102 protein-coding genes, 6 tRNA genes and 1 other RNA gene (1 of these 109 running past the window's edge) are annotated in these 115,343 nt (G+C 28.6%); 74 read left to right on the forward strand and 35 right to left on the reverse strand.

The annotated features are described in order from the left end of the window. Window positions 1-129 precede the first annotated feature (129 nt). The gene (locus BSV1_RS00295) at window positions 130-1,473 is read right to left on the reverse strand and encodes a cation diffusion facilitator family transporter (protein ID WP_008882188.1); all 1,344 of its coding nucleotides are present in this window, start codon (window positions 1,471-1,473) and stop codon (window positions 130-132) included. Window positions 1,474-1,594: 121 nt separating this feature from the next. On the opposite strand from BSV1_RS00295, the gene BSV1_RS00300 reads away from it, so the two are divergent. Continuing rightward, complete coding sequence (locus BSV1_RS00300) at window positions 1,595-1,963, forward strand: hypothetical protein (RefSeq protein WP_008882195.1); 369 nt, start codon at window positions 1,595-1,597, stop codon at window positions 1,961-1,963. Window positions 1,964-1,985: 22 nt separating this feature from the next. Here the strand turns inward: BSV1_RS00300 and cdd are convergent, their stop codons facing one another. After that, window positions 1,986-2,423, reverse strand: a complete 438-nt coding sequence (gene cdd, locus BSV1_RS00305; protein WP_008882308.1) for a cytidine deaminase — start codon at window positions 2,421-2,423, stop codon at window positions 1,986-1,988. Between the two features lie 117 nt (window positions 2,424-2,540). Here cdd and BSV1_RS00310 point away from each other — a divergent pair, with 117 nt between their 5' ends. Next, a complete protein-coding gene (locus BSV1_RS00310; RefSeq protein ID WP_008882163.1) occupies window positions 2,541-3,503 on the forward strand; it encodes a DHH family phosphoesterase in 963 nt (320 codons plus the stop codon). Here BSV1_RS00310 and BSV1_RS00315 read toward each other — a convergent pair. Further along, window positions 3,481-5,076 (reverse strand): glycoside hydrolase family 3 N-terminal domain-containing protein, encoded by a 1,596-nt coding sequence (locus BSV1_RS00315; RefSeq protein WP_008882243.1) that lies wholly within the window; start codon window positions 5,074-5,076, stop codon window positions 3,481-3,483. The genes BSV1_RS00310 and BSV1_RS00315 overlap by 23 nt on opposite strands. 211 nt (window positions 5,077-5,287) lie before the next feature. On the opposite strand from BSV1_RS00315, the gene BSV1_RS00320 reads away from it, so the two are divergent. Further along, window positions 5,288-5,361, forward strand: a tRNA-Met gene (locus BSV1_RS00320). A 13-nt stretch (window positions 5,362-5,374) separates the two neighbouring features. Next, window positions 5,375-5,929 carry a DJ-1 family glyoxalase III gene (locus BSV1_RS00325; protein ID WP_008882309.1) on the forward strand — a complete coding sequence of 185 codons (555 nt, stop codon included), beginning with the start codon at window positions 5,375-5,377 and terminating at the stop codon, window positions 5,927-5,929. Between the two features lie 62 nt (window positions 5,930-5,991). Here BSV1_RS00325 and BSV1_RS00330 read toward each other — a convergent pair whose 3' ends face one another. Then, entirely contained in the window at window positions 5,992-7,209 is a 1,218-nt protein-coding gene (locus BSV1_RS00330) for an acetate kinase (protein ID WP_008882251.1), read from the reverse strand. A 25-nt stretch (window positions 7,210-7,234) separates the two neighbouring features. Next, on the reverse strand, window positions 7,235-10,612 hold the full coding sequence (gene mfd / locus BSV1_RS00335) for a transcription-repair coupling factor (protein ID WP_008882184.1): 3,378 nt from the start codon (window positions 10,610-10,612) through the stop codon (window positions 7,235-7,237). Window positions 10,613-10,708: 96 nt separating this feature from the next. Here mfd and BSV1_RS00340 point away from each other — a divergent pair, with 96 nt between their 5' ends. From BSV1_RS00340 to BSV1_RS00350, 3 genes are all read left to right on the forward strand, one after another. Next, the gene (locus BSV1_RS00340) at window positions 10,709-11,671 is read left to right on the forward strand and encodes a hypothetical protein (RefSeq protein WP_008882240.1); all 963 of its coding nucleotides are present in this window, start codon (window positions 10,709-10,711) and stop codon (window positions 11,669-11,671) included. Then, window positions 11,631-13,727, forward strand: coding sequence for a LysM peptidoglycan-binding domain-containing protein (locus BSV1_RS00345; RefSeq protein ID WP_008882198.1), 2,097 nt, complete (start codon window positions 11,631-11,633; stop codon window positions 13,725-13,727). Before BSV1_RS00340 ends, BSV1_RS00345 begins: the two co-directional genes overlap by 41 nt. 42 nt (window positions 13,728-13,769) lie before the next feature. Further along, a tRNA-Asn gene (locus BSV1_RS00350) sits at window positions 13,770-13,841 on the forward strand. On the opposite strand, the gene rnmV is transcribed toward BSV1_RS00350, so the two are convergent. Both rnmV and BSV1_RS00360 read right to left on the reverse strand, forming a co-directional pair. After that, complete coding sequence (rnmV, locus tag BSV1_RS06495; protein ID WP_008882295.1) at window positions 13,823-14,368, reverse strand: ribonuclease M5; 546 nt, start codon at window positions 14,366-14,368, stop codon at window positions 13,823-13,825. The genes BSV1_RS00350 and rnmV overlap by 19 nt on opposite strands. A gap of 2 nt (window positions 14,369-14,370) precedes the next feature. Further along, on the reverse strand, window positions 14,371-15,642 hold the full coding sequence (locus BSV1_RS00360; RefSeq protein ID WP_008882174.1) for a M18 family aminopeptidase: 1,272 nt from the start codon (window positions 15,640-15,642) through the stop codon (window positions 14,371-14,373). Between the two features lie 80 nt (window positions 15,643-15,722). Between BSV1_RS00360 and BSV1_RS00365 the strand changes: the two genes are divergently transcribed. Then, window positions 15,723-16,448 carry a hypothetical protein gene (locus BSV1_RS00365; RefSeq protein WP_008882310.1) on the forward strand — a complete coding sequence of 242 codons (726 nt, stop codon included), beginning with the start codon at window positions 15,723-15,725 and terminating at the stop codon, window positions 16,446-16,448. 20 nt (window positions 16,449-16,468) lie between these two features. On the opposite strand, the gene BSV1_RS00370 is transcribed toward BSV1_RS00365, so the two are convergent. Then, window positions 16,469-18,340 carry a fructose-specific PTS transporter subunit EIIC gene (locus BSV1_RS00370; RefSeq protein ID WP_008882180.1) on the reverse strand — a complete coding sequence of 624 codons (1,872 nt, stop codon included), beginning with the start codon at window positions 18,338-18,340 and terminating at the stop codon, window positions 16,469-16,471. A 90-nt stretch (window positions 18,341-18,430) separates the two neighbouring features. Between BSV1_RS00370 and pfkB the strand changes: the two genes are divergently transcribed. Next, window positions 18,431-19,354 (forward strand): 1-phosphofructokinase, encoded by a 924-nt coding sequence (gene pfkB / locus BSV1_RS00375; RefSeq protein WP_008882265.1) that lies wholly within the window; start codon window positions 18,431-18,433, stop codon window positions 19,352-19,354. Window positions 19,355-19,427: 73 nt separating this feature from the next. On the opposite strand, the gene BSV1_RS00380 is transcribed toward pfkB, so the two are convergent. From BSV1_RS00380 to BSV1_RS00405, 6 genes are all read right to left on the reverse strand, one after another. Further along, window positions 19,428-19,742, reverse strand: coding sequence for a hypothetical protein (locus BSV1_RS00380; protein ID WP_008882218.1), 315 nt, complete (start codon window positions 19,740-19,742; stop codon window positions 19,428-19,430). Window positions 19,743-19,892: 150 nt separating this feature from the next. Next, window positions 19,893-19,966 (reverse strand) — tRNA-Asp (locus BSV1_RS00385). 37 nt (window positions 19,967-20,003) lie between these two features. Next, entirely contained in the window at window positions 20,004-21,836 is a 1,833-nt protein-coding gene (gene recD / locus BSV1_RS00390) for an exodeoxyribonuclease V subunit alpha (RefSeq protein WP_008882297.1), read from the reverse strand. Then, window positions 21,833-25,342: an exodeoxyribonuclease V subunit beta gene (recB, locus tag BSV1_RS00395; RefSeq protein ID WP_008882254.1), complete on the reverse strand. Its 3,510-nt coding sequence runs from the start codon at window positions 25,340-25,342 to the stop codon at window positions 21,833-21,835. Before recB ends, recD begins: the two co-directional genes overlap by 4 nt. 5 nt (window positions 25,343-25,347) lie before the next feature. Further along, window positions 25,348-28,587: a PD-(D/E)XK nuclease family protein gene (locus BSV1_RS00400; protein WP_008882189.1), complete on the reverse strand. Its 3,240-nt coding sequence runs from the start codon at window positions 28,585-28,587 to the stop codon at window positions 25,348-25,350. A gap of 3 nt (window positions 28,588-28,590) precedes the next feature. Further along, on the reverse strand, window positions 28,591-30,036 hold the full coding sequence (locus BSV1_RS00405) for a nicotinate phosphoribosyltransferase (RefSeq protein WP_008882292.1): 1,446 nt from the start codon (window positions 30,034-30,036) through the stop codon (window positions 28,591-28,593). 129 nt (window positions 30,037-30,165) lie between these two features. Here BSV1_RS00405 and zwf point away from each other — a divergent pair, with 129 nt between their 5' ends. From zwf to BSV1_RS00420, 3 genes are all read left to right on the forward strand, one after another. Next, the gene (zwf, locus tag BSV1_RS00410) at window positions 30,166-31,602 is read left to right on the forward strand and encodes a glucose-6-phosphate dehydrogenase (protein WP_008882226.1); all 1,437 of its coding nucleotides are present in this window, start codon (window positions 30,166-30,168) and stop codon (window positions 31,600-31,602) included. Window positions 31,603-31,860: 258 nt separating this feature from the next. Then, window positions 31,861-33,204, forward strand: a complete 1,344-nt coding sequence (locus BSV1_RS00415) for a Na+/H+ antiporter NhaC family protein (protein WP_008882161.1) — start codon at window positions 31,861-31,863, stop codon at window positions 33,202-33,204. Window positions 33,205-33,302: 98 nt separating this feature from the next. Beyond that, the gene (locus tag BSV1_RS00420; RefSeq protein ID WP_008882224.1) at window positions 33,303-34,691 is read left to right on the forward strand and encodes a Na+/H+ antiporter NhaC family protein; all 1,389 of its coding nucleotides are present in this window, start codon (window positions 33,303-33,305) and stop codon (window positions 34,689-34,691) included. Between the two features lie 31 nt (window positions 34,692-34,722). Here BSV1_RS00420 and BSV1_RS00425 read toward each other — a convergent pair whose 3' ends face one another. The 5 genes from BSV1_RS00425 to ylqF form a co-directional block, all read right to left on the reverse strand. Beyond that, the gene (locus BSV1_RS00425; protein WP_008882256.1) at window positions 34,723-35,769 is read right to left on the reverse strand and encodes an ABC transporter substrate-binding protein; all 1,047 of its coding nucleotides are present in this window, start codon (window positions 35,767-35,769) and stop codon (window positions 34,723-34,725) included. 19 nt (window positions 35,770-35,788) lie between these two features. Next, the gene (locus BSV1_RS00430) at window positions 35,789-36,580 is read right to left on the reverse strand and encodes an ABC transporter permease (protein ID WP_008882167.1); all 792 of its coding nucleotides are present in this window, start codon (window positions 36,578-36,580) and stop codon (window positions 35,789-35,791) included. Window positions 36,581-36,583: 3 nt separating this feature from the next. Further along, the gene (locus BSV1_RS00435) at window positions 36,584-37,387 is read right to left on the reverse strand and encodes an ABC transporter permease (protein ID WP_008882225.1); all 804 of its coding nucleotides are present in this window, start codon (window positions 37,385-37,387) and stop codon (window positions 36,584-36,586) included. A 5-nt stretch (window positions 37,388-37,392) separates the two neighbouring features. Next, complete coding sequence (locus BSV1_RS00440; RefSeq protein WP_008882173.1) at window positions 37,393-38,436, reverse strand: ABC transporter ATP-binding protein; 1,044 nt, start codon at window positions 38,434-38,436, stop codon at window positions 37,393-37,395. A 78-nt stretch (window positions 38,437-38,514) separates the two neighbouring features. Beyond that, window positions 38,515-39,354, reverse strand: a complete 840-nt coding sequence (gene ylqF / locus BSV1_RS00445) for a ribosome biogenesis GTPase YlqF (protein WP_008882182.1) — start codon at window positions 39,352-39,354, stop codon at window positions 38,515-38,517. A gap of 153 nt (window positions 39,355-39,507) precedes the next feature. Here ylqF and BSV1_RS00450 point away from each other — a divergent pair, with 153 nt between their 5' ends. Further along, a complete protein-coding gene (locus BSV1_RS00450) occupies window positions 39,508-40,206 on the forward strand; it encodes an N-acetylmannosamine-6-phosphate 2-epimerase (RefSeq protein ID WP_008882175.1) in 699 nt (232 codons plus the stop codon). 45 nt (window positions 40,207-40,251) lie between these two features. Next, complete coding sequence (locus tag BSV1_RS00455; RefSeq protein ID WP_008882179.1) at window positions 40,252-41,796, forward strand: maltose/glucose-specific PTS transporter subunit IIC; 1,545 nt, start codon at window positions 40,252-40,254, stop codon at window positions 41,794-41,796. Window positions 41,797-41,826: 30 nt separating this feature from the next. Here the strand turns inward: BSV1_RS00455 and BSV1_RS00460 are convergent, their stop codons facing one another. From BSV1_RS00460 to BSV1_RS00470, 3 genes are all read right to left on the reverse strand, one after another. Further along, a complete protein-coding gene (locus tag BSV1_RS00460; protein WP_008882236.1) occupies window positions 41,827-42,810 on the reverse strand; it encodes a lipase in 984 nt (327 codons plus the stop codon). Further along, window positions 42,807-43,337 (reverse strand): oxidative stress transcriptional regulator BosR, encoded by a 531-nt coding sequence (gene bosR / locus BSV1_RS00465; RefSeq protein ID WP_008882279.1) that lies wholly within the window; start codon window positions 43,335-43,337, stop codon window positions 42,807-42,809. The genes BSV1_RS00460 and bosR overlap by 4 nt, the downstream gene beginning before the upstream one ends. 99 nt (window positions 43,338-43,436) lie before the next feature. Further along, on the reverse strand, window positions 43,437-45,125 hold the full coding sequence (locus tag BSV1_RS00470; protein WP_008882220.1) for a hypothetical protein: 1,689 nt from the start codon (window positions 45,123-45,125) through the stop codon (window positions 43,437-43,439). Window positions 45,126-45,319: 194 nt separating this feature from the next. Between BSV1_RS00470 and groL the strand changes: the two genes are divergently transcribed. The 6 genes from groL to BSV1_RS00500 all read left to right on the forward strand — a co-directional run bounded on the left by groL (window position 45,320) and on the right by BSV1_RS00500 (window position 51,527). Beyond that, window positions 45,320-46,957: a chaperonin GroEL gene (groL, locus tag BSV1_RS00475; protein WP_002657108.1), complete on the forward strand. Its 1,638-nt coding sequence runs from the start codon at window positions 45,320-45,322 to the stop codon at window positions 46,955-46,957. Between the two features lie 65 nt (window positions 46,958-47,022). Further along, on the forward strand, window positions 47,023-47,319 hold the full coding sequence (locus BSV1_RS00480) for a hypothetical protein (RefSeq protein ID WP_008882181.1): 297 nt from the start codon (window positions 47,023-47,025) through the stop codon (window positions 47,317-47,319). Continuing rightward, window positions 47,312-47,629 carry a preprotein translocase subunit YajC gene (gene yajC, locus BSV1_RS00485; protein WP_083858428.1) on the forward strand — a complete coding sequence of 106 codons (318 nt, stop codon included), beginning with the start codon at window positions 47,312-47,314 and terminating at the stop codon, window positions 47,627-47,629. The genes BSV1_RS00480 and yajC overlap by 8 nt, the downstream gene beginning before the upstream one ends. 86 nt (window positions 47,630-47,715) lie before the next feature. Then, entirely contained in the window at window positions 47,716-49,476 is a 1,761-nt protein-coding gene (gene secD, locus BSV1_RS00490; protein ID WP_008882178.1) for a protein translocase subunit SecD, read from the forward strand. Further along, entirely contained in the window at window positions 49,460-50,359 is a 900-nt protein-coding gene (gene secF / locus BSV1_RS00495; RefSeq protein ID WP_008882273.1) for a protein translocase subunit SecF, read from the forward strand. The genes secD and secF overlap by 17 nt, the downstream gene beginning before the upstream one ends. Window positions 50,360-50,384: 25 nt before the next feature. After that, a complete protein-coding gene (locus tag BSV1_RS00500) occupies window positions 50,385-51,527 on the forward strand; it encodes a hypothetical protein (RefSeq protein WP_008882215.1) in 1,143 nt (380 codons plus the stop codon). Here the strand turns inward: BSV1_RS00500 and BSV1_RS00505 are convergent. Further along, window positions 51,524-52,354: a DnaJ domain-containing protein gene (locus BSV1_RS00505; RefSeq protein WP_008882211.1), complete on the reverse strand. Its 831-nt coding sequence runs from the start codon at window positions 52,352-52,354 to the stop codon at window positions 51,524-51,526. The two genes, BSV1_RS00500 and BSV1_RS00505, sit on opposite strands and share 4 nt — an antisense overlap. Before the next feature lie 108 nt (window positions 52,355-52,462). Between BSV1_RS00505 and psgB the strand changes: the two genes are divergently transcribed. Further along, window positions 52,463-53,596 (forward strand): HemN-related non-iron pseudo-SAM protein PsgB, encoded by a 1,134-nt coding sequence (psgB, locus tag BSV1_RS00510; protein ID WP_008882165.1) that lies wholly within the window; start codon window positions 52,463-52,465, stop codon window positions 53,594-53,596. Here the strand turns inward: psgB and rpiA are convergent. Further along, entirely contained in the window at window positions 53,583-54,269 is a 687-nt protein-coding gene (gene rpiA / locus BSV1_RS00515) for a ribose 5-phosphate isomerase A (protein WP_008882269.1), read from the reverse strand. The two genes, psgB and rpiA, sit on opposite strands and share 14 nt — an antisense overlap. 148 nt (window positions 54,270-54,417) lie before the next feature. On the opposite strand from rpiA, the gene gpmA reads away from it, so the two are divergent. Next, complete coding sequence (gene gpmA / locus BSV1_RS00520) at window positions 54,418-55,164, forward strand: 2,3-diphosphoglycerate-dependent phosphoglycerate mutase (RefSeq protein ID WP_008882272.1); 747 nt, start codon at window positions 54,418-54,420, stop codon at window positions 55,162-55,164. A 68-nt stretch (window positions 55,165-55,232) separates the two neighbouring features. On the opposite strand, the gene lysS is transcribed toward gpmA, so the two are convergent. Beyond that, entirely contained in the window at window positions 55,233-56,798 is a 1,566-nt protein-coding gene (gene lysS / locus BSV1_RS00525; protein WP_008882302.1) for a lysine--tRNA ligase, read from the reverse strand. An 86-nt stretch (window positions 56,799-56,884) separates the two neighbouring features. After that, window positions 56,885-57,757, reverse strand: a complete 873-nt coding sequence (gene era / locus BSV1_RS00530) for a GTPase Era (protein ID WP_008882232.1) — start codon at window positions 57,755-57,757, stop codon at window positions 56,885-56,887. 104 nt (window positions 57,758-57,861) lie between these two features. Between era and BSV1_RS00535 the strand changes: the two genes are divergently transcribed. From BSV1_RS00535 to BSV1_RS00545, 3 genes are read left to right on the forward strand one after another with little or no spacing between them, the layout of a single operon-like run. Continuing rightward, window positions 57,862-58,218, forward strand: a complete 357-nt coding sequence (locus tag BSV1_RS00535) for a hypothetical protein (protein WP_008882201.1) — start codon at window positions 57,862-57,864, stop codon at window positions 58,216-58,218. A 9-nt stretch (window positions 58,219-58,227) separates the two neighbouring features. Further along, window positions 58,228-58,638, forward strand: a complete 411-nt coding sequence (locus BSV1_RS00540; protein ID WP_008882277.1) for a hypothetical protein — start codon at window positions 58,228-58,230, stop codon at window positions 58,636-58,638. A 19-nt stretch (window positions 58,639-58,657) separates the two neighbouring features. Then, entirely contained in the window at window positions 58,658-59,107 is a 450-nt protein-coding gene (locus tag BSV1_RS00545; RefSeq protein ID WP_008882233.1) for a DUF192 domain-containing protein, read from the forward strand. 8 nt (window positions 59,108-59,115) lie between these two features. Here BSV1_RS00545 and BSV1_RS00550 read toward each other — a convergent pair whose 3' ends face one another. Next, on the reverse strand, window positions 59,116-59,784 hold the full coding sequence (locus BSV1_RS00550) for a hypothetical protein (RefSeq protein ID WP_008882250.1): 669 nt from the start codon (window positions 59,782-59,784) through the stop codon (window positions 59,116-59,118). Window positions 59,785-59,841: 57 nt separating this feature from the next. On the opposite strand from BSV1_RS00550, the gene BSV1_RS00555 reads away from it, so the two are divergent. The 8 genes from BSV1_RS00555 to BSV1_RS00590 all read left to right on the forward strand — a co-directional run bounded on the left by BSV1_RS00555 (window position 59,842) and on the right by BSV1_RS00590 (window position 68,480). Beyond that, window positions 59,842-60,801, forward strand: coding sequence for a glycosyltransferase family protein (locus BSV1_RS00555; RefSeq protein WP_008882190.1), 960 nt, complete (start codon window positions 59,842-59,844; stop codon window positions 60,799-60,801). Continuing rightward, on the forward strand, window positions 60,794-61,792 hold the full coding sequence (locus BSV1_RS00560; protein ID WP_008882247.1) for an N-acetylmuramoyl-L-alanine amidase: 999 nt from the start codon (window positions 60,794-60,796) through the stop codon (window positions 61,790-61,792). Before BSV1_RS00555 ends, BSV1_RS00560 begins: the two co-directional genes overlap by 8 nt. After that, window positions 61,782-62,333 carry a hypothetical protein gene (locus BSV1_RS00565; protein WP_008882191.1) on the forward strand — a complete coding sequence of 184 codons (552 nt, stop codon included), beginning with the start codon at window positions 61,782-61,784 and terminating at the stop codon, window positions 62,331-62,333. Before BSV1_RS00560 ends, BSV1_RS00565 begins: the two co-directional genes overlap by 11 nt. A 77-nt stretch (window positions 62,334-62,410) precedes the next feature. Further along, entirely contained in the window at window positions 62,411-63,436 is a 1,026-nt protein-coding gene (flaA, locus tag BSV1_RS00570) for a flagellar filament outer layer protein FlaA (RefSeq protein ID WP_008882275.1), read from the forward strand. 65 nt (window positions 63,437-63,501) lie between these two features. Next, on the forward strand, window positions 63,502-66,096 hold the full coding sequence (locus tag BSV1_RS00575; protein ID WP_008882231.1) for a chemotaxis protein CheA: 2,595 nt from the start codon (window positions 63,502-63,504) through the stop codon (window positions 66,094-66,096). 6 nt (window positions 66,097-66,102) lie between these two features. After that, window positions 66,103-67,503, forward strand: a complete 1,401-nt coding sequence (locus BSV1_RS00580) for a CheR family methyltransferase (RefSeq protein WP_008882290.1) — start codon at window positions 66,103-66,105, stop codon at window positions 67,501-67,503. An 11-nt stretch (window positions 67,504-67,514) separates the two neighbouring features. Beyond that, complete coding sequence (locus tag BSV1_RS00585) at window positions 67,515-68,000, forward strand: chemotaxis protein CheX (protein WP_008882171.1); 486 nt, start codon at window positions 67,515-67,517, stop codon at window positions 67,998-68,000. A gap of 39 nt (window positions 68,001-68,039) precedes the next feature. Continuing rightward, window positions 68,040-68,480, forward strand: coding sequence for a response regulator (locus BSV1_RS00590; protein ID WP_008882238.1), 441 nt, complete (start codon window positions 68,040-68,042; stop codon window positions 68,478-68,480). 41 nt (window positions 68,481-68,521) lie between these two features. On the opposite strand, the gene BSV1_RS00595 is transcribed toward BSV1_RS00590, so the two are convergent. The 4 genes from BSV1_RS00595 to BSV1_RS00610 are packed head-to-tail and all read right to left on the reverse strand — an operon-like array spanning window position 68,522 to window position 71,596. Next, on the reverse strand, window positions 68,522-69,037 hold the full coding sequence (locus BSV1_RS00595; protein WP_008882284.1) for a hypothetical protein: 516 nt from the start codon (window positions 69,035-69,037) through the stop codon (window positions 68,522-68,524). After that, a complete protein-coding gene (locus BSV1_RS00600; protein WP_008882257.1) occupies window positions 69,034-70,080 on the reverse strand; it encodes a hypothetical protein in 1,047 nt (348 codons plus the stop codon). Before BSV1_RS00600 ends, BSV1_RS00595 begins: the two co-directional genes overlap by 4 nt. Beyond that, window positions 70,074-70,937 (reverse strand): hypothetical protein, encoded by an 864-nt coding sequence (locus tag BSV1_RS00605; protein ID WP_008882222.1) that lies wholly within the window; start codon window positions 70,935-70,937, stop codon window positions 70,074-70,076. Before BSV1_RS00605 ends, BSV1_RS00600 begins: the two co-directional genes overlap by 7 nt. Next, window positions 70,934-71,596: an HAD family hydrolase gene (locus tag BSV1_RS00610; protein ID WP_008882300.1), complete on the reverse strand. Its 663-nt coding sequence runs from the start codon at window positions 71,594-71,596 to the stop codon at window positions 70,934-70,936. Before BSV1_RS00610 ends, BSV1_RS00605 begins: the two co-directional genes overlap by 4 nt. Window positions 71,597-71,835: 239 nt before the next feature. Between BSV1_RS00610 and BSV1_RS00615 the strand changes: the two genes are divergently transcribed. The 5 genes from BSV1_RS00615 to BSV1_RS00635 all read left to right on the forward strand — a co-directional run bounded on the left by BSV1_RS00615 (window position 71,836) and on the right by BSV1_RS00635 (window position 79,844). Further along, a complete protein-coding gene (locus BSV1_RS00615; protein WP_008882289.1) occupies window positions 71,836-73,446 on the forward strand; it encodes an ABC transporter ATP-binding protein in 1,611 nt (536 codons plus the stop codon). Beyond that, complete coding sequence (locus BSV1_RS00620) at window positions 73,447-74,598, forward strand: ABC transporter permease (RefSeq protein WP_008882229.1); 1,152 nt, start codon at window positions 73,447-73,449, stop codon at window positions 74,596-74,598. Next, the gene (locus tag BSV1_RS00625) at window positions 74,570-75,496 is read left to right on the forward strand and encodes an ABC transporter permease (protein ID WP_008882259.1); all 927 of its coding nucleotides are present in this window, start codon (window positions 74,570-74,572) and stop codon (window positions 75,494-75,496) included. The genes BSV1_RS00620 and BSV1_RS00625 overlap by 29 nt, the downstream gene beginning before the upstream one ends. Window positions 75,497-75,650: 154 nt before the next feature. Next, window positions 75,651-77,912, forward strand: a complete 2,262-nt coding sequence (locus BSV1_RS00630; RefSeq protein WP_008882177.1) for a methyl-accepting chemotaxis protein — start codon at window positions 75,651-75,653, stop codon at window positions 77,910-77,912. Window positions 77,913-77,942: 30 nt separating this feature from the next. Next, entirely contained in the window at window positions 77,943-79,844 is a 1,902-nt protein-coding gene (locus BSV1_RS00635) for a methyl-accepting chemotaxis protein (RefSeq protein WP_008882237.1), read from the forward strand. 42 nt (window positions 79,845-79,886) lie between these two features. Here the strand turns inward: BSV1_RS00635 and mnmA are convergent, their stop codons facing one another. After that, on the reverse strand, window positions 79,887-80,954 hold the full coding sequence (gene mnmA, locus BSV1_RS00640) for a tRNA 2-thiouridine(34) synthase MnmA (RefSeq protein ID WP_008882160.1): 1,068 nt from the start codon (window positions 80,952-80,954) through the stop codon (window positions 79,887-79,889). 93 nt (window positions 80,955-81,047) lie between these two features. On the opposite strand from mnmA, the gene BSV1_RS00645 reads away from it, so the two are divergent. The 6 genes from BSV1_RS00645 to mvk are packed head-to-tail and all read left to right on the forward strand — an operon-like array spanning window position 81,048 to window position 87,330. Beyond that, window positions 81,048-82,271, forward strand: coding sequence for a hydroxymethylglutaryl-CoA synthase (locus BSV1_RS00645; RefSeq protein WP_008882267.1), 1,224 nt, complete (start codon window positions 81,048-81,050; stop codon window positions 82,269-82,271). Continuing rightward, window positions 82,255-83,319: a type 2 isopentenyl-diphosphate Delta-isomerase gene (fni, locus tag BSV1_RS00650; RefSeq protein ID WP_008882176.1), complete on the forward strand. Its 1,065-nt coding sequence runs from the start codon at window positions 82,255-82,257 to the stop codon at window positions 83,317-83,319. The genes BSV1_RS00645 and fni overlap by 17 nt, the downstream gene beginning before the upstream one ends. Continuing rightward, window positions 83,309-84,577, forward strand: a complete 1,269-nt coding sequence (locus BSV1_RS00655; protein WP_008882303.1) for a hydroxymethylglutaryl-CoA reductase, degradative — start codon at window positions 83,309-83,311, stop codon at window positions 84,575-84,577. Before fni ends, BSV1_RS00655 begins: the two co-directional genes overlap by 11 nt. Next, complete coding sequence (mvaD, locus tag BSV1_RS00660; RefSeq protein WP_008882293.1) at window positions 84,561-85,499, forward strand: diphosphomevalonate decarboxylase; 939 nt, start codon at window positions 84,561-84,563, stop codon at window positions 85,497-85,499. Before BSV1_RS00655 ends, mvaD begins: the two co-directional genes overlap by 17 nt. After that, window positions 85,490-86,443 carry a GHMP family kinase ATP-binding protein gene (locus BSV1_RS00665; RefSeq protein WP_008882223.1) on the forward strand — a complete coding sequence of 318 codons (954 nt, stop codon included), beginning with the start codon at window positions 85,490-85,492 and terminating at the stop codon, window positions 86,441-86,443. Before mvaD ends, BSV1_RS00665 begins: the two co-directional genes overlap by 10 nt. Beyond that, window positions 86,437-87,330 (forward strand): mevalonate kinase, encoded by an 894-nt coding sequence (gene mvk / locus BSV1_RS00670; protein ID WP_008882283.1) that lies wholly within the window; start codon window positions 86,437-86,439, stop codon window positions 87,328-87,330. The genes BSV1_RS00665 and mvk overlap by 7 nt, the downstream gene beginning before the upstream one ends. Window positions 87,331-87,338: 8 nt before the next feature. Here the strand turns inward: mvk and BSV1_RS00675 are convergent. Both BSV1_RS00675 and BSV1_RS00680 read right to left on the reverse strand, forming a co-directional pair. Next, window positions 87,339-87,412 (reverse strand) — tRNA-Val (locus BSV1_RS00675). Window positions 87,413-87,455: 43 nt separating this feature from the next. Next, entirely contained in the window at window positions 87,456-87,923 is a 468-nt protein-coding gene (locus BSV1_RS00680; RefSeq protein ID WP_008882217.1) for a BB0689 family surface lipoprotein, read from the reverse strand. A gap of 84 nt (window positions 87,924-88,007) precedes the next feature. Here BSV1_RS00680 and napA point away from each other — a divergent pair, with 84 nt between their 5' ends. The 14 genes from napA to rnc all read left to right on the forward strand — a co-directional run bounded on the left by napA (window position 88,008) and on the right by rnc (window position 98,245). Further along, on the forward strand, window positions 88,008-88,544 hold the full coding sequence (napA, locus tag BSV1_RS00685; protein ID WP_008882307.1) for a neutrophil-activating protein NapA: 537 nt from the start codon (window positions 88,008-88,010) through the stop codon (window positions 88,542-88,544). A gap of 70 nt (window positions 88,545-88,614) precedes the next feature. After that, window positions 88,615-90,624 (forward strand): elongation factor G, encoded by a 2,010-nt coding sequence (gene fusA, locus BSV1_RS00690; RefSeq protein WP_008882230.1) that lies wholly within the window; start codon window positions 88,615-88,617, stop codon window positions 90,622-90,624. Between the two features lie 276 nt (window positions 90,625-90,900). Next, window positions 90,901-92,109, forward strand: a complete 1,209-nt coding sequence (badR, locus tag BSV1_RS00695; protein WP_002557280.1) for a host adaptation transcriptional regulator BadR — start codon at window positions 90,901-90,903, stop codon at window positions 92,107-92,109. 62 nt (window positions 92,110-92,171) lie between these two features. After that, window positions 92,172-93,506, forward strand: coding sequence for a signal recognition particle protein (gene ffh, locus BSV1_RS00700; protein ID WP_008882270.1), 1,335 nt, complete (start codon window positions 92,172-92,174; stop codon window positions 93,504-93,506). Window positions 93,507-93,518: 12 nt separating this feature from the next. Then, window positions 93,519-93,779, forward strand: a complete 261-nt coding sequence (rpsP, locus tag BSV1_RS00705; RefSeq protein ID WP_008882209.1) for a 30S ribosomal protein S16 — start codon at window positions 93,519-93,521, stop codon at window positions 93,777-93,779. After that, window positions 93,780-94,028 (forward strand): KH domain-containing protein, encoded by a 249-nt coding sequence (locus tag BSV1_RS00710; protein ID WP_002557283.1) that lies wholly within the window; start codon window positions 93,780-93,782, stop codon window positions 94,026-94,028. A 3-nt stretch (window positions 94,029-94,031) separates the two neighbouring features. Continuing rightward, entirely contained in the window at window positions 94,032-94,532 is a 501-nt protein-coding gene (gene rimM, locus BSV1_RS00715) for a ribosome maturation factor RimM (RefSeq protein WP_008882246.1), read from the forward strand. Continuing rightward, window positions 94,529-95,248, forward strand: a complete 720-nt coding sequence (trmD, locus tag BSV1_RS00720) for a tRNA (guanosine(37)-N1)-methyltransferase TrmD (RefSeq protein ID WP_008882157.1) — start codon at window positions 94,529-94,531, stop codon at window positions 95,246-95,248. Before rimM ends, trmD begins: the two co-directional genes overlap by 4 nt. After that, window positions 95,226-95,591: a 50S ribosomal protein L19 gene (gene rplS / locus BSV1_RS00725; protein WP_008882196.1), complete on the forward strand. Its 366-nt coding sequence runs from the start codon at window positions 95,226-95,228 to the stop codon at window positions 95,589-95,591. The genes trmD and rplS overlap by 23 nt, the downstream gene beginning before the upstream one ends. 372 nt (window positions 95,592-95,963) lie before the next feature. Continuing rightward, window positions 95,964-96,503, forward strand: coding sequence for a hypothetical protein (locus BSV1_RS00730; RefSeq protein WP_008882194.1), 540 nt, complete (start codon window positions 95,964-95,966; stop codon window positions 96,501-96,503). A 1-nt stretch (window position 96,504) separates the two neighbouring features. After that, window positions 96,505-96,996 (forward strand): pantetheine-phosphate adenylyltransferase, encoded by a 492-nt coding sequence (gene coaD / locus BSV1_RS00735; protein WP_008882239.1) that lies wholly within the window; start codon window positions 96,505-96,507, stop codon window positions 96,994-96,996. Window positions 96,997-97,059: 63 nt separating this feature from the next. Further along, window positions 97,060-97,242 (forward strand): 50S ribosomal protein L32, encoded by a 183-nt coding sequence (gene rpmF / locus BSV1_RS00740; RefSeq protein ID WP_002557290.1) that lies wholly within the window; start codon window positions 97,060-97,062, stop codon window positions 97,240-97,242. A gap of 23 nt (window positions 97,243-97,265) precedes the next feature. Continuing rightward, window positions 97,266-97,508, forward strand: a complete 243-nt coding sequence (gene acpP / locus BSV1_RS00745) for an acyl carrier protein (RefSeq protein WP_002656801.1) — start codon at window positions 97,266-97,268, stop codon at window positions 97,506-97,508. Then, on the forward strand, window positions 97,508-98,245 hold the full coding sequence (gene rnc, locus BSV1_RS00750; protein WP_008882234.1) for a ribonuclease III: 738 nt from the start codon (window positions 97,508-97,510) through the stop codon (window positions 98,243-98,245). The genes acpP and rnc overlap by 1 nt, the downstream gene beginning before the upstream one ends. On the opposite strand, the gene BSV1_RS00755 is transcribed toward rnc, so the two are convergent. Beyond that, complete coding sequence (locus tag BSV1_RS00755) at window positions 98,216-99,448, reverse strand: CCA tRNA nucleotidyltransferase (RefSeq protein WP_008882280.1); 1,233 nt, start codon at window positions 99,446-99,448, stop codon at window positions 98,216-98,218. The two genes, rnc and BSV1_RS00755, sit on opposite strands and share 30 nt — an antisense overlap. Before the next feature lie 114 nt (window positions 99,449-99,562). Here BSV1_RS00755 and BSV1_RS00760 point away from each other — a divergent pair, with 114 nt between their 5' ends. The 16 genes from BSV1_RS00760 to thrS all read left to right on the forward strand — a co-directional run. Continuing rightward, window positions 99,563-101,335 carry a hypothetical protein gene (locus BSV1_RS00760; RefSeq protein WP_008882281.1) on the forward strand — a complete coding sequence of 591 codons (1,773 nt, stop codon included), beginning with the start codon at window positions 99,563-99,565 and terminating at the stop codon, window positions 101,333-101,335. Between the two features lie 5 nt (window positions 101,336-101,340). Beyond that, window positions 101,341-101,664, forward strand: coding sequence for a hypothetical protein (locus BSV1_RS00765; protein WP_002557295.1), 324 nt, complete (start codon window positions 101,341-101,343; stop codon window positions 101,662-101,664). An 85-nt stretch (window positions 101,665-101,749) separates the two neighbouring features. Then, window positions 101,750-101,823: transfer RNA gene (locus BSV1_RS00770), tRNA-Thr, on the forward strand. A 5-nt stretch (window positions 101,824-101,828) separates the two neighbouring features. Further along, window positions 101,829-101,910 (forward strand) — tRNA-Tyr (locus BSV1_RS00775). 209 nt (window positions 101,911-102,119) lie between these two features. Then, window positions 102,120-103,151, forward strand: coding sequence for an endolytic transglycosylase MltG (mltG, locus tag BSV1_RS00780; protein ID WP_008882221.1), 1,032 nt, complete (start codon window positions 102,120-102,122; stop codon window positions 103,149-103,151). 5 nt (window positions 103,152-103,156) lie between these two features. After that, a complete protein-coding gene (gene dnaG, locus BSV1_RS00785; RefSeq protein WP_008882282.1) occupies window positions 103,157-104,938 on the forward strand; it encodes a DNA primase in 1,782 nt (593 codons plus the stop codon). Window positions 104,939-104,941: 3 nt separating this feature from the next. Further along, a complete protein-coding gene (rpoD, locus tag BSV1_RS00790) occupies window positions 104,942-106,837 on the forward strand; it encodes an RNA polymerase sigma factor RpoD (protein ID WP_008882306.1) in 1,896 nt (631 codons plus the stop codon). Window positions 106,838-106,849: 12 nt separating this feature from the next. Then, window positions 106,850-107,608 carry a zinc ribbon domain-containing protein gene (locus tag BSV1_RS00795; protein ID WP_008882252.1) on the forward strand — a complete coding sequence of 253 codons (759 nt, stop codon included), beginning with the start codon at window positions 106,850-106,852 and terminating at the stop codon, window positions 107,606-107,608. A 26-nt stretch (window positions 107,609-107,634) separates the two neighbouring features. Continuing rightward, window positions 107,635-107,985: RNase P RNA component class A (gene rnpB / locus BSV1_RS06440), an RNA gene on the forward strand. Window positions 107,986-108,009: 24 nt separating this feature from the next. Beyond that, complete coding sequence (locus BSV1_RS00800; protein ID WP_002656871.1) at window positions 108,010-108,978, forward strand: tetratricopeptide repeat protein; 969 nt, start codon at window positions 108,010-108,012, stop codon at window positions 108,976-108,978. A 10-nt stretch (window positions 108,979-108,988) separates the two neighbouring features. Next, a complete protein-coding gene (locus BSV1_RS00805) occupies window positions 108,989-110,038 on the forward strand; it encodes a rod shape-determining protein (RefSeq protein ID WP_002557301.1) in 1,050 nt (349 codons plus the stop codon). A gap of 3 nt (window positions 110,039-110,041) precedes the next feature. Next, entirely contained in the window at window positions 110,042-110,887 is an 846-nt protein-coding gene (gene mreC / locus BSV1_RS00810) for a rod shape-determining protein MreC (RefSeq protein WP_002657455.1), read from the forward strand. After that, window positions 110,887-111,369 (forward strand): rod shape-determining protein MreD, encoded by a 483-nt coding sequence (mreD, locus tag BSV1_RS00815; protein WP_008882249.1) that lies wholly within the window; start codon window positions 110,887-110,889, stop codon window positions 111,367-111,369. Before mreC ends, mreD begins: the two co-directional genes overlap by 1 nt. Beyond that, window positions 111,369-113,168, forward strand: coding sequence for a penicillin-binding protein 2 (gene mrdA / locus BSV1_RS00820; RefSeq protein ID WP_008882242.1), 1,800 nt, complete (start codon window positions 111,369-111,371; stop codon window positions 113,166-113,168). The genes mreD and mrdA overlap by 1 nt, the downstream gene beginning before the upstream one ends. A gap of 4 nt (window positions 113,169-113,172) precedes the next feature. Then, on the forward strand, window positions 113,173-114,489 hold the full coding sequence (gene rodA / locus BSV1_RS00825) for a rod shape-determining protein RodA (RefSeq protein WP_008882187.1): 1,317 nt from the start codon (window positions 113,173-113,175) through the stop codon (window positions 114,487-114,489). A gap of 165 nt (window positions 114,490-114,654) precedes the next feature. Continuing rightward, a protein-coding gene (gene thrS, locus BSV1_RS00830) for a threonine--tRNA ligase (protein ID WP_008882264.1) crosses the window boundary here: on the forward strand, window positions 114,655-115,343 show its 5' portion. Its footprint extends 1,057 nt past the window's final position; only the first 689 of its 1,746 coding nucleotides appear in the window; it begins with the start codon at window positions 114,655-114,657; the stop codon falls past the right edge of the window.

The raw sequence follows: 115,343 nt of genomic DNA on the forward strand, positions 1-115,343 counted from the left end.
GGACTCGAACCTATGACCTTCGGGTTATGAGCCCGACGAGCTACCAACTGCTCTACCCTGCGTCTTACAATTTAAAATGTTAGCACAACTTTATTATGAGTGTCAATTATTTGTTTATTATTAATTTAATTAGACTAAAAAATATATATCATTTATTTCTTTATATTCTTGTTTTATGATTTTTTTAATATCTTGTGTTTTATTTATAAAATTTTTAAAGTCATTTTCTGAATTTAAATTTATTTTGATATAAAGCACAAGTTTGTTGCCTTGATTATGAAAATTGAGTGTTTTAAAGTTTATATTTGAATTTTTTAACGTGTCTTTTACGCTTCTTTTAAGATCTATATTTTGTTTTGAGAGCAAATTGTTTGCGTTATTTATTATTACGTTAAGCCCTTCTTTTATTATGATAAAGCCAATAAATATAGACATAATTTTGTCAAAGCCACTCCACATGTAGGTTGCAAGCAGTAAACTTAGTGTAATCCCACCATGTGAGAATATACAGTTTTTATCAGCAGAAGCTAGTGCTAAGAGAAGTTGATTGTTGTATCTTTTTCCTATTTGAAATTTTGTCAAATATTCTATTATTTTCACTATAAAAAAAATGAAGGGGGTTAATGGTATCCACAAGCTTTTTTTAAGAGATTTATTTGAAAATATTTCTAGTATGTTTTTTTTGTCTTCTTCGTTGTGGTCGTGGTTATGATCGTGTGAGTGGTAATGGTCATGTTCATCTATAGTATCATTTTTATTTTTGTTCTGGTGTATGTGTAGATTAAATCCAGACTCTCCCCCAAGAGTGATAAATTTATTTAATCCGGTTGTATTTAGAAATAGTGTAAATCCTGTCATAAGTATAATTATTCCCATGATAAAAGCTATTAAGCTTTCCATTAGTTTGTGTCCATAAGGATAATGGATGGTTTCAGGCTTGCTTGTAATTTTCAAACTAAAATAAGTTATTGTAGATAAAACAAGGTCGGCCATCACGTGGAAAGCATCAGCAATAAGTGCAAATGAATTAAACAATATTCCAACAGTAAGCTTAGAAGATATTGATGCTACTTCAGTAAATATAGAGATTATTCCTATTCCCATTACAAATTTATCTTCTTCTATTTCAGGTGCTAATTCTTTTTTATATTTAGAATCGTTATGTTCAAATCCCAAGCTTAAAAGCTCTTCTTGTATTTCAGCAATTTGGCATGAAATTGTTTTAAACTTATTTTTTTTGCCGTAGTGAATTAAATTGCTAATCATTATTCTTTCTATGCCTTCCGATTTAAAATCATCATCAATATAAAAATTAATTATTTCAATTTGATCAGCTTTTGCTTTTGCTTTAAGATTTGCAATTAATTTTGAATTAGTTTCAATATAAACAATGTAGATATCTTCTTTTTTTAAAGTATCCAGTTTTAAATAAGCAAATTTATGAATGTTTTTTAAGCTTATTACCTTGACCATAATTGTAACATTCTCCTAGTTGTTGCATAATTTTACCATATTAGCAGTAATGTTAAATTTTATCATTTATTAAATTTAAGCTCAATCTTGGTTTGTTGGGGGCAAAAGTGAGGGATATTTTATGCGGCAAGCAGATTTTTTTGTGAAAAAATGTAAAAAAATTATTTTAAATAATAATGATTTGCACAGTTTAATTGGTAATATTAAAAATATTTTTTACGAGATTTTAAAAGAGTTTGACAAAAGGTCATTAGAAGATATATTTGATTATTATTATGAAACCTATGATGTTAATAATAGTTTATACAGCTTTATAGAAAAATTTGTTCCAATTATTAATTTTTTATTATTTGAAGATTTGGAATATAATTTTAATTCTGATGAGAAAAAACTTATTTTAAATGTATTTGATTTATCTGCCAATACTCTTGAAAGCAACAAATTAAATAAGTTTGCAAGTGCTTTAGTTTCTCTAAAGATATTAAATTGATTTAATTTTTTGCAAGTTGAGATTATGTTACTCTTCGTAGCTCTTTTTTATCAAAAGGAGCTTTAAGTAAATCTTTTAATGTATAAATTTTTATTGGCGTTTTGTTTTCACTAAATGATTTAGATTCTGTTATTATTATTTTTGTATCTTGATTAAAAAATTCTGCCATTACTTGCAAGCATATAGCGCACGGAATAGATTCAGGACTTGTATTAAGCAATAAAAAATCTATTGCTTGTACACCAATTTTTGCAATCATATTCAAAATTGCACTTCTTTCTGCGCAACAAGTTGCTCCAAAACTTGCATTCTCAACATTTGTTCCAATGAAAAAATCGTTTGTTTTGGTCTTAATGCAGGCACCTACTTTGAATTTTGAGTATGGAGAATATGAATTATTTCGTGCTTTTTCTGCCATATAAAATGCTTTATCTATATCTTCTTGTTTTAGTTTTTCCAAAATTTTCCACCTGTTATATTTTATTAGCCATTGTGGTTTATTTTATTGAAATATTGTAATATAGTCAATGTAAAATAAGCCAAAAACTTGTTTTGCGGAAGGTTTGCGAACTTTATTATGAGAGATGTTATTAATTTTATTAGAAAATATAATAATTTTATTATTATTGGGCACAAAGATCCTGATTTTGATTGCATAGGTTCTTCGTTAGCTTTATCGTCTTTTCTCTCAAGAATTAGTAAAAATTCTATTTTGTTAAATGAAGGTCCTTTTATTAGAAAAGAAATAGTTCCTTTTAAGGATAAGTTTTTATCTGAATGGCCCAATATTGAGATTTCAGAGTATTCAGTTATTATTTTAGATTGCTCGATTTTAGATAGGATAGGTGATGAATTTATCTTTTATGTAAAGAATATGCCTACTTTGGTAATCGATCATCATATGTCTGGAGAAAAATTAGAATGTGAGGGCTATATTGATCCTTTTGCGCCTTCTACTACTTTTTTAATTGAAAAATTGATAAGAGAGTTTGGACATGATCTTACAAAAGAAGAGGCCTGGTATATTTTAGTAGGATTTTGTACTGATACTGGTTTTTTTAAATTTATTTCAAGAAGTGATCCAGAGCCTTTTGAAATGGTTGCAAGACTGGTTTCAAAAGGAATAAGCCTTAAAGAAGTTTATAGCTATATAGAAGCCACCAAAAGCCTAAAATCAATAGAAACTCTTAAGTTAATGCTTAACAATCTTGAATCTTATTGGAATGGAAAGGTTTTGTTTACATTTTTATCTTCTTCTAGCTCTGGCAAAGATGGTGGAGTTAGTGGGGTTAATGAGCTTTTTTATATGATTTTAAGCAATGTTGAGAATAATGAAATTTTAGGCATTTTAAAGGAAATGGAGGACGGTTCGATTATAGTTGGGCTAAGATCTAAAGATTCTTTTGATGTTGGAAAATTGGCAGAAGATTTTGGAGGCGGTGGGCATAAAAATGCCAGCGGGTTTAGAATCAAACAAGGTTCTCTAGAGATTGTAAAAAATCGAATGCTAGCATACATTAAGGATAATATTTATTTATAATATTTTTTAAAGGGATGGTTCCTTTTGGATCAAAATCTTTAGTGAGTGTTAAAAATCCAGATTTAAATGCCAAGGGTGTTGTTCCATAAATAATTACTATGTTTTTTATCCAATTTAATTTTTTAATATGGTGAGGCGTAAGAGATACAATTACGCTTATTTTATCTTTGTATTCTTTCAAATTTTCTAAATATTTCAAGCTTCCAGGTGTGGATAAATTAAATATTACTTGTTCAAATTTATTAATTAATTTTTTAATTTCGTCGAGTTTTTGGGGATTAATTCCGTTTAAGGGATAATAGTTGTAATAATAAGCGTATGTATTTTGAAATATTTTTCTACCTTCTGTAATCATTTTGTAGTAAGGAGATATTATAAGTGTTTTTTTGGTTTTAGATATTTCTTTTTCTATTCTTACTTTTGTAATACTCCTTAATGTGTTTTGTTCAAAAAATTTTTCACCTTCTTTTGAATATATTTTCTCATTTTTGTTGAAATTAGGATAAAGATCAGATTTATTTTTATTTTCTTTTAAGTACATTAATTTTATTCTTAATATTCTTTTATTAGATTCAATAATATTGTTTTTTATTTCTGAATCTTTTTTCATTAAGTTTAATAGCATGTTGTAAGCATTTTGTTGTATATTTTCATTTAAAGATATTAAAAAAATGTCACTTTTGGTTCTAACTATTCTTTCAATCGTATTATAAATGCTCTCATTATTGTAGTTTACTGCGTTCATTAAAAGGTCATCAGTAATTATTATGTTATTATATTTTAATTTTTTTCTCAGTATGTCTTTAATTATTTTTATTGAGGATGATGCAGGGATATTTTCTCCATTTGTAAGCTTTGGATATGCTAAATGACCTGTCATTATTACGGGAATGTTTTCTTGGATTAATATTTTATATGGTAAAAGTTCATTTAAGCTTATTTCTAGTAAATTAGAATTTATTATTGGAATATTGATATGAGAGTCAAGGGTAGTATTGCCGTGTCCTGGGAAATGTTTTGCAGTAGAAATTACTCCCCCTTGCTTTTGTCCTTTGTAAAAAGCCAGAGAAAGAAGTGATACTATTTTGGGGTTATCCGAATATGTTCTTGGTCCTATTGCAAAATTATTTTCATGACTGTATATATCTACTATGGGTGCAAAGTTTAGATTTATTCCAAGTTGCCTTAGCTCTTGTGCTATGTAATATCCTGTATTATAAGAATCTTTTGGAGAAAGCGATGCTGCAATTCCAAGATTGCCAATTGTTTCTGATGTATTTAATTTTATGTGTTGCGCCAATCCCCCTTCTTGATCTGTTGCTACAAATAAAGGAATTTTAAATTTATTATTTTGAGATGTTTTTTGAGCTTTATGAATACTTTCTGTTAAATTTTTTAAATTTTTTGCGTTCCATCCAAAAATTTTAATTCCCCCAAGATTTTTTTTACTTATAAAATCAAGAACAAAATTTGTGATTGATTGATTTGGGTAGCTTATCATGAACATTTGCCCCAGTAGTTCATGATCTTGCATTTTGCTTACCATTTCATTTATTAATTTTTCTCTTTCCATCGTATCCCAAAAATCAATGGAAAAGCAGTTATTAGCTATAAAAAGGACAATGAGATAAAAATTTCTTTTCATTTAACCATATAAATAATAAATGCTAATTTAGTAATTTATATTTATTAGCAAGCTATTTTGTATTATACTTTATAATAATGCTTTTAAATAATAACATTGACAAAGCATTATTGAATTTATACACTTAATAAAAGTTTAAGCTGATGTAGCTCAGTTGGTTAGAGCACTCGGCTCATATCCGAGTTGTCGTGGGTTCAAGTCCCTCCATCAGCATTAGAGGTTGTAAATGGTAGTAGGAATTATTCTTGCAAATGGCTTTGAAGATATTGAGGCCATAATCCCGATTGATATTTTAAGACGGGGTAATGTTAATATTCAAATTATCAGTGCAAATGATAGCAATGTTGTGATAAGTTCAAAAGGCGTTTCTTTTTTAGCAGATGATATAATATCAAACTGTAAGGAAAATTGTTTTGATCTAATAATTCTCCCAGGAGGTATGCCTGGAGCTACTAATCTTTTTAATTCAAAAGAATTGGATTTGATTTTAAAAGATATGAATTCCAAAGGTAAATATATTGCAGCTATTTGTGCTTCTCCGGTAGTAGTGCTTGCTGCTAAAGGTCTTCTAGGATTCAATAAGTTTACATGTTATCCAAGTTTGGAAAAAAATGTTCTTGATGGTGAGTTTGTAGATGAAAATGTTGTTAGAAGCAATAATTTTATTACTTCTAAAGGAGTTGGAACTTCATTTGAATTTGCTTTTACTCTTCTTGAAATGGTAAAAGGAAAGCAAATAATGGAAGATGTTAAAAAAGCAACTTTACTTTGCAAGAGTTAAATATAAATCTATTTTAAATAATTATAATAAATAAACCAGATTTTAGTTTTTAAAATTGTAAATTATAAATTTTTTGGAATTAAATTATAAATGTCTTCAAGAATGGTTGATTCTTCGTTTGTTGGTATTGCCAGTATTTTTACTTTGCTTTTAATGGTTGATATTTCAGATTCTAAGGTTTTACTTTGGGACATTTTGTTTTTTTCAAGGTCCAGCTCTATTCCAATTTTTTCAAATCCTTTTAACGCAAGATCTCTTACTTTATAATCAACAACCCCAATTCCACCTGTAAAGACTATTGCATCGACATTAAAATCGAGAGCGGCAATGTAAGATCCAATATATTTTTTCATTCTATATGTCATTATTTCTACTGCAATTTTTGATTGATATTCTCCTTCTTTAATTTTGTTCCAAATATCTCTCATATCATTTGATTTTTCAGAAATTCCTAGCATGCCGCTTTTTTTATTTAATATTTCTTCAATTTGTTTAGTGTTTTTATTTAATATTGTGCTCATCAAATTAATAATTGATGGATCTATATTTCCACTTCTTGTTCCCATTACAAGGCCTTCAAGCGGAGTAATTCCCATGCTTGTGTCGTAAGATTTTCCATCTTTTACAGCATTAATACTTGCTCCGTTTCCAAGATGCAATATTATTAAATTTAGATTATCTATTTTTTTATTTAAAATTTCTGAGGTTCTTTTTGTTATGTACGAATAAGAGAGTCCGTGAAAGCCATATTTTCTGATACTGTGATTTTTATACCAAGAATATGGTACTGCGTAAAGAAAAGCGTGTTCTTTTATAGTTTGATGCCAGGATGTATCGAAGCATAAAACTTGTTTGGTGTGTGGCAAAATTTTAAGCACTGCTTCTATTGCGATGATTGCACTTGGGTTGTGAAGTGGAGCAAGTTCAGAAATTTGTTTTAATGTATTTAAAATACTGGTTTTAAGAATTACTGAATTTTTAAGACTTGAGCCTCCATGTACAACTCTGTGTCCTATTATTTTAATCTCACTAAGAGTTTTAAGGATTTTTAAATTGCTGTTTGTGAGTATTTTAAACATTTTTTCTATTGCTTTTTGGTGATTTTCAATTCCTTTTTCAGATCTTTCTGTTGTTGATCCGTCAGTATTTACAATTTTTATGATTGATTTTTTCTCTTTTATTTTTTCAATAATTCCAGATATTATTTTTTTTGAATTTTCATATTGATAAATAGCGAATTTTAATGAAGAACTTCCTGTGTTTATGATTAATATTTTCATTTTTTTTCCTTTTGTATTTAACAAGTTATGTGTTTGTCTTTAGTAAGTTAATATTTTTGTATATGTAATTTATTTTCTCAGATTTTTCAATATTTTTAAAGCTTAAAAATATTGATTTTTGATATGAGGGATTTAATATTAATAAATTAGGATGTTTTTGAAGTATTTCTATTATTTTTTCCATAGGAATGCTTTCTATATTTTGGTATTCTATTTCCAAAACTCTGTTTGTTTCTTTTAATTTTGTTATGTTTAAATTTTTTGCCAAAATTTTAAGCTCAGCCAACATTAATAGACTGTTTATTTCTTCGGGTATTGGGCCAAAGTTGTCGTGGAGCTCTGATCTTATTTTTTTACTTTCTTCTTCAGTTTGAATTTTAAAGATTTTTTTGTAGATTAGTAGTTTATCCTGCTCATTTTTTGCATAATTTTCAGGAATAAATCCACTATAGTTAATTTCAATATCAACCTCTTCTTCGTCTGATGAGATTTTTCCCATTTTCTTTTCAATTGCTTTATTTAGCATTGTTAGATAGTAATCTAGTCCAATCGATTCAATTTCCCCATGTTGTTCTCTACCAAGTAAATTGCCAACACCCCTTATTTCCATATCTTTCATTGCTATTTTAAATCCTGCTCCTAGCTCTGAAAATTCTGTTATTGCTCTTAGTCTTTCAATAGAGCGTTCATTTAGCTTTTCGCTGTCTTGGTACAAAAAATAAGCATAAGCTTTTTGAGATCCTCTTCCAACCCTTCCTTTTAGTTGATATAGCTGTGCAAGTCCAAACTTGTTTGCATTATTGATTATTATTGTATTTGCATTTGGAATGTCTATTCCATTTTCAATTATTGTTGTTGCCAATAAAATTTGATACGCTTTTTTAATAAAATTGTGCATTATATTTTCAATCTCTTCTCCTGTTAGTTTTCCATGAATTATTGCAATTCTTGCATAAGGTGTTAATTTTTCAATTAGTGTTTTTAAATAATACAGTTCTTCAATATTATGATTTACTAAAAAAACTTGACCATCTCGAGACAGTTCACTCTCAATTGCATGTTTTATTAAAAGTTCACTAAACGATTCTAAATAAGCTTCTATTTTTACTCTGTTTTGAGGCGGAATTTTTAAAACGGAAATATCTCTAAGCTTAATTAGTGACATGTGAAGAGATCTGGGAATTGGTGTTGCAGAAAGAGCAAGGCAATCAACCGAAATTCTTATTTCTTTAAGTTTTTCTTTTTCTTTTACGCCAAATCTTTGTTCTTCATCAATTATTATTAACCCTAAATTTTTGCAGGTGAATTTTTTTGAAAGAATTTTGTGTGTTCCTATGATTATATCAATTTTTCCACTTTTAAGTTCTTTTAAAATCCGGCTTTCTGCGTTATTTTTTATAAATCTGCTTAATACTTCGATTTTGATTGGAAAATTTTTAAATCTTTTTTTGAATGTATTGAAATGCTGTTCTGCTAAGATAGTTGTTGGCGAGAGTACAATAACCTGTTTGTTTCCCATTACGGCTTTAAAAGCAGCTCTCATAGCAACTTCAGTTTTTCCAAATCCAACATCTCCACAAAGAAGGCGATCCATCACTTTGAAGCTCATCATATCTTCTTTTATTTCTTTTATTGCTTTTATTTGATCTGGAGTTTCATTGTATGGAAATTCAGATTCAAATAACAATTGTAATTCGTTATCTTCTGGGTATTTAATACCTTTGATGCTTTCTCTTTTTGAATAAAGTTCTATTAATTTGTCTGCAATCTCTTCGATTCTTTTTTTTGCGTTTGCTTTGTTTTTTATCCATGTTTTAGAACTAATTTTATCTAATTTAATATTTTTAGGATCACTTCCAATGTATTTTTGGATTAAATTTGTTTGTTCAATTGGAATAAATAGTTTTTCTCCTTCAGCGTATTCAATTTCAATATAATCCTTTTCAAGAGAGCTTGTTTTTATTCTCTTTATTTGCTTAAATATGCCAATTCCATGGTTTATGTGAACTACATGACTATTTTTCTCAATCCCAACAAAAGAGTCAATAGCTTTTGTTTTTGAAGATTCAAAGGCTTTGTTTATTTTTTGCCCCGTATTGAAAATGTTTGATTCAAGAATAATGGCAATTTTTTCTTTTTCTATTATTAAAGAGCTAGATATTTTTAAAACCCCAATTGATACTTTTGGCAATTCTTTGAAAATATATTTAAGTTTTTCTTTTTGTGATTCAGATTCTGCTGCAATAATGATTTTAAATCCATTTTTCAGCCAATTTTCAAATTCTTCTTTTGTAAGTGCTATATTTGAAAAAAAGTTTCTCTCATTTTCGATTTTAAACTCGATAATTTCTTTGGATTCAGGGCTTTTAATTTTTGAAAATAAAACATCGCTTTTTAGATTGAAGTTTTTATAATTTAAGAGAATTCTTTTTGGATCAATTATATTTTTACCGGCTTCTTCTGCTTCTTTGTAAAGCTTTTCGTATTCTTGATGTATTTTTTCAATTTCTTTTTCGAAATTGTTAATTTCAAAGTTTACAATAGGTGTGTGTTTTTCAATCTCATCACCCAAGTAAGTATTTGCTACTAGTGGATAAAACATTTCTTCTGTTTTTGTTTCTTTTTTAAAATCCAACTCTTCAAGAATCTTTTTATATTCAACAGATTTAATTTTTGTTTTTAAGGTGTTAATAGTTTCATCGTCCCAAATAATTTCTTTTTTTGGAAGAATTTGGAATTCTAAAATTTCATTATCGTGTTTTAATTGGGTTAAGGGATTAAATTTTCTTATTTCTTCTATTTTGTCAAAGTTTAGTGCAATTCTTATTGGATTTTGTTCTCCAAAAGGGTATATATCTATAATTTCTCCTTTTACTGTAAATTCTCCTGGAATTGTTACTCTTAATGTTTTTTCATATCCCAATGTTATAAGAGTTTTTTCAATGTCTGCTGTATTAATATTGGTATTTTTTTCAATTTTATATATATTCTTTAGTAATGTATTTTTATCGGGTATTTTGCTAAGCAATGATTTCAAGACTGTAATATATATTCCAGGGGTTTTTTTATAAAAATTGATTAAAAATTTGATTCTTTCGTTAAAGATCGTACTTTTTGAGCCAATGCCCTTGTATACAAGGGGGCTAAAATAGTTAAGCTCAAAGATTTGATTTGTAATTACCTGTAAATCGTTTTTGATTTTATCTAATGTGTGTTCGTCTTTAACTATTAATATTATTTTCCCGGTTTTACTATATTCTTTGATTTTTTTAATTAAAAAGGCTTTGAAAAATCCTTCATATCCTGTTAATGAAAAAAATGTATTTTGTTCTAAAAATTCTTTCATTTTTTTTAAATTGGAATTATTCCTTAATATTGTTGTTAGTTCTTCATCTATATTCATTTTTTACCTTTTTGTTTAATTAATTTAGTATAATAATATACTATAGGTATTATTACTTTCTTTATATATAATGTGTTTAGGTTTTGAGGGGAGCTTATGAATATTAGAAAATTGCTTTTTTGTATCTTTTTTATGAATATTTCTTTTCTTTTGTTTGCGGGGGATTACAAGGGTCTTGATTTTAAAATCAAGTTTTTTAATCAATCTATTTATCGTGTCAATAGTAATGTTTTTATTGAAGTTTCTCTTAGCAATGTGTCTGAGAGTGTTTTAACTTTAGAAATAGGCGATATTAATTCTTTTGGCTTTGATTTTGATGTTACTGATACCACCAATATTAAAGTTAAAAGACCTATTGAATATGTTAAAAAGAGATCTAAAAATGTTGCAATTCCTGTTAGAAATATGAGCTTGAGACCTAATGAAAAATTTTCTGTAGTTATTAACTTAAATCAATTTGTTAAGTTTAGTAAAGATGGAGTTTATTTTGTTAAGGGTATTTTTTTCCCAGACATTTCAGATCCATCTAAGAAAAAAGAATCCAATATTATTACGCTTTTTTTAAATGATGGTTTTGATGAAAATCCAGGTAGCATAGACCTTGTTAATTTGTCTGAAAATAATGATATTCAAGATATCTTGAAAAAGAAAAAATTATCTCCCGATGAGATTGTTAAATATTTATTAAAGGCATTGCAGCTTGGGAAAAAAGAAAAGTTCTTTTTATATCTTGATATTGAAGGTTTGTTATTAAATGACAAAGGCAAGGCATACCTTTATAAGCAAAAGTTATCACCTATTCCCAATAAAAATGTAATTGAAGAGTATAAAGAATATTTGTGGAATTCTAATAATTCAGATATTTCAAAAGCACCAAATAAATTTTCTATTATTGAAACAACCTATTCTGATACTTCGGGCAAGGTGATTGCTGATTTATATTTTGACGATGGACAATTTTATATTTCCAAAAGATATACTTTCTTCTTCAAAAAATATGATTATTATTGGATAATTTATGATTACATTGTTCAAAATACTGGCATTAAGGAAAAGTAAAACTTTTTGTGTTTTGCAAATTATAGATCTTATTATATTATTTTATTTTTTAATAATAAGTCCTGTAAATCTTAATGCCGATTTTGAGTATAGAGTTGTCAAAGGAGATACTCTTTTTTCAATTGCAATTAAATATAAAGCCAAAGTAAGCGATCTTAAAAGGATTAATAAACTTAATGTTGACAATATTAGGGCGGGTCAAATATTAATTATTCCAAGTGATTCTAATTTAGGTCAAAACATTACCCACAAAGTCAATCATTCTTTTAGTGCGCTAGAATCTGTTAGTAAAGGGGTAATTTTTTACACCGCAAAAGAAGACGACACCATTAAGAGCATCTCAAAGCTTGTTGGACTAAGTCAAGAAGAGATAATAGCTTGGAATGATTTGCGCTCCAAAGATCTTAAGGTTGGAATGAAGCTTGTATTAACTGAGCCTGATTTTTTAAAGCCTTATGTGGTTAAGAAGGGTGATTCACTTTCAAAACTTTCTCAGGATTTTGATATTAGTTCTAAGGATATTTTAAAATTTAATTTTCTTAATGATGATAAATTAAAGATTGGCCAGCAACTTTTCTTAAAGAAAGCCACTAAGAATGTTAATTTTCATTATGTTAAAAGAGGGGAAACTCTTGGCAGAATAGCTTATATTTATGGCGTTACTGCTAAGGATCTTGTAGCTCTTAATGGCAATCGGGCTGTTAATCTTAAAGCAGGTTCATTGTTAAATGTTTTAAAGATTGTAAATAATGATTTAGAAAAACCTGTTGAGAGAGATTTTAAAATTGAGAAAAAAATAGATAATAAGTTTATCTATCATTCAGTTGCTGTAGGGGAGACTTTGTATAGCATTGCCAGACATTACGGTGTTTTAATCGATGACCTTAAAAATTGGAATAATTTAAGCAGCAATAATATTATGCACGATCAAAAATTGAAAATTTTTGATAAAAAACTTTCAATTGATTCTTCTATAATTAAAACTAAAAACGATTTATATATTAAAAAAAAGGTTGATTCTGTCCCTAATTCTTCTAATAAAGTGCAAACAATAGTTAATCTTCCCTCAAGTAAAAACAAAAAACTAAATTTAAATACTTTTGGAATTACTGCCAATCAAGATCTTTTTGATATTAGCTCTTTGGTTATTTTAGACTCCAAAATACCAATATTTGAGGTTGTTGGTGATTTCTATTATTGGTATAGACCAAGAAAGATAAGTCAGCCAAGTGAGTTTTATTCAGAAGATTGGCATTCTCCTTTGAATTCTTATAAAAAGGCAACCCAACTTTTCAAAAGTTTTGAAAAGTTGGTAAATTCTAGGTTTAATAAAGGATCAAGGCTTAAGGATAAATTAATAATTCTTGATCCAGGTCACGGTGGTCTTGATCCTGGAGCTATTGTTAAATCTAGAGATGGTCTTGGAAATGAAGTTTTTGTTGTTGAAGATGAATATGTATATGATATTGCCTTAAGGCTTTATGTATACCTTAAAGAAGAGGGGGCCAATGTTGAATTTACTATTTTAGCCCCCGACCATTTAATTAGAAATAGTGTTTTTGCTAACAATACTTTTGTTAATGTTAAAAACGAGGTTTACAATGATTATGATCTAAATAAAAATGATACTGTTGATTCTTGGATAAGCGGCACTCCGTCAGGCCTTAAAAAAAGATTAGTCGTTGTTAAAAACATTGTTAATAAATATAAACATATTAAAGATAAGGATATAGCCTTTTTTAGTTTGCATGCGGATAATAGTGTTGGAGCGCCTAAGAGTATGGGGTTTTATTATCAAAAAGATGACGATAAAAAATATGATATTCATTCAAAGTCTGCAGCAGAAAAAATTACAGAAGGAATGAAAAGAAGTTTTTATATTAAGGGTCAAAATCTTCATGTTTTAAGAAATAATATAGTAATGACTAAGCTTTTAGTAGAAGTTAGAAATTTGGCATTTCCAGAGGAAGCTTGGTCTATTAGATCTTCTAAGCTTAGAGATCAAGATTCCAAAATTCTTGCTAATGGGATTTTAAAAATATTGGAAAATAATTGACAAAAATTTTTAAATTTAAGATAATGTTTTTAGTGTTCAATTTCCCCTATAGCTCAGTGGTAGAGCGGGTGGCTGTTAACCACTAGGTCGGAGGTTCAAGTCCTTCTGGGGGAGTTAGTTAAAGCCAATTGATTTTTTAGGTCTGTTTTTGTTATTTTAAAGTAATTCAGTCTTTCTAAGAGTTTTTTACTGTTTCCATCCCCCAAACAAAAGTGTTTTTGTATTTTTTGTCTATTTTCTTTTGAGTTTTCTCCTATTATGCCAAGTTCTAACAAATCGCTTAATGTTAATAAATCTTTTTGATTATCTTTAGATAAAGTTCCAACCCCCTTAAGTATTTTTATTATTTCTGTTTTATTTACTGATTCAACTTCAGTGTCTTTAGTATTAAGATATGCATGTTTGATTTTATTATTTTCTCCCAGATGTTTGACTATTTTTTGTCTAATAATATTTCCAGATTTATCGCTGTCTGTTAAAATTATTATTCCTTTGTATTTTAATGCTTTTTTTAACAATTCAATAGTTTCAATTTTTAAAGCAAATCCTTTTGTTTCTATTACTGTGCAGTCAAAAGATTCTTTGATTCTTTTAAGATCATCTTTTCCCTCAACTACAATTATTTCTTTTATTTTTTCCAATTTTAAATTCCTTTTTCAAAGAAAGCTCTTAGCAATTTAATTGCTTCTATGTGGTCAGCTATTGATACTGTTTCGCGCAGGGAATGCATTGCCCACATTGGTGTTCCAATGTCAATAGTTTCTATTCCTGTTCTTGCATTTGAGATTGGACCAATTGTTGTGCCTGAAGGAACATTTGCTTTCATTATTATTTCTTGAATCTTAATATTGTTTTTAATGGCCAAATTTTTTAATTTTGCAAATCCTGTTGAAGTTGTTGCATATCTGAAATTAGCGCTATTTTTTACAACTACGCCCTTACCCAGATTTGCTTGATATTTTGGATCATGTTTAGATGTATAGCCAGGATGAATGCCGTGAACGCTGTCAATTGAGATATTAAATGATTTGTTTGTTTTTATTAAATGCTCTTCTCTGGTTAAATCAAGAGCAAGATCGATTCTTTCTAAAACTTCTGATAAAAATTTTGAATCAGCGCCTCTTGATGTTAAAGATCCTACTTCTTCGTTATCAAAAAATACAGCTATTTTATTTTTATCATTGCTTGTGTGAACATAAGAATTCATGATTGCATGGCATCCCGATTTGTTATCAAGATTTTTAGAAGCCAAAAATTCTCCTTCAGTTCCTATTATTTTAGAAGGTTGTGATTCTGTGAATATTAAATCACAAGATAGAAAATTTTCACATTCTATTCCAAGTTGTTCTAAGATATTATCTTTTATTGCTTTTTTAGTGCTACTGATTACTGTTAAATTGTCATGAGTATTGTATTTAAATCCTTCGTTAATTTGTCGGTTTAAATGGATTGCAAGGTTTGGAATAATTCCTATGTTTTCAATATTGATTAATTTTGATTCAATATTCTCATTTTTTTTGAAAAATACAATTCCTGCTAAGCTTAAGTCTCTGTCAATCCAAGTAGAAATTATTGGACTACCATAAACTTCAATATGGTTATAAAACACACCACTTGCTTTTTCTGTTGCGTCTATTTTTAATTTTAATCCCGGACTGTCTGTATGTGCTGCTGCTATTAGAAACGGTTCATATTTTTTTTTGACATCAATATTAAAGGCAATAAGGCTAGTTCCTTCTTTTTTTATGTAATATGATCCTGTTTCAATTTTCCATTTTTCATTAAGTTTTAATTGTTGTGCATTAAAATAATTTATTAATTTCTCTTCAATATAGTTTACTAAGTGATAAGGGGTAGGGCTATTGTCTAGCAGGCTTTGAAAAAATTTTGGTTCTAGTGTTTTATCATCCACCATGGGTGTTCTCCTTTAGTTTTATTGCTTTGTAGCTATATATTCTATTATAATAGTTTTTAACTGTTAGTTAGGAGTTTGTTATGAGAAAGTGTTTTGTTAGCTTGAGTTTATTGTTGATTTTTTTTGCCTGTAGCTCTAATGTTGAAATTGAGTTAAATGATGATATTAGTGGTGTTGTTTCAATATTTGTTAATGTTAATAGAGAATTTGAAAAAATTAGAAAGGAACTCTTAACAACTTTGGTGGGAGAAGAAATTGCAAATATGCCTCTTTTTCCTGTAGATGAAATAAAAAAATACTTTAAAAATGGAGAGGAAAAGCTTGGGTTTAAGCTTTTGAGTATTAAAACTCAAGGAGATTCTATTAATTTAGTTGTTAAGTTTGATAATTTAATTAAAATTTTAGGCGATTATATGAAAAAACCCGATATATCTGTGTTTAAGATAGAAAAAAAAGATGGTAAAAATATTATTGAACTTAATATTAATTTGGAAAACGCTACTAAGAATATTAATGAAAATAAAGAATATATTAGTGATGCACTTGCTGCTCTTTTGCCATCGGATGAGATTCCAATGTCTGCCAAAGAATATAAAGATGTTTTGGTTTATTTTTTATCGGATTTTACTTCCAAAGCAAGTGAACTTATTGACAATTCCAAACTTAATCTTATAGTTAAGACCTCTAGAAATGTTCAAGAACAATCTGGATTCAAACAAATTAACTCAAACACACTGAGGTTTGAGATGGATATGGTTAAAGGATTAAGTCTTGAAACACCAATAAAACTTAGATTAGTTTATTGACTGGGTTCAAGAATATAAACTTAATCGTTTATATTCTTGTATTCTTTTTTAAAAATTCCTATTAAAACAGCTGTTATAATAGATCCTATCAGGATAGATGTTATCCATATTAATGGGTTTACTACTATTGGTAGAATAAATATTCCGCCGTGTGGCGCTATAACCTCTACCTTGAAAAGTGCAGAAATAAATCCTCCTACAGATGAGCCTAGTATGCATGCGGGTATTACCCTTAAAGGATCTGCTGCTGCAAATGGAATTACTCCTTCTGTAATAAAGCATGCTCCCAAAAAATAACAAACTTTTCCAGATTCTCTTTCTTCTTTTGAGAATCTATTTTTAAATAAACTTGTAGCAAGAGCAATTCCTATGGGAGGTATCATTCCTCCTGCCATTATGCTTGCGTGAGGAATATAATTTTTTGCAGTTATCATTGCAATTCCAAATGCATATGCAGCTTTATTTACAGGTCCTCCCATATCTATTGCCATCATTCCTCCAAGCAAAGCTCCAAGTATTGCCATATTAGTACCGCTAAGTTGATTTAGCATATTTGTTATTGATTCATTAATAACAGATATTGGACTAAGCATTACATATATCAAAATTCCTGAAATTATAACTGATAAAAAAGGATAAGTTAATACCGGATTTATTCCTCTTAAATTGCTAGGAATTATTTTGTCAGATATTTTTTTTACAGTTAGTGTAACGTAGCCTGAAATAAATCCCGCTAAGATGCCTCCCAGAAATCCTGCATTTCCATTGCTCATCATTAATCCTGTAATCATTCCAGGCGCAAGTCCTGGTCTTTCTGCTATGCTAAATGAAATGTAGCCAGCAAGTATTGGAATCATTAGAGCAAATGCGCTTCCACCGCCGATTTGCATTAGAATATCTGCTATTTTATTGTAGCTTGGATCGTTTATGTCAAATGCTTTGATTCCAAACATGAATGATATTGCTATTATTATTCCTCCTGAGACTACAAATGGAAGCATAAATGAGACTCCATTCATTAGATGTTTATAAATCCCCGTTTTTTTGTTTTGTTTTTGGAGAGTTTCGGCGGTTTTGTTTGTGTTACTTTTTTTGTAAATTGGTGCTTCGTTTTTAAGAATTGTTTGGATAAGCTCTTTTGCTTTGTGTATGCCGTCTTTTACTCCCACTTCGATTAAAGGTTTTCCGCTAAATCTTTCTTTATCGATAGTTTTACCAGATGCAATAATGACCCCTTTTGCTTTTTTTATTTCTTCTTCTGTTATTGGGTTTTCGGTTCCACTAGATCCATTTGTTTCTACTTTTATATTTATGTTTAATTCTAAAGCTGCTTTTTTAAGGCTTTCTGCTGCCATATAGGTGTGAGCTATTCCCACAGGACATGCTGTTACGGCAAGAATGAAATCTTTTTTTGTATTTAAATTGTTAGATTCATTTATATTGTCATTATTCAATATTATTTCTAAAAATCTATCTTCATTATTTGTGCTCATAAGTTCATGTCTTAATAGGTTGTTGCTAAAAGTATTACTTAGGTATGATATAGCTTTTATGTGTGCATTGCTTGGAGTTTCTTCGGGTAGAGCCATCATGAAAAACAGTTTTGAAAGCTTTTGATCAGAAGAGTTGAAGTCAAAACCATTGCCAACAACTCTTAAAATAGCAATTCCGTGTTTTTTAATGAAATTGCCTTTTGCATGAGGCATAGCTATATGTTCTTCAATGCCTGTTCCGTTAATTTCTTCTCTTTTTTTAATTTCTTTTATAAATGCTTCCATGTCATTTAAGTATCCATTTTCATTGAACATGCTAGCCATTTTTTTAATTACATCTTCTTTGCTAGTTGCATTGTAATTTAAAACAATCAAGTTTTTTGAAAATAAATTTTGCATAATAATCACCTTTATATATTATATAGTGTATATACATTTATTAAATTTTACTATTTATTTAATTGATTTTATAAATCAAAGGAGATTATCTTGATATATACTCTAACACTCAATCCTTCTGTGGATTATAAAATAGTTTTAAAAGAATTTCAGGAAGAAAGTCTTAATTATGCTTTAAATAACAATTTTTTTGCTGGCGGTAAGGGAATAAATGTAAGCACCGTTCTTAAAAATTTAGGAAAACCTAGTACGGCTTTGGGATTTTTGGGAGGTTTTACAGGTGATTATATAAGATTTTTTCTTGATTCTAGGGGCATAAAAAACGATTTTATTAAAATAAAATATGATACAAGATTAAATATTAAAATGATAGCAAATGGTAGAGAAACAGAGATTAATGCCAATTCTCCAGATATTTCTGAGAATGAATTTGAACTTTTGAAAAATAAACTTAAAGGTTTAGCAAATAATAGTACATTGGTGATGTCAGGAAGTGTTCCCGCAGCTCTTGGTGAGGATGCATACAATGAAATAGCTAATGGCATTTCTAATGATGTTAAGCTTATCATTGATACCAGTGGCAAACCTTTGCGAAAAATTCTTAGATTAAATCCCTTTTTAATAAAGCCCAATATTTATGAACTTGAGGATCTTTTTAATACTAAATTTGATTCTGCAAAAGAATTGATTAAAATCGGAAAAAATCTTGTAGAAAGTGGGGTTCAAAACATTATAATTTCCATGGGAAGTGACGGAGCTATTTTTATTGGCGGTAAAAATGTTGCTTTTAGGGCCTTTGTTCCAAAGATTAATTCTGTTAGCACTATTGGAGCAGGAGACTCTGTGATTGCCGGGTTTGTATATGCTTTTGATAATGGAAGTACTTTAGAGGATTCATTTAAATTTGGTGTTGCAGCTGGGACAGCTACGGCATTTAAAGGCAATCTTTGTGAATTTCAAGATGTTAAAAAGATGCTTTGTGAGATTAGGGTTGAGGATATTTGCACTTCTTAATATTTTAAATAGAGCTGAAGGATTGATTTTGAAACTTTACTGTAGCTTTTAAAAGCTACAGTATTTAGTTTGCTTAAATTTTTAATTTTGATTTATATAATTTCTTTTTTGCTAGAGCTAATCCTGTAATTACTAGCAATGCAAGTATAGCCATGCTTGTAAAAAAGCCCGTTGTATTTGATTGAGAGACTTTTGCAGCGATTTCTGTAGTTTGTTCATCGCAAATACAGTTAACATATCCACATATTGGGCAGATCTCTTCTACTCCAAATTGGCTTAAGTTTCCATTTGGAATTACATTTTCTTTTGTTATTGTATTGGTTTGTGCGAAAACAGATGTTGAAATTAATAATAAAGCAGTTAAAAATAGATATTTTTGTAGATTCATTTTACATTCTCCTTATAGATTTTCTTTTTTTTAATTATTTAAATTATAACTTTTAAATTAAAGATTTGTAATTTTTTTTAAAAATTTGCTAGAGCATCAGTAGATTCTCTAAGAAAAGCTGTTGACACAATAAAATGTAAAATTCATCATCGGGAGCGACGGGTCTCGAACCCGCGACCTCCTGCGTGACAGGCAGGCGTTCTAACCATCTGAACTACGCCCCCAAAGCCATTCTTTTAAAAGATTATAGTAGGTTTTAATTTATTTGTCAATTTCTTTAAATGAGTTTACGTGTTCTAGTATTTTTGAATCTCTTTTGCTAGATTTTTTGCTTAGCTTAATAATAGTCTCTTTGTTAGAAATTATTTCTAAGCTATCCTTGGCTCTTGTTATTGCAGTATACATAAGTTCTTTTGTCAAAAAAGGGTTATTTTCTAATATTACTTTTATATGTTTGTATTCAGATCCTTGGCTTTTATGTATTGTTGTGGCGAAGCTGAATTCATAATTTGTTAGTAAATTTAAATTTATTTTTTTATATTTTTCATCTTTTCTTTGGAATAAAGCATAAAATTTAGAATTTTCATTAAAAATAACACCCCGTTCTCCATTAAATAATTTATTTTTATAGTCAGTTTTAGTTATCATTATTATTTGGCCAATAAAGCTTCCATAGGTCTTTTTCAGGTAAGTTTTTATTATTTCATTTAGTGTTTTAGTTCCAAATTTACCAAAATTTTTTGAACTTAAAATTATATTTTCAAGTAAGGTTTCAAGTATTTTTTCAATTTTTGATTCTTTCAGTAATTTAAGATTAAAAGTGGGTATTTTTCTGTATAAATTGTTTGTATATTCTATTAGATCTTTTTTTAAGTTTATTTTTTCTATTTCTTTCAGTTGAATATTTTTATTGTTATTAATGTATTTGCAAATCAAAGTACTATCTTCTTTGTATATTGCTTTTGAGAGTAAATTTATTTCTTTGTTGCTTCTGAAGTTTTCTTTAAGATCTTCTACATTATCGCTATTTATTTTTTGTATTCCCAAAAGACTTGAATATACATTTCCTTCGTTTACTGACGGGAGTTGATTTTTATCTCCTACCATTATTAATTTAGTGGTTATTGGAGTTGCTTTCAGTAGTTTTAAAAAAGTATGTGCATCTACCATTGAAGCTTCGTCAATTATTATTACGTCAAAATTTAATTGATTTTCTTCATCATATAGATTTTTTTTGTTTATGAATTTGATTCCCAATAGTTTTTGGATTGTATTACATTCTATTTCTAAATTTTTGAATGAATAGTCGATACTTGTTTGCAGCCTTAGGCTAGCTTTTCCTGTAGGCGCTGTAATGGCTACTAATCCTTTTTTTTTATTGTTTAATGTTTTATTAATTGCTTTTAAGATATAGTTAATAGTTGTTGTTTTGCCTGTTCCCGGGCCTCCGCTTAATAGAAAGAAGTTGCTTTTTAATGCCTTTCTCACTGATGTAATTTGCTCTTTATTTAAATTATTGGTATTTAAATTTGATATTATATTTTGTATTTTATTGTCATTTAATTCGCTTTTATGGTTTTCTAATCTTTTTATAATTTGTTTTATTAATTCTTCTTCTTCTCTGTAGTTTTTTTGAGTATAAATGTAGATATTGTTTTCCAAGATTAGGGGAGTTGTAATTTTAAGCTTATTAAATTCCATTATTATGTTGTTTTTTTTCAAAAGTAAAACTATATTCTTAATAGTTTCTAGATTTCCAAATGTTTCTAGCCCTTTTAGTATTTTTATTAATTTGTTGTAACTTTTATTGGTTTTTTCTAGGTTGTCTTTTGTGAATATTATTGTATTTTGAATATCTTTTGCTAATAGATTTATGTCAGCTCTTAAATGGCCTTTATCAAAGTAGTTAAATAAAAATATTAAAAATATTACAATATTTTCACTGTTTGTGGACCTTGCAAGTGTTTGTGCTTTATAACAATTTTTTTTATTGATATTTAAAAGTTCAATTATTTCATAAAGTTTAAGCTCGGGGGTTAAGAATTTTTTGTTTTTATCTTTTAGAAATTCTCTTAATACTAAAAAATCTCTCATAAGTGCCTTTTAATGCCTAACTCTAAGATGATTTTATCTAAATCCACGTCGTTAAATTTTGGAAGATTAAAATAAATACCATTTTCAAATTTTGATTTTAAGCATTCAATATTTTCTTTAAATGCTCTTGTAAAAAGATATATTATTCCACCAAATTTTTGATTATATTCTTTTTTGTTTTTAAATAATATTTTTTTTATTCCAAGGGCATATATTTTATATTGCAAATCATAATATTCCTTTTTTATCGTATTTTCTAAATTTGTTATATTATAATCCTCCTTATTTTTTCCAAGATAGTTTGTTTTGTAATCTAGGATATATATTTTATTATTAGCTTTAAATATGAGATCTACTATTCCTTTTAAATATCCATCACTTAGTTTTATGTGAAGATCTTCAAAGTGTTTGTCAAAAAGATATTTTTGTTTTTGAAATTCAGGATTTATTTTTATTAAAAATTCCATTTCTTTTTGTAATTCTTCAATATCACACAGACGAGTATTAATTGCTCTTATATTATAAGTTAGTATATTATAAATCATTTTAGCTAATGAATTTTGTATTTCTATTGTATTGAGATTTGAGTTAATTTTTTGTATTTGTTTTTCAATAATTTCAATGTTATTTTTTTTAAAATTATCAAATGTATCTTTTGCTGTGCTAAAGATTATTTTCTCCATCGCTGCATGTAAAATGTTTCCGATGTCTTTTCCTTTAGGCAGAGTCTCTTCTAATCCAGGCTCATAATCAAGTTCTGTTTCTTTTTCGTAGTTAATATTTTTAAAATCATAGTTTTCGTAAAATTCTTTATGATGAGCTTGTGCTGTTAAACTTGAAAAACTAGATGTATATTCTTTTTTAAACATGTTTTTAATTATTGGTTTTGGCGGAATTAATTTTGTATTTACATTTGTATTGTATTTTTTTTTATTGAATCTCTTTTGGCCAATAAATTCATGTATGTTAAAGTCATGTTTAATATCATCGATAGTAAAAATTTTTGCTATTTCTAATAATTTGCTAGTTATGCTATTTATTTTTATAATAAAAAGAGCAAATTTAGCTCTTGTTGCTCCCACATAAAATATATTTTTTTCTTCGCTTAGTATTTTTAGTCTTGCGTATTTTTTATTTTCTTCCAATTTAAAAAAATCATATTCAATTTTTCCGTCTTGATAAAATTTGTAAAATTGATTTTTTTTTGAAAAAAAATTGCTATTTTCTATTGGAGTTGTATTTAGTAAGAATACAATATTCATGCTAAGCCCTTTTGATTTGTGTATTGTCATGAGCTCTATAGATTCATTATCATTATTTATATTATTTATTTTTTCTTCTATTTCTTCAGGCTCTTCGTTTATTATTAGGTTTTCTAAAGTAGAGATTAGAGATTGTATGTTTTGTTCTTTATGATATATTTTAGAGATGATCTCAAGTGTTGTTTCATAGGTTTTTAAATTTTCAAGCTTACCTTCTTTAATAAGAAGGCCTTTGTAATTTATTTTATTTTTTGCCCATTCGATAATTTTTTGATCTTTGGTGATATTTGCAATTTTGATCCACAGGTTTTTTTCGAATGTAATTTTGTTAATTGCATTTATTAATGTTATTTCATTTTTTTCAAGCAAAACTATTATATTTTCAATAAATTCTTCTATAAGGTGAATTTTGTCTTGTTTGATTAAAATTCTTTGTAAATTCCACGGCACATTTAATATTTTGCTGCTTAGAATATAATTTAGAGTTTTAAAACTTTGCTTTCGGTCTAAGCACTTAATAATATAAAAAATTTCGCTAAATTCTTTGGTTTTTAAAAATTTTTCTTGAGTTTTGTTTGTTTGGATTTGCTCTTTTTTTAATGCTTTATCAATTAAATTGATTTCATTTTTCCTCCTGCAAAGTACTTTAATGTCTTGCATTTTAATATTTCTAATTTTATTGTTCTCAGCGATTTTTCCATATGCAAGCAAATATTTTATTGTTAATGCTGTTTTTTGGTAAATGTCTTCTTCGTTTTCTGTATTTGTGGTTATTATATTGATTCCTTCTATTTCTTGTCCATTGATGACAATTTTATTATTGTCGTTTTTTTGATTTGGAAGTGAATTGGTAAAATCAATTTTTTCAATTTCATCGGCTATTGCATTATTGTATATATTATTAAAAATTTTATTTAAAGGCCCTATGAGCTTTTTACTTGATCTGTGATTTATTTTTAGTACAATTCTAGCGTCTGTATTGATTTTATTTTTTATTTCTTTGTTATAAAATGAAATGTCTGCTTTTCTAAAGGAATATATTATCTGTTTTGGATCGGCTATGAATATCAATTTTATTCCTGCTGTTTTTAATATTTTAAATATCTCAATTTGTATTAGGCTTAGATCTTGCGCCTCATCAATTAAAATGATTTTGTACCGATTTTTGATTGCATTTAGAAGCTTTTTGTCTTCTGATTTTAGGTAATTTTTTAAATTTGAAATTATGTAATTTTGATCTATTGTGTTTGTTGATTTAATAGTTTTCTCTAGTTCTTTTTCTATATACTTTAGTATTTTGTATTCAACTTTTAAAATGACATATTGTTTTAAATTGTTTCTATTTTTATTTCTATTGTCTTCTGATTTATATTTTTCATGTTTAATATTAATTCCCAAACAGATTAAATCATTTTTAATCTTAAGTTCTTTAGATGATAATTTAGAATTTTTTTTAGTTTCTTTTTCTATTAGAGTTGAAAAAAATTTATTTTTTAATAATGTTTCTGCTATTTTGAATATGTCGTTTTCTTTAGAGTATTCTATTTCAAGTTTACCAGTTTGAATATGTTTATTATAAAAACTTAATATTTCATCTTTTGTCATTTTATCTAAGTCTTCTATTATTTTGTTGTAATCTTTGATCAGCTCTTCCTTTTTAAGAAGAATGTTTTCAAAAGCCGTTTGGGTTTTAAGCCAATCTCCAAGTTCTTGAGTCGTATCTCTTTCGTAAGCTTTTTTTATTTTTAAAACAATCTCTTCTGTTTTTTTAGCATCAGATTTAAACACTTTAAGTTCGTAGTCTTTAATATCAAGAGTTTGAATCAAGCTATCTGATTTTCTTAAAAAGTCATAAACTATTTCATCTATTTCTTTTGAAAATTTTTCTTTAGGTTTATATTTGGAGTAATTTTCTGTTTCAATTTGAAAATTATTTAAGGCATGTAATGCAAATTTATTGATTGTTGATATAAAGAGTTTTTTTGATTGCTCATAAGCTTCTTTTAAGATTTCATTTGTTTTTGAGTTAGAATAAGCATTTTCTATTACTTTTAGTATTCTTGTGTGCATTTCTTCTGTGGCTTTTTTTGTAAAAGTTAATACCAAGATTTCATTTATGGAGTATAGCTTGGTTTTTATTAAATTTATAACCACATTTTCCAGTATGTGAGTTTTGCCGGTGCCCGCCGATGCTTCTATTAATATTGTTGTGTTATTTTGGATTTTTTCTAGGATTTTGTTCATGAATTTTAATTTTTTGGCCTTACGAATTTAATGTAAAATTTTTCTATCAATATTAATAAATTTTTGTCTAACTTGAAATCATGAGTGTCTTTAAATCTGTTATAGTAATCGCAGAGTGTTATTTCGCTAGTTTTTAAAAATCTCTCGTGTGCTTTGCTTGTGAAATAAGCTTTGGAAGGATTTTTTATCTGCATTTTTATTAAATTCTTAAAACAATTTGAAAAATTATTTTGAGTTATTTTTGTTAAAATTTTAATTATCAAGCTTTGGTAAATTGGAGTTGGATAGCTTGATATGTATGCAAATTGCATAAGCATATTTTCAATGTCATCAATTATTATCTCCTTGTGATGATAGCAAATAGTTGTTTTTGCCGTTAAGCTTTCAAGATCAATTTTTACTTCTGTTAATGAATTGAAGTTCTGTATTTCTTTTTTTATTAGCAGTCCTGTTATATATAAATCTATTTCATTTTTTATTTTATCTGGGATATTGCAATAGTCTTTTTTTACAAAATTTAAATAAAAATAATCGTTTTCGACTTTATATACATTCTCAATATCTTTTTTTAATTCAAATTCTATATTTTTATTTTGAAAATTTAGTTTTATTTTTTCGCAAAATTTAATTTTGCTTTTTGTCATTGCTGAAAGCTTTTTTAAGCTTTCAGCAGCGTTATATTTTAATTTATTTATTTTTTTTAAGATTTTATTTACAGTCGTTTTTTGATCTATGTTGAAGGGAATGCTTCCTTGTTGTATTTCATGTCTAATGTGGTTTTTAATAATTTCTATTGCTTTTCTTCCATCATCTTTTTTCCCCATTATGTATTCATGCAGTAGTGTTGAATTTTTTATAAGTCTGTAAATAATTTCAATAACACTGAAAATTTGTTCTTCTTGTTTTTCTTTGATTTCATTTTCCAATCTTATGTCTTGTATTTTAACGTTTAAAGTTTTTTCGTAAAAGTGCTTGTAAGGATTAGAAAGGGCATTTTTTAATTCGTATAAATTTAGCTTAATTGGGCTTTCTAGTTTAATTTTATTTTGCTTGAATCTAATTGGTTTAGAATTTTGTAGTATTTTTGCGATATTATAGGCTTCTAGATCATAGTTTATTAAATAATTTTCTTTTACATCTTTAAAATATACTGGGTCGTGGTTTTCATTTGGATGCTTTTCTATTTGAAAATTTTTTTCATACTTTTGTATGTGTTCAAGTATTTTGTTGATTGTTTTTGATGTATTAATTTCTGGACTTAAGTTGTCTTGAAATGAGCAGTAAAGGTAAAATTTTTCTGATGTTGCAAAAATCAAATTAAAAAGAGCTGTTATTTCCTCTTTTTCAGTATTCTCATGTTCATAGTATTCATTTAATAAATTCATATTATCATAATTTATCTTAGAGTTGAATTTTTGAAATCCCAAAAAATGAATTTCTTTTTTTTGAAGATATTCTATTTCTTTGTAATTGGCAATCAATATCCCATTTTTTTTATACATTACTCCGTATTTTTCTTTTCCAAGACTTTCTTCAAACATAATTTTAAAAAGATAAAATTCAATTTTTATTTCATTAATTTCTTTTAAATAGTTTTTGTAAAGATTGTCATTTAAATCTTTGGGGAAATTTTTAAAGGATTTTATCTTATTTTGTAAATATTCATCGGTTGTATTAAAATCTTCAAGATCAATATATTTTTGAATAAAAATTTCTATGATTTCTGCCCATTCATATACTTTGTATGCTTTATTTTTAAAATAGTTTATATCTTCATACAAACTTTTTACTATTGTTATAAGTTTCATTATTGACTCTTGATCTTGGAATCTTGTGCTTTCTTTTTGGGTTTCTTCTTCGTATTTTTCGTCAAATATTTCAGACATTAAAAATCGATTAAATCCATCTTCCCACGAGTTTAAAAAGTTTTGATCATAGTTTAGATTTTCTTTGTGAGTTTTGTTTGCGCCAAAACTAATGTTCATCGCATCGCTAAATTCTATTAAATAGTTTAATTCAGATGTTGATATATTAAATTTTTTCATTACCTTGTTGTTACTTAGCAGGTCAAATACTTCTTTTCTGCTAAAATTACTAATTGTTCCGTTTTTTGATACGAAAAGATCCATTAGCCTTTTTAAAGCTATTATACTTTCTCCTCTTGACAAATTGTTATAACATAGAATACTATATTCGATTTCATATTTATTTAGGCATTCTTCTATATATGGCAAATATTCATTAAATTTTTCTTGCAAACAAGTTATTGCTATGTCGCTTAATTTTAGGTTATTTTTTTGCATTGAGTGTACTATTTGATTTGTCAAAATTTCTACTTCACGTTTTTGATTTTTAGCTTCTATTATTTTAAAGCTATCGTCTAATGTTGAAATTGGAGTTTTTGCTATGATATTATTTTTAATGCTTGTTAAAAAATTTTCACCTTTAAATAATTCAATATCTACTTTTTCTAAAGCTTGATATTTTATTGGGTTGATTTTTGTTTTTTTTAACAACAATTCTTTAACAAGAGTAGATTCATAGTTTAGTAAATCTTCAAAAATTAACACATGCACTTCAAAATCAAAAATTTTTTCTAAAGAGTTGAGAATTTTTTTCTCAATCTCTCTGTTGTTGCCAATAAATATTATTTTTTTAATTTCAATTTCTATTTTTTTTGTTGGTTTTTCCTGAATTATTTTTTTATGTAAGTTTAAAATATTTTTTTGTTTTTCAAAGAGCTTTTTAAATAGTTCTTTTTGCATATTCTCGTAGGGTTTTAAATTTTCTTCTTGGAATAAAAATCCATTATCTTCCCAAGTTTCAATTAATTTTGAAAATTTTGAGTAATAATGGTGGAATAAATCTATTATTTTTGATGCAAAAAAGTACCTATTCTTTGTGGATTTGAAATCTTTTATGTATTTTAGTTTTTCAGTTTTCAATATGTTGTATAAAATAAATTTTTCTGTTTCCAAGTAAAATGAAAAAGTATTTTCTTCTATGTATTTTTTTATATTGGGATTTTTAAAAGAAATTTCATATATGCTTTTTGCGGCATTTTTTTTAATATTTAGATTATAAGAAATCCCATTTAGTTTTGCTATGGTTTTTTTAATTTCTTCTCTTAAGAGATCATTTTTTACTATGATGAGTGTTTCTTTTTTAAAAATATTGTCGTTTTGAGTTAGTTCTTTAATTTTATTATAAATTTTATTTACTTTGTTAGTTTTATATATATACATATATTAATTGTTTTTGATATCTTTTGTGAGCTTGTTTTTTAACTTTCTTAAGTTTTTACTGATACTTACTTTATATATGTGGGGATTAATTATTCTTTTGTACGTATGTTCAAGTTTGCTTAAGTCAAGTTTGGTTTTATTTCTAATATTGTTTAAGCTAGGCTCGTAGCCTTTGCGAAGTTTTCCATTTTCTAAGACAGTGTGAGTTAGAAATTCAAAATCGTCATATTGTTTGATGATTTTGAAAATGTTGTCTTGTATTGGATGAAAAACGGTAAATTCTTTTCCTGAATCCAGATGATCTTTGATTTTATCTTTTTCTTCTTTTAAAAAGATAAAATCAAAGATCATCTGGCCATTTAAATACATTCTTGCAACTTCTTTTTGGTCAGGTAATGTGGATTTTTCTGCGTTATTTGATATTTTTATTTTTGGTATAAATTTTCCATTTTTTTCTATAGAGATCATTTTATATACTCCTGAAAGGCTTGGATCTTCTTTTGCTGTAACTAAATTTGTTCCAACGCCCCAAATATCAATTGGAGCATTTATTGAATTTAAGTACATGATAATATTTTCGTCAAGCTCATTAGACGCAATAATTTTTACATGATGTAATCCATTTCGGTTTAATTCTTTTCTTGCTGCTTTACTTAAATATTCAAGATCTCCGCTGTCAATTCTTATTGAAAAATTATTTTTTTCTTCCTGTTTTAATTCTTTGAATATTTTAATGGCATTTTTTAATCCACTGTTAAGCGTGTCGTAAGTATCGATTAGCAAGCTTACTTTGTTTGGATATGTTTTTGCATATTCTCTGAATGCTTGCTCTTCGGTTTCAAAGCTCATTACCCAACTATGAGCCATTGTTCCTGTAACTGGTATATTGTATTTATATCCAGCAAGCATATTGCTTGTAAAATCTGCTCCCCCTATGTAGGCGGCTTTGCTGGCAGAAAGTGCTCCATTTATTCCTTGAGCTCTTCTTAGCCCAAGTTCTGCTAAAATTTTTGCACCAGATTCTTTTATTCTAGCGGTTTTTGTTGCTATCAAACTTTCAAAGTTTATTATATTTAACACTAACCCTTCTATTAATAATAATTCTATTAAGTGTCCTTCAATCACAACTATTGGTGCGTGGGGGAAAACTAGTCGACCCTCTTCTATTGAGCTTATTTTTACGTTTAGTTTGAATTCTCTTAGAAAGTTTAAAAATTGTTTATCTAATATATTAAAGCTTTTTAAATATTTAAGTTCATTTTCTCCAAAACGAATATTTTTTAATTCATTAATCAATGTGTGCATTCCAGCTAAAACAATATAGCCATTTTTAAAGGGTGTTTTTCTAAAAAATACTTCAAATTTTGCTTTAGGATTAATTCCTTTTGTAAAATAAGCGTTCATCATTGAAATTTCATAAAAATCTGTAAATAGTGATAGATTTTTCATTCTCCTTATTATATACTAGTTTTGTTTATAAAAAAATGATATTTAATTTGAGCTTAATTTTTGTCTGCTAATCTTTATGAATATGTTTTTTGTGATATATAATAAATTGATCAGATTGGACTAAATTCTATGAAAGAAAGAAGTGTTTCTAATTTTGATATTGTAATTTTTGGGGTTACCGGGAATTTGTCTAGAAAAAAGCTTATTCCTTCACTTTTTAATTTATTTAAAAATAAATGTATTAGCAATTTTAGGGTTATTGGTTTTTCTCGTAAGATTTTTACAGATAAAGAATTTAGATTGTATATTAAAGATTCTTTATGGCAGGAAGAGACCGATTCGTTGATTGAGATTTTTTTAAATTTTTTTGTTTATGTATTTGGTGATTTTAATGAAAAGGAGCCTTATAAAAATTTATTTAAATTTTTAGATAGAAGTCGAGAAACGATATATTATCTTTCGACGTCTCCGGCATTTTATGGACCTATAATTAATCATTTGAAAAAGTATTTTTTAAGCGAAAAATTGACTTTGTCAAAAATAGTTCTTGAGAAGCCTTTTGGCTCTAGTCTTGAGACAGCAAAAAAATTAAATAGCTTGCTTTATTCTGCTTTTAAAGAAGATCAAATTTATAGAATAGATCACTATTTAGGTAAGGAAACGGTTCAAAATATTTTTACATTTAGATTCGGCAATTCTATTTTTGAAAATATTTGGAATAATCGTTATGTAGATTTTGTTCAGATTACGGTAGCAGAAGAATTAGGTCTTGATGGAAGAGTGGAGTATTACGATTCTGTTGGCGCTTTGAAGGATATGGTTCAAAATCATATTTTACAATTGTTAAGCCTTGTTGCAATGGAGTCTCCTATTAAATTTGATTCTGAGTTTATTCATGATGAAAAAGTAAAAGTTTTAAAAAGTTTGAGGAAAATTAGCAAAGAAGATATTAAGAATTACATTGTTAAGGGTCAATATATAGGTTCACAAGTTCAAGGGGTTTTTAAAAAGGGCTATAAAGATGAAACAGAATTTTTGGGAAATTCAAATACCGAAACTTATTTGGCTATGAAAGTGTTTATTAATAATTGGCGTTGGTCTGGGGTTCCTTTTTATCTTAGAACTGGAAAAGGTCTTGCTAGGAAATTTTCAGAAATATATATTCAATTTAAAAAACCAAGTTTTACTCTTTTTAACAATAGCTCTGTTGATTTTTCTAATGCTTTGATATTTAGGATTCAACCAAGGAATGGAATTGAAATTAAATTCAATACCAAGAAGCCCGGATATAATTATGAAATTCAAACCGCTAATATGGAGTTTTCATATCACGGAGCATTTAAAAGATTGTTTGATGAGGCTTATGAGCGTTTATTGTTAGACGCTTTTTTAGGAGATGGTACTTTGTATGCGACAAGTGATGAGATTGAAAGTTCTTGGGAATTTGTTTCAGATATTGCAAATAAATGGACAGATATTGAAATTTGTAATTATTTTTATGGCTCTGAAGGACCAAAAGAGATAGACTCTATTTTAGAAAAAGATCATTTTTGGCGTAAAATTTAATTTTCTAGTTTTTTAAAAGATATTTTTTAAATAGATAAATGAGATAGAATTTTTATATAATTTATTCCTATTCCTTTTTAAGACTTGAGCCCCCCATGCACAACTCTGTGTTCTATTATTTTAATCTAGCTAAGAATTTTAAGAATTATTATTCTTGATTTGATTGCAAATTTATGCATCGATTAATAATTTGCGTTATCATTAAAAGATATAAGTAATCTGTTTTATAAAAACAATGCTTGTATTTAAAGGATGTATATGGAAAATATTGAAGTAAGAGGGCAGCCAAGTTTTTTTGGGCTTATTCCTTTTTTTGTTTTTATTATTATCTATTTAGGCACGGGGATTTATTTGGGGGTTATTGGTGTAGAAATGGCCTTTTATCAACTGCCGGCTAGTGTTGCAATGTTTTTTGCTTCCATTGTTTGTTTTTTAGTGTTTAAAGGAAAATTTTCCGACAAAATTCACATATTTATTAAAGGAGCTGCTCAGTACGATATTATACTAATGTGTCTTATTTTTATGCTTTCGGGAGCTTTCTCTTCTCTTTGCAAAGAAATAGGCTGCGTTGAAGCTGTAGCAAATTTGGGAATTAAATATATTAATCCTAATTGGATTGTTTCTGGTATATTTTTTGTAACTTGCTTTCTCTCTTTTTCTGCCGGCACTTCTGTTGGATCTATCGTTGCAATTGCTCCTATTGCTTTTAATATTGCTGTTAAAAGCGGTATTAATCCTAATTTAATAGCAGCATCTGTAATGTGTGGAGCTATGTTTGGAGATAATCTTTCTTTAATATCAGATACAACTATTGTTTCTAGTCGAACTCAAGGTAGTAGCATCTTAGATGTTTTTATTAGTAGCAGTTTTTATGCTTTTCCATCCGCCATACTAACTTTTTTTTCTTTTTTCTTTCTTTCTGAAAATTTGCCCAATACCACAAACTTTTTACACGAAAGTTCAATAGATTTAGTGAAAACTGTGCCTTATTTAATGATTATATTTTTTTCTTTAGCTGGAATGAATGTTTTTATAGTTCTTTTTTTAGGCGTTCTTTCTATATGTCTTATTAGCGTTTTGTATGGTAATTTATACTTTCTAGATGTAATGAAAAACATTAATAAAGGGTTTTTAAATATGGCAGATTTGATTTTTCTTTCAATTTTAACAGGGGGAGTTTCTTTTGCCGTGATTCATAATGGAGGCTTTAAATGGCTACTTATTAAATTAAAATCCTTAATTAGAGGAAAAAGTTCAGCGGAATTTTCTATTGGGGCTTTTGTTTCAATAGTTGATGTTTTTCTTGCTAATAACACAATTGCCATACTTATTTGCGGCAAAGTAGCAAAAAAGATAGCTTTTGAAAATAACATCAGTGTTCAAAGAAGTGCTTCTATTTTAGATATGTTCTCTTGTATTTTTCAAGGTATTATTCCTTATGGTGCGCAAATGATTATTTTAGTGAACTTTTCAAATGGACTTGTGTCGCCAATTAGTGTTTTGCCATTTTTAGTTTATTTTGGATTTTTATTGTTTTTTGTTATTTTATCTATTTTGGGCCTTGATATAAAAAAACTTTTTTTATTTTTTTTAAAAAAATAAAAATTTTAAAAATTTTAAGATTTGCATTGTTTAATTTTTTTGATTTTATTTAGAATAAATTATTCTTAATTATTTTATATGATTTAGGAGGGTTAAAATTGGAAAGAGATTTGAAATTAGAAAGAGAAACCAATGTGGTTCCAAATTTTTGGGGGCTTATGCCTTTTTTTCTTTTTATAGGGATTTATATTGGCACAGGACTCGTTCTTTATTTTAATGGTGTAAAAAGGGCATTTTATCAAATGCCTCCCGTAGTTGCTATGTTTATTGCTATTGTTTTGACATTTATTATTTTTAGGGGATCTTTTTTAGCAAAAATGAATAAATTCATTGAGGGATGCGCTCAGCAAGATGTTATTTTTATATCTTTAATATTTATGTTATCCGGTGCTTTTTCTGCTGTTTGTAAAGAAATAGGAAGTGTTGATGCTGTAGTAAATATTGGTCTTAAATATGTTCCATTGAATTTAATAGTATGTGGCATTTTTTTAATTACTCTTTTTTTGTCTTTTTCCACCGGAAGTTTTATGGGGACTGTTGTTGCTGTTGCTCCTATTGCTTTGGAGCTCGCAGATAAGGTAAGCATCCCCCTTCCATTGATTGCTGGTACTATTCTTAGCGCTGGTGCATTTGGAGACAACATGTCTTTAATATCAGATACCCCTATTATTTCAAGTCATACTCAAAAGGTTAATATTGTTGATGTTTTCAAAAATGGAGCTTTTTATACGTTTCCAGCAGCAATTTTAGCAAGCCTTGCTTTTGCATTTTTAGGTTCTTATTATTGCAAGACCGATAGTTTTATTATTGAGTCTGGTGAAATAAATTTTTTCAAAATTATTCCGTATATTTTTGTTATGGTTTTTGCAATCTCAGGCTTTGATGTATTTTTAGCCCTGTTTTTAGGCATTGTTGTTGCTGGTATTATTGGAATTTATTATTCAGATATTACTTTTTTATTGCTGGCTAAAAAAATCAATGAAGGATTTTTAGGTCTAGGGGAAATGTTTATTCTTGTTATTTCTACAGGTGGAATTTCTTATATGACAATTAAGTATGGGGGGTTTGATTGGTTGCTCTTAAAATTACAAAAAATGTCAAAGTCTAAAAGAACTTCGGAATTTGTCATTGTTGTTTTAGTTGGCATTTTGACCATGTTTCTTGCAAATAATGGGCTTGCTATTTTAATGAGTGGTTCTGTTGTAAGATCAATAACTAAGGAGAATAATTTAAACTCAAAGCGTATTGCGGCTTTACTTTGTATGTCTTCGTGCTTTTTTTTAAGTATTTTGCCCCATAGTATGCATGTTATAGCTCTTGTAGATTTTACAAAAGGTAAGCTTTCTCCTTTTGACATTTTTCCATTTTTAATTTATCAAGGATTTTTGATCTTATTGATTGCTTTGTCTATAATTGGACTTGATATTAAATTAATATTTAAGTCTTTTTTAAAAATAGTCACAAAACTTAAAAGCTTTAAATTTTAAAAGCTTTTAAGTTTTTTTTGAATTTAAATATTTAAGAAGACAGATTTAAATATATTTTAAGGATTTCTTCTTTTATTTTTTTAGGTATTTTTTTAAAAATTTCAAATTTTGAAAAATCTTTTGGTAAAAATTTTTCTTCTAAATATAATTTCATTTCGGGGTTATTTTTTGCCTCTTCTTCTATTCTTTTTATTACGTTTTTGTTTGGAGAATTATATCTAGTTTCTTTGAAATTTTTATAAGATGGTTCATTCTCGTATAAAAAGTTTATAAATTTGTAAGCCAAGTTTTTATTTGGAGCATCAATAGGAATTACAAATGCGTCTATCCATAGATTGGTGTTTTCAGGTGCATAAAAATCTAAGTTTTTGTTTTTTAGCATAGCGCTTTGTGCTTCGCCGCTCCATGTGAGTTGAATAGATGCTTCTCCATTTAGCATCAATGATTTTGCAGGCACATCTGAGAAATATCCGATTAATAGTGGATTTTGGATTTTTAAAAGCTCTCCAGCTTCTTTAATTTTATCTGTATCATGCTCATTTATTGAGTATCCAAGTTTTTTTAAAGCAACTCCAATATTGTCTTTAGGGGAATCTAGCATTGTAATCTCTTTTTTATATTTTTTATTAAATAATATGTCAAAACCTTGCATGTCATTTAAATCTATTTTAGTTTTATTGTAAAGTATGCCCATTAATCCCCAGTAGGCTGGCACTGAATAAAGATTGCCAGGATCATGTTCCAGGTTTGTAAGATTTTGAGTAATATTTTTTGTTACATTTGGCAATTTTGAGTAGTCTAATTTTTCAATTTTGCCTTCATCGATTAATTCTTGGATTAAATATTCTGATGGGACTATTATATCGTAGTAATTCTTTGTGTTGTTAAATTTAGCCATCATTTCTTCATTATTGTGAAAGATTTCATAATCAATTTTTATATTGTTTTCCTTTTCAAATTGATCTAATAAAGTCTCGTCAATATATTCTGCCCAATTAAATACGTTTAAAGTTATTGTGTCTTTGTTGGTGCAAGCAAAAGTTGTAAGAATTGCTATTAATATAAAAATTTTTTTCATAAGTACTCCTTTTTTCATTTTAAAGCTCAGCATCTGTTGTTAATTTTTTAATTCCTATAAATTTATTAATAATAAACAAAAGGCTCAATATTGTAAAAAACAATATTGCAGAAATAGCATTTATTACGGGTTTGATGCCTCTTTTTGTTAGTGAGTTTATTAGGATAGATAAATTATTAAATCCCTGTCCAGTGGTGAAAAATGATATCAAAAAATCATCTATTGATAATGTAAAGGCAATAAGAGCCCCAGTTGCTATGCTTCCTACGATTTCTGGATAAATTATATTGAAGAATATTTGAATTTCTGAGGCTCCAAGATCTTTGGCAGCATCAATAATATTGTTGGGAAGAGAGTATAATTTGGGTAAAATTATTATTACTACGTATGGTGTTGAAAAAATTATATGTGATATTAGCATTGTAGAAAATCCCAATTGCATTTTTATTGCAGAATAAAATGTCATTAAGCTTATTCCTGTTACAATGTCAGGATTAATTATTGTTATTTTATTTGCTGATAATAGTATTGTTTTTAATTTTTTGTTTTCTGATTTATAAATTGCATAAGCACCAATAATTCCAATAACAACAGAAGTCAAAGATGAGATTGTAGCTATTAAAATGGTGTTAAATATTGCTGATTTGATTTGACTTGAGGCAAAAATTTCTTTATACCATTTTAGACTAAATCCTTGCCATATAAATCCACTGTCACCAGAGTTAAAGGAATAAATTATTAAGATTATTATTGGAAGATAAATAAAGCTGAGTATTAGAAATAAGAAAATGTTTTTAAAGGCTCTAAACATATTTTACTCTCCATTATTTTTTCGCATTAATTTTATTATTATTAAATTAAAAATTAATATTGCTAACATTAAAATAAATGAAATTGCAGCTCCAGTATTCCAGTCTTCTATAAAGAGAAACTGTTTGCTTATTAGATTTCCTATTAAAATTTGTTTAGAGCCTCCTAGCAAATCTGAAATGATAAATACCGTAATTGAAGGAATAAATACCATAATTATTCCTGTTGCCAGGTAAGAGAGCGTTAGTGGTATTTTTATATAAAGTAATATTTGCCACATCCTTGCTCCAAGATCTTGTGATGCTTCAATGTATTCTGGCTTAATTTTTAAAAGCCCTGTGTATATTGGCAAGATCATAAAAGGCAAAAAATTGTATATCATGCCTATTGTAACAGCCTGTTCATTATAAAGAAGATCTAAGGTTCCAATTCCGATCTTTTCAAATAAGTTGTTGATGAATCCGTTTTTTCCAAGTATTCTCATCCAGGCATAAGTTCTAAGCAATGTATTTATCCACATAGGAAGTATTATCATGATTATTAATTTATTTTGAGCACTTTTTTTTGATAATGAAATTAGCCAGGCGGCAGGATAGCCTATTAAAATGCAAAAAATTGTTGCTATTGTTGCGAGTTTTAAACTTCTTGAAAAAATATTAAGATAACTTGGATTTAAAAGTCCAATGAAATTATAGATGGTAAATTCGTTTTTTTCATTTAAAAATCCAAGCAATATTATTATTAGTAAGGGAAGAATACTAAATGTTAGTAGGAATATGGAGTATATGATTAATATCAACTTTTTCAAAACCATTATTCCTTATGCATAACATGAATATCATCAGGTTCTAAGAATATGTCAACTTCTTCTCCAACTTTTGTAAGTCTTGTGCTTTGAACTATCCAATTTGTTTTTTGGATTTCTAGAGTCATTTCGTAATGAACCCCTTGAAAAATTGCTGATGTTATAGTGCCGCTTAAATGCCCTTTTCCTTTTGGAAGTAGTTTTACATCTTCTGGGCGTATTACAAGGTCAACTGCTTCTTCAGCTTCAAATCCTTTGTCAAGGCATTCAAATTCATGACCAAGCAAACTTACAACCAGCTCTTTTTTATATGTTCCATCAAAAATATTGCTTTCTCCAATAAAATCGGCTACAAACTTTGTTTTAGGCTCATTGTAAATTTCCTCAGGTGTTCCTATTTGCAGAATTATTCCTTCATTCATTACAACGATTCTGTCACTCATTGTCAATGCCTCTTCTTGATCGTGAGTAACATATATGAATGTGATTCCAAGCTGACGCTGTATTTTTTTTAATTCTTTTTGCATCTCTTGTCGCATTTTCAAATCAAGCGCGGAAAGTGGTTCATCTAGGAGTAAAAGCTTGGGTTCCATTACCATTGCCCTTGCTATTGCAACTCTTTGCTTTTGCCCCCCCGATAGTTCGTTAATATTTCTGTATGCGTATTTTGGCATTCCTATCAGCGAAAGCGATGTTTTTACTTTTTCTTTGATTATATCTTTTGGCGTTTTTTTCATTCTAAGTCCAAATGAAATATTGTCAAAAACATTCATATGTGGGAAAAGCGCATAATTTTGAAATACAGTATTAATTTCTCTTTTGTTTGGACTGGTTTTAGATATTTCTTTAGAAAAGAAATAAATTTCTCCATTTTTTTGGTTTAAAAAACCACCCAATATTTTTATTAATGTTGTTTTTCCACATCCGGATGGGCCTAGTAGCGTAATAAACTCATTTTTTTTAATTTTTAAATTTATGTTATCTAAAGTTTTGTTTCCATTGTTATCATAATAATGACTTAGATTTTTAATCTCTAGGATACAATTATCCAACTAATTCCAACCTCCTTATGGCTGTATTAATACAAATCAAGATTATACTTAATATTATTATTTATGTAAATGCCCTTTTTAAAAGGCATTATAATTCTTATCAAGAATTATTTTGCCAAATTTGCCTTCTCTAAATTCTTTGATTAATATTTTTGATGCTTTCTCAAGGTTAAGTTCATTTTTTTTACCGATTAATTTTCTTGCTTTTGCAAAATTTTGTAGAATATCAAGTGAATTTTTATTATATATTTCGTATTTTTTTAGTAAAATATTTTTATTATTTTGATCCATTATTTCAAGTAAATACAATGCAAGATCTGTGCTATCTACTATTTCATTTTTGATCATATCCAATATTGCAAGTTTTTTTGCAATCGACTGGTCTGCTAGATTATGCCATAAAATTCCTGGCATATCAAAAAGATTGATTTCTTCATTTATTTTTACTATTTGTATATTTTTAGTATATCCAGGTTTATTAGCAACTTTTGCGCTCTTTTTGCCGGATAATAGATTTATTATTGAAGATTTTCCAACATTTGGAACTCCAATAATCAAAACTTTTATTTTTTCTTTATAGTTTTTTATCTTTTTAACAATGGCCAATTTTTTAATAATATCTATTATCTGCTTACGCATTCCTTTTTTGTAAATATTGCTTATTATTACAGTATTGCCAAGATTTTCAAAATATTTTTTCCATTTTATAATTTCATTTATTTGAGCAACATCTGATTTGTGTAAAAGAATTATTTTAGCTTGATTTTTAGTAATTTTTTCAGTTAATGGATTTTTGCTGCTAAATGGAGCTCTAGCATCAAGTATTTCTAGCACAATATTAGCTTTTTGTAAATTATTCTTTATCAGATCTAAGGCCCTTTTCATGTGTCCAGGAAACCAGTTGATTTTATTTGCCATGCCTAAATTATAGCTTAATGTGTATTGAATGATAAATTGTTTTTGTTTTTAATTTATGTTAGTTTTCTTTAAAAGAATTATTTTTTTTAAAGAAAAAATATAATCTGTATTTAAGTTTTTATTTTTTTTAAAAAAATAAATTTTACAGGAGGTTTGATTATTATTGTAAAAATCAAAAGAGGGTTAATAGTATCCTGTCAAGCTCTTGAGAACGAGCCTTTACATAGTAGTTTTATTATGTCTAAGATGGCTTTGGCAGCTAAAATAGGTGGAGCTATTGGAATAAGGGCCAACGGAGTTAATGACATTAGTCAGATTAAGTCGGAAGTTGATTTGCCAATAATAGGTATTATTAAAAAAAATTATAATAATTGTGACGTGTTTATTACTCCTACCATGAAAGAGATTGATGAGCTTTGTAATGAAGGGGTAGATGTAATTGCCCTTGATGCCACTTTTAGGAGTAGGCCTGATGGTGTGCTACTTGATGATTTTTTTGAAAATATTAAAAAAAAATATCCAAAACAGAGTTTGATGGCAGATATTTCTTCTTTAGATGAAGCTATTAATGCCGATAAATTGGGATTTGATTTTATTGGAACAACTTTGTATGGCTATACAAAAAATACCAATGGTTTGAATATTGCAGACAATGATTTTAATTTTTTAAAAAGCTTGCTTAATTCTAATTTGAAATCTACTTTAATAGTGGAAGGGAAAATAGACACCCCTTTAAAAGCTCAAAAATGCTTTGAAATGGGGGTTGATTTAGTAGTTGTAGGGGGTGCTATTACAAGGCCCGCTGAGATTACTAAAAAATTTGTAGAAAAAATAAATCAGATTAAAAAATAATTTTAAACTTAAAGGTTAATTTATTTTTTATTTTAGGAGGGTTTTATGTTAAAGGGTTTTGAACAAGCTCAGAAATTTGGACGTTCTTTTATGCTTCCCATTGCTATTTTGCCAGCAGCAGGGCTGCTTTTAGGAATTGGAGGTTCTCTTTCTAATCCAGAAACTGTTAGGACGTATTCTTTTTTGAATATATTCTTCTTGCAATCAGTTTTCAAAATAATGAGTGCGTCAGGTTCTATTATTTTTTCAAATTTAGCACCAATATTTTCTATTGGAATTGCTGTTGGACTTGCAAGATCAGATAAAGGTACATCTGGAATCGCAGCATTTATTGGCTACCTTGTAATGAATGCTACTATTGGAGTTTTAATTGATGTGTCAGGCAGAGCGGAGTCTTTCTCTAGCGGTGCTGTGGGTTTTGTTCTTGGAATTAAGACTTTAGAAACGGGGGTTTTTGGCGGGATTGTAGTTGGTATTTTGACTTATTATCTTCATTCTAGGTTTAACAAAGTGGATTTGCCCAAGGTTCTTGGATTTTTTTCTGGATCTAGATTTGTTCCGATCATTGTTTCTTTTTCTAGTATTTTTCTTGCTGTTATTATGTTTCTTTTTTGGCCATTTGTACAAAGCGGAATTAATAAAGTAGGAGGCTTAGTAGATTCAACCGGTTATATTGGAACACTTATTTATGGAATTTTTTTAAGGATGCTTGGACCTTTTGGTCTTCATCATATATTTTATTTGCCATTTTGGACAACAGGCCTTGGGGGATCTGTTATTATTGATGGAAAGTTGATTGAAGGAACTCAGAATATTTTCTTTGCGGAACTTGCTGCTCAAGGTACAAATAGATTTTTTATCGGAACTAGCCGTTTTATGAGTGGACGATTTATTACCATGATGTTTGGCTTGCCCGGAGCTGCACTTGCTCTATATTACACCGCAAAGCGCGAGGAGAGAACAAAAGTTTTTGGTCTTTTGATGTCTTCAGCGCTAACGTCATTTTTAACAGGTATAACAGAACCTCTTGAATTTTCTTTTCTTTTTGTAGCCCCTATTCTTTATGTTGTTCATGCTACATTTGATGGATTTGCTTTTATGTTAGCGCATATTTTTCAAATTACAATAGGTCAAACGTTTTCTGGAGGATTTATTGATTTTATTCTTTTTGGTATTTTGCAGGGAAATTCAAGAACTAATTGGCTTTTGGTACCAGTTGTAGGCATTGTTTGGTTTTTTCTTTACTACTTTACTTTTATATTTTTAATCAATAAGTTTGATTTTAAAACTCCTGGTAGAACTCAAGATTTAAATTCTGAAGATTCTCCAAGTTCTAAGAGTAGTGAATTTGAAGAAAATTATGCTACTAAGGTTATTATTGGGCTTGGTGGCGCTTCAAATATTGTTGAGCTTGATTGTTGTGCAACTAGGCTTAGAATTACAGTAAGGGATGTTCTTAAAGTTTCTGAAAAAATTTTAAAAAAAACTGGCTCTAAAGGAGTAATTATTAAAGGCAATGGGGTTCAGGTGGTTTACGGACCAGGTGTTAGTGTTCTTAAGAATGAAATAGAAGAATTGCTAGAGGCTTGATTTTTTTTAATAAGTAATAGCTTAAGGCTATTACTTATTAATCTTGTTTATGAAATTAACTGCATACTTTGTGAAGTATGATGTGTTTTGGGCGCTTTTGTAGCTTTGGTTTCCAATAGGTACGTGAGCGTGTGAATTTTCAAGAAGTATGATGGGAATATCCTTTTTTTCACCCCCATAATTTTTTATAAATTCGTTTATTTTTATTGGGTCTACTGTATGATCATTTGGTGTGTGGGTTATTATTAAAGGTATTTTGATTTCGTTGAAATTATATGAATTTAATAATGTGACAAGGCCCATCATTGCAATAATTGCGTCTACATGCTGTACTCTTGAAGAGTGGCTTTTTATAGTCGGGTGTTCTTTTCGTTTATACTCTTTTGTTTCGAATTTATTGTAGCCACCTGTTATAAGATATGCAATTTGTCGTCCCCAAGGATAGTAAACGATATTTGTTCTCTTGTCATAAGGGAATATATTAGGAGAAATTAATACCGCCGAGTTTATTTCATTTGGATAGTTTGCCAAGGCCCAGATGCTGGCAGCGCCCCCATTAGAGGTGCCAATTAATATTAATTTATCGCCTATTAATTTGCCAATGTTAATAGCCTCATCAATATCTCTAAACCAATCTTGGGTAGTTATTCCCCGAAATACATTTTTATTGTTAATTCCGTGTCCTTTAAGTCTTGTAAAAAAAATATTTGCATTAAGAGCTTTTGCAATATTATTTGGAACTGGATAAATTTCATTTTTTGATGCTCCAAATCCATGAATATAGACCACAGAATATTTTGTTTTTTGTGCTTTTTCTTTATACCAGATTATTTCTTTTTTTGTATTGTTTTCTAAATTAAATTGTAATTCTTCTTTTAATAAGTAATTGTCAATTTCTTCTATGTTTTTAGGAATTAGTTTTTTTGAAAATTCATTTTTAAATTTTATCCTCGGACTAACGAGTATTAAGAGTAATAAGAATATAAGTATAAAAATGATATTTTTTATATTCATAAAGTGATTCCCTTGTTCTCTTCTGGGACATTATTGTTATTATGGGTATCTTTTTTGTAGCAATTATTGCAATGCCCTGAATAAATGATTTCAATAGATTTTGTTTCCCAGTTTTCTCCAAGTTTGTCTTTCAAAATATCTTTAATATCGTCAAGTTGAATAGGGTGGACTTGATTACATTTATTGCATTTAAAGTGAGCTATTGTGGAAGCCAAGCTTAGATAAAATTTTGTTTCTTTTTGATCAGTAGTTTTTATATCTTTTAGTATATTTCTTTCTTTTAGAATATTTAATGTGTTATATACCGTTGCTTTTGATAGGCTTGGAATTTCTTTTATAAGTTTATTGTAAACTTCTTTTGCCGTAAAGTATTCTTTTGGGTTTGATGCTATGTATAAGATGATTCTGTTTCTCGAGTGAGATGCTTTCATTCCTAATTCTGATGTTAAATTTTTCAATAATACAGGATCGTTTGTAATGCCGACTTTTTCCAATGCGGAATGTACGTCTATTATGTTGTCGTTCATATGATTATACCTTTTTTGTTTAAATTAAAGATTAAATACTTTTTATGTTCTTCTTAGGATAATTTTATACCCAGTTATTAATATTTTACTACTTATTATTTATTTATTTTCATATTTTTTTATATTAGTATAAAAAATTAAATTTTTTATTTTTGAATTCAGTTTTATTTTGTTATCAAAATTATTATTTAATGGTAGTATCATTAAATTTAGTGTTTGAGAGTAATTTATTACATCTTGGATCTTAACTGTGTTATAAGAACCTCCTATATTTAAAATTAACCATTTCTTAGAATTTATTTTTTCAATTTTATAATTAATTGTATGAATGATATGTTTTTCAACATTTAAAAAGCTTATAAAAAAGTTGCTGTTTTTATCATTTCCTTTAGATATCAAAAATTCTGTACCATTAATGTAGCCTTTGGGATTGTTTTTAGTTATTATTATTTTTTCATAAGTATCAAGATCGCTGTATTTTGCTGTTATTTTTAAATTAGTGCCTTTTGCAATTTCAAAAACAGGTATTTCAAGAGCTGAATATTCAAGAAGATAATCAGGATTGCATTTTTTTAATGTTTTTTTATCTAGATCTATTTTAGAAGGCCATTTTATTTTAATCGATATAAAGAAGCTAGAGATAGTCTCGTCTATAAAAAAATCAATTGTTGATTTTTTGGCAGAGTTAAAAGCTAAATATTGTTTTATTCCTAAAATTTTTTCATTTGAAAATGAAAATGAACTTTCAATAGATGCTTCTTTTATTAGTTCTTTTTTTGATGAAACCTTAAAATAAGTTCTAGATGTGTTTAGAAATTCAGCTTTTTTATCTTTAAATTTTATTTTATTTAATTTTCCATTTTCGAATTTAATATTGTATTTATCGTGAGATAGCGTGAAATTTCCTTCCATATTGTATTCCAAATTTTTAGGCACAATTGATTCTGAATTTTTAATGATTTCATCTTGGTGTTTATTTATTAAAAATTCTCTTAAGCTTTTTTCGTTGATTTGATAATCTTTAAGTCTTTTGTTTTGAAAGTTTATTATTGGCTCTTGCTCTTTAAGGGAGTTAAATTTTGGAATCTCTAGTAGTTCGGTGGTAAGTTTGGATCCTTCTAGATTTTGTATCTTAATGCTGTGTAAGTTATTTTCCAAAGCTTTTAAATAAAGTAAAAAATTTTTTAGTTCTTGATTATCATAAGTTTCTTTGATTTCATAAAAATAAATAAGAGTTTCTACGTTGCTTTTTGGAGAATCTATTTTTTGTACTTCATATAAATATTGGCAGTTATTTTTATAAAAAATTAAATAATTTTTATTATTTTTACTCTGCCTTATTCCTTCTGTATAATTGAAATTAAGCTTTCTGTAAAGCTCAGTCACCTTTTTTCTAAACTTTTCTATGTTGTATATATAAAACATAATAGGCGTATTTTGAAATATGTCTTTGTATCCACTTTTGAATGGATTTTTTAGTGCCCAATACAAGTCTAAATGTATCTCATCGTGCAGCATGTATTCATGAGGGCTTCCACTGTAAGTTCCAGGCATATATATATCTGTATTGGTTTTGAATCTTTCAAATAGCCATTTATTTAATTCCTCATGTTCTCTTAGAATTTCAAAAAAGTATATTGGAAATGTCCAATGTATTTTGTAAGCTAGCTGTTTGTGTTCAATCAAATATTTTATATTTGATATTATTAATAACAGGTTATCTTCTGAAAATTTAGTTATTGAAATAATAATAATATAAGTTTTCAATTTTTTTAGTTTTCTAAACATAAATTCTTTGTCTTTATAATTTAAAGATTAGTCAATATTTACATTATATAATAAAAATTTTTACTGGTTTTGTATATTTTGTATTTTTTGATGCATAGAAGTAATACGCTACTATAGCGAATGTATTAAGTTTATGTTAATCTTATATTGTTATATGTAAATTATTTTTATTTATAGAAAGGGGTAAAATTTTTATGGCTAAAGACATATATTTTAATGAGGATGCTAGAAAAAGCTTACTTAGTGGCGTTGAAAAATTATCCAATGCTGTAAAAGTAACTCTTGGGCCAAAAGGGAGAAATGTCCTTATTGATAAAAAGTTCGGCTCTCCAACGGTTACAAAGGATGGGGTTAGCGTTGCTCGTGAGATTGAGCTTGAAAATCCATTTGAAAACATGGGGGCACAGCTTTTAAAGGAAGTTGCTATTAAAACAAATGATGTTGCTGGCGATGGAACAACAACCGCTACTGTTCTTGCTTATGCTATTGCAAGAGAAGGCCTTAAGAATGTGTCTTCAGGAATTAATCCTATTGGAATAAAAAAGGGAATAGATCACGCTGTAAATTTGGCTGCTGAGAAAATTCGTCAGTCTGCAAAAAAGATTACAACAAAAGAAGAGATTGCACAAGTAGCTTCAATTTCTGCTAATAATGACAGTTATATAGGTGAAAAAATTGCTGAGGCAATGGATAAAGTTGGAAAAGATGGTGTTATAACAGTTGAAGAGTCAAAGACTTTTGATACTACGATTTCTTATGTTGAGGGTATGCAATTTGATAGAGGATATCTTTCTCCTTATTTTTCTACCAATAAAGAAAATATGAGTGTTAATTTTGACGATGCTTTCATATTGATATATGAGAAAAAGATTAGTTCTATTAAAGAGCTTTTACCAGTTCTTGAGAAAGTTTTAGGGACAAATAAACCTTTATTAATTATTGCTGAGGACATTGAGGGGGATGCTCTTGCTGCTCTTGTTTTAAACAGCGTTAGAGGAGCTTTAAAGGTATGTGCAATTAAATCTCCTGGTTTTGGTGATAGACGAAAAGCAATGCTTGAGGATATTGCAGTGCTTACCGGCGGTGTTTTAATCAGTGAGGAGCTAGGTCTTACTCTTGAGACAGTTGAGATTGAGCAACTTGGACAGGCTAAAACTATTAAGGTTGATAAAGACAATACCACTATTATTAATACTGGCAATAAAGAGCAAATAAAGGAGCGTTCAGAGCTTATTAAAAAGCAAATTGAAGATTCAACATCTGAATATGATAAAGAAAAACTTCAAGAGCGTCTTGCAAAACTTGTTGGCGGAGTTGCCGTTATTAATGTTGGAGCTGTTACTGAGGTAGAGCTTAAGGAGAAAAAGCATAGAGTTGAGGACGCTCTTTCTGCAACTCGTGCTGCTGTTGAAGAGGGTGTTGTGCCTGGCGGTGGATCAACTCTTATTGAAGTTGCTATGTATTTAGATACAATAGATACAAGTAAATTAAGCTATGAGGAGAAGCAAGGTTTTGAGATCGTAAAAAGAAGTCTTGAAGAGCCAATGAGACAGATTATTTCAAATGCTGGTTTTGAAGGATCTATTTACATTCATCAAATTAAAACTGAAAAAAAAGGGCTTGGGTTTGATGCTTCCAGCTTTAAGTGGGTAAATATGATTGAGAGTGGAATAATTGATCCTGCTAAGGTTACAAGAAGTGCGCTTCAAAATGCTGCTTCAATTGCTGGACTTTTATTAACAACAGAATGTGCAATCACAGATATTAAAGAAGAGAAAAATACTTCTGGTGGTGGTGGTTATCCTATGGACCCAGGAATGGGAATGATGTAAATTAAAGTTTCACCGGTAAGCTTGTGTTTTTGCCGGTGAATATTTTATTATTCAAAGGAATTATTTTGAGTGAGGATGAATTTATTTTTTGTATAGGCTATGATTGTTCAAAGGCAATAGTAGATAGGCAGCTTTTAAGAGAAAATAAGGGTAAAAGCGCTAAGGAACTTTTTGAACTTGGACTTTACAGAAGTGCCTTTAGCAAAGCTCTTTATAGGAATGACGATGGTCTTATTAATTATTTAATTGAAGAGTATAATAAAATAAGTAACTCTAATTATACCAAAAAAGATGATTTTAAGCTTTTATTTGGAGTAGTTTATCCTGATAATATTAATAAGATAAAAGTGACATATGTATAGTATGGGAGGTTTTGTGTTTTTATTGCAAGAATTTAGCGGCAATAGTAACTTTTTACGAAGTTTATTAGTTTTTGTGCCTGTTATTGCTATATTTTGGTTTTTAGTGATATCTCCTCAGCGTAAGGAAGAGAAGAATAAAAAAGAAATGATAAAAAATCTAAAAAAGGGCGATAAGGTATTAACAATAGGTGGAATTTTTGGAGTTGTGAAAAAATTAGGCGATACGGATGTTATTTTAGAATTAAGTCCAAATAACGAAGCAGTATTTATAAAAAACTCTATTGATAAGGTTTTGTCTGAAAAAAAATGAAGTTAAAAAAAAGGGTATTATTTAAAGGTAAAATTAGAACTGTTAGCTAATAATGGTATTTTTTAAAAATTTTAAGGATTTGTATAATGAAAAAAGGATCTAAGCTTATATTGATATTGTTGATGACGTTTTTTGCATGTCTTTTAATATTTCCGACTTTAAAATGGTATTTTTTAATGAGCGTTGAGGATAAAAAAATAAGCTCATATTCACAAGAGGCCTTAAGGGATTATTCAAAGAAAAAAGCCCTGAATGATCTTGTTAAGCTTAAGGAATTGTATAATAAAGATCCCAATAGCAGTATTCCAGCTAGTTTGTCTTATTTAATTCCAATAGCAAAAAATAATTATAGGTCTTCAATGAAAATTCCACCTAATATTTTTACTGCTAAAACCTTGCGTGAAGGATTTTTAACTGATTCGGATATGGGAGAAGTAAGCTTAGAGATTTATAGATATTATGAGAACATAAAGAAGGGTAAAAGCAGAATAATACATCTTGGGCTTGATTTGTCTGGTGGGATGAGTGTTACTATTTCTCTTGATTATTCAAGTGTTGAAAAAAAATTAGGTCGTTCTTTGACTTTTGCTGAGAGAGAGGATGCCATTTATCGGATAATGCAAATTCTTAAAGATAGGGTAGATAGGTTCGGGCTTACAGAGCCTAAAATTGTAAGAGAAGCAGGGGGAAATAAAATTTTCTTAGATATTCCTGGAGAAAAAGATGAGAGTAGAGTAAGCGCTCTTTTGAGCGGTAAAGGCAATTTGACTTTTTATGTGGTTGATGATGAGTCTACATCTCTTTTACATAGAAAAATATTAGAAGCGGGCTCTCTTTTTTCTATTCCTGAAATTCAGGCAAGCATGAACCTTCCAGATAGTAAACAAATTTTTCCTTGGTATGTTAAAGATTCTTATGGTGTGGATGATGAGTCATCAGTTCGTTATTATGTGGTTGATGCAAGCCCTGAAAATTTATTTGATGGTGCGCATATTAAAGATGCTGGGGTTTCTAACGATCCTAGAACGGGTCGAGATACTGTTGCCTTTAGCCTTGATGTTGATGGAAGTGAAAAATTTTTTAAATTTACTCAAAAAAATGTTGGAAAGTCTTTGGCCGTTGTTATGGAAGGTAAAATTAAGTCTGTGGCAGGAATTGGATATGCTATTACTGGGGGCAATGTTTCAATTCAAGGTGATTCTTTTGATAAAAAAGAGGCCCAAGATCTTGCTTTAGTTTTTAAAACTGCAGCTTTTCCAGTTGATATTAAAATAGATGATTTGAGAATAATAGGGCCTACTCTTGGTGCTAGGACTATTGATCTTGGCATTAAAGCTTCTGCGCTTGCTCTTTGTTTAGTTTTTTTGTTTATGTGTGTTTATTATGGCTTGAGTGGTGTTGTAGCTGGATTTTCACTTGTTATTTATAATGTATTTTTAATTTTAGCGATATTGTCGGCCTTTAATTTTACTTTAACTTTAACAAGTATTGCAGGTCTTATTTTGACAATGGGTATGGCCGTTGACATAAATATAGTTATTTATGAGAGAATTAAAGAAGAAATTAGAGAAGGCAGAAGATTTGAAAATGCTTTTGAAGATGGTTTTAAAAAGGCATTTTTATCAATTATGGATGCAAATATAACAACATTTATTGCGGTGCTTTTTTTAACTCTTCTTGGGACAGGAGTTATTCAAGGTTTTGCTTGGTCTCTTTCTGTTGGAATTGTGGCATCCCTTTTTAGTAGTTTGATTTTTTCAAGATTTATTTTGGAATTTATCATATCTGTTAGAAAAAGCAAATTTATAAGTATATCTTGGAGTTCAAAATATGCAAAGAGTAATTAATTTTTCAAAATATGGAAGCAATGTTTTAATTGTTAGTGCCGTTTTGATTTTGGTTGGGCTTATTTATACTTTTTTTTATCATGGTGGATACAATTGGGGAATAGATTTTTCTTCTAGGGTTAATATTAATCTTTCAATAGAAAAATCAAATATTAAAGAAAATGAAATTAAAGAAATATTCTCTCCGATTTATAAGACTTTAGATGTTAATAGTATTTTTTCACCAGATCAGAATAAAAGTGAATTCTCTATTATGGTAAAGTCTAATGTGATTGATTATGCTTTTAAAACAGAAGTTCAAAAAACAATATTAGATAAACTTAAAGAAACATTTGATGCTAATATTGAAGTTTTGGATTCTTATTTTATTGATTCAAGTTTTTCTTCTACTTTGAGAATTAGGTCAGTATTTTTAGTATTAGGAACATTTATCCTGATTTTGATTTATATAACTTTAAGATTTAAACTAAGTTATGCTATTGCTTCCATACTTTCAATATTTCATGATATATTTTTTATAGTTGCTTTTTTAGGGGTATTTAGAATAGAGATTAATAGCTATATTATTGTGGCAATACTTACCATTATTGGATATTCTTTAAACGACACAATAATTATTTTTGATAGGATTAGAGATAATGTTAAGCGATTAACCGATAACACATTTTTAAATGTATTAAACATAAGTATTAGTCAAACTTTATCAAGAACTGTTTTGACGTCAGTTACAACATTTGTTGCAGTATTTTCTATTTATGTGTTTACTGAAGGATCTATAAAAGATTTTTCTTTGGTATTTATGGTAGGGGTAATTGTTGGAACTTATTCTTCTATATTCATAGCGTCTCCAATACTTTTAAACCTGTATAAAAAGATAAAGTAGATCTTAAATAAGATGATATTGTGGCATGAAGTTTTTTGATTTTGGTTCATTAGGATTTTATAGATTTTTTGATTTTCAAAAATATCTTAATTTTAGCATTTTTAGGTATAGTTTAATAAATTATTATTCTTATCGAGAACAGTCAAGCCTTATTAACGATGCCAATTTGCTAAAAGATAAACTTTTGTTTTTGGATAAGATTTATAGGGATTTTAATCCCAGTATCAATAAATCTTGGGGTGCCAATAAAGCTATTTTTTTAGATACTTTACTTATTGTTAAAAATTTGATAAGAAAATATCATCCTAATTCCCAATTTTTAGACATTCATGAAGATGAATTGTTAGAAGATGTTTCCTGTTTTAATAAATTTTTAGACAAGCTTAAATATTTAAATTTTAGAGTAGATCTTAAACAAAAAATTGAAAATTTTGAAAAAAAGAGCAAGGCCCCATTTTCTTGCATAAGAATTGCCACATTTTTTATTCAAGAAGAATTTTTAGATCGACTTAGTAATTCATTGGATTTTTTTTCCAATGAGGCCAATAGTAATAATTTAGATGTAATTAATAAAGAAATTAATGATTATTATGAAAAAGTAGAGCAAATTAAAAAAAGTAGCAATATTAAAGAAACTCATAAAAAATTTATTATAGATCACACAAAAGAGAGAATTGATAAAATTATGAAAGATCATAGTCTTGACATTTCTAAACTACTTATAAAAATTGCTTTGCTTGAAATTACAATTCAATGTTTTGATAGCTATTATTTAAATTTATTAGAAATTTTACAAATTCTTTTATCTATTAATAATATAATTGAGATTGGTTTAAACGAATTACCAGATGCTATTTTTAATGAGTGGAATGAGCTTATTTATTTACGAAGAAAAGAGTTTCAAAAATTTGTTTTAATCTCTGATTATGTTTTCCAAAAAAGGATTGTATCTACTATAAATTCTGGAAATTGGAAATTTGCTTTTTTTACTCTTGCTCCCAGACAAGGGGATGTTTTTCAGTTTTCAGTGGATATTGCTAAAAATTTTGATAATATTGAGGATGGAATCAAAGAATATGAATCTAAAATAAATAAATTTAATGAATATAGGTCGGGTTGGGAGGCAAATTTAAAAAATTTTGGTCATTTATTTTCAGAAACACTTTAACTGTATATTTCTTTTAATCTTTCGTAAATAGTTTTTACTTCATTATTTATTATTTTTGGAATTTTTACTATCAAAGTGACTTTAAGATCCCTTTTTGAGCTGCTTCCAATTATAGGCATCCCCAATCCTTTTAAGTTCAGAATTTCTCCATTTTTTGCATCTGATGGGATTTTAAGTTTTATTTTTTTCCCTTCAATTGTTTCAAATAGCTTTTCGCAACCCAAAGCTATTTCCCAAGGGTAAACCTCTATTGTTGTTTCTAAGGTTTTCCCATTCAGTTTAAAATTTTTATAACTTGATATATTAAATTTGACCATTAAGCTTCCTTTTATTCCAGAAATTGGATTAATAGGACCCTTGTTGTTTATTTTTATTGTAGTTGTTTCTAATGTTCCTTTTGGAATTATTACCTCGATTTTTTTGTTGTTTATAAGTATTGTTTTTTTACTTCCCATGTAAGCATCATAAAGTGAAATATTTACAATTATTTCTCTGTCTGCTGTTTTTCTTGAGGATCCGCCAAAGATTTTGGAAAAAAAATCTAAATCTTCAAAATTGCCAAATCTTGTGCTGCTAAATTCTCTTTCAAAATGGTCGTTGTTGACATTAAAATTTGTGTTTCCCAAAGAGTCATAATTTCTTTTTTTATCAGGAGAAGATAAAATTTCATAAGCCTCGTTTATTTCTTTAAACTTTTCTTCAGCTATTTTGTTTCCCTTGTTTTTGTCTGGGTGATATTTTATTGCCAATTTTTTGTAAGCTTTTTTTATTTCCTCATTACTAGCATTTTTTTGTATTCCAAGTATATTGTAGTAGTCTTTGGTCATTAAAAAATCTCCTTCAAATCTACCTTATTTATTATATTTTTTAAATATATTTTAATATTTATACTTTATATATGTTATAATTAAACCTAAATTTTTAAAAGACCAATTATGAGAGTAGATCTTTTACCTCTTGTCGAGTTAAGTCTTTATATTAATTTGTCATTTTGTTGTAAAGATTTTAGCATTTTTAATAGAATTTTAGAGGAATTAAAATGTCATTTAATCTTGTTGGGTCATCCAATTATAAAAACACTTTACATTAAGCACTTAGATTTTTGTTTATCTAGGCAAGATAATTTAAAATTTATTTTCACTTCTTTGTTCAAGTATATTAATTTGGCTTTATTAGAAGAATTTACTTTAGAAATTATTCCAGGTTATGTTGATTTTGAAAAATTCAAACTTTTGGATGAATTTTGTATTACTAGAATTAATCTTAATGTTCAAAGTTTTTCTTTAGAGTTTAGAAAGATTGTGGGGATACCCGAAATTTCTTATGAAAAATTGAGTATTTTAATTAACAATATTAGAAAGTTTCCTTTTGATTTGAATATTGACATGACTGTCAATATGCCTTTGCAAAAAAAATCTCATCTCAAGCGAGATTTGAAAGAATTGCTTTCATATATGCCTGAGCATATTTGTTTTAGCGATTTTATATGTGAAGAGGAAGACTTTGTCTTTAGAGATTTTGATAACAGCATTGATTCGGAAAAACTATGGTTTTATGCTCTCGAGTGTCTGGAATCCAATGGCTACATTAATTATGAAATTACTAATTTTGCATTAAAGGGGCATGAGAGCAGACACAATAAGTTAAATTGGGAGTTAAAGCCGTATTTAGGATTAGGATTGCGTGCTGTAAGCTTGCTTTTTTGTAATGACAAGAATAATAATGTAAGAGCTTTGATTAGAAAAACTGGCAATTTTGTTAAAGCAAATAATCACTTAGTAACTTTTGAATTGTTAGAGGATTTGGAGTTTTTTGTTTATCATTTTATTCAAGGGCTTGGAACCATTCAAGGTGTCAGCTTCAGGGCTCTTAGGCTTAGATTTGAGTACAATGAAAAACAATTTTTTCAGTTTATTAATTACTGCTCAACTTTAAGTAAAAAGTTTGTTTTTGATGATAATATTATGCTATTAAAAGGGAGAGAAAGGTTCAAGTTAGATTTTTATTTAGTAAAAATTATAAACTATTTTAATGATAACTTTTTTAAAGTTAAGCTTAGGCTTCCTTGATTTGTTTGTCTTGGTAATAAACTATTTTTGTTTTTTTATGGTTGAATATTCCAATCTCAAGTATACCTGGAAATAGTTTGAAGTATTTTTCTGTTCCTTCAGGATTTTCCACATGCATTTTTACATCTAAGATATAATTATTGTTATCAGTTATAGTGGGTCCTTTTTTTTCTTTGCAAATTCTCAAGGTTGTTTCTAAATTCATTTCTTCAAGTCTAGTCATAATAAATCCAACAGCATTTTGGGCAACTTCTATGGGAATAGGCATTTTTGTTCCTAATTTTTTAACAATTTTGGTTTCATCTGCTATTATTAGCAATGTTTCTGAATTGTAGGCTATTACTTTCTCCATTAGATGAGCACCTCCCATTCCCTTTATTAAGCTTTTTTTTCCTAATAAAATTTCATCAGCTCCATCAATTGCAATGTCTAGATTTTTGTTAAGTTTTGAAAAATTTGATTCATAAGGAATTTGTTCTTTTGAGAGTAAATATTTTGTATCACTACTTGTTGTGTAGAATTTTAAATTTTTTAAGCTACCCGATTTTATCTTTTCGCTTAAATATTTTATTGCATAATAAATAGTTGTACCTGTTCCGATTCCAAGGTTCATATTGCTTTTGATATAGTGATCAATTGCATATTTTGCTACCAAAATTTTTTGATTTTCCATAAATTCTTTTCCTTGCTTGATAAACTTAAAGCTTAATGTATTTTAAAGTATATCATTATTTAATTACTAAGGCTTAAATCTTGACTAGATTTTATGCTAATTTATAATTATTAGTATTGGTAAATAAAATAATATGCTAGGAGATTTTATGTATAAATTAGTTTTAGTAAGACACGGAGAGAGTGAATGGAATAAAGAAAATCTTTTTACTGGTTGGACAGATGTTAAACTTTCTGACAAGGGTATCGATGAGGCTTTAGAGGCGGGTTTGCTTCTCAAACAAGAAGGCTATTCTTTTGATATTGCTTTTAGTTCTTTGTTGTCAAGGGCTAATGACACTTTAAATATTATTTTGCGAGAATTAGGACAATCTTATATTAGTGTAAAAAAAACCTGGAGATTAAATGAAAGGCACTATGGAGCTTTGCAAGGTTTAAATAAGTCAGAAACAGCTGCAAAATATGGGGAAGATAAGGTTTTGATTTGGAGACGTAGTTATGATGTGCCCCCAATGTCTTTGGATGAGTCTGATGTTCGTCATCCCATAAAAGATCCAAGATATAAACATATCCCCAAAAGGGAACTTCCTTCAACAGAGTGCCTTAAAGATACTGTTGCAAGAGTTATTCCTTATTGGACTGATGAGATTGCAAAAGAAGTTCTTGAAGGTAAAAAAGTTATTGTTGCTGCTCACGGTAATTCTTTAAGAGCGCTTGTTAAATATCTTGACAATTTAAGTGAAGAAGATGTTTTAAAGCTTAACATTCCCACCGGCATTCCTTTAGTTTACGAATTAGATAAAGATTTAAACCCCATTAAACATTACTATCTAGGTGATGAGAGCAAAATTAAAAAGGCAATGGAATCTGTTGCTAGTCAAGGAAAGTTAAAGTAACGATTTATTTGTATTAAAGTGTTAATAAGTCATATAATTATGACTTATTTTTTTATTAATTTTAAGGCTTAAACGTATTTACTTGTAATCTTTTCAAAGCGATCAATACCAATTATTTTGATAAATCCAGCTAATTTGGGCCCTTTTTCTTTGTCAATTAAAATTTTGTAAATTTGTTTAAAAAACAAAGCAGGTTCTATATTATTTTCTCTTGAAATTTTATATATTTCGTTTTGAATGTCTTGTTCTGTGGCAACTTCAAAATTTTTCTTTAAAAAATCCAAAAGTTCATTAATTGCTTTTTTGCCATTTTCTTCTAGTATTTCCATATTATCAAATTTAGATCTTAATGAAAATTTGAAATCTTCTGGTGCAAAATCTCTTATCCAATTAATTGCGCAATTTATTTTATTTATTAGTTTGTCTTTTTGATCTTCTTGAACGTTTTTCAAGTAATTTAAAATTTTATTTATATTATTTTCAAATATTTGACATATTACACTTAAATGCCTGAATCCAATCTGATAAGGGATTCTTTTGCTTGGCATGTATGGTTGAGATAGTTCGTAAATTCTTTTAAATGCTCTTTTTTTTTCTTCTTTTACATCTTCTACTCCATAGTAGATTCTCTCAAATTTGTCGTAATCTTCGTATATTTTAATTACGTCAAGATCAAATGAGATTGAAAATTCAGTATTTGGTTTAGTAGCAGCAAATAAAAATCTTGTGACCTCGGGTGTATAGACTTCAAGAACATCTTTGAGCGATATGACATCTCCTGATGAGGAGGATATTTTTCCACCACGTCCTTTTATTGAAATAAAGTCATATTGAAATGTTACAGGAGGACTACCTTGAAAAATTTTTACAATATTTTTAGATGTATCAAAACTGCCGCCACTGCTATGGTGGTCTTTTCCTGCAGGCTCAAAGTCAACTTTTTCATATTTCCATCTCATAGGCCAATCTATTCTCCAGGGAAGTTTAATGGCCCATGTGGTTCTTATGTCTAGAGATTCTTGATTTCCACATTCACATGAATACTCAACAGAGTAATGATTGTCATAATTATTTACAGTTGTTGTGTCTCTATTGCATTTTGTACAAAATATACTGATTGGATACCAATTTTCTTCAAGCTTTGAGGTTCTGTATTCATTTAATGCTTCAGATAGTTCTTTTTTATGATCAAGTGCAAATTTTATTTGGTTTGCATAAGCGTTGCTGGTATATTGTTTACTTTGGTCGATGAATTCAGGATTGATCCCCACTATAGGCAGATATTTTTCAAATTCAATTTCATTAGCCTTTGCATAACTTGTTTTGTAGCTTCTTGTGTCAGGGACTCTTGTTATTGCTTGTCTTAAATAAGTTGTAAGAAGTTCTTGTTCTGGCATATTTTTGGGAACTTTTCGAAATACGTCGTAATTATCCCAAGAATAAATAAATCTTACTTTTGATCCAGAGTCTCTTAGTGCTCTTGCTACAAGGTCTACCGAAATAACTTCTCTAAAATTGCCAATGTGCACAGTTCCAGATGGAGTAATTCCCGATGCTACTGTGTATAAGTTTTTTGGACCTTTTTCTTTTTTTATTTTTTCTGCGTAAAAATCTGCCCAGTGTGCTGTTTTCACATTTTATTCCTAATTTAAATTTAGGTAAATTTTAGCATTTTGTTTTTCAAGTTTCAAGGATTTAAAAAAATGTAGTTAAATGTTTGTTAATTTATAAGTCTTTTTATTAGCTTATCTTCTTTGTTCCAATTTTTTTTAAGTTTTACCTGTAAGAATAGGTTGCATTTTGTTTCAAAAATTTTTGCAATTGTTTTTCTTGCTCTTTCTCCTATTGATTTTATTTCTTTTCCGTTTTTTCCTACAATTATTCCTTTTTGACTTTCATTTGCTACAAAAATATTTGCTCTGATAAAAAGACTTCCTTTTTTATTTTCTAAGTTATCAATATCCACATACAAAGAATAGGGAAGTTCTTCTTTTAGGTTTTCAATAGCCTTTTCCCTTATTATTTCACTAATTCTAAAATTTATTTCTTGATCGGTGTAGTATTCTTGTGGATAATAAAGTGGGCCTTCTGAAAAATTTTCATAAATTTTATTTTTTAGTTCTTCTGTGTTAATTTTTTTTTCAGCAGATATTTTAATTATATTGTTATCTTCTATTCCTTTTTCTTTTAGAAATTGCGTTATTTCTTTTATTTTTGTATTTTTAAGGTCAATTTTATTAAGTATTACTAAAAATTTAATTTTAGAGTTTTTAATTATTTCTAACATTTTATTTTCTTCTTCTCCAGGTTTGTCTTGAATGTCTATTATGTATAGGATGAGTTCAACTTCTCCTATTGAAGAGTGGATATTTTTCATCATTGCAATATTAAACTTTTTTTTACTCAGATGAAATCCTGGTGTGTCTATAAAAATAATTTGTCCTCTGTCGTCCGTAAAGATTCCTTTTATTTTATTTCTAGTTGTTTGCGGAATAGGGGATATTATTGATATTTTATGTCCGCATATTGAATTTAAAAGGGTAGATTTTCCAGTTGATGGTCTACCAAGTATTGCTGCAAATCCCGATTTCATGTTTTAGTATTCCTTAAATATGTAATATTCATATATTTTTTATTATAATTAATTATATAGTATTTTAAATACTTATTTTTAAGTAAAATTTGAGGAATTTTCGTTTGGCAAAGGTAAATTTTGAAGTTTTTTGCGAGCAATGTGGCGAAAAAGTTGGACTTAATCGATCTGTTTGTCCTAATTGTACTGCTAAGCTTGGTGATATCGAATGTCCAAATTGTAGGCATGTAGGTCCAGTTTCTGCTTTTGGAGAAGGTTGTCCTAATTGTCACTACAGTCCTTTTCAAGAACTTAAAGAAAAACCCTTTAAAAGAAAAGAAAGAGCAAGAATGGTAAGTGATAGAGCAGCTTCTAGGACCTTTGTAAGGCTTTCCCATTTTGGGATTAATGTTGATATTTTGCTTTATTTATTTTCAAGTTTTTTATTTGTTATACTTTTTCTTTATATTGTTTATGGCTAAAGGCTTTGTATGGGTATTACAGTTTTTTATTTATTTTCTATTTTTACATCTTTTGTTATGGGTTCTAGCATGGATTCTGTTAAAGAGAATGTTCTAAAGAGCACTATTTTTTATTATGATGTTGAAGAAGTTGAATTTCCTTATGCTAGGAAGCAGACTTTACAATTTATTGCTAAAACCCATTTAAAATATGCTGTTTTTAATTTTGACAAAAATAAAATGTTTTCGTACACTTTTGTTTTTGATAAAAAATTAATATCTCAGTATGCAATTTTTATTGAGGTAAAGAAAAAGTTTGGCGAGGCTACACTGGTAACGCCTTTGAATTATTTATGGGATCTTGGTGATTTTATTATTGTTTTAAATAAAAATATTTTAAGAATGACTTTAAAATCTTATATTTCAAATTATAATAAATGATTTTTAATAAGGCTGATAATTGAAAAAAATTTTAAAACGGTTTTTATTTTTAGTTTTGTCGATGTCTTTTTTATCTTTTGCTGATCATTTTTACGATAAAGAAATTATGATAAATGGGGTTAAGTTTTTTGTAAAAATAGCATCTAATGAGCTTGATAGGGCAAAAGGTTACATGGGTACTCAAAAAGTTGAATATGGCAATGGGATGCTTTTTGTTTTTAAAAAAGATCAAAATTTATCTTTTTGGATGGAAAATACACCTTTTCTGCTTGAAATAGCTTATATTGATTCAAATGGAATTATTAAAGAAATTTATGATTTAGAGCCGTACTCTAGAGCAAATGTTAATTCTCTTTATAAGGTAAGGTATGCTCTTGAGCTTCCAAGGGGCTCATTTTCTAAATTTCAAATAAAAATAGGTGACAAAGTTCATTTTTGCTTTGATGTTAATTCTTTATTAGTAGAATGATTTTGAAATTATTGGGCTTTGATTTCTTGAAGTTCTTCTTCTATTTGATCTTCTTTAAGTTCATTATTAGATTCTTTTGTTGAATTTGTTTTTTCTTGCTTTAGGGTAGGCTGCTCATTTAATTCATTTGTATTGTTATTTTCTTCATTATTATCAATGTTTTCGTTGTTAGTTGTTATTATTTTTTTGAAAATACTTATTGTTGAGGTGATCTCGTCAATTGCATCAAGTAAAAATGTATCATTTGCAAATTCTTCTGCCTTTACAATATATACCAAAGAGTTGATTCCTCTTTCTGCATTATGAATAATCTCCCACGATCCAAATACTCTGTTATTATAACTATCGCTCATAAGCGAGTCAGATATTTCTTTTATTTTTGGTGTGTTTATATCAAATACTTTGACAATTCCAAATATTTCTCTTATCTTTGAATTTTTATATGAGTTTAGTTTTGATCTGATGATCACTTCTTCTTTTTCGTTATTGTTTATATCTTTAAATGCTATAAAGTCATTTTCTGAGTCTATTTTATATTCAATTTTGTTTTTATCTAAAAATTTTTTAATTCTCTTGTCGTACTGTATATTCTTATGATTGCAAGAAATGAGTGCAAAAATGATAATGATCATGCCGTAGAATAATGTATTAATATTCATTATTCTTGCAATTAACATTGTATTATGTAACATATGATTATTATAATTTAATTATAAGGATTTTAAAAGTAATTTATGCGTCTTCCAGGTAGTGGCTATTCATATACTGTTATTCAATCTAAAAATAATTATTCACAAAAATCTTCTTTTGGAATTTCTTTTGTAATATTAAGCAGAGGAACAAAAATTTTTAGAGAAGATTTGTTTGAATTTTTATCAAATTTTGACTTTATAAGAGAAATAATTTCAATTGAAAAACAGAGCAATAGAAGTTCTTTGCAATTTATCTCAGAAAGTTATGGTAAGTTAAAATTTATTTTACTTTCTGACGATTTGAATTCTGGGGAAAAGGTTAATTTAGCAATGAAAGAATCCAGCTGTGATTTTGTTTTTGTTTTGCAAAGTGATATGTACTTGTTAAATCCCTTTTGGATTCCAAATATATTCGATGAAATAGTAAAAAAAAATGTTCTTCTTGTTGGGGGGGAGTTTTTTGATAAAGAAGAAGAAATGATTCCTTCAATTTTTCTTCCCAGTATAGATAAAAAGCAAAAGTTTAAGGTAATTTTAGTAAATTCTGAGAAAGACTATGAAAAAACTTTGATTACCATGGATTATTGCGGACTTTATTCTAAAGAGAAATTTTTACAGCTTGGAGGTTTTGACGGAAGGATTCAAAATGAATATTTTCAAAGAATAGATTTTGGACTAAGAGCTATTTATTTTGGGGAACATGTTTATATTTATAGAAAGCTGAGAATCCAGTATACTGCATTAAATTCGCCAGAAAATTTAACCAAAAGCAAAAGTTTTTTGATTTTTTTGCTTAAGAATTATGTCCCAATTTTTGTTGGAAATGGTGTTGTTTTTTCTTTTTTAAGGTTTTGCAAGATTTGTTTAAAATACAAAATTAATCCTTTTCTCTTCCAAAAAGAGTTTAAGGAGATAAAAGGTGAGATTACTAAAAATAGCTTAAGATTCAAAGGAGACTTAAAGAGTGCCATTGAGCTTTGGGAAAATGATATTATTGATTGATTTGATTTTGTTTTCATATTTAAGCTTGTATTCTAAGACCCCCGATTATTTAAATGTTCTTGATTTTTTTGATACTAATGTTTTTAAGTTTGATTTTAACATTGAAAATGATGTTTTTACAATTGAAAATGATAAGGGATATTTGAAGTTTAGGGTAGGCTTTGAATATGCGCTTACATCTTCTGGTTATTATATGTTTGTAGACTCAATTATTGACATTCGTGGAGAAATTTTAATAAGTCAAAAGGTATTAAAACAAATTGAAAATTATTTTAGTTCTCTTAAAGACTATAATAAACCCAGAATTACTTCAATAATCATTGATCCTGGACATGGTGGGCATGATACTGGTGCTGTTGTAACTTTAAAGATAAATGGTTATGACGTTGTGCTTCAGGAAAAAGATTTTGCATTAACCTATTCTATATATTTGTCTAAAATTTTAAGTAATTATTTTGTAAATAAAAATATTTTGTTAACTCGTATAAATGACGTTTATTTAACTTTAAAAGAACGGTCGGAATTTGCAAATGCAATAAAGCCAAATTTTCCAAATAGTGTTGTATTTTTATCCATACATGCTAATGATGCTCCAAACAGTGAAGCTAGAGGAGTTGAGTTTTGGTATCTTCCTAAGGATTCAAAAAGAGAAGTTATTAAAGATTTTAAGGGATATGATATTAAAGGTAATAGATACTTAAGCGAGCTTAATGATATACTAGATATTAAATATAAATATGAATCAAAAAGATTGGCTGAAATTTTGTATAAAGTGTTTAAAAATGAGTTAAGCGAAACTAATATTAGGCCAATCAGAAAAGAGCAATGGTTTGTAATAAAAAACAGCAGTATGCCTGCTGTGTTGATTGAAATGGGGTTTTTATCCAATATTTTAGATGCTAAATTAATTTTGGATTATAATTACATGAGCAAATTTAATATTCTAATACTTAAAGCTTTAATGGAATTTATAAATTTTTATGAAAAATAGTATTTCGGATGTATTTTTTAAATATAATGTAGTGATTTATAAATTTTTAAACTCAAAAAAAGAGCATATGATTAGAGTGCTTTTGGGGTCTTTGGCAGTAAGCTTTTTGTTTTCTATTTGTATGGTTTTTTTAAATTATGATAATCTTTTTTCAAAAAGGGTTTTTTATTTTCATTCTAGCAAGGGATTTGTTGCTAATTTAAGATATTTAAGAGATGAAAAAACTTTGAAAGATAATTTGGATCTTTTAGTAAAAGATTTTCTTTTAGGAAGCAATGAAGGGTTTTCTTTTGGGTTTTTATTAAGTGATGCAAGATTCTTATATTCTTTTTTAAAGAATGGAGTTTATTATATAAATCTTTCAAGAGAATTTTATGATTCTTTTAATAATGGTGATTATAATGAATCTTATGAATCTTTTGATGTTAAGGTTAAATTTTTTGCTATGTCTTTAATAAAAACAATGCGCTTTAACTATCCTGGCAAGATGAAAAAGCTTGTTATTCTTGTTGAAGGGTGTATCTTAAAGGAGCAAAGTTGATAAATTAAATTTTACTAATAAAAATAATTAAAAAACGAAAATTTTATAAAAGATTTATATATAAGGAGTTGGTTTACATGAAAAGGAAAGCTAAAAGTATTTTATTTTTTTTATTATCCACTGTTCTTTTTGCTCAAGAGACTGGTGGATTAACAGAGGGTTCTAAAAGGGCAGAGCCTGGAGAATTAGTTTTAGATTTTGCCGAGCTTGCAAGAGATCCAAGTTCAACTAGACTTGATCTTACAAATTATGTTGATTATGTATATTCGGGCGCTTCTGGTATTGTTAAGCCGGAAGATATGGTTGTAGATCTTGGGATAAATAATTGGAGCGTTTTACTTACTCCTTCTGCAAGGTTGCAAGCCTACGTTAAAAATTCAGTTGTTGCGCCTGCTGTTGTTAAGAGTGAATCAAAAAGGTACGCAGGTGATACTATTTTGGGGGTAAGAGTTTTATTTCCAAGCTATTCTCAATCATCTGCTATGATTATGCCACCATTTAAAATTCCTTTTTATTCAGGGGAAAGTGGTAATCAATTTTTAGGCAAAGGTCTTATTGATAACATTAAAACCATGAAAGAAATTAAAGTATCTGTTTATAGTTTAGGATATGAGATAGATCTTGAGGTTTTATTTGAAGATATGAATGGCATGGAATATGCTTATTCTATGGGTACTTTAAAGTTTAAAGGGTGGGCTGATTTAATTTGGTCAAATCCTAACTACATTCCTAATATATCATCTAGAATAATTAAAGACGATGTTCCAAATTATCCTCTTGCTTCAAGTAAAATGAGATTTAAGGCTTTTAGAGTTTCAAAGTCACACAGTTCAAAAGAGCAAAATTTCATCTTTTATGTTAAAGATTTAAGAGTTCTTTATGATAAGTTGAGTGTTTCAATAGATTCTGATATTGACAGTGAGTCTGTATTTAAAGTTTATGAGACTAGCGGAACTGAATCCCTTCGTAAATTAAAGGCACACGAAACTTTTAAAAGAGTTTTAAAGCTTAGAGAAAAAATTTCTATGCCTGAAGGCTCTTTCCAAAACTTTGTAGAAAAGATTGAGAGTGAAAAACCTGAAGAATCATCTCCGAAAAATTAGGTTTAAATTAATATGTAAAGCTACCTAAAAGGTTGGCTTTACATATAAAAATAATAGGAAATAGTATGGAAATATTAGATTTGGAAAATGAAGAGCTTTTAGGAGTTTTTTTTGAAGAAGCTCAAAATCTTGTAGATATCCTTGAAGAGAATATTATGTCATTAGAGGATGATCCTAATAATTCTGATACTATTGATGAAATATTCAGGGCAGCTCATACTTTAAAAGGAAGTTCTGCTTCTCTTGATATGATGGAGCTATCCGATTTTACCCATATTGTCGAAGATGTTTTTGATGCTATTAGAGATGGTAAGGTAAATATAAATAATGATCTTGTTGATCTGCTTTTAAGTTCATTAGATGTTATTAAGGAAATGCTTGCGCTTCGTATTGATGGCAAGGTTTATTTAAATGACATAAGTGATCTTAAAAGCAAATTAAAGCAATTTTTAGTAATTGATGATCAGACTTTTATTAAGAGATTTGATGGGAATTCAATTAAAAACAATTTTTGTCTTTCAAAATCAGATCTTGAGGAGATAAGAGAAGGGTTAGGAATTGGACAAAAGGTTTTAAGGATCAGTGTTGTTTTTAATTCAAATAGCAATTCTGAAGTTAAAAATGGTGGGCTAAAAATATTTAATATTTTAAAAAAATTAGGATCTGTACTTCATACAATTCCTAAATATGAGCAAATCATAGAAGATAAATTTTTAAAAAGAGTTGATTATTATCTGATATATTCAGATATAGAGGGCGTGAAAAAAAGTTTAGATTCTTTAAATTTGATTGAAAGCTATTTGGTTGATGAATTTAACGTAAAAGAAGAATTAAAAAAGCTTGCGGATGAAGAGATTAAAGATATTAATTTAGATTCCAGTTTTGTTTTAAATGATAATTTTGATTTTACAGAGGATGAGATTTCTGATTTATTGCTTGAGGTTGAAAATCAAAAGTTATTTAAAGTTAGATTGGATTTTGTAAAAGACAATCCTATGGCTACTATTAGTGGGCTTCAAATGCTTCAAGCATTAAAAAGTCTTGGTAAAATTTTCAAGTCTATCCCAGATTCTAGCGAATTATTGGCAGATAAGTTTTTTGATTTTGTAATATATTACTTAATATCAAATACCAGCGAAGAAAGTATTGCTAAAAAGATTAATTTACCAGATGTTGTTAGTCATTTTGAAATCAAAAATGTTAATTTAGAATCTTTAAAGAGCGTAAGGCTAAAAGAAGACGATGAAGCACCTATTAAGGAAAATAAAAATATTAAGAAAAATAGTCCAATTAGTGTTAATTTAATTAGAATAGATAGCAAAAAAATAGATTACATATTAAATCTTGTCAGTGAGGCTGTAATAAGTAAATCATCTTATAATCAAATAAATTCAGAAATGATTACATTATTTTATAATTTTAATTATTTTTATGATTATCAAGAAAGTTTTCAGAGAAACTTTTTAATTGATTTAAAGATAGTTTTCAAAGATGCAGGTTTAACATTAGAAGATGAGATCGAATCACATATTAATTCTTTAATGAGTTTTAAAATGGAAAAGGCCCTTAATGATATATCTGAATTGAGGAATTCTTTTTTCAGGCTTCTTCAAAATTTTAAAATGACCTCTGGGCGACTGTCAAGAATAATTACAGATTTGCATGAGAGTGTTTTAAAAACCAGAATGTTACCAATATCTAATATATTTTCAAGGTTTACAAGAGTTGTAAGAGATCTTTCAAAGAAATTAAATAAGATTGTAAATCTTAAAATGGAAGGAGAAGAAACTGAGCTTGATAAGTCTGTTATAGATGACCTTGTAGATCCTTTGATGCATTGTGTTAGAAATTCAATGGATCATGGCCTTGAAACAGCTGAAGAGAGAGTTAAAAAGGGAAAGAGCAAGGTAGGTACGATAATTTTGCGTGCTAAGAATGAGGGTAATGTAATATCAATTGAGATTGAAGATGATGGGATTGGTATAGATCCAAAGGTCATTAGGCGCAAATTAATTGAAAAGGGAACAATAAAAGATGATGCAATTTACTCTGATTTTGAACTTATTAACTTAATTTTTGCTCCTGGGTTTTCAACAGCAGTTCAAGTGACAGACCTTTCAGGTAGAGGAGTTGGACTTGACGTTGTGAAAAAAAGCATTGAAAAGCTTAATGGAACTATTTTGGTGGAATCAGAAATTGGTCTTGGAACAATTTTTAAAATTAAACTACCATTGACGTTAGTGATTATACAAGGTCTTTTAGTAAAGTCGGGGTCTGAGACTTATGTTATTCCTTTAAATAATGTACTTGAAACTCATAGAATAACTGAGCATGATATAAAATTGCTTGAAAATTATCATGAAGTTTATAATTTAAGAGATGAAGTCATTTCTGTTCTCAGGCTTGATAAACTTTTTAACATAACAAGAGATGATTCATTGATAGAAAAATTTTTAATAGTTGTTAATACTAGCAACATGAAGACAGCAATTGTTGTAGATTCCATTCTTGGTGAGGAAGATTTTGTAGTAAAGCCTATTAAGGATAAATTTTCATCAAGCGCGGGTATAGTTGGGGCTACTACGCTTGGCAATGGTAAGGTTGTATTGATAATTGATGTTTTTAAACTTTTTGATTTACAAAAGGATACTAAGGAGTGATCTCTTGTGCAGATAAAAGAAATTTATTTTGGACCCAAAATTTTAGATGATAAAAATTCTAATTCTAAATTGACCAATTTTGATTTTAAAGTTGTTTCTTTTGAGCTTGGGTCGGATCATTATTTAGTAGACATTATGCAGGTTAAAGAAATTAGAAAATCTAGTAATTTTACTTATGTTCCAAATGCCAAAAAGTATGTTGCTGGGCTTGATAATTTACGGGGTGAAATAATTCCTATTATAGATCTTAGAATAATGTTTAATTTAGAATTTAATAAAAAAGATATTGAAGATATTATGGTTTTAAAAAACGAAGATCTTCTTATAGGGGTAATTGTTGATAAAATTAATAATGTTTTTTCAATAGATTCTAGCCTTATTCAAGATCCACACCCAGTTTTATCTCAGGATTCTTTAATAAACTATATAAAGGGCGTTGTAGATTATAACGAAAAGCTTTATATACTTCTTAATGTTTTTAAAATTTTTAATTATAGTGAAGAAGAAAAGTTATTAAAACCTGGTCAAAATTTTGTTGAAAAAAGCGACTTTGCAAGCGATTGTTATAATTTAGATATACTAGAAAATTCTAAGAATGATTTTTCCAATAAGGTTTCTTCAAAAAATGATGGTAACAATGAAAATTCAACTCTAAACAATACTGCAACTTTTAATTTGGAAAATATTAAAAAAAATCTTTTGAAATACTCGTTTAATCCTTCTTTGGTAAATGATGTGTTTTTGGAAAAAGTTGGAGTAAAATTTAATATGGTTGATATTGATTACTTGCCTTACGATAGTTTTTTAAATGAATTTTATTCAAAATCATCGGGAAGTTTGTGGGGAACTGATTGTTTGGAAGAATTTAAAAATGAAATTGTTGAGAGTCGCTTAAATTTTATGAATAACTTAAATTCTATTTTCAATGTATTGGAAATTGGTTGTGGTAGTGGAAAGGAGACTATGGCTTTAGCCAATGCTTTGTCTGAATATTATATAAAACCTTTTAAGTTGACTGCTATTGATAATGATTTATCAAAAGTTGTTGAAACTTCTAGGTTGGTGTTTTCAGAGTTAGAAATTGGCATTAGTGAAATTTATCGTAGGAATTCTTTTGAACAAAGTCCCGGAGTTTATAAATTTAAGTCAGAAATTCTAAGTAATGTTTTATTTGAATATTCCGATGCTCTTTTTTCAGATTTGCCTGATAATTTGGGAATGGTTTTTTTAAAAGATGTTTTATGTTTCTTGGATAGTAAAGATCAGATTTTAATTTTAAGTATCATTGCTTCCAAGGTTATTAAAGGGGCTCTTTTGGTTTTGGGAGATAACGAAGAGCTTAAAAATAATGATGTTTTTATAAAAGAGAAATCCACAAAATATTTTAACTTGTACAGGAAAGTCTAAAGGAGAAATTAATGAGAATAGATTATATAGAGCCATTTTTGGATGCTGCTTCTTCGGTTTTAAGAGATATGTTGTTTGTTGAGAATATAGAAATGGGTAAGCCCGGGCTTAAGTCGATAAATCAAAAGATAAAAGGTGTTTCTGTAATAGTAGGACTTGCTGGGTCTGTTGAGGGTAGTATAATTATTGATATGGATATAGAAACAGCCCTTTTTGTTGCTTCTAAATTAAATTTTGAAGAGTATGATGATTTTGACGATGAAGAAACAAAAGAGATGGTTGCTGCAACTCTAACTGAGGTTGGCAATATTATTGCTGGAAATTTTGTTACTACTTTGCATGCTAAGGGTTTTGTATTTGATATAACCCCTCCAGCTTTTATTTATGGAGAAAATATGAAAATAAGTAATAAAGGCTCTGAGGCTTTAATTGTTCCTTTTTCTTTGCCTGATGGTAAAATTATAGAAGTTAATATTGCAATAAGAGAGAGGGTTTGATATGAAAAAAATTCTTTTTATTAGAAGAGAGAGGTTAATATGATTCAAAAGACTACAATTGCTGCAGATTCTTCATCTAAGCCTAGAGGAATCAATTATGATACAGGCATTCCTTTTAATGTTTTAATTGTTGATGACTCTGTTTTTACTGTAAAGCAGCTTACTCAAATTTTTACATCAGAGGGCTTTAATATTATTGATACGGCAGCTGATGGAGAAGAGGCTGTGATAAAATACAAGAATCATTATCCTAATATTGATATTGTCACTCTTGATATCACTATGCCCAAAATGGATGGAATAACTTGTCTTTCTAATATTATGGAATTTGATAAAAATGCTAAAGTGATAATGATATCTGCTTTAGGCAAAGAACAATTAGTTAAGGATTGCTTAATAAAAGGAGCAAAAACATTTATTGTTAAACCATTAGATAGGGCAAAGGTCCTTCAAAGAGTAATGTCTGTATTTGTTAAATAAATTATTTATAAAAAAAAGTTCAAGCTTTAATTTTATTATTTTCATTCCCTTGGGAAAAAAATCATTTCATTACTTATTTTATCTAAATTCTTAAAAAAATAAGTAATGTTAAGGTTAAATATTTTTAGAGGTTCTGCATTATTTTCTATGTAAAGTTCTAATTTGTAAAATCCTTTTTTTGTATATATTAGTGAATAGCTTTTAAAAATTCCATTTATATTTTTGATTTTAAATATTTTATATTTTAAAAATTTTTTATCAATGAGTTCGCTTTGAATTAGATATTTATTTACTTCTTTGTAGTTTGAATTTAACAAGTTGTAGTTAGTTTTATTGAGCATTATGCTTTTTACAAAATGTTCTGTTAGTTTATAAATATTTTTTTCTATTTCGCTTGTTGGAAAATTGGTATAGTATTCTTTTTCTAAAATTAAATTGTAAGACAAATATTTTTTTATTTCTTCATCTGCTCTTTTTTCAATTGAAATGTCCAAAAGTCTGGCATTAAGTGGAAAATCTAACAATGCAAGTAGCATTATAATTATTTGAATTTTCATTTTATTTCCTGGTTTTTATTAATTATTTTTTTTACTTTTTCAATTTCTAAAGGTATTTTGCTTTTTCGTTTTGAGTTTAGTTTTTCTTTTAGCAAAAGATTGTTAAATGATTTTGCAAGTTCATATACTTTTTCTTCGCTTAAAGTGAAAGGAATTTGAATTTTTCGATATTCTAATGGGTCTTGTAAAATTTTTGTCATTAAAATAATAGGATTTAAAAAGCTTGCTTTAAAAAATTTATAAAAATTCATTAAAAAAATAGTAAATGATGCAAACAATGTAAATAGAAAAATTCCAAGAATAGAATCGCTTTTTCTTTGCAAATATTTATCTATATAAAATTTTGTTTTCTCCATTTCTATTACTCTGTATTCACTGGGGCTGTAGTAAACAAATATTTCGTCTGATTTTGAGTATATTATGTCATCTTTTTCCTTGATTATTAAGATGAAGGGATATTTTTCTTTAATGTAAGCTTTTTCATTTATTATTGATATATTTCTAATAATATTAAATTCTTGTTTTTCTGGTATTGAATTTACAATTTTTGAGCTTGATATTATTATAAAAAATGTAAATGGTATTAATAAGCTCATTGAAAATGTCCTAGCAAATGCTATTAGTATTAGGTTCTTTTCTTTTGAATTGTAATATATTTCTATTATTAGGTCATTAAACCTAAGAAGTCTTAAAAATCTTAACTTGAAAAGTGATAGCATTATTGGATTTAATATTGTTTCATGGGCGACAATTATGTTTTTAAGCTGATATGAGCTATAAAACGCTAAAGGAATAAGGCAGTGAATTATATCGAAGAATAGATTGTTTCTGACGTAGATTTCTAATCTTTGGGAAAAGTAGGCCTTGGTTATTTTGTATAAAAAAATGAAAATAAAAATTGTGTCAAATAGAAACCCAAGAAATATTAATGCAAATCGTATTTTGTATGGTAAAAAAAGAATTATTGAGAGTTCTTCGATTAAAAGTTCAAATATTGAAAAGATTATTATTGCTTTTAAGAAAATTGAAAATTTTTTTACCATTTATTTCCCTTAGCTATTTCTGATAATTCTTTAATTATTCTTGAATCATATTCTCTAGAGCCCGACTGTTTTATTGAAAACCAACTTTCATCATACCCAATAAAACCTTTAACTGGATTGTTTTTGTATTTTGGAGTTCTTGCTCTGGCTGAAAAAATGGCAATTAATGTTGAAATTGGAGACATTGTTTGTAAGGTCTCATATTTGAAAAAGCTTTCAATTATAAGCTTGGCTGTCTTTTCGTCTAGAAAATCGGTATCATTGCTTATTGCTTTTGAAGTGGATTCAATGTTTTTAGTAGTAAGTTCTATTCCTTTTTCAAAGCAGTATTTAATTACCAATACTTTTAAGAGAAGTAGTATCTTTATATAATTTTTTATGATGTCTGATGAATAAAGTGCTTTATTTTCCTTTTGTATTAAATATATTGTATAAGAGTTTTTTCCCTCAAATAGTTTGTTTATATAAAAAGTAATGTATCCATTGCTTATAGTATTAAAATTATAAAAGAATTCTTTTCTTAAAGATGAGTTGACTTTGACAAAGTTAAATATCAAATTTAAGTCGTTTTTTGTCAATTCTTTACTAAAAAGAGGCTTTACAATGTTAAAATCAATAGCTTCAATGCCAGATAAAACAAATGGCGTAATCATTATATCTGTTTTATCCTTGACGTATTGAATTAGGTCTTTTAGTTCTGATTCAAAATCATTTTTGATGAATGTAGCAATTGTTTTTTTGTTTTCTTTTAAATAGTTAAGCATTTCAATTTCTTTTTCTATAGCAGATAAACTTTTTATGCTTTCATGATTGAATAGATAATGATATAAATAAGGAAAATATGGTTTTACATTCATTTTATTAGGTCCAATAGTTCAAGTGGGTTGTGTATTATATGTTTTGCTCCACTTTCTTTTAATTCTTGAACACTTCTAAATCCCCAAGAAACTCCTATTGGTATAAATCCAGCGTTTAGTGCGGTTAGCATGTCCACATCGCTGTCTCCAATATATGCGATTTCTTCTTTTCGGACATTTAATTCTAATATCATATCAAGGGCATTTTCAGGATCTGGCTTTGGTGGAAAATTTTTTGAATAACCCCTGATTTCAAAAAAAAATATATTTCCAAAAATATTTTTTACCAAATTTATTAATTCTTCGTGGTTCTTATTGCTTAAAATTCCAATTGGAATTTTAAGTTTATTCATAGTTTCTAGAAGGGTTTTTATGTTTTCGTATGGTTGTGTTTGGGATGAAAGATTTTTATTGTATTCTTTTACAAATTCTTTGTAAAGTTTGTCTTGTAAATTAGGATTGCTATGTTCAAGAGATAATAGCTTTAGAGTGTCTATTACAAACTTGTCAAATCCTCTGCCAACAAGGGCATTGAATTTGCTTAGTTCTATTTGATTGTATCCTAAGTTTGAAAGAGCAGAATTCATTGAGAATGCAATATCTATGATGCTATTTACCAGGGTTCCATCCATATCAAAAATGCAGGCTTTGATTTTCATAGTACTCTCTTTTATAATAGTTTATTTATTCTTTTATTTTAACATTAATTTGCTCTCTTTATTAAGGTTTTTATATTTTAAGCATTTTTTATTTATTAGTAATTAATTTTTATAGATAATTAATTTTGTTTATTAAAATTTAAAATGCTATTGAAAATATAAGCTTTAAGCTTTATTATATTTCATTAGAATAGAATATTGTAAGTCATTTGTTTGATATTTATTAGGATTAAAACTTGATGAAAGAAAATGTACTGGTATTAGAAAATATTACAAAAAAGTATGGTGATTTTATTGCCAATGATAATGTTTCTATTAAATTTAAGGCGGGCGAAGTTCATGCTATTCTTGGAGAAAATGGTGCTGGAAAGACTACCTTAATGAAAACTATTTATGGGATTCATCAAGTAAATAGCGGTCGAATTATTTTAAAAGGTCAAGAAATGAACTTTAAGGATTCAAGCGAAGCTATTCGAAATGGGATTGGAATGGTTTTCCAACACTTTATGTTAATTCCGCAATTTACTGCTGTTCAAAACATTATTTTGGGATATGAAAATTCAAAATTTGGTTTTCTTGATTACAAACAAGCTAGAAAAAAGATAAGTTCTCTTTCGGAAAAGTATGGTTTAAAGATAGATTTAGAAAAAAGGGTTGAAGACTTGAGTGTTGGCATGGAGCAAAAAATAGAGATATTGAAAGTTCTTTATCGAAATGCAGATATTATTATTTTTGATGAACCTACAGCAGTGCTTGCTCCAAGTGAAGTTGATGATTTTATGAATATTTTAAAGGTACTCACCCAAGAGGGTCATACTGTAATACTTATTACCCATAAAATAAAAGAAATTAGATCTATTGCAAAGAAATGTACAATTATGCGTCTTGGGAAGGTTGTAAAAACTGTTAATATTGCTAGTATTGATGACAAAGATCTTACAAAATTAATGATAGGAAAAGAAGTTACACTTCGCTCATCTAAAATTAAATTTGAAAATCATTTTAATATTCTTGAAATAAAGAATTTAAGTGTTAAAGATGAAAGAGGAGTTTTAAAAGTTAAAGACGTTAATCTTGATCTGAAAAATGGAGAAATTCTTGGGATATCAGGTATTGAGGGGAGCGGCCAGGAGGATTTAGTTGATGCAATTTTGGGTTTGAAAAGCATATTTAAGGGTGATATTTTGAAAAAAAATTCTTCGGGGAATTTGGAATCTTTAAAAGGTTTAACTATTAAACAAAGAATAGATAAAAAAATTGGCAATATTCCTTCGGACAGGCAAAAACACGGCCTTATTTTAGAATTCAATGTTATGCAAAATATTGGACTTAAGAGCTTTGATAATCCTGATTATTTGAGATTAAAAACAATTCATTCGAAGAGTAATTTTTATTTAAAATTCAATTTTTTCAATTTTATTAAAAGACAATTCAATAAGTTTAAAAGACAATTTGTGGGGTTTGATCTTAATATTTTAAGAAAATTGAGCAATCAACTTGTAAGTTATTTTGATATTAGACCAAGAGATATTTTAAGCAAGGTAAAGCATTTATCCGGAGGTAATCAACAAAAAGTTATTATTGCTCGTGAGATTAGTTTAGAGCCAGATATTCTTTTGGCTATTCAGCCTACAAGAGGCCTTGATGTTGGAGCTGTTGAGAATATTTATAAAAGAATAATAGAGCAAAGAGATGCGGGTAGATCTGTTTTATTGGTTTCTCTTGAACTTGATGAGCTTGTTAATGTTTGTGACAGGATAGCTGTAATGCATGGCGGAAGGATAGTGGGCATTTTAGAGGACAATTTTGATATTGATGTTATTGGTAAAATGATGATAGGCTTAAGCTAAATGGCAATTAGTAAAAACGTATTTAGTAAATTTATTTTGAAATTTTTAAATTCTTCAGCATTTGTTAGTGTATTTGCTCTATTTGTTGGATTTTTAATTGTTGGGCTAGTGGTGATGGGGCTTGGTCATTCTCCTTTTAGAATGTATTTTATAATATTAGAAATTATTTTTTCTTCTCCCAAGCATTTAGGTTATGTTTTAAGTTATGCAGCTCCTTTGATTTTTACAGGTCTTTCTATTGGTATTTCTTTAAAAGCGGGTCTTTTTAATATTGGGGTTGAAGGTCAGTTTATACTAGGATCTATTGTTGCTTTAATAGCATCAGTTTTACTTGATTTGCCCCCAATTTTACATGTAATTACTATTTTTATTATTACTTTTTTAGCCTCAGGCAGTTTAGGAATTTTAATCGGATATTTAAAAGCCAAATTCAATATTAGCGAAGTGATTTCAGGAATAATGTTTAATTGGATATTATTTCATTTAAATAATATAATTTTAGATTTTAGTTTTATTAAAAGAGATAATAGTGATTTTTCAAAACCCATTAAAGAAAGCGCATATATTGATTTTTTAGGTTCTTGGAAGCTCTCACCAGAAGGTCTTGCTTATAGATCTTCTCATCCTTTTGTTAATGAGCTTTTAAAAGCGCCTCTTCATTTTGGAATAATTTTAGGTATAATTTTTGCTATTTTAATATGGTTTTTGCTTAATAAAACTATTATTGGATTTAAAATAAATGCCACAGGAAGTAATATTGAAGCTTCAAGATGTATGGGTATTAATGTTAAAGCTGTGTTAATTTTTTCAATGTTTCTCTCAGCAGCTGTTGCAGGTCTTGCTGGTGCTATTCAACTTATGGGTGTTAATAAAGCTATATTTAAGCTTTCTTATATGGAAGGAATTGGTTTTAATGGGATAGCCGCTTCTCTTATGGGAAACAATTCACCAATTGGCATAATATTTTCTAGCATTCTTTTTTCTATATTACTTTATGGAAGCAGTAGAGTTCAAAGTTTAATGGGTCTTCCATCTTCAATTGTATCTTTGATGATGGGAATAATTGTTCTTGTAATTTCTGCTAGCTATTTTTTAAATAAAATTGTTTTAAAAGGTGTTAAGCGTGTCAAATATAATAATATTCTTGATTAGTGAAACTCTAATAAATTCTCAAACCTTAATTTTAGCTGGTCTTGGAGGTCTTATAAGCGAGAAAAGTGGAATTATTAATATTGGACTTGAAGGAATAATGACAATAGGAGCATTTTCAGGAGCTACAGTTGCATATTTTACAAATGATCCATTGTTTTCAATTTTTGCTGGTGGGCTAGCAGGACTTGTTCTTGCTATTTTGCACGCTGTTTTTACAATTTTTTTAAAATCAGATCAAGTTATAACTGGAATGGCACTTAATTTTTTAGGACCTGCTATTGCTGTTTTTATAAGCACTTTGATTTTTTCTTCTATTTCAACTCCGCCTATAGAAATAAAGTTACCGATACTTTTTGATGGAATTTTAAACAAAACATCTTTTATTTTTCAAATTTTTGGTAAAAGATATTCTGTATACATTGCAATCCTAAGTGTGGTTTTATTTCATATTGTTTTCAAATACACTAAAATTGGGCTTAGAATTAATGCAAGTGGTGAAAATCCAGAGGTATTAGAGTCTGTTGGAGTTAGTGTAAATAAAATTAGATTTTTTTGCGTTCTTTTGAGTGGTTTTTTAGCAGGGGTTTCAGGTGCTGTTCTTACAACGGTGGTTGCATCAAGTTATGTGCAAGGGGTTACAGGTGGACAAGGTTTTATTGCTATTGTAATGTTAATTTTTGGAAAATGGACGCCTTTGGGAGTTTTAATAGGCAGTTTTTTGTTTTCATTTGTGAAAACTTTGGCAATTGTTTTGGCTCAATTGCCCTTTTTTTCTTTAATAATGCCTCCCAAAATGCTGGTGATTACTCCATATTTAATTATTATTCTAAGTCTTATATTTTTTTCAAAAAGAAATTGTGCGCCTAAGTTCTTAGGAATACCCTATAAAAAGCATTAGCAGTTAATAATAGTTTATAATTTGTTTTTCATGTTGTGAAAATTCTTTTAATTTTTTGAGAGTTTTTGATTTTTTGCTGTAAATTTTTTTTTAATACCCTTTGATCTTGAGTTTGTTTGATTAAATAAGTAGGTGATTTGTGAGGTAGTTTATTATGTTATTGAAGCTTAAATACAGGTTTGTTGGATTTTTATTATTGTTTTTAATTTTCATACTGTTGCTTTTTTCCACGATTTTTAATTTTGTTTTATGTGGTTATTTAGAAGATTACTATAAGCAGCTTACAAGGGCGCAAGTAAGAAGAGCAGCTTTTTCTTTGCAATCTTTTTTAGACACCCTACATGTCATAATCAATGGTGCAGCTTCTAATTTGGCACTTGAAACCATATCAGAATTTGCAATGTCTGAGAATAGAGGAAAAGATTTCTCTGAGTCGGAATTGATAGATTTAAGAAAAAATCCAAAATTTGTTATTGACTCTGTAAAGGTGAGCAAAAAGTATCGACAATACTTATACAATTTTATGGCCAATCTTAAAAATGATACCTTTTTTGAAGAATTCGCTTTTTTTGATTTTGAAGGGAGAATAATTGTTAGCACAAGACATGAGAATAATATGGATTTTGGGCATTCTGAGGCTAATACCAATTATTTTAAAAAAGCTATTGAGGATTATAGGCAAAACCAATTAAAATTTATAGGTTGGTATTCAAATCTTTCCGAAGGAATATCCGCAGAAGTTGCTATTAGGTCTAAACAAAGCGAAAAAAAAGCTTTTGCAATAATTGTACCTGTATATTCTCCAGAAGATAAACTTGTTTGTGGATATTTGGCCGGATATTTACTTAATGATATTGTAGCAGATAGTTTTGATAGATTTAGATTTGGTTTTTATAAAAGAGGCAATTTTATTTATGTAGATCCCAACAATATAGCAGTTAATCCTTTTGAAGAATACAATGAAACCAGCAGGGTTAGTTCTAAATTTTTAAATATTCTTAAAGATGTTTTCTCTAAGCCGCCTTTTCCATCAAACATTGCCAGTGAAGTGTCGGTTTACACTATTGATAGAATACTTTTGTCCGAAATGGGAGAAGATTGTTATTATGCAATGTTGCCCATAAGTAGTAAATTGGGAGAAAAGAGTGGAGTACTTATTGCTAGGCTTCCTTATAAGGATATTTACGGAGTAATATCTAGCCTAAGATTTCAGTATATTTTATATTCTGTCTTAGGCATTATAGCATTAAGTATTGTTCTTTCAATTAGAATAGACAGGATTATTAGTTTTCGTTTAAACGCAATTAGAGTTCTAGTTCAAGATATGGTTAAGGGCAATTTAGATAAAGATTATGCTCTTGATGATGATGAGAATACTCTTGATGAGCTTGGCATGTTAAGTCTCCAGGTTGTTAAAATGAAAAAAGCTATTTCTGTAGCAATTTCTAGTGTTTTGAGAAATATTAGCTATGTAAATAAGGCAAGTTTAGAAGTTGCCAGTTCAAGTCAAAATTTAAGCTCTAGCGCATTACAACAGGCATCTGCTCTTGAAGAAATGTCAGCTAATGTTGAGCAAATAGCCTCAGGTGTCAACATGAGCGCCAATAATTCTTATGAAACAGAACAAATAGCTTTAAAGACGAATGAAAATTCTCAGATAGGTGGTAGGGCCGTTGAAGAATCTGTTATTGCTATGCAAGACATTGTAGAAAAAGTTAGCGTTATTGAAGAGATAGCTAGAAAAACCAATTTACTTGCTTTGAATGCGGCTATTGAAGCTGCAAGAGCAGGAGATGAAGGAAAGGGATTTGCTGTTGTGGCTAGTGAGATTAGAAAGTTGGCTGATTTGAGTAAAATTTCTGCTCTTGAGATCGGGGAGTTAGTTGAAGATAACTCTAAGGTAGCAACTGAAGCGGGAGTGATCTTTAAAGAAATGCTACCTGAAATTGAAGAAACGGCTAATCTTGTTAAGAAGATTTCAGAAGGTAGCTCTAAGCAAAGCGATCAGATTGCTCAATTTAAAATGGCTTTAGATCAGGTCGGAGAAGTTGTTCAATCTTCAGCTTCAAGCAGTGAGCAGCTTTCTAGTATGTCTGATAAAATGTTAGAAAAGTCTAAGGAACTTAGAAGATCTGTATTATTTTTCAAAATTAAAGAATCTAAAATTGAAAATCCAGAAAATGATGATTATGATTTCAGGTTAATAGATTGTCCTGAAAATTCTTTTAAAGATGAAAATCAAAATTTGAAAAGCAATGGAATTTCTACTTCAAATGGCAGTGGGCACAATAATTATTCTTTAGATATTGAGAGCGAACCTTCTGTGAGAACTATTAATAAGCGAGTTGATCCTAAAAAAGCTATCGATATTGCTGATAAGGATTTAAATTTTGATGATGATTTTTCAGAGTTTTAGAATTTATTTTTTGTAAAAGAGGTGGTTAGTATGAAGCTTAAAGCTAGGATGTTGCTACTTGTTCTTATTCTGATAGCATTCTTTATATCAATTTTGTTTTTTGTTTTTGGAATGCTTATTAATAGTAAATTGGTGGATCAGCAGTTTAATCTTATGATAAATCTTATTGAAAGCATTAGAAGTTCTTTTAATCTTTACATCTCTTCAATGGAAGAGAAAGTTAGGGTTAGTTCCATGTATTTCAACTCTGCTGAAAAATTTAATGAGGCTAGTAAAATTAAATCCAAAAGGTTGAGCTTTATTTCAGATCAATCTGAAATTCTTATTCAAACCGGTAGTAATATGATGGTTACAGATAAAGAAGGTAAAATAGTTTTTACTACGGCGGTTAAGGATAATGGTGATTTTGGCAAATCTATTGGGGATAGAGAATATTTTACAAAACTTAAAGAGTCTAATAGTATTGTTTACAATTCCTTTGTCATGTTGGCAGATCCCGGGTCTATTGAGGAGTCTTTACTTAAAGATATCTCCAAGATAAAAAATAAAAAAGGTCAGATTCCTTACATATTAATAGGTATGCCATTAAGAGATTTTGAAACAGATAACATTTTTGGTTATTTTATGTTTCTTTATTCAATGGATTATATATATAGGTCTTTTAGAGGGATTAATTTTGGAATACTCTCTAGCGGTCGTGCGCTAGCTTATGATACTACGGGTAGATTGTTGGTTCATCATGCAGTATTGCCAGGTGATATTTTGACTGATATTAGTGCTTCTTATTCCAATATTATTAAGAAAACATCTGAAGATTTGTTGCAAAAGAATAAAGAAATTTCAACTGTTTATTATTATGATCCTAAAAGCAATAAGAAATATGTGGGAATTAGTCAAAAGGTGTTATTAAATTTGTCTAATAATAGATTTATTCTTTTAATGAGAACTTCAGAGGACGATTTTTATTACATGTCACGAGCTACAACTATAATCTTAGCAATTAGTTTTGTATTTACATTACTTATGCTTGCTATTGCAACTCTTTATCTTGTGAAAAAGTTAAGCTCTTCTTTGAATAAGATACTAGAATATTCTGAGCGACTTGCTTCTGGTAATTTTACTGCTGATATTAATTTTGGCAAATGGGATACTGTAGAGCTTTACAGTTTGTACGAAGGGCTTGAGCAATTGAGAACCAATTTTTCTTCAGTTGCAAAAGGAGTTGTTGAAAATCTAGATTACCTTTATGAAAATGCGATTCAAATAGCAAATGCAAGCCAGAATTTAAGTTCTGGTGCTGTTGAGCAGGCTTCTACTTTAGAGCAAATGACAGCAAATATTGAGCAAATTTCACAAGGTGTTTCTGAGAATACTGAAAATGCAGCTACTACTGAAAAAATTGCTGTTAATACTAATGAAAGGACTAAAGAGGGACATAAATCTGTTGTTAAGGCTATTGAGGCAATGACTGTAATTACTGAAAAAATTGGAATTATTGATGAGATAACAAGGCAAACCAATTTGCTTGCTTTAAATGCCTCTATTGAAGCTGCACGAGTGGGAGAAAAAGGCAAGGGGTTTGAAGTGGTAGCTGCTGAGGTTAGAAAGCTTGCAGATCAAAGCAAAGAATCGGCAAGAGAGATTATTGATATTGCAAACAGAAGTTTAACTGTTGCAAGTCGTGCTGGGGAAAATTTTGAACAAATAGTTCCTGGTATGGAACAAACAGCCAGACTTGTAAAAAATATTTCTAATGAAAGTTATAAGCAAAGTGTTCAAATAGAGCAATTTAAAAATGCAATAGAGCAGGTTAGTCAGTTAGTCCAAACTACAGCCTCAAGCAGTGAAGAGCTTTCTGCAATGTCTGAAAAGATGTTAGAGAGCGTAAAAGATTTAAAAGAATCTGTTGATTATTTTAAGATCGAAAAGTAAGTAGAAGATTGAAAAATCTTCTCTAACTTTTTTGTCGGATTATTATTCTATGATTTTAAAAATTTTAGCACCTCCTAGGCATTCTGTATTTTTATAAAAAATTGCAAATTGTCCTGGGGAGATTCCTTGATCTTTTTTGTTTAAAGAAATTTCCATTAAGTTATTTGTAATAAGTTGTAATTTGCATGAGTATTTCTTTTTGCCATGTCTTATTTTAATTTTGAAATTTTCAAAGTTCGTAGGTGTGTCGTTTATCCAATGTATTTCGTGAACTAAAAATTTGCGTTTTGCTTGTTTTAAATAATTTTCGTTATGGGATATGTATATAATATTTTTTTCTAGATCTTTTTCTATGACGAACCATGGCCCGTTGCTAAGCTTTATTCCTCTTCTTTGTCCAGCTGTAAAAAACCAATATCCGTTGTGAATTCCTATTATTTTTCCTGTTTCTTTTTCAATTATATTCCCCTTTTTCTCTCCAAGATGGTATTTGATAAATTCGTTATATTTAATTTTTCCTAAAAAGCAAATACCCTGACTATCTTTTCTATCTTTGTTGGGTAAATTTATGCTTTTAGCTATTTGCCTTACTTCGCTTTTAAGTAATGTGCCCAAGGGGAAGTATAGTTTTGACAATTGTTTTTGAGAGAGATGAGATAAAAAGTAACTTTGGTCTTTAATTTTATCTTTTGCCTGTTTTAACAAAAATTTACTTTCTTTTCTTTGTATTTTGGCGTAATGTCCCGTTACAACCAAATCATATTGGTTATTGATTTTCTCAAAAAATGCTCCAAACTTTATCCTTTGATTACAAAAAATATCTGGACTTGGGGTATTTCCATTTTTAAGTTCTTCAATGGTATAGCTTACTACTTTGTTATAATATTCTTTTTGAAAGTTTATTATTTCATATGGTACATTAAATTTGTTGCATATAGCTTCAACATAATTTAAATCTTCTTGCCAAGGGCAGTTTCCAATATAAGACAGTTCATCTTCAACCCAGATTTTTAAATAGTAGCATTTTATATTTGAATATCCTTTGTTTATAATTCTATAAAGGGCAACAGAGCTGTCGACTCCTCCAGATAAAAGTACGGCTATTTTCATAAACTTCCATTTTTAGGTTTTATTATATAAGATTTTGCTAATTTTTGTAAATTATAATATAATACTTAAGGCCATTAATTCATTGAGGAGTATATGAAAATAGGTATTAGTGATATTAGAATTTTTTTACCTTTAAATTATTTAGATTTTTCTGTTCTTTTGGAAAATCCTTTATATTCTTCTAATGAAGTTTTTTTAAAAAAAATCAATAGAGCAATAGATGCAACCTTGCAAAAAGGTTTTAGGTTTACCAGTCCTAATGAGGATAGTGTAACCATGGCAAGTTCGGCTGTTAAGCTTATTTTTGACAACAATAATCTTGATTTAAGCAAAATTAGAATGCTTTTGGGTGGAACTGAGACAGGCGTTGATCATTCAAAGGCCATTTCTTCTTATGTTTTTGGAGCTTTAAAGCAATCTGGTATTTGTCTGGGAAATAATTTTCTAACTTTTCAGGTTCAACATGCGTGTGCTGGTGCTGCTATGTCTTTGCACACTGTGGCAAGTGTTTTAAGCCATTCCAATAATTCTGAATACGGCATAGTTTTTTCTTCAGATATTGCGCATTATAGCAATCTTACTACGGCTGAGATTACCCAAGGAGCCGGCGCAACTGCAATTTTGATTGAAAAAAATCCAAAGCTACTTTCGATCAATTTATCTGAATTTGGAGTTTATACCGATGATGTTGACGATTTTTTTAGGCCTTTTGGAAGTGTTGAGGCTAAGGTGCGAGGTCAGTATTCAGTTGAATGTTACAATAATGCAAACGAAAATGCTTTAAGAGATTTTGCTTTCAAAAAGCAACTTAGTATGAAAGATTTATTTTCTAATTATAGGTTTGTTTTGCATGTTCCTTTTGCTAAAATGCCAATAGATTCAATGCATTATATTTTGAAAAAATATTATAGTGATGACGAATCTGTTAGAAATGCTTATTTAGAATCAATAGATTTTTACGATGGAGTTGAAGCTGCTATGGAAGTGGGGAATTTGTATACAGGTTCAATTTTTTTGTCTTTAGCATTTTATTTAAAAAGAGTATTTTCCAAGAAAGATATTACAGGGGAAAAGATATTGTTTTGTTCTTATGGATCTGGCAATATTATGATTATTTATGAACTTACCATCGAAAAGAGTGCTTTTGATGTTATTAAATTATGGGATCTTGAAGGTCTTATAAAAAATAGAAATAATGCAAATTTTGAAGAATATAAAGATTTTTTTCAAAATAAAATAGTTCCTGGTGAATCCAGGGGATTTTATTTAAAAGAACTAAGGAATGATGGATACCGAGTTTATGGGTATCGAGCCTAATATATTAGAAAATAAAAAAAGGCATATTGAGATTTGTTTAAATAAAAACGATGTTAAAAGTGGCTGTAATTTCTTAAAGTTTATTAAGCTAAAACACAATGCTCTTAGTGATTTTAATTTTTCCGAGATAAACATAAAAGAAGAGATATTTGGATACAATATTAGCATGCCCGTTTTTATTTCTTCCATGACAGGAGGCAGTAAAGAGGGGAATGACTTTAATAAATCTTTAGTTAGAATTGCAAATGATTTAAAAATTCCTATGGGTTTAGGTTCTTTTAAGCTTTTGTTTAAGTATCCCGAGTACATAAGAGACTTTGCTCTTAAAAGGTATGCTCATAATATTCCTTTGTTTGCTAATATTAGTGCTGTTCAGATTGTTGAGTTTGGTATTTCTAAAATAGCTGAAATGATTAAAAGATTAGAAGTTGATGCAATTATTGTTCATCTTAATGCAGGACAAGAATTGATGAATGTTAATGGAGACAGAAATTTTAAAGGAATAAGAGAGTCAATAGCTAAATTGTCAGACTTTTTAAGTGTTCCATTGATTGTCAAAGAGACAGGTTTTGGAATTTCGCCAAAAGACGTTAAGGAATTGTTTAGCCTTGGCGTTTCTTATGTTGATCTTGCAGGGAGTGGTGGAACTAATTGGATTTTAGTAGAAGGCATGAAGAGTCATAATCTAAACATTGCATCTTGTTTTTCTGATTGGGGTATACCTTCGATTTTTACTTTACTTAGTGTTGATGATTCTCTAAAGGCTAATATTTTTGCATCTGGTGGATATGAGACGGGCATGGATATTGCTAAAGGCATTGCCCTTGGAGCTAGGCTTATAGGTGTTGCAGCAGTTGTTCTTAGGGCTTTTTATAATTCAGGAGAAGATGCTGTATTTAGTCTTTTTTCTGATTATGAGCATGTTTTAAAAATGTCTATGTTTTTAAGTGGAAGCAAAAGTTTATCAGAGCTTAGAAATAATAAGTATTTTTTGAGTAGTTATTTGCTTGATGAACTTGGAGTCTTTAAGCAGTTTTATGGAACTTAGTAAAAATTTTAGACATAAAAGCGTTTTAGAAAAAAGGCAAGAGATAAAAAGTTTTTTGGAATTATCTTATAAAGATTTTTTTTATAATAATGCCAATGAAGATTTTCTTTTTAATATGATAGAAAATTATATTGGATATTTATCTTTTCCTATTGGAATTGTAAAAAATTTGAAAATAAATGGCAAATACTATTCTTTGCCAATTGCAACAGAAGAATCTTCTGTTGTTGCTGCTCTAAATTTTGCGGCAAAGATTCTTGAAAATGCTAATTTGAGGTATTCTTTGGATGAAGTGTTAGGAATTTCTCAAATTTATATAAAATCGGAAAAAGATTTAAGCAAAATTTTTGTTGGCCTTGGTGATAAAATTAAGACTTGGGTTGGTCCCCTTTTAACTAATATGAATCAAAGGGGGGGTGGATTTAGAAGGTTGTCAACTATGTACATTAAAGAGCTAGGTATTCAAAAATTAAATCTTTATGTGGATACTTGTGATGCTATGGGTGCTAATTTGCTAAATTCAATTGCAGAGCGTGTAGCAGAATCTATTTTTTTAGAATTCGGATATGAGTGTGTTTTAAAAGTTTTAAGTAATGATATTAGTGAATTTACAGCCAAAGCTAGTTTTGTTTTAGATTTTAAGCATTTGCTACCGGGTAAAGAGGATTCTTGGAATTTGGCTAAAAAAATTGAACTTATTTCTAGTATAGGTTTTTACGAAGAGGAGCGAGCTGTTACTAATAATAAAGGCATTATGAATGGAATTACAGGGGTGTGTCTTGCAACTTTTAATGATACAAGAGCTCTTGAGGCTTCTGTCCATAAATTTGCTTCAAAAAGCGGTAAATATCTCCCTCTTAGTAAATTTTATACCACTGACAATGCTTTAGTTGGAGAAATTGAAATTCCTTTGCAAGTTGGAACTAAAGGTGGGGTTATATCTTTTAGTGAAGCGTCAATTTTAAGTTTTAAAATTATGAATGTAAATAGTAAGAGCGAATTTATTGGTGTTCTCTCTTGTGTTGGACTTGCTAGTAATTTTGCAGCATTAAGGGCTCTTGCATTTAATGGGATTCAAAAGGGGCACATGAGATTGCATGTTAATAAAATACTCTGCCTTTTAAAGACAAAATATAATATTTCTGATTTTGAAAAAGACAAATTATTATTGGAAATGGAAAGAATGAATATTTATTCTTTTGATTTTGCTTTTAAAATTTTGAAGAAAATAAGGTTAGAGAATGAAAATAAAGTGTAAAGTTCATGCAAGCTTGGCTTTAATTAAATATTGGGGGAAGAAGGATATTTTTTTAAACATTCCAGCGACTTCCAGTCTTGCTGTTAGTGTTGACAAGTTTTATTCAATAAGTGAGCTTGAACTTTCAAATCGAGATGAAATAATTTTAAATTCAAAGCCAGTTATATTAAAAAATAGAGAAAAGGTATTTTTTGATTATGCAAGAAAAATTCTTAATGAACCAAATGTTAGATTTAAAATTAAAAGTAAAAACAATTTCCCGACAGCAGCGGGCCTTGCAAGTTCAAGTTCAGGCTTTGCTTCTATTGCTGCTTGTATTTTGAAATATTTTAATAAATATTCTTGTAATAGTGCATCTAATCTTGCAAGAGTGGGATCAGCTTCTGCGGCAAGGGCTATTTACGGGGGGTTTACTATTTTAAAAGAGGGTTCAAAAGAATCTTTTCAATTAAGAGATCAATCTTATTTTAATGATTTGCGAATAATATTTGCCATAATTGATAGTAATGAAAAAGAATTGTCTTCAAGAGCTGCAATGAATATTTGCAAACGGCATGAATTTTATTATGATGCTTGGATTGCCTCTAGTAAAAAGATTTTTAAAGACGCTTTATATTTTTTTTTAAAAAAAGATTTTATACATTTTGGAGCAACCATTGTAAAAAGTTATCAGAATATGTTTGCCTTAATGTTTGCATCTTCTATTTTTTATTTTAAAAATAGTACAATAGATTTAATTAGGTATGCTGCTGATTTGAGAAATGAGGGGATTTTTGTATTTGAGACAATGGATGCGGGCCCCCAAGTAAAGTTTCTTTGTTTGGAGGAAAATTTAAATACTATTTTAAAAGGACTTAAGCAAAATTTTACTGGCATTAATTTTATTGTTTCAAAGGTTGGGTGTGACTTAGAATGGATCTGATTAGTTTTTCTGTGCCCGGAAATTTACTTTTAATGGGGGAGTATGCTATTTTAGAGGAAAAGGGATTGGGGTTGGCAATTGCCATCAACAAGAGAGCATTTTTTTCTTTTAAAAAGAGCGATTCTTGGCGCTTTTTTAGTAAAAAGAAAGAAATAGACGATTTTTCTTTAATAGAAAATAGAAGCGATTTTGTTTTTAAAATGTTTGCTTACTTGAGTCAAAATTGTTTTTTTAATCTAGGGAATTTTGCATATGATGTATATATTGATACAAGTAATTTTTTCTTTAATGATGGAACTAAAAAGGGATTTGGTTCAAGTGCTGTTGTTGCTATTGGCATAGCGTGTGGGCTTTTTTTGGTTCACAATGCTACCAATGTTGTTGAGAAAGGTGAAATTTTTAAATATTGCTTGGAAGCTTACAGGCATTCTCAAGGAGGAATAGGCAGTGGGTATGATATTGCTACTAGTATTTTTGGGGGTGTTATTGAGTTTGAAGGCGGCTTTAATCCTAAATGCAGGCAGCTGGGTGGTGTAGGGTTTAATAATTTTTATTTGATGCAGGGTTTGCAAGCAATTAAAACTACTACGTCTATTTGTGAATACAATAAACATAGAGATTCTATTTTAGATTTTATATTGAAATGCAATTTGGAGATGAAAAAGCTTGTTTTAAATGTTAGCAATTCTAAATCCGCATTAATTTCTAGTTTAAGAAGGGCTAAAGAATTGGGATTGGCAATTGGAGAGGCAATAGGAGTTTCGGCAGCTTTGCCTTCAAGTTTTGATTACCTTTTGGGTCAATGTGATTTGATTAAAGCTTTGGGAGCCGGAAATGAAACTTTTTTAGTTTATAGGCCCAATATTGAAGCTTTTGATTTGTCAAAGATTATTCCAATTGTTTTAGAGCATGAAGGCATTAAGTTTGAAAGCAATAAATGCTAAGAATAAGAAAGCCTGCTAAAATATTGTTTTTAGGCGAACATAGCGCTGTTTATGGGTTCCCAGTTATTGGAGCTACAGTTCCAATTTATATGGATCTGGTTTATAGTGCATCTAAAAATTGGAAATATTTAGGAAAACCCAGTACAAGATTAAATAGCCTTATAAGTTTTATTGTTTCAAATTATAACAAAGTTAATCCCATTGAGTTTGATATAATTTCTGGAATTCCTATTGGAGTTGGTCTTGGTTCTTCTGCTAGTCTTAGTTTATGCTTTGCAGAATATATTACAAGTCATTTTGAATATAAGGATTGTAGTAAAATTTTGTTGGCAAATCAAATTGAAAACATTTTTCATGGCAAATCTTCTGGAATGGATATTAGACTAATCGATCTTAATGGAACTTTTTATTTAGAGAAAAAAGAAGATGTTTTGCATTCAAAGAAAATAAAAGATTCTGGTTTTTATTTTTTAATAGGAGCAATAAAAAGAGATTTAACAACTAAAGAAATAGTTGTTAATTTAAAAAAACATCTATTATCCAATGCTGATTTATTTGTTTTTATTGAAAAGCTTGGCCTTGCCGTAAGCAATTCTTATGTTTCTTTTCAGAATAAGGATGTGTATTCTTTAGCTAATGAAATGAATGTTGCACAATATTGTTTAAAGTGTTTGGGGTTGTCTAATGATATTCTTGATTGGCTGATAAGTGAGGGGATCAAATTGGGCGCTCTTTCTGGTAAGTTAAGTGGTGCTGGCAAAGGAGGAGCATTTATTTTTCTTTTTGAAAGCCTAATAAAAGCTAATACTGTGCAAAAAGAATTAAATAATATGCTTAAAGATTCTAAAATAGATTTGCTTTTACAGCTAAAGGTAATTGAGACTTAGATTATTTTTGGGCCCAGAGAGATTCGAACTCCCGACATCCTGCTTGTAAGGCAGGCGCTCTGACCAACTGAGCTATGAGCCCTTTTATTACTAATAAATAGTATACAGCATAAGCTTTAATGGTGTCAATTCTTATATTTTCTTTTTCCAAAAAGGACTACAAATATATCTATATTGTCAGCCGTTTTTAATCTATAGCCACCTATTTTATCGGTATCTGTATTAATAAGAGCTTCTTTGTGGCTTGGACTATTAAGCCATGCATTAACTACTCTGTTAAGTTCAATTCCTGATGCCAGTATTTCTCTTGTTAAATTAAAGGATTGATCGTATTTATGTATTCTTTGCATTGGGGTTGTGCCAAAAAGGGTGTGAGTTATCGTTCTATTTTCTCCCAGTTTAATGGCATATTCTTTTGCAACTTTTTCAAGGGTATCATCTATTTCTAGATGGTTTAGATTTAAATTTTTTCTCAATTCAGCAATTTCTGAATATAGAGTTTTCATATCTTCTTTTGTATCTATTTTATTCATTGTACTTAAATTGCATGCTTGAGATAAAAACAGCGTAAAAATTAAAATCAATTGTTTCATTAAATATCCTTTTTATTTATTATGGTATTAAAATTATAATTATATCTCATTATGTATTATAATAATTATATAAAGGAGATAGTTATGGAAAAGTATTTAAGCTATATAAAAAAGGATGATTTAGAATCAATACAATTAAAATTACAGGAATTGTTAGCAAGTTTGCATATTTTTTATTCTAATTTAAGAGGTATTCATTGGAATATAAAAGATACCAATTTCTTTGTTATTCACAAAAAAACTCAAAAACTTTATGAATATATTGAAAAAATTATTGATATTGTTGCAGAACGATCAAGAATGCTTGGATATGATTCTGAATTTAGGTATTCTGAGTTTATGAAAAAATCCTTTATTAAGGAGCTTGATATTGAATCAACTTCTAATTTTTTGCCTTCAATGGAAAGCATTGTTTGCAGTCTTACTGAGATTTTGAAGAATATTTTTGGAATGAGAAAATTAATTGATACTGCTGGTGATTATGGTACTGCTAATATTATGGATGATATCATGAGTGATCTTGAGAAACATTTATGGATGCATAAGGCATTGCTTGAAAATTGTGGTTGTTTTTGTCACGATGAGAATGAAAGCAAATGTTGCGAGTGTGATGCAAAATAGCAATTTTATTAAAAGGCTTAACTTGTGCTAATGAATTTATCTGCATTTAGGCTGTAGTAGTTGGGGATTTATGGGTATTAGAAATATTGGAATTATGGCGCATATTGATGCTGGAAAAACTACTACCACAGAAAGAATTATTTATTATACTGGCAAAAGTCATAAAATGGGAGATGTAGATTCAGGAAGCACTATTACTGACTGGATGCCTCAAGAGCAAGAAAGAGGAATTACTATTAGTTCAGCTGCCATTACTTGCCATTGGAAGGATTGTCAAATAAACATTATTGATACTCCTGGGCATGTGGATTTTACAGCAGAAGTTGAAAGATCTCTTCGAGTTCTTGACGGGGGTATTGTTATTTTTAGTGCTGTTGATGGAATTCAGGCCCAAACAGAAACTGTATGGAAACAGGCAGAAAAATACAAAATCCCACGACTTGCTTATGTTAATAAGATGGATAGAATAGGTGCTGATTTTTTTAAAGTTGTGGGAGATATTGAAAATAAATTTAAAACTATTCCTTTGGTTTTGCAAATTCCAATTGGAAATGAAAGCAATTTTGAAGGAGTAGTTGATATTATTTTAAATAAAGAGCTTCATTTTTCAATGGAAAATGGAATTCCAAAATTAACTTATAGTCAAATTAGAGAAGAATTTGTTGAAAGAGCAATTCTTTTTAAAAAAAAAATAATAGACATTCTTAGCCAATTTAGCGAAGAAATTACTCAATTATTTCTTGAAGATAAAGAGATTGGTTTAGATATTATTAAAAGAGAGATTAGAAGAGGTACTATTTCTAGATTTATTATTCCTGTTTTAATGGGAACTAGTTTAAAAAATATTGGGATAGAACCTTTGATTGATTCGGTTGTAGATTACTTGCCAAGTCCTTTTGAAAAAAGTTTTAGCGCTTTTTCTTTAGACACAAATAAAAAAATTTTAGTTGATCCTAATGAAAATAAAAAATTGTCAGCCCTTGTTTTTAAAGTTCAATATTCAAGCGTGATTGCTTCTCATCTTTATTTTGTTAGAGTTTATTCTGGTGAGATTAATCCTAATAAAAAAATTATCAATGCTTCAAATGGCAAGCGTGAAAAGTTTACAAAAATTTTTAGAGTTTTTTCAAATAAAAATGAACAAATAGATTTTGTAAAAACAGGCGATATTGGCGCTGTTTTGGGATTAAAGTTTTCTGTTACAGGAGATACTCTTGTTGAAGAGAATAATAATGTTTTACTTGAGTCTGTTATGTTTCCAGAGCCGGTTGTTTTAATGTCTGTTGAACCTGAAAGATCATCAGATGAGGCTAGGCTTAAGGAAATTTTTGAAATAATATCTAAAGAAGATCCTACCTTTAGTTATTCTGAGAGTAAAGAAACAGGGCAATTAATTATATCTGGAATGGGTGAATTACATCTTGAGATTATTTTAACAAGAATTAAAGATGAATTTAATCTTAATGTTTATACAGGAAAACCTCAAGTAAGTTACAGAGAAAGTGCTGGCAAAATTGTAAAAGAAGTTTTTGAGTTTAACAATATTTTTGCTGGCAAAAATATTGATTTTAAAATTGGAATGATCATTAAACCTTTGTCGCGGAGTGCGGGAAATAAAATTGATTTTGAATGTGGCATTGAACCTGTAATTAAGTCTGCAATATTGAGGGGAATTACATCTGCATTTGTAAGTGGAATTTTTGGATATCCCATTATTGATGTTAATGTTAGTATTTTTTCTATTGTTTGTGGGGCCAATAAGATTAGCGAGAGTGCTTTTGAGTCAGTTTCAGGATTTGCTTTTCATAGTATTTTTCAAAAATCAGATCCTATTAGACTTGAGCCAATAATGTTATTAGAAATTAGAACACCCATTGAGCATACAGGAGAAATTATTTCTACATTAAATGTTATGGGGGGTGTTATTCATTCAGTTAGCAATATTGGAGAGTATGACTTGATAAAATCAGAGGCGGCGTTTGAAAAACTTTTTGGGTATGCTTCTATTTTGAGAAGTTCTACTAAAGGAAGGGGCAGTTTTACTATGGAATTTTCTTATTTTAAGGAAAAAGTAAGTTAAAGTTAGTGGTTTTTAAGGCAAAATGGCTTTTCTTGTGTTTATTATTTTTAAATCTAATTAATTTTATTGATGAGTTTTTATGTAAAAATGATTTTATTCCCTTTTTTGTTAAGCTTTAAGTTTTTGATATTTTATGAATGTTATATTATGATGTAAAATGTTTTTTAGCCTTATAAAGGCATGTTTGTCTTTTAAGAATAGATAAAATATTGTATTGGTTTTTTTGATATGATATTTTATAATATTTTTTTATTTTAAAAATAAAGGAGGTGTATTATGCAGGGTGAAAATATGGTTTCAATTAGAGGCGGAAATAGAAGAAAAATTCTTCTTAGTTTGAAAAATATGCAATATTCAAGAACAGACCTAGCTCGTAAGTTAAGCTTGACAAATGCTGCAGTTACTATTTTGACCAATCAAATGATAAAAGAAAATCTTTTGATTGAAGTTGGTTCTAGGGTGTCTGATGTTAAAAAACATGGACGAAAAGAAATACTTCTCGATATTAATAAAGATTATGCGTATTCAATGGGAGTTATTATTTCTAGCAATTATTTTCAAATAGGTATTGCCAATCTTAAATGCGAGGTTTTAATAAGCGAGACTCATTCTTTTGAGCCCCCAGTTAGCGCTTATGACATTTTAGAAAAAATAAAAGATCATATGATAGAAATTATTTGGAAACATAATTTCTCAAGAGATAAGTTTATTGGCTTAGGCTTTAGTATTACAGGGTTAATAAAGGATAAAGAATTAGGCATTGTTAATGATAGTTATGGATCGTGGATTGAAAAAGATGTTCCTGTTAAGAGAATACTTGAGGAATACTTTTCACTAACAGTTTATCTTGAAAGTTATGTTAAAAATTTATCTCTTGCTGAATTTATGGGTAAGAATATAGATAATATTATGTTTTTTGATTACACAGATACTGCTGAACTTTCGATTTGGTCAGGCGGCAATGTTTATCCTGGTTTTAATAATAAATCAGGTATGGTTAGTCACATGATAATTGATTATGAGGGAGAAAAAAATTGTCCAACTTGTGGTAATAAGGGTTGTGTCAATATGCTAATATCTAATTTTGCTTTGCAGAGATTGATTTCCAAAGAGTTTATGAATGGTGAGATTCCCGAGCTTTATGAAAAGTATGAGGGCAGATTGAAAAAGGTTACGATATATGACATTTTTTCTCTTTATGAAAAATATGATTTTATAAATAAAATTATGCAAGATACTGTTAAATATTTGGCAATAATTATTATTAATATTCAAAGAATGCTTGATTTTAATTATTTAGTACTCTATGGTCAAAGTTTTAAATTAAAAGCTTTTTTTGATTTGTTGAAAGAAGAGATTAAAAAGCTTAATAAAGAGAATATAGTATTAAAGCTTAGTTCATTAGATACTGAAGTTTCTGTTGTTGGACCTGCTTCTAGTGTTATTTTTAATAAATTTTATTTGACTGGAGGAGATATTGATTAATATTGCCTTTTTTTGTATCTTATATTTGACAAGATTATTTTTGAGAATAAGGGTTGTTTTTAATGCTTGAAAGTTTGGGGTCAAATTTTAGAAATTTTATAAACTATCTTTCTGGAAAATCTACGATAAATGATAAAAACATTGCAGAGGCTATTGAGATTATTAAAAATTCTTTAGTTGATGCTGATGTTAACTTAAGAGTTATAAGGCGTTTTTTAAATTCTATAATTGAAGAATCCAAGGGAGTAAAAGTTTTAAGGGGTATTGATCCTAAATCTCAGTTTATTAAAATTGTCAATGATAATCTTGTTAAATTTTTGGGAGGCAAAAGTTATGGGCTTAGTTTACATCCTGCCAATAAGCAATCTTATATTCTTATGTTGGGACTCCAAGGTTCTGGGAAGACCACGACATGTGCCAAGCTTTCTTTAAAGCTTAAAAAGGAAAATAGAAAAGTACTTCTTGTAGCTGCTGATACTTTTAGAGCGGCGGCCGTAGAGCAGTTAAAAATATTGGGTGGCCAAGTAGGTGTTCCAGTATTTTCAATTGAAGGGGAAAAAGATCCTATTAAAATTGTTAAAGCGTCCATGAAGTTTGCCGAGTCTAATTTTTTTGATTCTGTAATAGTTGATACCAGAGGACGACTTGAGATTGAATCTTTGTTGGTTGAAGAGATAAAAAAAATAAAGGGGATTTTGCGACCCGCAGAAACCATTTTAGTAGTAGACTCTATGATGGGGCAAGTTGCTGTAAATATTGCTAAGGAATTTAATGAGAATGTTGGACTTACCGGTGCAATATTTTCTAAGTTTGATTCAGATACTAGGGGGGGAGCTGTATTATCTTTTAAAAGTATTTGTGCAGTTCCCATTAAATTTATTGGTGTTGGAGAGAAAATTGAAGATCTTGATTCCTTTTACCCAGAAAGAATTGCTTCTAGAATTCTTGGCATGGGGGATGTTGTTAGTCTTGTAGAGAGGATTCAAAGTGTTGTTGACAAAGAAGAGGCTATTAAGCTTGAGGAAAAAATTAATAAAGCCAGTTTTAATTTTGAAGACTATCTGAGTCAATTTAGGCGCATTAGACAAGTAGGAGGGTTTTCTAATTTTGTAAGTTTTTTACCAGGTGTTTCAAAATCAATGCTGAATAGCAATAATTTAAATGAAGAAAGTTTTAATAAAGAAGAAGCTATTATTCTTTCTATGACTAAAAAAGAAAGAATAAATCCAGTGATTTTGAATAATCCCTCAAGAAAAAAAAGAATAGCCATGGGAAGTGGAACAACTGTTTTTGATGTTAATAAGCTCATAAAAAAGTTTAGTCAAACAACTTTGATTATGAAAAAAATGAAAAACAAAGATTTTCAAAATAAGATTGCATCCCTTTTGGGAAAATAAGGAGGAATAAATTTGAGCGTTAAGATAAGATTGAAAAGAATGGGAGCTAAAAAAAGGCCTTATTATAGGATTGTAGTTATGAATTCTACGTCTCCTAGAGATGGTAGAGCAATTGAAGAGCTTGGTTATTATCATCCTGTTGAAAAGCAAAACCAAATAAAAATTAAGGAAGATAGAATGAAAGATTGGATAAGCAAGGGAGCAATTTTAAGTGATACAGTGAAAATGCTTTTGAATAAAAACAACTTGAATGCGAAAAGTCAGGAGGTTTAAATGAAAGAGTATGGGAATGAGATTGAACTTATAGAGTTTATAGTAAAGTCTCTTGTAGATAAAGAAGATGAAGTAAAGTTAAATGTAATTGAAGGGGAAAAATCAACTATTTTGGAATTAAGGGTTTCTCAAAGCGATGTGGGCAAGATAATCGGAAGACGGGGTCGTATTGCACGGGCTATTAGAACTTTGCTTGGAGCTTGTGCTGCCAAAACCAATAGGCGAGTGCAATTGGAAATTTTAGATTAATTTATGTTTATTAAGGGCGTTATATTATCGTCTTATGGAGTTAATGGGTATGCTAAGGTTAAAAGCATATCCAATAACTTTTGTGATTTTATTAATCTAAAAAACAATAAAGTTCTTTTAAAAAAAAGCAATAACTCCAGTGTTGAAGCTAAAGTTGTAGATGTTAATATAAAGGGTAATTCCTTATTTTTGAAGTTTGAAGAGATTGATACCCCAGAGGCAGTTAGGTCGCTGATTGGTTTTGAATTGTGGGTTGATGATTTGCTTGCATCGAGCTTAAAAGAAGGCGAATATTATTTAGGAAAGCTTATTGGCTATGCCATTGTTAATAACAATAAAAAACTAGGAGAAGTTGTAGCTTTCTTTGAATATTTAAATAGTGTATTTCTTGAGGTCAGAGTGGGTATTAAATTTTTCTTTATTCCCTTTTTGAGTATATATATTGGAGATATAAATGCTCAAGAAAAAACAATTGAGCTTAAGGTTTTGGATCTTTTAAAATGAAATTTACGGTTTTATCCCTTTTTCCAGCAATAATTAAGCCATTTTTTGAAAATTCAATAATGAAAAAAGCTATTAATAAGGGAATGGTAAGTTTTGAGCTTGTTGATGTTAGAGATTTTTCAAAAGATAAGCATAAAAGATGTGATGATTTGCCTTATGGGGGCGGTGCTGGGATGGTATTGAAGGCTGAACCAATTTCTTTTGCCCTTGAGCATGTAAAGTCCGCCAAGAAAACGACAATATTTTTAAGTCCCTCTGGGATAAAGTATAGCCAAGAGTTGGCTTATTCCTTGTCAAAAAGAGAAGAAATTGTTATAATTTGTGGAAGATATGAAGGAATTGATCAACGTATTATAGATTTGTATGTTGATTTTGAGATTTCTATTGGGGATTATGTTTTATCTTCAGGAGAGATTGCAGCTCTTGTTTTAATAGATAGTGTATATAGGTTACTAGATGGAGTAATAAATCCTAATTCTTTATTAGAAGAATCATTTGGTGTAAAAAATGGATTGCTTGAATATCCTCATTATACCAGGCCCTATAATTTTAAGGGGATAAAGGTTCCAGAAGTTCTTCTTTCAGGGCATCATGCAAATATAAAGAATTGGAGGCTTGTTAAAGCTAGAGAAAAAACTAAGAAAAATAGATATGATTTATACCTTAAATATTTAGAGATAATAGGAGAAGATAATGGATTTGATAAGAAAAATTGAAGCTCAGAATAAGAAAAATGAGACTTTTGTCTTTAATGTGGGAGATACTGTGAGGGTTGTTTACAAAATTATTGAGGGTAGTAATGAAAGATTGCAGAGTTTTGAAGGGATTGTTATTTCTTTCCAAAACAAGGGAATTGGCAAAACATTTTTGATTAGAAAAATTTCTTCAGGAATAGGTGTTGAAAAAATTTTCCCAGTATATTCTCCTATTATAGAAAAGGTTGAAGTTTTAAGAAGGGGAAAGGTTAGAAGGGCAAAGCTTTATTATATGAGGAATAGAATCGGTAAAGCTGCTATGAAGATAAAGGAGCGCCTTAATATTAAAAAAGTTAAGCATTAGTTTTTAATTATTTTAAATATTTTAGTAAATTAGGCTATAAGATGAATCAAATTAGATTGAGATTAAAAATTGTTTTTGATTGATCTTTTGTTTTGTAAATTTTTATTCAAGATTTAATAGAGTTTTTACTATTTTAAGAAATAATTTTGGTAAGCTTGGTCGTGTGTTTATTATAATTGAGAGCATTATTTAACCATTCTTATTAAATTTCAATGAGGGTTTGATTTTACTTTTGTCTTTAAAAAGCTAAAGATTTAAAGTTTTGATTTTTTGAAAAACTTTCAGGCTATGTGAGTGATTTTGTTCTTAAATATTTGTTTTTATTTTTTTGAAGAGTAAATATTTATTTTTTGTAGTTAAGGAGAGTTAATTTTGAAATATACTCAAAGTAAGTTCAAGAGTAGTAATTTTCAGAAACATAATAAACGTTTTTATGGTTTTAAGAATAAAAGATTAAATTCTGAGAGCAAAAGTCAAAATGTTGCCCCGCTAAACAGTTTTAATAATAAATCGACTGTTTTGAATGCAGATAAACAAAATGTTTTTAAAGGTAAATTTAGAAGAAAAAGTATAAAATTTAAAACAAGAATAAATCTTGATGTTGCTTGTGCTATTTGTGAAAAAAAAATAAATGATATTGTTTGTAGCATGTCTTTAAAGGTTGAAAATGAAGATAAACCTGTTCATTTTGATTGTGTTATCAATAAATTAACATCTGAAAATAATCTTTCAAGTAATGAAAAATTGGTTTATAAAGGTGCTGGTAAATTTTTTATTGTGGATACATCTTCTAGAGGAGAATATTTATATTTCAAAATTATTAAAGAAATTGAATTTGAAAATTTAGAAGAACAACCAATATGGCGTAAAAAAATTTTCAAAGATATTAATAGGGAGTTTAGGCTTTCTTGATATGAAGGTGGCAGTTTTTCCAGGATCTTTTGATCCAATTACTTGGGGGCATATTGATTTAATTAAAAGATCGTTGGCTATTTTTGACAAAGTTGTTGTTTTAGTAGCTAAAAATAAATCAAAAAAATATTTGCTAGGTGATATTGAGAGGTTTAGCCTTACAAAAGATGTTGTTTCGTCTTTAAATTTTTCAAATGTGTTTGTAGATAGGTATAGCGGGTTTATTGTTGATTATGCATTGATTAATTCTATTAAATTTATTGTTAGAGGAATTAGGGCTTTTAATGATTTTGATATAGAGTTTGAAAGATATCTTGTTAATAATAAGTTAAATTTTGAAATTGATACTATATTTTTACCAAGTAGTGCAGAACATTTATATGTAAGGTCGGATTTTGTAAAGGAATTAATGTTGAAAAAGGATGTTGATCTTTCTAATTTTGTTCCAGAATTGGTGTTTAATAGATTAAAATCTAAGTTTATTGACAAATGACTTGGTTAATATATATATTATTAAGATAATTTAATGTAGTTTAAAAGTAGTTAGGAGAAAGTAATGGCTGTTCCAAAATTTAAGCCTTCAAAATCTAGAAGTAGAACAAGGCGTAGTATAAATATGAGAAAAAAAATTCCACAATTTCAAGAATGTTCTAATTGTGGTAATCTTGGCGTGAGACATAGGATTTGTTTAAAATGTGGATATTATAGGAATAACCAATATCTAGAAATAGGTTTGTAGCTTGTAGTAAGGAAGGTGTATTCATGGATAATGATGAAATTTTTAGCAAGGTTAGGTCTATTATATCTGAGCAACTTGATAAAAAAGAAGATGAAATTACCACAGACTCTAGATTTGTTGAAGATCTTAATGCAGATAGTCTAGATATTTATGAGCTTTTGTATTTGCTTGAAGAGGCCTTTGATGATAAGATTCCAGAGAACGAAGCCAATGAATTTGAGACGGTAGGCGATGTTGTTAATTTTATTAAAAAGAGAAAGGGTTGATGAAAAAAAATTCTTCTGATTTTTGTTTGTGTAATGAAAGAAAAGCTCAATTGAGTAAATTTTTGGAGAATTTGAGCATTGATTTTAGTAATTTTGATTTATTGGATACAGCATTGTGTCATTCGTCGTATTCTAATGAGTTGGATCAAAAATCTAGTAATAATGAGAGATTAGAATTTTTGGGAGATTCTGTGCTTAATTTGATTATTACAGATCATCTTTATAAAACTTATCCAAATAAAAGTGAAGGAGAGCTCAGTAAGGCCAGATCTTATATTGTTAGTGAAGATTCCCTATCTAATATTGCTAGAGAGATTAATCTTGGTTCTTATATTTTGCTAGGTAGAGGAGAGGAGAGTAATGATGGTCGAAACAAAAAAGGCATTCTTGCAGATGCTATTGAAGCTTTTGTAGGCGCTATTTATCTTGATAGTGGGTTTTTAAGAGCAACAGAATTTGTGGTTGGACTTTTTGATATGTATATAAGATTGATGTTTAATAGGGGTGATTTTAAAGATTATAAGAGTTTGTTACAAGAATATGTTCAAAAGAAATATAAAATCTCACCAAGTTATAAGCTAGACAAGGAAATAGGTCCAGACCATGATAAAGTTTTTTGTGTGGAACTTTATGTTGGAGAAAATTTTATATCAAATGGAAAGGGCAAATCTAAAAAAGAAGCGGAAATGAGGGCGGCTGAAGTAGCTTTAAAAGCTATGGAAAACATTAACCTTTAAGGTTTTGATTTTTTTTATAAGATAATTTTTAGTATTAAGCTTGGGATTTTCAATTACACATCGTAGTAGCATATTTAAAATTTTACCTATATTTTTGTTTTCTATTTGTTCTAGATTTTGAATATCTTTTCCGTTTATTTTTAAATCTTTTAAAGAGAGAGGATTTTTTAGCAATTTTTTTCTTTTTATGTTTTTTATTATAAATAAATATCTTTTATTTTTTCCTTTGAGCGCTTTGTATATATCAATTATTTCTTTATAATGCTCTCTTGTGCTTTTGCTAAGCAAATATCTAATATCACTTAATTTTTTGACATTAAAAATATTGTTATTATCGATTATGCTTCTATAAAATAAAATTAGCTTAATTTCTTTATTTGAGAATTTAAGTAAAGTTAATTTTTCTTTTAGTTCTTTGATAGGTTTTTTAATTGTCAATATTGTGATTGCTTTTAGATAAAATTTGTTTTTATCAAGTAGAGCAATTTTTTTGATTACTTTTGTTTTTATTTCTAGATTAAAAAAATTTTTAAAAAAATCAACTTTTTTAAGATAATAAATTCCTTTTTGTATATTTATGCCTTCTAATAATTTGTGAAATTCATTTTTTATTCTTTCTTTTGAAATCATTAAAATATTTTCTTTTTTATATTTCATTGAAATTAAAGTATTTTTTTCAATGTTAAAATTAAGTGTGGATGAAAATCTTGCTGCTCTAAGTATTCTAAGGGCGTCTTCTTCAAATCTTTTGTTTGGATTTCCTATGCATCTTATTATTTTCTTATTAAGGTCTTTTTTCCCATTATAGCAATCTATTATGTTAAAGTTGAAAATATCCATTGCAATTGCATTAATTGTAAAATCTCTTCTTTCAAGATCTTGAATTAAATTTTTAGTGTATTCTACTTGTTTGGGGGCTCTGTTGTTTTCATATTCTTTTTCTATTCTGTATGTGGTGATTTCAAAGATTTTTTTATTAAAAATAATACCAATTGTGCCGTGTTTTATTCCTGTTTTAATGTTATTTGGAAATAATGTTATTATTTCTTCAGGAGTTGCATTTGTTGCAAAATCAAAATCGTAAGGCTGCTTATTAAGTAGTAAGTCTCTTAAAGCGCCCCCAACTAAATAAAATTCGTAGTTATTTTTTTTAAATATTTTACCAATTTTAATTATATTTGGATTGTTTCTTCCTAGATTCATATAAAATTATATTATAGTGTAAATAATTTTTTTCTAAAATTGATTTACAATTTTAATTTATTTGAAGTATGCTGTAAGTAGTACTTTATTTTTAAATGGTTTTATTGGGGTTTTATGAGTGGTAATAACAATAGCGTATACAACTCTATAGGTCAACTTTCAAAGGAGACTAAAAATAGGTTGATGAATGATATAAGAAAAAGTTTAGGTTTGAATTCTTCCGATTTTGTTTTGCCCAATAGTAGTAATGAGCCTTATGTTGATTCTCAGCTTGAAAAATTTCTTTCGGGGCGCTTAATGGAAGAATCATTTCTTATTAGAATGTGGTTAACTATTTTAAATTTTTTTCAGAAAGATAAAAGCAAAGAAGATATATATAAAGCTTATGTTATAAAAAACCTGGAAAATCAAATTAATGAAATGTGTAAAAATCCAGTAATAGATTTTAAGAGAGAATGTTTGCATGTTGGTTTTGTAGAAATGTTTTTTAGTGTTTGCCGATATTCAATGGAATTGAAAGAATTTTTTAGGAAATTAGAAAAAGGTGGTATTGTTGTTGAGCAAACTATTTTAGAAATTATTCAAAGCAAAGTTCTTAACTCTAAGAACAATTTGGAAGATTTTTTGGATGAAGGTGAATATGAGCTTTTTTTAAAAAAAGAAAAAACCCAAAACGATTTAGAAGAATCTCTTAAGGTCAAGATAAATGAATATATTAATTCTATTCCATCTAGTACTTACAAAATTGTCTCGGATATGTTTGAGTTTTATTATGTTTTTAATAGTTTGGCGTTTTTTCCTTACAAATCTTTTTTTTCATTTTTCAATGTAGATCTTTTAGATAGTGCTGAGAATATTAGCATTGTTGACTTTGAGGTTGGATTTGGAACCAGCTTTTCAAGTGTTAGTAAGTATTTGAATTCCTTTTTTGACATTTTGTATACATTAAAAGATATTGAGATAGATGAGGATATTGTTAAAAGCATTATATCAAATTATTTTTCAATATCTGATGATATTAGTAATTCAGAGATAATTTCAAGAGAAGATCATATATCTCGGGTAGAATATGTATTGAAAAATGTTTTATCTATTGTATCTAAGATTGTTGGCTTGTCGAGGACTTTGCCTTATTTAGATATTTTTAGAGTATATTGCAAAAATCCTGTTGTATCTCCTAAAAAATATGTACCCTTTTTTGATGTAAAAAATTTTTATGAGAATATTTTATTTTTAAATGTTATGGGTCAGGCTATTAAAAAGCGTGATAGCTCTTTAAAAGTTCTTGTTATCAAAGAAATAAAAAATCTTGTTAGAGATCCTAGTGTAATTTTAAATTTAAAAGGCGAGATTTTTAATGAATTAAATCTTGGTCGTTATAGTTTTAAAAAGTTATATTTTCTTAATGATTTTTTTAAAAACATATATGATGTTAGAATGATGGAAGTTTTAAGAACTATAAATAATGTCGTATTAATCAATAATCATGATTTGAGAAATATATATGTTGACATTGAAAATAATATTACTGCTTTGAAAAAAGAAATTTATAATATTTACTTTGAGATTGATTATAAAAATGAAGAGTTTGAAAGGTATAAAAGAGATGTTAAAATTGATGACTCTTATAAGGAAAGGATTTTGAAGTGGTGCTTAACAGAATCGGTTTCTATTGATAAGGTTTCCAATAGATTTGTAGATTATTTTATTGAGCTTAAAAAGAGGTGCTTGTCTCTGTTGGAAAATCATAATGTTTTTATTCGAAAATCTTTAACGGTTTCTTACAAATCAATGGTAACTGAAAATAAAACAATTACATTAGCCGATGTTATTGGCAATCTTTTGGAAATCATAAATCAAGCACTTTTTATAATAAAAAATTTATAAATTTCATGAAAGCTTTTAAAGTAAAAAATTTAAGACGTTTTTCAAATTTTATTAGAATTTTGGTTATTGTATTGTTTTTAAATTCTTTGCTAAGTTTGTTCGTGTTTTTGGCCGGTTCTTACAATATTTTTGTTTACAATTTTCAGAAATTTTATCTTGATCTTGCTATTATTTTAAGCTCTGTTTCTTTTGGGCTTGAATCTACTAGACTGATATTTTTTTATTTTTTGAAAAATAAAAAAATTAAGTATTATTTAATTTTAATTTTTAGTTTTATAATTTTTTTTATTGCTCTTGTTTTTAAAATTTTTCTTTCTGGTAATAAATAGATTAAGGAAGATTATATTAATTATTTATCATTATTCTATTGACTAATGAATTTTATTTTTATAAACTAACTATTAGTTTTTGTTTGCCGACTTAGCTCAGCTGGCCAGAGCAGCGGTCTTGTAAACCGCAGGTCGTCGGTTCGAATCCGACAGTCGGCTTTTATGGGGCGGTACCGAAGTGGTTAACCGGGGCAGACTGTAAATCTGTTGGCTTTGCCTACGTGGGTTCGAATCCCACCCTCCCCAATTTAGTGAAATTGTAAGCGATTGCCTTTTTACAATTTTTTGTTGTGATCTTTTAAATGTGTTATGTCGTTTCATTTTGATGCTTTTATTTTTGTCTATTTAGAAAAGTTATTATTGGTTATAAAATATGATGTTAGCTATCAATTAAAATTTTTAATTGATAGCTAAAGTGTAATTAGCAAAGACTTTTGTTTGGCTAGGAGATTCTTGTGCTTATTAAAATTGGGAAAGTGTTTATTCTTTTTTTCTTTTTAGGATCTATTTTGTCAATTTTTATATATTTTTTAAATTTATCTTCTTTGGCAAATGACTTAGTTTATGAATTTAATATTGAAAAAGGTTGGGGAGTTAAAAAAATAGCTAAAGAATTGAAAAAACAAAAGTTAATTAAATCCGAACTGCTTCTTGTTTTTATTTCATATATTTTAGGTAGTGATAAACAATTTAAAGAGGGGAGATATTTAATAAATGGCGATCTTTCTACATTTGAAATATATAAAGAGTTTTTAAAGGGATCTTCTAGCGTAAATATTGATGTTACAATACCCGAAGGGTATACTAGCAGAAGAATTGCTTTAAAGCTTAAGGAATTTTCTGTTATTGATGATGTTCAAGATTTTCTTTTTTTAATCAACAAAAAATCCTTTATTTATGAGCTTGGGCTTGATTACGACTCTCTTGAAGGATTTTTATTTCCAGATACTTATAAATTTTATAAGGGTATAGAAATAAAGAATGTAGTTCGCATGTTTGTTGATAATTTTTTGAATAAGCTTAAGTCTATAGGAGTTGTTCTTGGCGATTATTCAAGTAAGGAGCTTTACAATAGGGTAATAATAGCATCTATTGTTGAACGTGAATATAGGGTTAAAAGTGAGGCTCCAATAATGTCTTCGGTTTTTTATAATAGAATAAAATCTGGTATGGCATTACAATCCTGCGCTACTATTGAATATGTTATTACAGAGGAGCTAGGACGAAGTCATCCTAAGAGAATTTATTTTTCAGATTTAGAGATAGATTCTCCTTATAATACATATATTAATAAAGGATATCCTCCTGCTCCAATTTCAAATGCCGGTATTATTTCGCTGCAAGCGGCTTTTTTCCCCAAAAATACGCAATATTTATTTTTTGTTGTAAAAGACTCTAAGTTGGGCACACATCAATTTTCATCAGAATATTCATCACATCTTTTAGGGGCAAAAGATTATATTAAAAATTTTATTACTAAGGGTTAAGAAGTATGAAGTATTTACAAACTGTAGCTTCAATGAAAAGTAAATTTGATATTGTAGCTATTGTGGAGCAGTATATTAAGCTTGTTAAATCGGGATCTGCTTACAAAGGTCTTTGCCCTTTTCATGCTGAGAAAACTCCCTCTTTTTTTGTAAATCCTTTGCAAGGATATTTTTATTGTTTTGGATGCAAAAAGGGTGGAGATGTTATTGGATTTTTAATGGATATGGAAAAAATCAATTACAATGATGCTCTTAAGATTTTATGCGAAAAATCCGGTATTCATTATGATGATTTAAAAATAAGTCGAGGAAGTGAAAATAAAAATGAAAATAAAGACATGGTTTCAAAAATTTACTCTTTGAATTCTAGGCTAATTAATACCATTAAATTTTTTTTAAGTAAAAACAAAAAAGCTTTAGATTATGTTTTAAAAAGTAGAGCAATATCTAAGGAAATTGTTGATTTATTTGAACTTGGTTATTTGCCATTTAACTTTAAAAATGGTTTAGAGCTTCATGATTTTTTAGTTTCAAAAGGATACTCTTCTGAAGTACTTAGAAAAAGTGGTTTGTTTTCGAAAACGAATCCCAAAGTTTCTATTTTATTTCAAAGATTAATTTTTCCAATTAAAGACTTTAAAGGAAATGTTGTTGGTTTTGGAGGTCGAGATTTAGATGGGAAAGGTTCTAAGTATATTAATTTAGGTGAAACTGAAGTTTTTAAAAAAAGGGAGCTTCTTTATGGATTTTATGAGGGCCTTGAGGAGATTAAATCTACAAAATCAGTTATATTGGTAGAAGGATATATAGATGTTCTTGCCTTTTTTACATCTGGGATTAAGAGAGCTGTATCTACTCTTGGCACTGCTTTTTCAAAAGAGCACTTAGCTTTAATTCAAAGATATGCTGATGAGATAATATTTTCTTTTGACGGGGATGATGCTGGACTTTCTGCAACTTTAAAAGCTTATCAAATTTGTTTGCCGTTTAATATCAATGTTAGTGTTGTTAGAATGGATTTTGGTAGTGATCCTGCGGATGTTCTTAAAAGTGAGGGTGTAGACTTCTTGCAAAAAATTTTAAATAATAGATGTGATGCTTTTGAATATCTTTTGGATGTTTATTCTAATAAATATGATTTAAATAAAACTGTAGATTTAAATGCCATGATTAATTTATTTTTAAATTTGATAAATTTATCAAAAGTAGATACTCAGAAAAAAATTTTTTTAGACAAGCTAAGCAATAAACTTGGTATTGGTGTGACAACTTTATTGAAAGATTATTATAGAATAAAAGAAAGATTTGTAGTTGACAATAATAAAAGAAATTTGTATGCTCATAATGATGATTCTTATGAGAGGTATCTAATAGTAGCTTTGTTGAAAAATTTTAGTTATTTTAGCATAGTAAGGCGCAATATTATTGATAGTGATTTAATTAATGTCGATGCCAGAAAAGTTTTTATGTGCTTTGAAAATTTATTTGAAAATAATAAAGATTTTTCATTAATGGATTTAAAAAAAAAATTAAAGGATACCTATAAAGTTAGTGAAATTTTTTTTGAAGAAATTTTAAATTCTGAATTTGAAGTGGATGATGAGATGCTCATTCATATTTTACTTGCAATCAAGAGAAGAAAATTAGATTCTCGTGTTTTGCTTTGCAAAAAAAGATATGAAGGGGACTCTTTGGTAAATGCTAAGATCCAAATAAATGAGTTAATGTTTTTAAATATGCAGAGAAAAAATTTAAAAATCTACATAGATGATGTTCCAGGGAGTTAGGTTTTGTCGGATTTGGAAAAGAAATATTCGAAGCTGATAGAGGGTATTATTACTCATTTGGGAGATAGAAAATCTCTTAGTTTTAGTGAATTATCAAATTTACTTCCCGATGATATATTAGAACCAGAGATTCTTGATTGTATTTGTTCGGTACTTGAGGATAGGGGAATAGGTTTAGTTAATAAAATTTCGGAATTAGATCTGGTTGTCAGTGAAGATGGAAATGATGAAGAAGAAGAGGTTGAAATTGAATCTGATAGAAATTTTATGATTTTAGATGATGGTTTTCAAGGTGATGAGGAAGATATTGACATTGATGTTAAGCTGGATGATTGTGATGAGGAAGATATTTCTGTTAAGGATGATTTAGGTTCAGGGTATATTAAAAGCAATGTTTTAAAAGATAGTCACTCAGAAGATCCAATCAAGCTTTATTTAAAGGAAATAGGAAAAGAGTTTTTATTAACAGGAAATCAAGAAGTTGAACTTGCAAAGCAAATGGATTCTGGAGAGAGTATAATTGAGAATATTCTTAAGAATGAGGGACTTGTTATAGAAAATTATTGTAATCTTGTGAATACTATTTACTCAAGAATGGAAAGGGAAGAGTTTTTTAAAAGAGAAAAAGATAAGGATAAAGAGAGTAGTCCGGATTATTATAATAAAAAAAAAAGAATTGCCTCTTTTTACAAAATTCCTTTAAAGCCAATTCAAGATCGTTTAATAAGTTATGTAGATAATAAGCATAGGGTGTATGATCTTGGGGGGGATATTTTTGAAAAGAATTTAAAAAAGGAAAGATTAGCCCTAAAAGAGCTTTTGAGAGACATTCCTTTGTATCAAGAGGAGTTAAGGATTTTCTCAGATGATTATATTGATTCTGCTAACAAAATAAAAGATTTACAAAGACAGCAAAGAATAATTCTAAGCAGGCTGAAAATTGAAAAAATAAGAGATTTGAGGGTGCTTGGAAGAGATTTGACTATTGCTGAAAAAAAAATAGAGATAGAAAAATCTCTCAAGCTTAAAGAAGATGCTATTAAAGAGCAGATTACAGAGGCTCAGCTTGCTCAAAAAGAACTTGAGAGAATTGAGATGTATTATGAATATCCAACTGATAAAATAATAAGCATGTCAGAAGAGATTGCTAAAGGGAAGCAAATGATGCAGCATGCTAAAGATCAGTTGATTAAGGCTAATTTAAGGCTTGTTGTAAGCATTGCTAAAAAATATGCAAATAGAGGCCTTCATTTTTTTGATCTTGTTCAAGAAGGCAATATTGGATTGATTAAAGCTGTTGAAAAGTTCGAATATAAGAGGGGTTTTAAGTTTTCAACTTATGCTACTTGGTGGATTAGACAGGCCATAACAAGATCTATTTCTGATCAAGCTCGCACAATTAGAGTTCCTGTGCACATGATTGAGCAAATAAATAGGCTTAATAGAGAAACTAGATATTTAATTCAAGTTTTAGGCAAAGATCCCACAGATGAGGAGCTTTCAGACAGACTTGGATGGGAACTTAAAAAGGTTAAAACCGTAAAGAGTGTTTCAAGAGAGCCTGTTTCTCTTGAAACACCAATTGGAGAAGAGGAAGATTCTGTTCTTAGCGATTTTATTGAGGATAAGGCAATAAAAAATCCTGCAAATCACACATCTTTTGTAGTTTTGCAAGATCAAATAAGAGCAATTCTTGGAACTCTTCCTGAAAGAGAACAAGAAGTTGTAAAAATGAGATTTGGACTTGAAGATGGCTATTCTTTAACTCTTGAAGAGGTTGGACTTCATTTTAATGTTACAAGAGAAAGAATTAGGCAAATTGAATCTAAAGCATTAAGGCGGCTTAAAAATCCCAAAAAAACTCAAAAATTAAAAGATTATCTTGAAGATTTAAATTGAACAGGAGGATTGATGGAAAATAATATTGATACATTAAAAAAACTTGAAGTTATATATAAATTTAAGTTTGAGCTTGAAGAAAGGCGAAAAAGTATTCCCAAGTATTTGGAGGCGAAAAAAAATCAGATTGAGGAATTGTCGAGAGTTCTTGTTGATTTGCAACAAAAGTTTAAGGAGTATCAAAAAGAAGACTCTGCTTTAAAGTTAGATATTCAAGATATTAATTCAAGAAAGAGCAAGGCTGAAGAAAAAATTGATAGCATTAAAACGCAAAGAGAGTATGAGGCTCTTGAAAAAGAACTTCAGGTTATTATTGACGATGAAGTTACAATTAGAAAAAAGATGACACATGTTAATGGGCTTAAAACTAAAATAGAAAAGGAAATATTAGATGTCAACGAGAAGCACAGTAAAGAAGAGGAATGTTTTAGAGCTGAAAGCAGTAGTTTTGAGCTGGAGCTTTTAGAAATTGAAAAGAAACTTTTAGAAATAGAGAGTGAAGAGCTAAATTGTGCTTCTAAGATGAATGAAGATTTTTTATTTAAGTTTCAAAGAATAATAAGAAATAAATCAAATGGAGTTGTGCCTTTGGTTAACAATGTTTGCAAAGGTTGTCATATGATACTTCCTATTGAATTTGCAAATAAAGTAAGACGTGAGCCCAACGATATTAAATTTTGTCCTTATTGCAGTAGAATACTTTATTATCAGGATAAAGTTCAAATAAGCGATGAAATAATTCCTGGTAGTTTAGCAGATCTTGTTGAATAAAATTTATTAATTTGATACTTTTTATTTAAGCTGGCAGTCAGCCATCGCTTAGTTTTATAATTAAAGCTTAAGAGGAAAGTCCGAGCTCCAATAAGAACATAATGCTAGGTAATGCCTAGGGGTTTTAAACCTAAGAAAGTGTCGCAGAAAATTACCGCCGTAAAAGGTAAGGGTGAAAAGGTGAGGTAAGAGCTCACCGCTTATTTAGCAATAAATACAGGCAAGATAAACCTCATTGGGAGCAAGATCAAGTATGTAAGCACCCTTTGTTCTTGAGGACATGCTTACGGGTAGATCGCACGATTTTTTTAGCGATAAAAAAACAAGAGAGATGATGGCATAGTACAGAACTCGGCTTATGGGTGTCAGCTTAATTTCATTAACCTAAAAGAGAGTTTTAAATGGAAATAAGATATTTAAGATATATTTTTTACTCATTTATGATTTTCATTTTCATTTTTTTAATTTATTACATTTTATCATATTTTAAATCTTTTTCTAGTTCTTATTTAAAGGCGGGTCCAACAGAAGTTGATTTGCTTTTACTCTGGGATAAAAAAGAATATAAAGAAATAATAGATTATGCTGAGAATGATATTAAAAATCATAGATTTGATTTTAATTTGAATTTACTTTTGGGATTTTCATATTTTTATTATTCTTTAATAGTAAATGAAGGGTATTTAAAAGGAGAATTTTTAGATAAATCCATAGAAAGACTAAGATTTTTAATTTCTATAAATGATGGAGTCTCCATAAGCCCTTTGTATTACATATTGGGAAAGGCATATTCTCATAAAGGAGAGTTTTATAGTGAGCTTGCTGTAAAATTTTTAAAGAAGGCCTTAAATGCTGATAATTTTGATTTCATGAACATTAGAGAAGATATTTTTGAATATTTGGGATATTCGTATCAGCTTTTAAGAGATTACAAATCTAGTTTGAAGTTTTTTGAAAAAGCTTTTAATGAAAATAAATCCGATTTAGTACTTTGGAGTTTAGCTTATGTTAATTATAAGTTGAATGATATAAACAAAAGCATTGAGTATATAAAAAAAATAATAGAAGAAGAGAAAAGAAAATTATCAAAGGGTGAAAAAACGGATGAAAATTTAATTCAAAAGGTATATTTGCTTTATGGAGACATTCTATTAGATAAAGGCGATTATGACAGTGCTTTTAATTACTATAATAAAGTTCTAGAAATTAATAGTTCAAATTCTAGCGTTTATGTTAAAATAGGAGATATATATAGGAAGAAAGATAAAGATTATCCTAAAGCTAGAAAATACTGGAGAGAAGCTCTCAATCTTAATCCTTATTTAGAAGCAGCAAGAGAGAGACTTGGAATTACTTTGGAAGACTTTTAGGGAGGTTGTTTTGAATTTGTTTAAGTCTTTTTTAATAGATATTGGCATTGATCTTGGAACATGTAATACATTGGTTTATATTAAAGATTATGGCGTGGTTATGAGCGAGCCTTCTGTTGTTGCAATAGATATAACCAAAGGTAATAAAGTTGTTGCGGTTGGTAGAAATGCTAAAAAAATGCTTTGGAAAACTCCAGAAAATATTAAAGCTGTACGCCCACTTAGAGATGGAGTTATTGCTGACATTGAGAATACAGAGAAGATGATTAAGTATTTTATTAATCAAATTTTTTCTCGTAAAAAATTGTTTTTTAAGCCAAGAATGGTAATAGGTGTTCCCACCTGTATTACAGAGGTTGAGCGAAGAGCTGTAAAAGAGAGCGCAATGAATGCTGGTGCAAGAGAAGTTAAAGTAATAGAAGAATCCCTTGCAGCTGCTATTGGATCTGATATTCCTATTTTTGAACCTACAGGTCACATGGTGTGTGATATTGGGGGTGGAACTACAGAAATATCTGTTATTTCTCTTGGTGGCATGGTTGTAAGTAGAGCAATTAGGACTGGTGGTGACGAATTTGATGAGAGCATAATAAAGTATATGAGAAATTCTCATAATATTATAATTGGTCAACAGACAGCAGAAAAATTGAAAATTAAGATAGGAAATGTATATCCCGATATTCAAAATTTAAGGGTAGAAAAAATAGACATTAAGGGTACAGATGCTGTAACTGGTCTTCCTAGAAAGCAACTTGTTGATTCTATGGAAGTAAGAGAGTCTTTGCAAGAACCTATAAATGTTGTTGTGGATGAAGTTAAGCGCACTCTTGGTGCAACTCCCCCAGAACTTGCTACAGACATTGTTGAGCGTGGCATCATTTTGACAGGGGGGGGGGCTCTTCTTAAGGGTTTAAATAGACTTCTTTCAAAAGAGACTGGAGTTCCTGTTTATGTTGCAGACAATCCGCTTCTCTCGGTAGCTGTTGGTGCCGGGTTATTTTATGATTATGCCAATAGAATAGATATTAGTAAGAATATTTACAGTTTTATCAATGAATAAGTTATGAATTTTCTTGTCAAATTCAAGAATTTTATCAAAGTACTTTTGGTATTGATAGTTTCTCTTGTTTTTATGATTTATGATTCAAGCAGCATTCAAAAGAGAAGATCAGATAATTTTTTGTTTTTTACTCTTAATTCTTATATTCAAAGCAGAATGCATGGGGTTTTTAGTTTTATTTCCAATGTTTTTAAAACTGTAAATGAATACAAAAATTACAAGGACAAGATAGAATTTTATAAAAAAAGGATACAACAGCTTGAAATAGTCACTCAGAATATACAGTCACTAAGGCAAGAGAATGTTCGTCTTAAAGAGCAATTAAATTTTTATTCGTCAAGCTCTAGCGATTTTATTTCGGCAGAGATTATATATCTAAACTATTCAAACATATCGACTTTAATGGCTATTAATAAAGGATTCAATGATGGGATAGAAAAGGATATGATAGCAGTTGCATATCAGGATGGATTTAGTGGGCTTGTAGGCAAAGTTGTAAAGGTTTATTCTAATACTGCTAAAATTTTGCCTTTAACTAATTATGAAAATTTTGTGTCCGCAAGGATTCAAAGTAGTAGGTTTATAGGCCTTATAGAAGGCAATGGTTATGGTAAAAAACTTGAAATGAATTACGTTAATAGACTTGCTGAAAAAGATTTAAAAATAGGGGATTCTATTGTTACTGCTGGATTTAGTGAATATCCAGTTGGTATTTATATTGGAAAGATTACAAATTTTCATATTCTTGATTACAATTCTCTTTTAAAAATAGAAGTAGAGCCAGCTATAGTTTTAGATAAGCTTGAGTATGTTTTTCTTGTTAAAAACAACAAAGAGATTGGTGAATAATGGCAACATTTTTTACATATTTTATTTCTAGCGCATTTTTAGGCAAAATTTTTCAACACTATTTTGCAACTTATTTTTATTTTTCAATAGATATTTTTTTAATTTTTCTAGTTTTTAATTCTTTGAATTTTATTTTTAATGTGGGATTATTATCTAGTATTTTATATGGTCTTCTTATGGATTATTTTACAGGATTGCCACTTGGATTTTTTGTTTTTGGGTATACGATAATATTTTATTTTAACAATAAAATAAAATTATTCATGCCCAAAAATATGCTTAGCATGACAATATTTTTTATTCTTTCAAAAGTTATATTATGGTTTTTAGCTATTGTGTTTTATGATTTTGTAGACTTAAAATCTTTTAATTATTCAATTTTCAACCTTGATCTTATTGTAAATATAATGTCTATTAACTTTTTATATCCAATTCAAAATTATTTTACTAGAAATTTTTATTCTTTTAAAGAGGATTATTAGTGGGTGTTATAACAAATTTTAGATACAAGTTCGGCATATTTTTTTTAATAGTAATTATGGTGCTTTATTTGGCGATTTTATTCCAAATGCAAATTGGTAAGCATTTGTTTTATGACAGAGAAGCTAATGTTTTTTTATCAAGATTGGAAAAAATCAATGCCTCAAGAGGTGAAATTTTGGATTCTAATTCCAATGTTTTGGCAAATAATTTAACCATGTTTATCTTAAAGATAAGCTTACAACAGTATTACAATATGCCTGCTGCTACTAGAATTGAGATGATAGATTTTTTATCAAGCACTCTAGATATTGATAAATCAATTATTTTGTCTAAACTTCAAGAGCCTGGTGGATACCTTAAAGATGTTGAAATAATTGAACTTACCCCAAAGATGCTTTTCAAAATTTCTGAAAAAAAGTTTTATTATCCTGCTCTTTTGTGGACCTATTCTTTTAAGCGTAACTATTTAGTTGACGATTCATATTCGCATTCAATCGGTTATGTTGGGCAAATAAATCAAAGAGAACTTAGAACGTTTTACAATGTTAGTGGATATGATAATACTTCTACGATTGGAAAGTTGGGCGTTGAACAAGTTTATGATAATTACATTAGAGGGCAAGAGGGATTAATAAAATACAAGGTAGATTCTAAGGAGAGAAGAATAGACGATGGTTCTATTATAAAAAATATGATGCCCGGTAATGATGTTGTGCTTAATATTAATAAAGATATTCAAGATCTTGCTAAGAATGCTTTAGGTAAAAGGTATGGTTCTGTTGTAGTATTAAAACCATCAACAGGCGCTGTTCTTGCTCTTCACAATTATCCTTATTATTCTATGAAAGATGTTTACAATAAAGATAATAAGGAAGATTACTCTTTTTTAAATAAAGCAATTCAATCTGTTTACCCGCCTGCGTCTATTTTTAAATTAGTTGTTGCTGCTGCCATTCTTGAAGAAAGAGTTATAGACAAAGATCGTAAAATTTATTGTCCTGGATATTTTAAAGTTGGAAATAGAATTTTTCATTGTTGGAAGCCCGGTGGTCATGGGTATGTTAATTTAGAAGAGGCAATTGCACATTCTTCTAATGTTTATTTTTATACACTTGGGCTTAAGTATCTTGGAGTTGATAGAATTAGAAAATATGCAAAAGAATTTGGGTTTGGAGAAAAAACAGGAATTGATTTGCCAAATGAAGTAGCTGGTCTTCTTCCTAGTCCTGAGTGGAAAGAAAAAACTTTTAATCAGCCTTGGGTAGGAGGAGATACTGTAAATTTTTCAATAGGTCAAGGATTTTTAAATGCTACTCCTATGCAGATTGTTAATATGGTTGCTATGATTGCAAATGAAGGTGTTGTATATAAACCTAGAATTGTAAATAAAATTTTAAAAGGTGGTACTAATAAAGTTGTTCTTGAAAATAAACCAGAAATATTAAGAAAGACAAATCTTATTAGTAAAAACACATTTAAACTTCTGAAAAAATATATGAGAAGTGTTATAACTTATGGTACAGCAAGATATGCAGTTCTTACCAAAGCTGTTAAGGTTGGAGGAAAAACAGGTACTGGTCAAACCGGTATAGATGGTTTTGAAAATAGTTCTTTTGTTGGACTTGCCCCTTATAACGGTTCAGCCGATAATCAAATTATTGTTTTTAGTTTGGTTGAGGCAAAAAGTAATGTGGATTGGTGGCCTGCAAAATCTACAGATTTAATAATGCAAGGCATTTTTGCAAATCAAAGTTATGAAGATATTCTTAAAGGTTATAGACCGTGGTATATTAGGTAGATTAATGGTTTTTAGAAAAAATTATGATTATTTGGCTTTGATAAGCTTACTTATAGTTTCTTTTGTTGGTATATTGTTGATTTATTCTAGCGATTATAATATTAGTGGATCTTTAACCAAGAATGAATATATAAAACAAACCCTTTGGGTAATTATTGGATTTTTTCTAATTTTTATAGTGGGCAAATATGATTTAAAATTTGTTTATAGCATGGTATATCCTTTATATTTTTTATTAATATTGGCTTTAATTTTTACTGCATTTTTTGGAATGACAGTAAATGGAGCAAGATCTTGGATTGGCATATGGAAACTTGGAGGTCAGCCTTCTGAATTTGGTAAAGTTATTATTGTTTTGACCCTTTCAAAATTTTATACTGAAAAAAAGGGTTATAATGAATTTTTTACCTTTATTACTGCATTTTTATTAATTTTTCCATCGGTAATTCTTATATTATTGCAACCCGATTTTGGTACAGCAATAGTATATTTAACCATTTTTATATTTATTTCTTTTTTTGCAGGAATAGATTTGCACTATGTTTTAGCATTTGCGTTGATAGGGTTTTTTTCTTTTGTTTTTGCAATTTTACCGGTTTGGTATGAGTATAAGGTGAATATGGGTAATGTATTTTATCTTATTTTCTCAAATCCTTTTTATTTTAGAGTAATAATGGGAGTGCTGCTTTTAATTCTTTTGATTTCTGTTTTAGGGTTTTTCATTTCTAAATATGGTTTGAGTATTAAAATAATTTATTTTTATGTATTTTTTGCAAGTTCTATTTTATTAGTTTCAATAGTGTTTTCAAAGGTTCTTTCAAAGTTAATGAAGACTTATCAGATTAAACGGTTTTTGGTATTCTTAGATCCGGCTATTGATGCTAAGGGTGCTGGTTGGAATTTAAATCAGGTTAAAATAGCAATTGGTTCTGGCGGTCTTTTGGGTAAAGGATTTTTAAAGGGACCTTATACCCACGCTAATTATGTGCCATCTCAAAGCACAGATTTTATTTTTTCTATTCTTGCCGAAGAGTTTGGGTTTTTGGGTGTTAGCACTATTTTAATATTATTTTTTTTCCTTTTTTTTAAATTTTTGATAATAATGAATAAAAGTCAAGATAGATATATGGCCTTAGTAATATCTGGAATTTTGGGACTTTTATTTTTTCATACCTCTTTTAATGTTGGAATGTCTTTAGGAGTTCTTCCTATTACTGGGATTCCTTTTCCTTTTCTTTCTTATGGAGGTTCTTCTACTATTACATTTTTTTTAGCAATGTCTTTTTATTTTAATATTGAATCAATAGTTGCTATGGATTGAGAATTTATTTTCAGGTTTTTGTTTTCTTATCTCTATTTTTTTAGAAAATTTTTTTGTATATTTTAATTTAGTAATTATAAATATTTGAGGTGCGTATTTTTGCGTAAAAGTGATGAGTGTGAATTTTAATTTTTTAATAAAAAGCGAAAGGCGAAAGGTATTGTTGTGAGCAAAGATTTAGATAAAGAAGATATTCTTTACAAAAAAAGACACTCAATAGCTCATGTTATGGCAGAAGCTGTTCTTGATTTATTTCCAAATACCAAGATTGCAATAGGTCCTCCTATTAAAGATGGTTTTTATTATGATTTTGAATTTAAAAAGCAGATTACAGAAGATTCTCTTTTAGACATAGAAAATAGAATGAGAGAAATTTTAAAGACCGGAAGTTCTTTTGAAAAAGAGATAATAAGCGTAGAACAGGCTCTTGAAATTTTTAAAGATGAACCTTATAAGATTGATTTGATTAAAAATTTTGATTTACAAAATGAAGTTTCTATTTACAAGAGTCACAATTTTGTCGATCTTTGTAGAGGTCCTCATGTTGAGAATATGAATAAAATTGATCCAAAGGCATTTAAGCTTACTAGTATTGCTGGGGCTTATTGGCGGGGCAGTGAAAAAAACCCAATGCTTACCAGAATTTATGGAACCTTATGGAATAATGAAAAAGAACTGAGATCTTATCTTAATTTGAGAGAGGAAATAAAAAAAAGAGATCATAGAAAGCTTGGAAAAGAGCTTGATTTATTTTCTATTCATGAAGAGATTGGGCCAGGACTTGTTTTTTTTCATCCCAATGGTGCCAAAATAAGAGCTTTAATAGAAGATTTTTGGAGAGAAGAGCACTCTAA

Origin of the sequence: [Borrelia] finlandensis, from assembly GCF_000181875.2 — a bacterium.
Classification (GTDB): domain Bacteria; phylum Spirochaetota; class Spirochaetia; order Borreliales; family Borreliaceae; genus Borreliella; species Borreliella finlandensis.

What these genes read in the sequence shown, in the direction of transcription:
- BSV1_RS00800 (WP_002656871.1), top strand. Translation starts at nt 108,010, where the DNA reads ATGGAAATAAGATATTTAAGATATATTTTTTACTCATTTATGATTTTC.
- fni (WP_008882176.1), top strand. Translation starts at nt 82,255, where the DNA reads ATGGGTATCGAGCCTAATATATTAGAAAATAAAAAAAGGCATATTGAG.
- rnc (WP_008882234.1), top strand. Translation starts at nt 97,508, where the DNA reads ATGAAAAAAAATTCTTCTGATTTTTGTTTGTGTAATGAAAGAAAAGCT.
- napA (WP_008882307.1), top strand. Translation starts at nt 88,008, where the DNA reads ATGGAAAAGTATTTAAGCTATATAAAAAAGGATGATTTAGAATCAATA.
- mvk (WP_008882283.1), top strand. Translation starts at nt 86,437, where the DNA reads ATGCTAAGAATAAGAAAGCCTGCTAAAATATTGTTTTTAGGCGAACAT.
- BSV1_RS00795 (WP_008882252.1), top strand. Translation starts at nt 106,850, where the DNA reads ATGGAAAATAATATTGATACATTAAAAAAACTTGAAGTTATATATAAA.
- ylqF (WP_008882182.1), bottom strand. Translation starts at nt 39,354, where the DNA reads ATGGCAAATAAAATCAACTGGTTTCCTGGACACATGAAAAGGGCCTTA.
- acpP (WP_002656801.1), top strand. Translation starts at nt 97,266, where the DNA reads ATGGATAATGATGAAATTTTTAGCAAGGTTAGGTCTATTATATCTGAG.
- recB (WP_008882254.1), bottom strand. Translation starts at nt 25,342, where the DNA reads ATGAACAAAATCCTAGAAAAAATCCAAAATAACACAACAATATTAATA.
- BSV1_RS00460 (WP_008882236.1), bottom strand. Translation starts at nt 42,810, where the DNA reads ATGAATATAAAAAATATCATTTTTATACTTATATTCTTATTACTCTTA.
- era (WP_008882232.1), bottom strand. Translation starts at nt 57,757, where the DNA reads ATGAAATCGGGATTTGCAGCAATACTTGGTAGACCATCAACTGGAAAA.
- mvaD (WP_008882293.1), top strand. Translation starts at nt 84,561, where the DNA reads ATGAAAATAAAGTGTAAAGTTCATGCAAGCTTGGCTTTAATTAAATAT.
- BSV1_RS00470 (WP_008882220.1), bottom strand. Translation starts at nt 45,125, where the DNA reads ATGTTTAGAAAACTAAAAAAATTGAAAACTTATATTATTATTATTTCA.
- BSV1_RS00400 (WP_008882189.1), bottom strand. Translation starts at nt 28,587, where the DNA reads ATGTATATATATAAAACTAACAAAGTAAATAAAATTTATAATAAAATT.
- BSV1_RS00585 (WP_008882171.1), top strand. Translation starts at nt 67,515, where the DNA reads ATGAGAATAGATTATATAGAGCCATTTTTGGATGCTGCTTCTTCGGTT.
- BSV1_RS00325 (WP_008882309.1), top strand. Translation starts at nt 5,375, where the DNA reads ATGGTAGTAGGAATTATTCTTGCAAATGGCTTTGAAGATATTGAGGCC.
- groL (WP_002657108.1), top strand. Translation starts at nt 45,320, where the DNA reads ATGGCTAAAGACATATATTTTAATGAGGATGCTAGAAAAAGCTTACTT.
- BSV1_RS00630 (WP_008882177.1), top strand. Translation starts at nt 75,651, where the DNA reads ATGTTATTGAAGCTTAAATACAGGTTTGTTGGATTTTTATTATTGTTT.
- BSV1_RS00405 (WP_008882292.1), bottom strand. Translation starts at nt 30,036, where the DNA reads ATGAAAAATCTATCACTATTTACAGATTTTTATGAAATTTCAATGATG.
- BSV1_RS00315 (WP_008882243.1), bottom strand. Translation starts at nt 5,076, where the DNA reads ATGGAAAGAGAAAAATTAATAAATGAAATGGTAAGCAAAATGCAAGAT.
- BSV1_RS00415 (WP_008882161.1), top strand. Translation starts at nt 31,861, where the DNA reads ATGGAAAATATTGAAGTAAGAGGGCAGCCAAGTTTTTTTGGGCTTATT.
- BSV1_RS00555 (WP_008882190.1), top strand. Translation starts at nt 59,842, where the DNA reads ATGCGTCTTCCAGGTAGTGGCTATTCATATACTGTTATTCAATCTAAA.
- yajC (WP_083858428.1), top strand. Translation starts at nt 47,312, where the DNA reads ATGTATAGTATGGGAGGTTTTGTGTTTTTATTGCAAGAATTTAGCGGC.
- rodA (WP_008882187.1), top strand. Translation starts at nt 113,173, where the DNA reads ATGGTTTTTAGAAAAAATTATGATTATTTGGCTTTGATAAGCTTACTT.
- BSV1_RS00760 (WP_008882281.1), top strand. Translation starts at nt 99,563, where the DNA reads ATGAGTGGTAATAACAATAGCGTATACAACTCTATAGGTCAACTTTCA.
- BSV1_RS00330 (WP_008882251.1), bottom strand. Translation starts at nt 7,209, where the DNA reads ATGAAAATATTAATCATAAACACAGGAAGTTCTTCATTAAAATTCGCT.
- BSV1_RS00590 (WP_008882238.1), top strand. Translation starts at nt 68,040, where the DNA reads ATGATTCAAAAGACTACAATTGCTGCAGATTCTTCATCTAAGCCTAGA.
- rpmF (WP_002557290.1), top strand. Translation starts at nt 97,060, where the DNA reads ATGGCTGTTCCAAAATTTAAGCCTTCAAAATCTAGAAGTAGAACAAGG.
- BSV1_RS00370 (WP_008882180.1), bottom strand. Translation starts at nt 18,340, where the DNA reads ATGCAAAATTTATTTTCAAAAAACTTGATTGTTTTAAATTACAATGCA.
- BSV1_RS00620 (WP_008882229.1), top strand. Translation starts at nt 73,447, where the DNA reads ATGGCAATTAGTAAAAACGTATTTAGTAAATTTATTTTGAAATTTTTA.
- BSV1_RS00425 (WP_008882256.1), bottom strand. Translation starts at nt 35,769, where the DNA reads ATGAAAAAAATTTTTATATTAATAGCAATTCTTACAACTTTTGCTTGC.
- BSV1_RS00455 (WP_008882179.1), top strand. Translation starts at nt 40,252, where the DNA reads ATGTTAAAGGGTTTTGAACAAGCTCAGAAATTTGGACGTTCTTTTATG.
- zwf (WP_008882226.1), top strand. Translation starts at nt 30,166, where the DNA reads ATGAAAGAAAGAAGTGTTTCTAATTTTGATATTGTAATTTTTGGGGTT.
- rimM (WP_008882246.1), top strand. Translation starts at nt 94,032, where the DNA reads ATGTTTATTAAGGGCGTTATATTATCGTCTTATGGAGTTAATGGGTAT.
- BSV1_RS00505 (WP_008882211.1), bottom strand. Translation starts at nt 52,354, where the DNA reads ATGACCAAAGACTACTACAATATACTTGGAATACAAAAAAATGCTAGT.
- rpiA (WP_008882269.1), bottom strand. Translation starts at nt 54,269, where the DNA reads ATGGAAAATCAAAAAATTTTGGTAGCAAAATATGCAATTGATCACTAT.
- BSV1_RS00550 (WP_008882250.1), bottom strand. Translation starts at nt 59,784, where the DNA reads ATGTTAATTGCAAGAATAATGAATATTAATACATTATTCTACGGCATG.
- BSV1_RS00680 (WP_008882217.1), bottom strand. Translation starts at nt 87,923, where the DNA reads ATGAAACAATTGATTTTAATTTTTACGCTGTTTTTATCTCAAGCATGC.
- BSV1_RS00345 (WP_008882198.1), top strand. Translation starts at nt 11,631, where the DNA reads ATGATTACATTGTTCAAAATACTGGCATTAAGGAAAAGTAAAACTTTT.
- BSV1_RS00595 (WP_008882284.1), bottom strand. Translation starts at nt 69,037, where the DNA reads ATGAAAATTCAAATAATTATAATGCTACTTGCATTGTTAGATTTTCCA.
- coaD (WP_008882239.1), top strand. Translation starts at nt 96,505, where the DNA reads ATGAAGGTGGCAGTTTTTCCAGGATCTTTTGATCCAATTACTTGGGGG.
- mreC (WP_002657455.1), top strand. Translation starts at nt 110,042, where the DNA reads ATGAATTTTCTTGTCAAATTCAAGAATTTTATCAAAGTACTTTTGGTA.
- badR (WP_002557280.1), top strand. Translation starts at nt 90,901, where the DNA reads ATGCAGGGTGAAAATATGGTTTCAATTAGAGGCGGAAATAGAAGAAAA.
- BSV1_RS00710 (WP_002557283.1), top strand. Translation starts at nt 93,780, where the DNA reads ATGAAAGAGTATGGGAATGAGATTGAACTTATAGAGTTTATAGTAAAG.
- BSV1_RS00540 (WP_008882277.1), top strand. Translation starts at nt 58,228, where the DNA reads ATGGGTATTACAGTTTTTTATTTATTTTCTATTTTTACATCTTTTGTT.
- BSV1_RS00605 (WP_008882222.1), bottom strand. Translation starts at nt 70,937, where the DNA reads ATGAATGTAAAACCATATTTTCCTTATTTATATCATTATCTATTCAAT.
- ffh (WP_008882270.1), top strand. Translation starts at nt 92,172, where the DNA reads ATGCTTGAAAGTTTGGGGTCAAATTTTAGAAATTTTATAAACTATCTT.
- BSV1_RS00755 (WP_008882280.1), bottom strand. Translation starts at nt 99,448, where the DNA reads ATGAATCTAGGAAGAAACAATCCAAATATAATTAAAATTGGTAAAATA.
- mnmA (WP_008882160.1), bottom strand. Translation starts at nt 80,954, where the DNA reads ATGAAAATAGCCGTACTTTTATCTGGAGGAGTCGACAGCTCTGTTGCC.
- dnaG (WP_008882282.1), top strand. Translation starts at nt 103,157, where the DNA reads ATGAAGTATTTACAAACTGTAGCTTCAATGAAAAGTAAATTTGATATT.
- BSV1_RS00575 (WP_008882231.1), top strand. Translation starts at nt 63,502, where the DNA reads ATGGAAATATTAGATTTGGAAAATGAAGAGCTTTTAGGAGTTTTTTTT.
- BSV1_RS00295 (WP_008882188.1), bottom strand. Translation starts at nt 1,473, where the DNA reads ATGGTCAAGGTAATAAGCTTAAAAAACATTCATAAATTTGCTTATTTA.
- BSV1_RS00655 (WP_008882303.1), top strand. Translation starts at nt 83,309, where the DNA reads ATGGAACTTAGTAAAAATTTTAGACATAAAAGCGTTTTAGAAAAAAGG.
- BSV1_RS00430 (WP_008882167.1), bottom strand. Translation starts at nt 36,580, where the DNA reads ATGTTTAGAGCCTTTAAAAACATTTTCTTATTTCTAATACTCAGCTTT.
- BSV1_RS00380 (WP_008882218.1), bottom strand. Translation starts at nt 19,742, where the DNA reads ATGAATCTACAAAAATATCTATTTTTAACTGCTTTATTATTAATTTCA.
- BSV1_RS00565 (WP_008882191.1), top strand. Translation starts at nt 61,782, where the DNA reads ATGAAAAATAGTATTTCGGATGTATTTTTTAAATATAATGTAGTGATT.
- recD (WP_008882297.1), bottom strand. Translation starts at nt 21,836, where the DNA reads ATGAGAGATTTTTTAGTATTAAGAGAATTTCTAAAAGATAAAAACAAA.
- gpmA (WP_008882272.1), top strand. Translation starts at nt 54,418, where the DNA reads ATGTATAAATTAGTTTTAGTAAGACACGGAGAGAGTGAATGGAATAAA.
- BSV1_RS00600 (WP_008882257.1), bottom strand. Translation starts at nt 70,080, where the DNA reads ATGGTAAAAAAATTTTCAATTTTCTTAAAAGCAATAATAATCTTTTCA.
- rplS (WP_008882196.1), top strand. Translation starts at nt 95,226, where the DNA reads ATGGATTTGATAAGAAAAATTGAAGCTCAGAATAAGAAAAATGAGACT.
- BSV1_RS00615 (WP_008882289.1), top strand. Translation starts at nt 71,836, where the DNA reads ATGAAAGAAAATGTACTGGTATTAGAAAATATTACAAAAAAGTATGGT.
- secF (WP_008882273.1), top strand. Translation starts at nt 49,460, where the DNA reads ATGCAAAGAGTAATTAATTTTTCAAAATATGGAAGCAATGTTTTAATT.
- BSV1_RS00645 (WP_008882267.1), top strand. Translation starts at nt 81,048, where the DNA reads ATGAAAATAGGTATTAGTGATATTAGAATTTTTTTACCTTTAAATTAT.
- trmD (WP_008882157.1), top strand. Translation starts at nt 94,529, where the DNA reads ATGAAATTTACGGTTTTATCCCTTTTTCCAGCAATAATTAAGCCATTT.
- BSV1_RS00340 (WP_008882240.1), top strand. Translation starts at nt 10,709, where the DNA reads ATGAATATTAGAAAATTGCTTTTTTGTATCTTTTTTATGAATATTTCT.
- bosR (WP_008882279.1), bottom strand. Translation starts at nt 43,337, where the DNA reads ATGAACGACAACATAATAGACGTACATTCCGCATTGGAAAAAGTCGGC.
- BSV1_RS00765 (WP_002557295.1), top strand. Translation starts at nt 101,341, where the DNA reads ATGAAAGCTTTTAAAGTAAAAAATTTAAGACGTTTTTCAAATTTTATT.
- BSV1_RS00310 (WP_008882163.1), top strand. Translation starts at nt 2,541, where the DNA reads ATGAGAGATGTTATTAATTTTATTAGAAAATATAATAATTTTATTATT.
- BSV1_RS00500 (WP_008882215.1), top strand. Translation starts at nt 50,385, where the DNA reads ATGAAGTTTTTTGATTTTGGTTCATTAGGATTTTATAGATTTTTTGAT.
- fusA (WP_008882230.1), top strand. Translation starts at nt 88,615, where the DNA reads ATGGGTATTAGAAATATTGGAATTATGGCGCATATTGATGCTGGAAAA.
- mfd (WP_008882184.1), bottom strand. Translation starts at nt 10,612, where the DNA reads ATGAATATAGATGAAGAACTAACAACAATATTAAGGAATAATTCCAAT.
- BSV1_RS00360 (WP_008882174.1), bottom strand. Translation starts at nt 15,642, where the DNA reads ATGGTGGATGATAAAACACTAGAACCAAAATTTTTTCAAAGCCTGCTA.
- BSV1_RS00300 (WP_008882195.1), top strand. Translation starts at nt 1,595, where the DNA reads ATGCGGCAAGCAGATTTTTTTGTGAAAAAATGTAAAAAAATTATTTTA.
- mreD (WP_008882249.1), top strand. Translation starts at nt 110,887, where the DNA reads ATGGCAACATTTTTTACATATTTTATTTCTAGCGCATTTTTAGGCAAA.
- BSV1_RS00610 (WP_008882300.1), bottom strand. Translation starts at nt 71,596, where the DNA reads ATGAAAATCAAAGCCTGCATTTTTGATATGGATGGAACCCTGGTAAAT.
- flaA (WP_008882275.1), top strand. Translation starts at nt 62,411, where the DNA reads ATGAAAAGGAAAGCTAAAAGTATTTTATTTTTTTTATTATCCACTGTT.
- BSV1_RS00665 (WP_008882223.1), top strand. Translation starts at nt 85,490, where the DNA reads ATGGATCTGATTAGTTTTTCTGTGCCCGGAAATTTACTTTTAATGGGG.
- psgB (WP_008882165.1), top strand. Translation starts at nt 52,463, where the DNA reads ATGAGAGTAGATCTTTTACCTCTTGTCGAGTTAAGTCTTTATATTAAT.
- BSV1_RS00635 (WP_008882237.1), top strand. Translation starts at nt 77,943, where the DNA reads ATGAAGCTTAAAGCTAGGATGTTGCTACTTGTTCTTATTCTGATAGCA.
- BSV1_RS00365 (WP_008882310.1), top strand. Translation starts at nt 15,723, where the DNA reads ATGAGAAAGTGTTTTGTTAGCTTGAGTTTATTGTTGATTTTTTTTGCC.
- secD (WP_008882178.1), top strand. Translation starts at nt 47,716, where the DNA reads ATGAAAAAAGGATCTAAGCTTATATTGATATTGTTGATGACGTTTTTT.